The sequence below is a fragment of the Segatella albensis DSM 11370 = JCM 12258 genome (assembly GCF_000426565.1).
In the GTDB taxonomy this organism is placed as follows: domain Bacteria; phylum Bacteroidota; class Bacteroidia; order Bacteroidales; family Bacteroidaceae; genus Prevotella; species Prevotella albensis.
In genome coordinates, this window is record NZ_AUFP01000007.1 from 57672 (window position 1) to 154955 (window position 97284).

Consider the following 97284-nt stretch of genomic DNA (forward strand, 5'->3'; position numbering starts at 1 on the left):
TTACTGATACTATCTGCATAGACATCAATATATCCACCTTGAGATGCACTCGCTACTTGAACAGAAATATTCGTAGCGCCATTCTTCAAGTCTACATTGCGAACTTTTATCCAACTACCATTCTTAATATCCGTTACATACACACCATCCTTGTCATTCTGTTCTGTAGTAACACCTTTAGAGTCACCTATTGTCTCAGCCTCAACCCGTTTGAACGGATCAAATGTTGCGATAGGTTTTACACCTTCCTTTGTCGGCATAATCGTTGGGAAAGTACCATCCGCATTATATTTGAATTCTTCGATAGCTGTACTTCTGTCAAATCCGCCTCCTCCAGGAAGGTTTCCCGTATGATAGAAGAAATAGCTATGGCCTTTGAAATCTACCACTCCGCAATGATTCGTAAATGAGTTAGTAGTATTCAGCTGAGGCATAATGGTACCTTTATAAGTCCAAGGGCCTAACGGTTTTTTACTCATCGAATAAGCAATATGCTCAGGTACGCCACCAGCTGCATAAAGTAGATAATAATTTTTACCTCGCTTAGAAAGCCAAGGTCCTTCTGTATAGATGTCCTTATATTTCTTACCTTTCACACGATTTGCTGGCGAAGGTGCACCAAAACTCTTTTCATTCTGATTGACAAGAGTAACGTCACCATCGAAACTGACCATATCATCATTTAGTTTAGCTTGATGAATCTCCGGATTACCCCATACGAGATAAGCGTTCTTTCCATCAACAAGAACGGTAGGATCTATATTATCCCATTTTCCGTCATCATAGAGAGGTTTGCCCAGCGCATCCTTGAAAGGTCCTGTAGGACTATCGGCTACAGCAACACCTATTGCCATACCACCAGACAACTTAGAATGGGCACAAATGTACCAATAGTATTTTCCATTACGTTCACAACATTGGGTAGCCCATGCACGATCATCCGCCCAGGTAAAACTATCCAGTCCCAAGAGCTCTCCGTGGTCTGTCCAGTTTACCATGTCCGTAGTAGAATAAACTCTCCATTGGTACATCCAGAAGAAATCTGCACCAGGTTCATCAACATCAGCATACAGATAAAGCGTATCCTTAACGACCAATGGGGCCGGATCGGCAGTATAACGAGTTGGAATAATTGGGTTTTGTGCATTTGCCGAAGCAGAAAGCATCAGAGCTAAACTCAATATTAAATTTTTCATGAATGATTTGGTTTTATTTTATTATATATATTATTTAAAAAGGTGTGGAACGAACTGGTTCAGGCATCTGCGCCAAGTCAGCCATTCGTGATGGGTACCCTGAGAGATATAGGTATCCAATTTGATTCCTGCATTCTGAAGATTCTTCACGAGTTGTGCAGTACCAATATTCTCTTCGCTTCCGCATCCAAGGAACAGATAATGCAACTTTGCATTCACCTCCTTTGGACGGGAAAATATTCCGTCATAGGTTTTATTCACGTCAAGTCCAAAGATTGCACCGCTAAAAGCACCTGCGTATGAGAACAGATCAAGATGTGTGAATACGACATCAAAAGTTTGATGACCACCCCATGACAATCCTGCCATGGCACGATGATCGCGATCTGTCATCGTACGGAAAGACTTATCTATTGTAGGAATAAGGTCATTGATCAGTACTTTATAGAAAGAAGCACCATATTGACTATTACCTGCAGTATTACTTGCACCTGATGCGAAATTAAAAGGAGCCTTTACATCACCGCTCTCCATCACGACAATCATAGGAACAGCACTTCCCTTGGCAATTAGGTTATCCATGATATTCTGCATAAATCCCTGTTTTGACCAACCTGTTTCATCCTCTCCCATTCCATGTTGGAGATACAATACTGGATAGCGTTTGTTTCCTTTTTCGTAATCAGCAGGTGTATACACCATCGCGCGACGCCATTCGCCTGTTGACTTCGCATAATATTGAAATGAGCGCACCTGACCCTTCGGAGTATTCATCTGTGGACGATAATAATCTCCTTCTGAGCCTTCTGGTATCTCTATGCCACTTGCCTGACGGTTGCAACCAAAGAAGGTATCACTAGCTGGATCTACTACAGAGACGCCATCCACAATAAGAAAATAATAATGGAATCCTACGACAAGAGGATCTGTGTAACCTGTCCAAAAACCTCTTTCGTCTTTCTGCATATCATATTTCTTGCCACAGATGTCTACTTTAACATCTTTTGCAGTAGGAGCAAAAAGCTGAAAATATGCACGATGGTTTTTATCAACTTTAGGAAATTGATTACCAGGTTCTGCCGTAGAGGCAACAACGGCATCAGAAGGAATGGTTATCACTTCATCGCATGCGGCTTGAGCATGATAGCTCAAAACTGATAAAAATAGAGCAACTACACATTTGCCCATCAAACAAAACTTTTGCATAATTTTTAGGTCTTAGTTTTGGTGCAAAGTTAATCAAAATTATCAAAATGAACTTTATGAAACGTTTCATTCTCTATATGATTTGTTTCTCACACTACGATATTAGTGCTTTTTTACACTCTATTCGTTCTTTTATACAAGAACGATCCTCTCTTGTTTCATGAAGTGTACAAGGTGTTCAAGCAAATGTCTTAGAAAGAAAATGACCTGCAAGAACTGCCAACATACCTACCAGCATACTACCGAAAAGATATAGTATGAGGAGGTAATAATTTTCTTCTTTCATAAGCGATGCACTTTCGTTCATAAAAGTAGAGAATGTAGTAAAACCGCCACAGAATCCTGTCGTCAGCAACACTTTTATCGTAGGGGTCAGATATCTTCCTGAATAAGAAAAGCCCGACAGAAAACCAATAAAGAAACATCCAAGGATATTCACAAGAAATGTAGCAAAAGGGAATGGAAATACTGCACTTGTCTGAATCAGTTTTGAAACCAGAAATCTTAATCCTCCGCCGAAAAAGCTACCCAAACCTACGATAAAAAAATCTTTAAGCATTACAATATATATTTTGCATGTAAAATTACAAAAAAATTTGATTATTATCATTATCTTTGCCAAAAATATTATACTACACATGGCAAAAAAGGATTATATCATAGCCAACAAACGTTGGCTTGAGGAAAAAGCTAAAGAAGAAGGGGTACTGGCTCTCCCTCAGGGCATCTATTATAAGGTTTTAAAATCGGGAGACCCTAACGGTCCTCAACCTTCACGTCGCAGTATCGTCACAGCCCACTATACGGGATGGACGATCAATGGAAAAAAATTTGATTCGAGCAGAGGAGGTACTCCTTTTGCTATGCGGTTAAGTGACTTGATAGACGGTTGGATAGTTGCCATGCAGAAGATGCACGTCGGAGACCAATGGGAATTATATATTCCTGCAGAAATGGGATATGGTAAGTTCTCTCAACCTGGAATTCCCGGAGGGTCAACTCTGATCTTTGAAGTTGAACTCTTAGGAGTGGGATGAACTATCCCCAACATTCAAAAACAATGCCGGTCGTCTATACCTTAAATAAATATAGCAGACCGGCATTGTCGTTTATTTTATTCCGTTGATCAGTTATGTACTAATGTACCAATTTCTTCACCATCCATGACCTTCTTCAAATTACCATATACATCCATATTGAAGACATAGATAGGAAGATTGTTTTCCTTACACATCGTTGTTGCTGTAAGGTCCATCACCTTTAATCCGCGTGTATAGATTTCATCATAAGTGATATCAGAAAACTTCGTTGCGGAAGGATCTTTCTCTGGATCGGCAGTATAGATGCCATCTACACGTGTACCCTTAAGCATGACGTCTGCTTCTATTTCGATACCACGCAGAGAACTACCTGTATCTGTTGTGAAATATGGTGAACCTGTACCGGCAGAGAAGATACAAACGTAACCAGCCTCCATAGCTTCGATGGCTTTCCACTTGCTATAGAATTCACCGATCGGTTCCATACGGATAGCGGTAAGCACCTTGGTCTTAACACCCAAAGCACCTAGGGCACTACTCAAAGCCAGAGAATTGATCACCGTAGCACACATACCCATCTGATCACCCTTTACGCGATCAAAACCTTTCTGACTGCCGCTCAATCCACGGAAGATGTTACCACCACCGATAACGATTCCTATCTGGACACCCATCTCGTGAACTTCCTTGATTTGCTTTGCATAATCCGACAAGCGGTCGGGATCTATTCCAAAGCCTTGATTTCCCATCAAGCTCTCTCCTGAAAGTTTCAGAAGAATTCTCTTAAATCTTGCCATATTCTTGTTTTTTATATAATAAATTCTACTTCCTTGAAAGCATATTCTCGCATCACGCCTTCACGGTCTCGTAAGATTAGATGACCGTTATCCTCTACTTCTACTATTGCGGCCTCAAATTCGCCATCTGCATCACGGAATTTCCAAAATCCATGCTTGCGATACAGGGAATCGTGATAGAGAGCCGTAAGGTCGATATAATCTCCCTCTACCACCAGACTATAGCACTTCTCAAAAGCCTTGATGACTTTGTCCAATAATTCTTTCCGGTCTACATCATGTCCTAAGATCTGTCGAAGAGATACAGGATTAGGTGCATCACTTTTGAATTCTTGTTGATTGACATCTATCCCGACACCAAAGATACAATTCTTGATATGTCCGTTACCTAAGGAAGTCTCTATAAGTGTGCCACTGATCTTTCGGTCTTTCCAATAAATATCATTTGGCCATTTCAAGGTGATGTCGTCTACATAACTGCCGATAGCCATCTTCAAGGCCAAAGCACCTGCCATCGATAGAAGGAACTGACGAGCCACAGGTACCATTACGGGGTGTATCAGCATGGAAAAAAGTAGATTCTTACCACGCTCACTCTCCCATCGATTTGTTCCCTGACCACGACCGGCACTCTGGTAATCAGCAACGGCAACAACCAAATCTGCCTGATCTGCAGACTTGTACTTCGTCAAATAATTATTGGTAGAATCAACTTCCTGCAGTTCTATAATTTCAACTTTCATCTTTATAACAATAAAGGATTAAAGGCATTTTCAATATGTTCTATCTTGTCTATCATAGGTTTTACACCTACTATCGAGATAATATCAAAACGCACTTCATTACTTATATTATATTGTCGTATATATGTATCCGCAGCCCATCCTAGATTACGGATTTTTCGATAGTCTACAGCCTCTATAGGATTTATATAGTCATTGGTACTACGTGTCTTCACCTCTATAAAGACCATGATTTTGTCGTCTGGAGTCAAAGCAATAATATCGATATCTCGCTTTCCACATTTCCAGTCTCGCTCACATATTCTATATCCTTTTGATTCAAGATAGTGTGCGGCCTCATCTTCTCCCCAAACGCCTTCTTCATTATGTTGTGCCATATCATTCAAGTCATTGGACATGCAAAAATACGATTTTTCTGCTACATCATCAAAGTTTTCTTTGTATTTTTGCAGAAATAACAGAAATTATGGAACAGGAGAATCAACAGAAAAAAGATGAATTTTTCATGCGTAAGGCACTCATAGAGGCCGAAAATGCCTATCAAGAAGGAGAGATTCCTATTGGAGCTATTATTGTCTGCAAAGGTCAGGTCATTTCTCGAGCCCACAATCTCACCGAGACCCTGCACGATGTCACCGCCCATGCAGAAATGCAGGCTATTACTTCTGCTGCGGATTCTCTAGGAGGAAAATATCTCACCGACTGCACATTGTATGTTACTGTAGAACCTTGTATCATGTGTGCGGGTGCCATAGGTTGGGCGCAAATTCCAAGAGTGGTATATGGTGCTCCTGACGTCAAAAGGGGATTCCGGGAGTATGCTCCTCATGCTATGCACCCTAAAACAGAAATCGTTTCCGGTGTTCTTGAGGATGAATGCCGCGAACTGATGCAGAGGTTCTTTAGGGAAAGAAGATAATGTTTTTGACATCTGGATTTGTTGCATTATCAATTTGAATTCAGGCGCGTTAAAATTACTTTTTATATGTTAATTTGCCATCACTAGAATGTGCTCATAATTCACAAATTCACTTTTTATAATCGGATGATTGTGAATATCAGAAGCACAAAGATTTTATAACATTTTGACTATCAGGTAATTACAACTTAGCACTTTATTTTTCCTGCTAAAAAATGGCTCAATATGCCTTTTCTTGACCAAATGCATATAACTATATCAGCCTACGTCGTTAACTGCGTGACCATACGAAGTTAACTTCATCAGCCTATGCAGTTAACTGCGTTGGCAAACGCATATAACAAAAGACAGAAAAATACGTAATTGAGAGAAAAATCTTATATTTTTGAGGAGTTAAGTGACCATACATTCTCTAGATGACGAGAAAAGTCGACATGTTTTATTTTAACATTTATGGATATCATGTTAAATTAATTAACCGTTAAAATCTCTTGAGACTACAAATCTATCAATAAAGAAATCTCCTTTTCTTCAAACAAAAAAAAGAGAAACCGGACAAACAATAAAGTCCGATTTCTCTTTTCTCAAAAACTATTCTATCCTCTTACTTTACTAAGATAACCAAATATTTGCTGGTACTCCAGAATAACTGAGGATTTGTAATCGTCAGAACAAACTGCTTATTATTATCACGAGTTAATGTATAACTACTTGATGGATGTGCTGTAAGCAATCTTGCACTCTTAGAATACAACTTGATCTGCTTGTCGACACGAATATCAATCTTGGTGAAGTAGTTCTTGTTGAAGCTTGAATTAAGAACCTTACCGCCCTCAAGAATGTGCTGATCCTTTAGTTCCTTCTTGGTACCAAATACATACCAAGCGGTATTCAACTGCTTGTCTTGCTGACTGATCATCTGACTCTTCGCAGCGCTCTCATTATTCAAATTACTTACATTAGTATTCAGATTATTGATCGTCTCATCGAGTTCTGAGATATGAATATCCTTAGAATCGAGTTCTTCTCTTAACTTCTGAAGTTGCTTATCTTTCTCTGTCAACTCCTTAAGCAAGTTCTCAATAGCCTTCTTAAACTGCTCACCCTTGAGACTACTGCCCTTGAGTTGTTCACGTAGTTTGTTAATCAATTCACGATTGGCCTGCATACGCTTAGCAATGAACTGCACATTCTCTTTCAACATACGAGAACGATTTGCGCCTTCACCACTCTTTGCCAAATTTACGCGGTTTTCAGCATCGTTTATCTGACGGAATCCCTCCTCTATCTCATTGAAGGTACCCATCATATCATTAATTTCATTGTCCTTTTGAGCGATAACCTTATTAAGTGAATCGTTCTGGGCTAAACCAGCAAGGTCTGCGGTCTTGTTGTTCTTACATCCTGTCAAAGCCAAGGTAAACAGACAGGCAATTAGCAATAACTTTCTCATAATTAAATTTATTTTAGTTCTTACTCTGTTTTCTATTTCTCCTCTCCTCCTTAAGTTCTTCTTTCAGAACTTTCGGATCTTTTCCGGCTAAAACGATAACAAATTCACCTTTTGGATCTACTTCGGTGAAATGTTGTATCACTTCTGCCAGAGTTCCTCGCACGCTCTCTTCGTGAATTTTGGAAATTTCACGGCAGCAACTTACCTGACGGTCTTCGCCGAAAACTTCGGCAAACTGCTGCAGAGTTTTTAACACACGATAGGGAGATTCATAGAAAATCATTGTCCGCGTTTCATTCTTCAAAGATTCCAGATGAGAGGCTCTGCCTTTCTTTTGAGGCAAGAATCCTTCAAAACAAAATCTGTCACAAGGTAATCCTGATGATACGATAGCAGGAATGCAAGCCGTTGCACCCGGCAATGTCTGCACAACAATACCCTCTTTCGCTGCTTCACGGGCAAGATAGAATCCCGGGTCGCTGATACCCGGTGTTCCTGCATCACTAATCAAAGCTACTGTCTGTCCCGCTTTCAATTTTTCTATAACTCTCAACGTTGTGCCATGCTCATTGAACTTATGATGAGCCTGTAAATGATTTTTTATATCAAAATGCTTTAATAGAACACTCGAAGTACGAGTATCCTCAGCTAAAACAAGATCGGCTTCCTTTAATATTCGGATAGCGCGAAGTGTCATGTCCTCCATATTACCTACCGGAGTAGGAACAATATACAATATTCCCATATAGCATACAAATGTAGACAAATATTCGTAAGGTGCAAAATATTCTGTAATTTCTTTGCAATTTTTAAAAGGTCGAATGATTTTCCGCTTTTTTATTTTGTTTTATATACGATTTACACTACCTTTGCAAACGAATATGATGGAAAATTTAATAGGAGAAGTACACCGTCCAGGAAGAATTGAAGTGGTATGCGGGTCGATGTTCTCTGGTAAGACAGAAGAACTCATTCGAAGAATGAAACGCGCTAAGTTTGCCAAGCAAAGGGTTGAGATTTTCAAGCCTTCTATCGACATACGCTATTCTGAGGAAAATGTCGTCAGCCATGACCATAATGCCATACATTCCACTCCTATCGATTCATCTTCTAGCATATTGCTGCTTGCTGATGATATTGATGTCGTCGGTATTGACGAGGCTCAATTTCTGGATGACGGTTTGATTGACGTATGTAATACCTTGGCAAATCGAGGCGTTCGAGTAATCATCGCAGGACTTGACATGGACTATCAAGGGCATCCTTTCGGACCTATACCTGCGCTCTGCGCTATTGCCGACGAGGTAACCAAGGTGCATGCCATCTGCGTGAAATGTGGTGCCCTCGCCTATGTGAGCCACCGTTTGGTAAAAAACAATAAACGCGTTTTGTTAGGTGAGAAAGATGAATACGAACCTCTTTGCCGGGAATGTTACCAAAAGGCTATTGAAGCTGAAAAGAAACAAAATACCAAGTAGGATATGGAACAGAAAATTACTTTTGATAAACTAATACGATGGATCGGAATCACACTATTGATACTGACCGTGTTGTTTATGGTAAATTACCTAAGCAATGTCTTGCTACCGTTCTTTATTGCCTGGCTCTTGGCTTACTTATTATATCCTATCGTTAAGTTTGTACAATTCAAGATGCATGTCAAAATACGTGCCATCGCTATCATCATAACGATGATTGGGGTCATCGGTGTCATTGCGGGAATCATGTATCTCATCATTCCTCCTATGATTGACCAGTTTGCAAAACTCAGCGACATACTTTCCAATTGGGCGCATCATACTGCTCACACCAATAACATCACGGGACTCGTACAGAACTGGATTCAGGAAAACCAGGGACTGATTGAGAACTTCCTTAAAAGCAAGGACTTTAGCGACACGCTGAAGACTGCCATGCCTAAGGTTTTCGCTGTTGTCGGGCAAACTGCAAATGTAGTGATCAGTATCATCGCTTCGCTCATCACCTTATTATATATGTTCTTCATCCTCATGGATTATGAGTATCTGACATCCAATTGGATCAGAATCTTTCCTAAGAAGAACCGTCCTTTCTGGCACGAACTGGCAAGTGACGTAGAGCGTGAGCTAAATAATTATATTAGAGGACAGGGTGTCATCGCACTCATCATGGGTATACTGTTCTGCATCGGATTTACAATCATCGGTTTCCCTATGGCTATTGGCTTGGGAATATTGATCGGAATACTAGACCTCGTACCGTATCTGCATACATTCGCACTTATCCCAACTGCTTTCCTCGCGGTACTGAAAGCTGCAGACACGGGACAGAATTTCTGGATGGTATTCGGTTCGGCTGTCTTGGTATTCTGCATCGTGCAAATTATCATAGACATGATCGTGACGCCAAAGGTCATGGGAAAAGCAATGGGACTGAACCCTGCCATCTTGTTGTTAAGCTTATCAGTATGGGGAGCTATACTTGGTTTTATCGGTTTGATCATTGCCTTACCGTTAACAACTTTGATTATGGCTTATTGGCAAAGATATGTAACCAAGGAACATCTAGACAAGGAAATTGAGAAAAAATGAAGATTATTCGCAAAAAAGTCGCAAATAATTTGGGAGTTTCAAAAAAAAGATGTACCTTTGCACTCGATTTAAAAAATCACCTATTTACATAGGTCTAGCTTTCGAAAGAAAGATGGGATCGGTTCGCTAGCTCAGCTGGTAGAGCATCACACTTTTAATGTGAGGGTCATGGGTTCGAGCCCCATGCGAGCCACTCGAGAGAGAAGAGGCAATTGCAGTAATGCAGTTGCTTTTTTTTATTTTTTTAAAATATCATTTTCCCTAATCATGAGTGCATTTTCAAACATAAAATTAATTGCTTTCGATGCTGATGATACTTTATGGGATTGTCAGTCATACTTTGAAAAAGTAGAAAAAGAATATTGCGAAATTTTGTCTAAATGGGGAAATTATCAGGAAATATCTGAAGCCTTGTTCCAAACAGAAACCAAAAACATGGATTTACTTGGTTATGGTTGTAAGGCTTTTACTATTTCTTTAATAGAGAATGCGGTAAAACTAAGTCACGGGGACATCAATGGTAATGATATTCAGAAAATCATAGAGCTCAGTAAAACGCTTCTGAAACTCCCGAGCACACCTCTCCCAGAGGTTGAAAAGACACTCCATGAGATAAGAAGAATGGACAAATATGACTTGGTCATCTTTACCAAAGGGGAAATCCTTGACCAACAAAATAAAATCAAACGCTCAGGACTAGAAAAATATTTCGATGATGTCGTCATCGTCTCGGACAAAACCCGAGAGGAATACGTAAAACTATGTCGAGAACATGATACAGGAATCAATAACCTATTGATGATCGGAAACTCTTTTAAATCTGATATCAAACCTGTATTGCAGTTAGGTGGTTATGCTGTCCACATCCCGTTCCATGTAGAATGGAAACATGAGGTAACTGATGAGTACGACCACAATCATCTTATTCGCTTGCAGCAATTCTGTCAATTAACAGAAATCCTCTGATACAGTTTTTTTACTAAAAATAAAGGATTCATCTTTTTTTTTAGTATATTTGCAACCAAATGGACTAATAAAAGATGAACATTTTTGAATTATTACACAACAATAAAACTGAAAAGCATTTCTCTTTTGAGGTGTTACCGCCTCTTAAAGGAAACGGAACCACTAGTTTATTTAAAACTATCGATATTTTAAAGGACTACAATCCCTTATTCATCAATATCACCAACCACTCTAGCGAATACATATACAAAGAGTTGGAAAATGGTCTTATTGAAAGGAGGCGTGTGCACAGACGTCCGGGAACTGTGGCTATAGCTGCTGCTATACAAAACAAATATAGAATTCCTGTCATTCCGCATATCATCTGCAGTGGGGCTACAAAGGATGATATAGAATATGAATTACTCGACTTGCAATTCTTAGGAATCAGCAATCTGTTCATCCTTCGTGGTGATAAGGCTCATGAGGACAAACATTTCACCCCTGTCAAAGGAGGATATGCTCATGCTACAGAACTCATAGAACAAATTAATCGATTCAATGAGGGATATTTCGTTGACGGAACTCCTATCAAGCATCCTGGACACCATTTCGATTATGGCGTTGCATGCTATCCTGAGAAACACGAAGAGGCTCCTAACCTTGAACAGGATTTGATCCACCTGAAAGAGAAACAAGACTTAGGGGCACAATACGCTGTAACACAGTTGTTTTATGATAACCAGAAGTATTTTGATTTTGTAGATAAAGCTCGGGATATGGGAATCACTATTCCTATCATCCCTGGCATAAAACCTTTTGCGAAACTGTCTCAACTGACAATAGTACCAAAGACTTTCCATATCGATTATCCAGAAGAATTGGCTACGGAGGCTCTCAAATGCAAAACTGACGAGGAAGCCAAAAGCTTGGGCATCGAATGGACGACTCACCAAATAGAGGATCTATACAAACATGGTATCAAGAACGTTCACTTCTATACAGTATCTGCTGTAGACAGCGTAAAGGAGATTTTAAACAGATTATAAACGTTCACAAGGATATACGAGAAGCATGAAATTTAGTGAAGTTATAGGCCAAAAAGAAGCATTAAAACTTTTGCGCGATTTAGCAGAGGAGCAGCGCATTCCGCACGCTATCTTGTTTACGGGTCCTGAGGGATCTGGTAAAATCGCTATTGCTTTGGCTTTTGCATCCTATCTGTTAGGAGAACGCGATGACGAGGGTAATAATCGTCAGGCTGAAGCGATGCTGAAAAAATGGGAGCACCCAGACCTACACTTCACATATCCAACTATAAAACTTCCTTCCTTCACTAGTGACCATCAACCTATAAGTGATGACTTCTCCAAGGAGTGGCATGAACTACTCATGCAGGGGCCGTACTTTTCTTTAGAGCAATGGATGACACAAATGGGGGCTGCAAACCAGCAGGCGGTCATCACAGGAGCAGAAAGTGATGAAATATCCAGAAAACTTAGTCTGAAATCAAGCCAGGGTGGTTACAAGATCAGTATCATCTGGTTGCCTGAGCGTATGAATGGAACTGCTGCCAATAAGTTATTAAAACTATTGGAAGAACCGCCTCATCAGACAATCTTTATGCTTGTCAGCGAACATCCTGACCAGTTGCTGGAAACGATAAGAAGTAGAACTCAGCGATTTGAGATCAAGAAAATCGATAACGAGGCTCTGGAAAATGCACTTGTCGAACGAAGGGGCATCGATGGTGACTCTGCACACAGAATAGCAAGATTCGCTAACGGTAATTGGAACAAGGCCTTGGAGGAATTAGACGCTGGAAATGAAAATAATCAGTTCCTCGACATGTTTATCATGCTTATGCGCTTGTCATATATGAGAAATATCCATGACCTTAAAAAATGGAGTGAAGCTGTAACTTCTTTTGGACGTGAGAAACAAAAAAGAATGTTAGAGTATTTCCTCAGGTTGGTCCGAGAAAACTTCATGTACAACTTTCAAAAGCCAGAACTGATCTATATGACGCAAAATGAAGAGAACTTCTCTAAGAATTTTGCAAGATTCATCAACGAGGCCAATATCATTGATATTTCAAATTTACTAAATAAGGCATTGCGTGATATCGGACAAAATGCAAATGCTAAAATTGTATTCTTCGATATCGCCTTAAATATGATTGTATTGCTTATTAGAAAATAATATATGGATTATAATAATTTAGATTTTAAATCATGCAATGACTGTGACCGAGGTCTTTGTGCCTGCGCAGTCGGAAGACAAGATAGACAACTGAACACTTACGATTGGTTGGCTGATGTGCCAGGAAATGCACAAAGCACCGATCTTGTTGAAGTTCAATTTAAAAATACCCGAAAGGGGTATTATCATAATGTCAACAACCTAGATTTAAAAAAGGGGGATATCGTTGCTGTGGAGGCTAACCCGGGACACGACATTGGTGTCGTCACATTGACAGGACGTCTCGTAAAACTGCAACTGAAAAAGGCTAACCTGAAATCGGCTGATGACATCAAACGTATTTACAGAATTGCTAAACCTGTAGATATGGATAAGTATCACGAGGCTAAGAGTCGTGAACATGGAACGATGATACAGAGTCGACAAATTGCAAAAGACTTAGGATTGCAAATGAAAATCGGTGATGTGGAATATCAAGGTGATGGAAACAAAGCTATATTCTACTATATCGCTGACGAAAGAGTCGACTTCAGACAATTAATCAAAGTGCTTGCTGACACTTTCCATATCCGAATTGAGATGAAGCAGATCGGTGCAAGACAGGAAGCTGGTAGAATCGGTGGAACAGGACCTTGCGGACGTGAACTGTGCTGTGCTACTTGGATGAAGAATTTCTCTAGTGTAAGCACAAATGCTGCACGTATTCAGGACATATCTCTGAATCCTCAGAAACTGGCTGGTATGTGTGCTAAACTTAAATGCTGTCTCAATTATGAGGTTGACGACTATATGGAGGCTAGTAAGAATCTTCCTAGCAAGGAAATTATTCTTCAGACAAAAGACAGTGATTATTATCTTTTCAAAACTGATATCCTTGCCGGCATGTGCAGTTATTCTACTGATAAGAACCTTGCGTCAAATCTAGAAACGATTACTGCTGAACGTGCTCGACAAATCATCGAAATGAACAAGCATGGAGAGAAGCCTCTCTCTTTATTGGAGGATAATCAAGAAAGACAAACGCAAAAGCATATTGACCTGCTCGCTGATGCTGATGTCAGCCGCTTCGATAAGGCTAAAAAGAAAAAGAAGAAGAAGGGAAATAAGAATTCTCAAGCAGGCGGCAATAAGCAGCCTAACAACAAGCAGGCTACTCCTAATAACAAAACTTCGGAACATAGCAAGGCTAACAAGAACGGAGATAACAGACGTTCTAATAACCGTCAACGCCAAAACAAAAACAACAAGTCTGAAGAAAATAAAGGATGATGAAAAAAGTATTCTATGGAATATTAGCAATAATGGCTGTCACAGCCTGTACAGGGAACAAGGTGTATGATACTTATAATCATACACCAATCTCTGGATGGGAGAAAAATGACACTCTGATATTTGACGTTCCTGCAATGGCAAAAAGTGGATCGTATCAGGAATTTCTCGGACTTAGAATCAATGGTGCTTATCCTTTCATAGGACTAACCTTAATCATTGAGCAAACTAAATATCCACAGAATTTGACTCAAATTGATACGGTCAACTGTCAATTGATAAATAAGAACGGAACATATAAGGGACAAGGGGTTGCCTCTATTCAATATAAATTACCGGTCTCAATTCTTCAATTGGAAAAGGGTGACTCTCTTCATATATGTATCCGACATGATATGAAACGGGAAATACTCCCAGGAATAAGCGAAATCGGTATAGAGTGTATTAGGAAATAATCTACACTCTTACCAAATTTCTTCCTGCATCTATCCTAAGAAAGATAAAAAGAAGTATCGTAAATCCCCATAATGATGATCCACCATAACTAAAGAATGGCAGTGGAATTCCGATAACAGGGGTTAGCCCTAATACCATGCCGACATTGATGAATACATGGAATAGGAATATACTTAAAACACAATAACCATAAACACGCCCAAACGTAAATGGTTGGCGCTCGGCTAAATATATTAATCGTAATATCAAAGCAAGGAATAATAAAAGAACACTTGCTGAGCCAAAGAATCCTTCCTCCTCGCCAACTGTACAAAAGATAAAATCTGTGTCTTGCTCTGGAACAAACTTCAATTTGGTCTGTGTTCCATTCAAAAAGCCTTTTCCGAAAATGCCACCGGAACCTATGGCTATCTCACTTTGATGGACATTATATCCTGCTCCTGCCAAGTCTTCATCCAATCCCAATAATACATTAATACGAACTCGCTGATGGGGCTCCATGACATTATTGAGGACATAATCTGCCGAGCAGAAAAAGAGCATTGAACCAAGTGTAAAAGCTGCTATGAAAAAGTAGTTTCGAACTCTAGAGCCAAGACCGTGATACAACAAGTAGATTACTATAGAAACGGTAATTATCAATTGTACCCAGATGATATCAAAACGTATCACATATTCGGAGAAAAGTAATGCCAATATTGTCACTGACACGCAACCTACTCCTATCACCAAGGCATGTCCACGATCTCGACAATACTCATAAACCATGCCTACGGTGAAGATATGTATTAAAAGGAATACTACAAACTTACCTACGGATGTAGGAATATCCCATAAGAGTACATTCTCATATTTTATACCTACGACAAAGTATACTACCATTGCAAAGGCCGTAAACAAAATACAGCCTGGCATACCTTCACGATATAGTGCAAGGAAAAATACTAGATATACAAGTGCGGAACCTGTTTCTCTCTGACCGATAATCATCAGAACAGGAAGGAAGATGACGCAGCAAGCTGTTGCAAAATGCTTCCAATTCTGCATAACAAACCCATAGGTGCTCAATAATTTTCCCAATGCTAATGCTGTGGCAAACTTAGCAAACTCTGCCGGCTGTAATCTCACTGGCCCCAGTACGAGCCATGAACGTGAACCTTTAATACTATGAGGATTGAATATCGTAACAAACAACAAGAGCACTAATGCCGCATAAAGAACATAAGCAAATGTATCATAGAAACGATCATCCAGCATCAATAAGACAAAGCCAAGCATTATCGAAGTTCCTATCCAAACAATCTGCATGCCTGAACGGGAACTCAAACTAAATATTTCGGTATCACCATAAGTATAGCTGGCACCACAAACGCTAAACCATCCAAATATAAGAAGACATATATAGATGGCTACTGTCCACCAATCAAGTGCACGTAAAATGCTAGTTTGTCTACCTGTTTGCCTTTCCATAACCTATTCTCCGCTTTTGTAATTCATCAGCTTCTCGTGCCATTGCAGGAGATAACTTTCCTTTTATATACTGTTCAAAAAGTACACCGGCAATAGGGACTGCAAAATCAGCACCGAATCCTCCATTCTCTACATATACTGCTATTGCTATCCTTGGATTATTCATAGGAGCAAATCCCATGAAGACAGAGTGGTCTTGTCCCCTATTCTGGGCTGTACCTGTCTTTCCACAAATCGGAAAATCCAAATGCCTCAAATACTTACATGTTCCACCTAGGACGGAACTCCTCATACCTGCCACTACATAATTGTAAGCTTGTCGACTTGCCTTTGTGTAATGGCGATGGCGATACAGAGTATCTAATGGCTCGCCTTTTACTCTTTTCACAACATGAGGTATATAATAATAGCCACGATTAGCTATTGTCGCACCCAAATTCGCAATCTGCAAAGGAGTTAGGTTTACCTCACCCTGACCAATTGCAATACTGATTATCGTCAATCCGTTCCAAGAACCGTGATAAGCTTTATCATAGAATTGGGCATTAGGAATCAGTCCTCGCTTCTCACCAGGTAAATCTATACCTAACTTGTACCCAAATCCCATACTTACCATATAATCACGCCAAGTGTTCATTGCATCTTGCACGCTCTTATACTTTACACGGTTTTGCATCATATGATATAAGCCCCAGCAGAAATAACCATTACATGACGTCGCAATGGCATCTATCAATGCCAATGGAGATGGATGCCCATGGCAACCTACATGAAGACCTTTATATGAAAATCCATGATTACATGGATATTGAGTATGCAAATTAATAATCCCCTCCGTAAGATAAGTTAACGCCTGAGTGGTCTTAAAAGTAGAACCAGGAGGATACTGTCCCATTATACTACGGTTAAGGAGAGGTTTCCAAGGATTCAAAGATAGCTTTGCATGGTTTTTTCCTCTATTCCGTCCCACCATAATACGTGGATCATATGTTGGTGAAGAAACCATAGCCAAGACTTCACCCGTACTAGGTTCAATAGCGACAATGGCACCAATCTTACCTTGCAGCATACGCTCCCCCAAGGCTTGCAAGTTTAAATCGATACCCAAGGTTAAATCCTTTCCTGGAATAGGACGCTGATCAAGCCTTCCATTCTGATAATTACCTTGTATTCTACCATGAGCGTCACGTAAAAGAATCTGTACACCCTTTACGCCACGAAGCTGTTTTTCATAACTCTTTTCAACACCCGTCTTACCGATAAAATCGCCTGGCTGGTAATAATCGTCATCTTCTATATCAGCATCATTAACTTCTCCTACGTCACCAAGTACATGAGCAGCATAAGGATATTGATATTGACGAATACTACGTCGCTGCATATAGAACCCTGGAAAACGAAACATCTTCTCTTGGAAGACACTGAACTCTTTATCGGATATCTGACTCATGAAGAGCTGTTGGGTGAAACGAGAATATCCAGGATTCTTGGAATAATCCTTGATATCATTCATTCGTTTGATAAAGAATTCCTTTGTTATGCCCAAAGTCTTACAGAATTCAAGCGTATCCAAATGTCCCTTCTCTTCGTTCATCACAACCATGATATCATAGGCAGGTTGATTATATACCATCAACTTACCTTTCCTATCGTAGATGACTCCACGAGAAGGATATTCTATTTTCTTGAGAAAAGCATTAGAATCAGCATTTTTCTTGTAATCATCGCTCATAATCTGGAGCGTAAAAAGGCGGATGATATAAACCAACACCACAATAGCGGCTATACCACCGATCACAAAACGCCGATTCTCAAGACTATATTCTTTCATCTATTTTCTAAAGTTCTCTATTGTAAGCAAAAGGATCATAGTGATCAAGTAGCTTCCTAAGACGCACTCCAACCATTGAAGCCAATTAAAGAATGTAAATGTCTCGAATGTAAAAAACAAGAGACAATATACAAAAACCATAATCAATGCATAATAAACAAAAGAACTTCCACCCATAGTTCTCATAGATGGTACCACATCCTCACCCGTCTCACGGGCATCTCTCGGGATAAAGAGATTCAACAAGACTGGTTGAAGAGCACCTAAAATGGTCATTGATGCCGCTGCGACACCAGGAGTGTTTGAGAAGATATCAACCATAAGACCTAACGAGAAAGACCATAACAATACGCCCCATTTAGGATAATTACGACGAAAATGTAACACTAAATAGACATACAATAATGGTGTCGCACAGTTTAACAGATGAATATGATTCAACACAAGTACCTGTGCCAACAAAAGAACAACAAAAGTAAAGAAGCTTCGAAGCGTTTCTATATTCATATCAATACTCCTCTCTAGGTTTTATGGAATCTTGTGCAGCATGCAAGATCTCCATACGTTCTTGCATAATAGCATCATCGATGATACAAACATCTCTTAAACTGCCGAAATCTGTCGACAGTTCTATCTGCAAGCGATAAGATAATCCGTCTTGCGAATTGAAGACATGCAAAATACGTCCCACTAATATTCCTGGTGGAAATACAGAGGAATAACCACTCGTCACGATTTTATCATACAAACGGAAATGTGCATGACGAGGGACATCTACGACACTTGCCAATTTACTAGAGCCACCATTCCATTTCAAATAGCCAAAATAATTGCGATTCTTAATCGATACACTTATGTTGGATTGAGAATTCAATATTGGAATCACTACAGAATAATGAGCTGAGACAAGATAAACGATGCCTACGACACCTACGCCGCAGACAACGCCCATATCTTTTCTTACTCCGTCTTCTGATCCCTTATTGAGGGTAATGAAATTGTCCCTTTTATTAAGACTATTCTCAACGACCTTAGCAGGAATCAACCTATAACCAGAAAGTGAGGCTATAAGTGGTTTATGCATAATCAGACTGTCATTGCGAGAATTCTCCAAAGAGTCTGTCAATGCCTTAATTTGATGTTCCAAGTACACATTGCGCTGTGTAAGTTGTTCATTAGCCTTTGATAACGAGAAATACGAATCTATTGCAGAATTCCATTCATAGATTTTTCCTGCTACCATATTGGCTGAAGAAAACCACACACTACCCTGATAACTGTTGTATTGAAACAACAGAACAAGACTAATTACCTCTAGAAGAACGAAAACGAACCAGTGATTATATTTCGTCAGAAACTCTATAAGGTTTCGCATATCGTTATCTCTTCAGGAATGAGAAGCGATCGACATTCTTCAATGCGATACCGGCTCCTCTTGCTACACTGTGCAAAGGATCTTCTGCAATATGGAAAGGTATATTAATCTTATCGGTAAGACGCTTATCCAAGCCACGGAGCAAGGCACCACCACCAGACAAATAGATACCATTCTTAACAATATCTGCATACAACTCTGGAGGAGTATTCTCCAAAGCACTCAAAACAGCATTTTCTATCTTTGCAACGGTCTTGTCCAAGCAATGAGCGATTTCCTGATAACATACAGGTACTTCCATTGGTAAGGCTGTAATACGGTTAGGACCATGAACGATATAATCCTCAGGAGCCTCTTCTCCTAAATCTGTCAAGGCACTACCGACGTGTATCTTAATACGCTCTGCCATACGCTCACTGACCTTAACATTGTGCTGACGACTCATATATTCCTGAATATCTGCTGTCAAATCATCACCTGCTATACGGATGGAGTTATTACTTACAATTCCACCTAATGAGATTACGGCAATCTCGGTAGAACCACCACCTATATCAACAATCATGTTACCTTCTGGAGCCTCAACATCGATACCTATACCTATAGCGGCTGCCATTGGTTCAAAAATCAAATACACATCACGACCACCAGCATGCTCCGCACTATCACGTACAGCACGAAGTTCTACCTCAGTACTACCTGAAGGAACACCGATGACCATTCGTAATGATGGTGATGGAGTTATCAGACGACTGCCTTTGCGAACCATCTGAATCAGTCCACGCATCATCTGCTCACAAGAAGTAAAATCTGCGATAACGCCATCGCGCAAAGGACGAACTGTACGGATATCGTCATGTGTTTTCTCGTACATCATCTTTGCCCTCTCACCTACAGCTATCATCTTGTTTGTACCGCGGTCTAAGGCAACAACAGAAGGCTCGTCAACAACAATCTTGTCATCACTGATAATAATAGTGTTGGCGGTACCCAGATCCATTGCAATTTCCTGAATAAATGAAAAAAGTCCCATCCTTAATGATTATAATTATTTTTTAAGCTTTAAAATCAATTGATTTATATGATTTCCTCTCTTTGGATGAGAGGAAACCTTTGTACGTTATTTTGCAAACCAAGCATGGATTGCTGTATCATAATGGCTACTTACGCCAAATGCACGTTCTGCAAACATCTTGCGCTCTTCGATTTCTGTCTGCGCTCCATTGGCATTCAGGATATCAAGAAGAACACTATATTCAGCCTTTGATGGTACGATAACAACATCCTTGAAGTTCTTCGCACCTGCACGGATCAAGGAAATACCACCTATATCGATTTTCTCTATAATATCTTGCTCTGATGCTCCACTTGCTACAGTTTGCTCAAATGGATACAAATCAACAACTACAAGATCAATTGAAGGAATCTCATACTCGTTCATCTGGGCTTGATCACCTTCATTATCGCGGCGAGCAAGTATTCCACCGAAAATTTTTGGATGTAATGTCTTTACACGACCACCCAAAATAGACGGATAAGTGGTTACGTCTTCCACCTTCTGGCACTCATAGCCCAAAGACTCTATAAACTTTTGGGTTCCGCCAGTACTTAAAAACTTAACACCTTCCTCATTCAATTTCTTAAGAAGATCCTCTAGACCATCCTTGTGAAAGACTGAGATAAGTGCAGTCTTGATTTTTTTTGTTTCAGCCATATATTATGTACATTATATATTTAGAGATTGCAAAGTTACTAATTTTGAGGAAAAACACCTATTATTTTTATAGAAAACTACAATTATTAACCAAAAAAGCGCCTTTCAAGGCGCTTTTATGGTTAGATAAAGATATCTTAAGAGATATCTAAGATTATTCTGATTAATTCCAAAGTGGAGTAATTTCAAAGCGGAATGTTCGATCTTTAAACTGAACACGATACTTAGGCAAGGCTTTTGCCTCTTTACTCCAACTATTGATTCCGCCGACACCTGTCATAGCTTGGTCGATAAACAAGTTGGTATATTGGGATTTTGGAACTTGTGGACTATGTCTTTGTCCTTTATCTTTTCCTTCATCCAGATCTTCTGTATTGTAATGTAATGCGCTCGCTGTAAACAATTCGTTCGATGTTACTCTAAACTTCTGTTTTCCATTTCCTTGATTCCACCAACGGATATCTGTCTTTGTTCCCGACTCCTGAGGACGGATATAAGGATAGAATTGTTCATCTGCGGTCTGACTATATATTGCTACATTCTGAGATTCATTTCTGTCTGAATAGTTCTCGATAGGTCCTCGACCATAGAATTCACTCTTATCCCAGCTATAAGGGGCCTGAAGCAGCATTCCGAATCGGAACATCTCCTTGACATCACTCTCCTGCAGAACTTTCATATTCTCTGTAACCTGAAGTTGACCCTTTGCATTAAAGCAGTAAGAAATTGTCAACAGGGATTTTGTTTCTGGCATATCATATACAAAGGTTGCCTCTGCTTTACCGCCGTCAACTTTCTTCAAAGTGGCATCTTTCAAGTTCAACTTTAGATCTTTCCACACCTTATATTCATACTGGAGACCTGCTCCCATATCGTTATCTGTAACAGCTCTCCAGAAGTTTGGTTTCAAGGTTCCACCTTCTCCCAAGATAGATTTTCCTGCAACCTCGTATTTTGACATCAAACCTGTCTCTGGATCAAATGCTACGTTTACGACATCGTTCGAGATTGTCATATTCTTCTTATTAATCTTCAACTTGCCTTCGGCCTTCAACTCACCAGAGACTTTTTCACCATCTGCCACCTTCATCTGACGATATGCTACAACTTGTCCTTCTTTCATCAGAGGTTCTGCTGTCTTCAAACGGAATTCTACATTCAAGAGCAGTTCATGTCCTTGATATTTATCCGCATGAAGAGGAAGCACAAACTGTGCAGAATCTTGAGGGGCGACATTCAGTTCTGCGACTTCACCGGTTTCCACCACCTTTCCGTCTGCCTGTAACTGCCATACCATCTTTACATTTTCAAGATTACGGAAGAAGTTTTCATTAAATACTTTTATTTTCCCCGACTTGGTATCAACAGGGGTTGCCCATATATTCTGATAGAAATACCCAACTTCATAAGTCTGAGGATTTGGCACGCGATCAGGATTCAGAAGTCCATTACAGTTGAAGTTATTGTCTGATGCATCATAACTGTTATAGTCTCCACCATATTTATAAATATCACGTCCCTGTGCATCCTTTCCATGCAATGCCTGATCAACGAAGTCCCAGATAAATCCACCCTGGAATTTTGGATATTTGCGAACCAAATCCCAGTATTCCTTGAATCCACCAGAAGAATTTCCCATAGCATGAGAATATTCACATTGTATCAGAGGTTTGTTAAATCGATTATCCAAAGAATATCCTTCACATCCTGCCTGTGATAAATACATCGGACAGAAGATATCCGTATTTCTTCCTGCAGCACCTGCCTGTTCGTATTGTACCGGGCGACTTGCATCCTGTCCCTTTATCCAATCATAAGCATCTTCAAAGTTCTTACTGTTCTTTGTTTCATTTCCTAAACTCCAAACAATAATACTAGGATGATTGAAATTCACCTTGACATTATGCTGGTTACGCTCCAAAATTTGTTTTGCGAACAAAGGGGTACCAGAGATCGCGTCTTTATGATAACCAAAGCCATGACTTTCTTGGTTTGCTTCTGCTACCACATAAATACCATACTCATCACAGAGTTCATACCATAACGGATCATTTGGATAGTGGCTCGTTCTGACGGCATTGATATTAAATTGCTTCATCAGTTGGATGTCCTGAATCATTCTCTCGCGACTAACGACATATCCTCCATCAGGATCCATCTCGTGTCTGTCTGCACCTTTTATATAAATAGGCTTGCCATTCAGCAACAGTTGTGAATTCTTGATTTCTACTTTTCTGAATCCTACTCGTTGCGGAATAGCCTCAACAACCTTTCCATTCTCTTTAAGAAGAACTACCACGGTGTAAAGATTAGGAACTTCTGCCGACCACTTCTTGGCATTACGAATTGTCCACACATGGTTATAATCTATATCGCGATTCTTACCACGAGAAGCTGTCAACGATTTTACGGTAGTACCTAACAATACACCTTTATTATATAGGCGATACTCTATATCAAGTCGGGCATTACGTACCAAACTCGTATTTACCTTGACATCAATATCCAGTTTACCGTCTTGATAATTATTCAAGAGGTCTGGAGTAATACGGATATCTGTAATACTAGAAGAAGGATTCTTGGTGTATAAATAAGATTCACGTGCAGTTCCACTTAAACGCCAGAAGTCTTGGTCTTCGCAATAGCTACCATCGCACCATCTAAAGGTCTGGAAAGCGATCAGATTTTTTCCTTTTTTCAGATAAGGCGTAATGTTGAATTCTGCTGCAATTTTGGAATCCTCAGCATAACCCACATATTGTCCATTTACCCACAGATAGATATTAGAGGTAACACTTCCGAAATGAGCAATTACCTCACGTCCATTCCAAGAATCCGGTATTGTGATGACTCTTCGATAAGAGCCGATGTGATTATCCTTCAAAGGAACTTCCGGAGGATTATTCTGGAAATGTCCTCTCCATGCAAAACCTACATTTACATATTCAGGATCACCATAACCATTCAACTCCCAGTTGCCCGGAACTTTCATTGTTTTCCATGAGGAGTCGTTAAAATCCAATCTATAAAAATCCTGAGGACGCTGATCAGCGTTAGGCACCCAATTGAATTTCCAATCACCATCAAGTGACAAGAAATTACCTGAAAGTATTTTGTTACCTTGCAATGCTTTATCCAACGATTCATAAGAGAAAAAACTCGTATGCATCGGATAGCGATTAACTTCGTTAACCTGCATATCGTGCCATTCGGTAAAAGTTGGTTGAACACTTGGAGCTGCCAGCACTTGCATACTAAGCCCCAAAAATGTAAGTGATGTTAGTAGTTTCATCTTGTTATTTTTAGATTTTCGATTTCAAGGTGCTAATTTAACACTATTATTCGAAATATGCAAGTTAACAGGCTTTTGATAAACAAAATTTAGGAATTTGGGATAGTTTATGCTGCTGGAGAATACTACTAGAAAGTTTTACCTTAAAAAGAAACCCGTATTACGAAGTTAACTATGTAAGGCGATGCTGTTAACTACACAAGGCTACGAAGTTAACTATGTAAAGCGATGTTGTTAACTACGTCAAGCTACGAAGTTAACTTCGTTAGCCGACGTAGTTATATACGTATTTTAAATTATAAATTCATATTCAGAGATACTCCGAAATTCACCCACAAACCAGGTTGTTTCAGGCGTCCAAAATCGACATATCTATGACTCAGGATATTATTCGCCTCACAATAGAATGTGTATAATTTCTCTGCCCAAGAGATTCTGGCATCAACGACACTATAAGGTGAATATTTTGAGAATACATAGACCTTATTGACTACGTCATAGCCACTGGCATATCTTCCATTTCGCTTCTGAAAACGGTATATTACATTAACATCCATTTTCTTCCATACGTTGAACCGAAGATCTGCAACGATTTTATGTCGTAAGTATTCCAGCACATACTGGCTAACAATTCCATCATATTTCGCTTGCTCTTGATTAGCATAAGCATACGACACTTGTAGCTTCTTGAGAACATTCTGGGAAGGAAGCAGTTCCTGAAAATCCAGATAAGAGTTGAGTTCCACTCCCACAGAATTGATTCTTCCAAAGTTGGTCGTCGTCAGAACTGGAGAATCTGACTTTGTATCTATAACCCAGTCTATCAGATTTTTCATGCGATTATAATACACACTTACGTTACTCCAGAAAGAACGAGACTGATATTTTGCTCCAAGTTCTAAGGCTGAGAGCTCTTCCGGCTTTAAATTATGGTTTGCATTAAATCCTTTGGAATTATAGTATAATTCTGTAGCGGAAGGCATACGTAACGAGGAATTGTACGATGCATATAGTTTCCAATGTTTATCTATCGAATAACCGGCATCAACACTTGGATATACTTGCATATGCATCTCTGACCAGCTGTTCTTTACGGCAATAGCACCTAAAGACATCGTAAACTTATCTAGAAGGATGTTATGCTCGATAACAAACTGCACGTTTGTACGGTTCAGCCCATATTCATAGTTTCGGTCTGTTCCATGAATATGTTTAGGGGTTTGGAGTTTTTCTCCTAAGTTTCCACTAACTAGGTCTTCGTTTCTCAATTCAGCACCAAAACCTGTTCGTCCTAACTTCCAATCAAAATATCCATTCAGATTTACGCCATAAACATCTGTACGATGGTAATTATAAGGATATGCAGAAGGGTTTTGATGAAAAAGTTCCCATTTATCAAAATTGCGATTCCAATAAATTGAAGGTCGTATATGGAATTTTCCTTCAATGTTTTCGGCCTGAACAGCTGTATAAGTCTTTAAGGTTCTCTCATACTGTTCATCAGAATAAGCACTATAGAAGGTATTACTTCCAAAGCCTTTCGTACTCATTCCACAATGCCAGTTTACTTTCCATAAACCATCATTATAGACACCTTGATAGAAGAATTTTCCTCCGGAATAGTCGGAATTCAGTTTACCAGACTTACTTCTCTGATAGCCATCACTCTTACTATAACTCGCAGAAAAAGAGTTATTCCACAATCCATTCGCCAAGTTTGCTCTAGTTCCGGCTTGCCAATATCCGTAACTTCCTCCCTTGACATTTACCGACATACTACTTTTCGAAGGTATCTTGGTCACTATATTTATGGCACCAAGAAGCGAAGAGGTACCATAAGCGCGACCGGCAGGGCCTTCCAGCACTTCGATTCGTTCGATTTCACTCAAACCAACGGGGAAATCAAAGGCATTATGTCCTGTTTGCGGATCATTGATATTGATGCCGTTCAGAAGGATTGTGACTTGCTCATAATTTCCACCTCGGATACCGACATCCGTCTGAGCTCCCAACGGCCCTCGCTGACGGACATCAACGCCTACGGCGTATTTCAGCAAATCGTTTACACTTTGTACTGGGGCAGCGATGATATCCTCACGTCCTAGTACAGTTACCATTCTAGCTTGCTGACTTAATGTCAGTGGCGCTCTAGACGCAGTCACTTGGACTTCATCCAGTTCGTAAGCCTTTTTCTGCATCGCAGAGTCGGTAGTAACCTTGCTGACATCTGTGCTTATACCTTCCGCTTTTGCATGCGAAAGAGTAGCCACACTCAATGTGCCAACAAGCACTTCCTTTCCTAATACAGAAAAGAGCGAATATCTTTTGTTCGAGAAATGCTTGAACTTAAAGATAAAGCGCTTATTAAAATTTGGTTTGTACATATAATTTAATTATAAAAAAAAATCCCTCATAAGTCTTTAACTTACAAGGGAACTTGTAGCGGGGGTGGGACCCGAACCCACGACCTCCGGATTATGAATCCGACGCTCTAACCAGCTGAGCTATCCCGCCAACGTAGCAATCGAAACATCAGTTTGTCGTTTGCGGGTGCAAAGATAGATATATTTTTTTAATACACCAAATTTTTAGCAAAATATTTTTCGTTTTCTGCAATTTTTATGTTTTGAAGAAATAACAAATACTATATTCTGAACGAACAACAACAAATGCCTACTATAAATAATAGGTATATAAAATCAAAAAAAAACGTAAAATGGCGAGTATTTGACTTTTTTGTATTAATTTTGCAAGTTGGTAATTAGTTTACCTAAGTAAGTATAGAAATGAATCTTCGTATTAAAAAGCTAGATATCTTCATTGCCAAACAGTTTGGTTTACTATTCATGGGCACATTCTTTATATGTCAGTTTGTGCTAATGATGCAATTCCTTTGGCGATATATCGACGATCTTATTGGTAAAGGACTGTCTATGGAAATCATGGCACAGTTCTTTTGGTATATGGGTTTGATGCTGGTACCTCAGGCCCTCCCACTCGCCATTCTACTATCGTCTCTGATCACATTCGGTAATTTAGGTGAATCTTCTGAACTTACAGCTATCAAAGCTGCCGGAATATCACTCATGCAGGCTTTTAGGTCGTTGATATTTATCACGATCTGCATCATGAGTATGTCTTTCTACTTTGAGAACAACATCGGTCCTAATGCTAACATGAAGCTCGCCCAGATGCTAATCTCTATGAAGCAAAAAAGTCCAGAACTTGAAATTCCTGAGGGTATCTTCTATGATGGCATTCCAAACAGTAATCTATATGTTCAAAAGAAAGATGTGAAAACGGGTAAGTTGTATGGTATCATGATATATCGTATGACTAACAGTTACGAGGATCAAGCTATCATCCTTGCCGACTCCGGAATGTTACAGTCAACTGCTGAGAAAAAGCATTTGATCCTTAAACTATGGAGCGGCGAGTGGTTCCAGAATATGCAAAGTTCGGAATTCGGAAACAGCGCAGCTGTACCATATCGTCGAGAGACTTTCACAGCGAAGAAAATTGTTATCGACTTCGATGCCGATTTCAATATGACGGATATGGCAAGCCTTTCAAACAATGCAAGAGGAAAAGGACTTGCGCAGATCCATAACGACTTGGACTCTCTGAACCTTATATATGATAGTATCGGAAGGAGCTACTATATACAGGCTCAAACTTCTTATTTCTATCATTCTGACATCAGTAAGAAGGATTCGCTGAAATATTTAAAGATGGCAGATAGGAATGATTGTAACTTTGACTCGGCATATATGCATCTGCCTCCACAAAAGAAACAGCAGGCTATATCCATAGCCATGAACAGAGTTCAAAACGCAGTAAGCGACCTTGACTTCAAAAGTATGATAACAAAAGATGGTGATAAGATTATCCGCGAACACGAAATCGAGGCCATCAATAAGTTTACGTTGGCTTTATCATGCTTGATATTTTTCTTTATTGGTGCGCCACTTGGTGCTATTATAAGAAAAGGTGGTCTTGGTCTACCAGTTATCATTTCCGTGTTGGTATTCATCATCTATTATATTCTAGACAACACCGGATACAGAATGGCGCGCGGAGGTATGTGGACGGTATGGTTCGGAAAGGGATTATCTCCGGCTATCCTCATCCCATTGGCATGCTTTGTAACTTACAAAGCCAACAAGGATTCTGTAGTCTTCAACATGGATGTGTATCGCAACTTCTTTATGCACCTCTTAGGACTTCGCATGAAGCGTCACATCTTCAGTAAAGAAGTGATCATCGAAGAACCTAAATATAAAGATGATGCTAAAGAACTTGAAATCATCAACAAATCTATCAGCATTTACAATCTGGAGCATAACCTAAAGCATGCGCCTAACTTCATAGATGTGTTCTTCAAGTTCAAGCCTGATCACAAGATTGAAGAAATGAACGAGCACTTGGAAAAAATCATTGAAGACCTCAGCAATACTAAGGATAAAGTCATATTGACTGAAATCAACAAATATCCGATCATCTCTACGAAAGCTCACACTCGACCTTTCGAAAACAAATGGATGAACGCTATTGCTGCTATTATCATCCCTGTAGGAATATTCCTATATATAAGAATGTGGTCATTCCGTTTACGTCTGTTACACGACCTACAGGTCATTAAAAACACAAACGAGAATATTATCAATAGAACAAAAGACATGTAACTAAAATAGGTATTAATATGGAAGAGTTTAAATTAAGCAAGATTGAAGATGCCTTAAAGGATTTCAAGGACGGAAAATTCGTTATCGTCGTTGACGATGAGGATCGAGAAAACGAAGGTGATCTCATCATAGCAGCAGAAAAGATAACAGCAGAAAAGGTTAATTTTATGCTCAAAAACGCACGAGGTGTACTTTGTGCGCCTATCACATTATCACGTGCTGACGAGTTGGATTTACCACGACAAGTAGAAGAAAATACTTCCATGCTTGGTACACCTTTTACTGTTACTGTCGATAAACTGGAAGGTTGCAGCACCGGTGTCTCTGCTCACGACAGAGCGGAAACAATCAAAGCTCTCGCCGACCCGAATTCTACCCCACAGACCTTTGGCCGACCTGGACATATTAATCCTCTCTACGCTCAAGATAATGGTGTTCTGCGCAGAAGTGGTCATACGGAAGCTGCCGTCGACCTATGTAAACTCACAGGACTATATCCTGCTGGTGCCTTGATGGAAATCATGAACGAAGATGGTACCATGGCACGCATGCCCGAGCTACAGGAAAAAGCTAAAGAATGGGGACTCAAGATCATAACGATAAAAGACCTTATCGCATATCGACTCAAGAAAGAATCGAGCATTGAGGTGGGCGAAGAAGTTGATCTTCCTACCGAATACGGTCACTTCCATCTCATTCCTTTCCGTCAGACAAGTAACGGCCTGGAACACATGGCACTTATCAAAGGTACATGGGAAGAAGGTGAATCTATCCTCGTCCGAGTACATTCTTCTTGTGCTACTGGTGATATCTTAGGAAGTCAACGCTGCGATTGCGGAGAGCAATTACACAAAGCTATGCAGATGATCGAGAAAGAAGGAAAAGGTGTCCTTATCTATATGCAACAAGAAGGAAGAGGTATTGGACTCATGAACAAAATTGCGGCATATAAACTTCAGGAACAAGGACTAGATACTGTTGACGCAAACATCCATCTCGGCTTCAAACCTGACGAAAGAGATTACGGATGTGGCGCACAGATGCTCCGTCACTTAGGCGTACACAAGATGAGACTCATGACCAACAATCCAACAAAACGAGTTGGACTAGAAGCATACGGATTGGAAATCGTAGAAAATGTACCTATCGAAGTAAGTCCTAACAGATTCGATGTTCGATACTTAAGAACTAAGAGAGACAGAATGGGACATACCTTACATTTGGATTAACATTTTCAATTTTATAGGCAAAACCAATGGCATTATTTCACAAATAAAAGCAAGATTGTGAAATAATGCCATATTTTTTTCTTCAAAACGAATAAAATGATTACTTTTGCAAAAACAATCAATTACAAGAATTGAAATAATTATGGCACAATTATCTAATCGTTTAAATCGCCTAGCGCCTTCCGCAACGCTGGCAATGTCACAAAAGAGTAGTGAAATGAAAGCACAGGGCATCGACGTTATCAACATGAGCGTCGGAGAACCTGATTTCATGACACCTGACCACATAAAAAAAGCTGGAAAGAAAGCTATTGAAGACAATTATTCTAAATATTCTCCAGTTCCTGGATATCCAGCATTGAAAGATGCAATTGTTGCCAAATTAAAAAAGGAAAATCAACTCGAATATAAATCAAGTGAGGTTATTGTAGGCACAGGAGGTAAACAGGGAGTATGCAACACAATCCTCGCTCTGGTAAATCCAGAAGATGAAGTTATTATCCCTGCACCATATTGGGTAAGTTATCCACAGATGGTAAAACTTGCTGGCGGCACACCTATTATTATTAACGCAGGATTTGAACAAGATTTCAAAATTACTGCAGAACAATTAGAAAAAGCCATCACACCAAAAACAAAAATGCTCATTCTTTGCTCTCCTAGCAATCCTACGGGAAGCGTATATAGCAAAGAGGAACTAGAGGAACTCGCAAAAGTAATAAGTAAGCACGAAAACTTATTCGTACTTTCTGACGAAATCTATGAGCATATCAACTATATCGGCAAGCATAACAGTATCGCACAGTTCCAAGGAATGAAAGAAAGAACTATCATTTGCAACGGTGTATCAAAAGCATATGCAATGACTGGATGGAGACTTGGTTGGGTGGCAGCTCCCGAATGGATCGTGAAGGGAATCAATAAACTCCAAGGACAATATACCAGTGGTACAAGTTCTGTAAGCCAGATGGCGGCCATCGCTGCATATACAGGAGACCAGGCCTGCGTAGAGGATATGAGAAAGGCATTTGAGCGCAGAAGAGACTTGATCGTCAAACTAGCAAAAGAGATTCCGGGATTCGAAGTAAATGTACCTCAAGGAGCTTTCTATCTCTTCCCTAAGATTTCAAGTTTCTTTGGCAAAAGCGACGGTACAACAACCATCAACAACTCCACGGATTTTGCAATGTATCTCTTGGAAAAAGCCCACGTTGCGACAGTAGGAGGAGATGCTTTCGGTGATCCAGACTGCTTCAGAATGAGTTATGCAACAAGTGACGAAAACATCATCGAAGCAATGCACAGAATCAAGGAGAACCTAGCAAAGTTGAAGTAAAATATTACTGCTGAGCAGCATTTATCGGGATATTCGTACTTTTTATGCGATTATCCCGTTAAAACTTCTTAATTAGGCACGTATTTACTTCTAATTAGTTATCTTTGCCGAGAGAAAAAGTATGCACTTTATGCGTAAAAACGCAAAATGTTAACTTTAACTACAAAGAAATTTAATAACTATAATTCATTAATAACTAAAATTTAAATTTTAAAATTATGGCAACTACAAATCAAAAGTCAAGCCCTAAGAAACAGCCAAAGGGCTTCCAGGGAGTTAGAGGCGCATTCTGGATTATCGTCGTATGCGCAGTAATCGCTTTCGTCTTGTTCTACACATGGTTCGGTGATCCTTCACACTTCCAGGATGGTGAGGCTAAAACTAACCCAGCAGACGTATGGGGTACTATCTTCAAAGGTGGTCTAGTCGTTCCAGTTATCCACACTTTGTTGTATACTGTATTGGCTATGTCTATTGAGCGTTGGTTGGCTCTTAAGACTGCTTTCGGTAAGGGTTCTCTTCCTAAGTTTGTTGCTAACATCAAGGCTGCTATGAATGCAGGTGACATCGCTAAAGCTCAGCAGCTTTGCGACAAAGAAGGTGGTTCTGTAGCTAACGTTGTAAACGCTTCACTTGCTGCTTACAAGGATATGGAATCAGGTGCTAACGCTGCTCTTAAGAAGAGCCAGAAGGTTGCTAAGATCCAGCAGGCTCACGAGGAAGCTACTCAGCTTGAGATGCCTACTCTTACAATGAACCTCCCAATCATCGCTACTATTGTAACATTGGGTACATTGACTGGTCTTCTTGGTACTGTAACCGGTATGATCCGTTCATTCTCTGCTTTGTCTGCAGGTGGTGGTGCTGACTCTGCTGCTCTATCACAGGGTATCTCTGAGGCCTTGATCAATACAGCTTTCGGTATCGCAACTTCTTGGTGTGCTGTTGTATCTTACAACTACTACACAAACAAGGTTGATAAGTTGACATACGCACTCGACGAGGTAGGTTACTCAATTGCTCAGACATACGAAGCTAACCACACAGAAGAGGCTTAATTTTTGCTAACCCTTTAAAATTTTATCGCTATGGGTAAAGTAAAAATTAAGAAAAGTGACGTTTGGATCGATATGACGCCTATGTCAGACGTTATGACCCTGTTGCTTACCTTCTTCATGCTTACTTCTACATTCGTAAAGAGTGAGCCTGTAAAGGTAAACACACCAGGTTCTGTGTCTGAAATCAAGGTGCCTGAGAACGGCGTATTAACAATCCTGGTAAGCCCAGAAAAGGATGCCGCTGGCAAACCTACTGGAGAAGGTCAGGTATTTATGAGTATTGATAATGCAGACAACCTGAAGAATACTCTCGGCTCTATGACTAGTGCTTTCAACATCACTTTAAGTCCAAAGCAAGAGGAAACCTTCGCTGGTGAGTCTACATTTGGAGTTCCTATGAAAGAGCTCGCAGCATATCTTGCTCTTCCATCACAAGCTCGTCAGAAAGCTCTTCCTACAAAGGGTATTCCTCTCGATTCTATCGATGGTGGTATGAGTGAATTCCAGCAGTGGGTAAATGCTGCACGTACAGTCAATGAGGACATCAAAATTGCTTTAAAGGCTGACGCAGCAACTCCTTACAAGACTGTTAAGAAGGTTATGAACGAGCTTCAGGATATGGACGAGAGTCATTACTACATGATTACTCAGTTAAAGAAGGAGGACGAATAATATGGCAAAAAGTAAAGAAAGTAAGCAGAAGAAAGTCAATGTACGCGTCGACTTCACACCAATGGTGGATATGTTGATGTTGTTGATTACCTTCTTCATGCTTTGTACCACATTGAGTAAGCCTCAGACCATGGAGCTAACCATGCCAAGTAATGACCAGAACACTCAAGAGGACCAGAAAAATGAGGCAAAAGCTTCAGAATCTGTTACCTTATATGTCACTGCAGACAACAAGTTGTACTATGGCGAGGGCATTCCTCAATATGACAACCCTGCTTGGTTGAAGGAAGCAACATGGGGAAATGCAAAGGATGGTATCCGTACTGTTCTTCGCAACCATGCAACAGAGAATGGAACACGTCCTGTTGAGAGAATCTCTTTAGCTGTTAAGGAGCTAAACCAGAAGAAGGCTCAAAACCCTAAGATGTATCCTGATAGCATCTATCAGAAGAAACTTAGTGAGCTCAAAGGTGGTCAGCTTCCTGACGGAGAAAAGATTCCTACTTTGACTATCATTATCAAACCTAGTGATAATGCTACATATAAGAATATGGTCGATGCTCTCGATGAAATGCAGATATTGAATATTGGAACCTACGTTATTGACAAGATTAATGACGATGATTTGAGACTTTTGAAATCTCGTAACATTAAGCTTTAATATAACGTAAAACAATTAAAACAAGAAAAATGGCAAAAATAGATTTATATGATCCTAAATGGGTCGACTTGGTGTTCGCCGACAAGAACAAAGCATATGGTGCCTACAAGCTCCGTATGGGAACTTCTGGTCGTAACATCAAAGCCTTAACAATCTTGGTAGTAGCTGCACTTCTGATTGGTGGATTCCTTGTTTATAAGATTCAAAAGCAAAAAGCTGATGAAGCTGCTCAAGCACGTCTCGAAGCTCTACAACTTTCTAAGCTTCAGGAACAAGCAAAGAAGAGAGAGAAGAAAGATGTTGTTAAGCCAAAGGTTGAACCTAAAAAGGAAATTCCAGTAGCACGTCAAACTCAGAAATTTACAGCACCTGTCATCAAGAAAGATGAACTCGTAAAAGAGGAAAATCAGGTTAAGCAGATGGACCAGTTGGACGCAAAGGTAGCAGTAGGTACAGAGAACGTAAAAGGTACTACTGACCGTACTGTTGAAGCAGTACGTAATGATATTGCCGTAGGTACTCCTCCTCCACCACCAGCTCCAAAACCAGAAGTAAGCAATAAGGTATTCGATATGGTAGAGCAGATGCCTTCTTACCCAGGTGGTACCGGTGCTTTGATGTCTTACCTTAACAGCAACATCAAATATCCTGTTGTTGCACAAGAGAATGGAGTACAAGGACGTGTTATCGTAGGCTTTGTTGTTGAGCGCGATGGTTCTATTACTGATGTAAATATTTTGAAGTCAGTAGACCCATCTCTAGATCGTGAAGCAGCACGTGTTGTACGTAGCATGCCACGCTGGACTCCTGGTAAACAGAATGGTCAGGCTGTACGTGTGAAATATAACGTACCTGTAACTTTCAGATTACAGTAATAATGAAAAGAACATTATCTTACATATTAGTAGGATTAACACTGTCTACTATTTTCTTGTTCTCTGCCTGTGGCGGGAACAAGAAAAAAAGTAGTAGAACAGATACACCGACGTCAGGGACGATAACATTCGTCTCTGACGAAAGTTTTAGTCCCATTATCGAAGAAGAACGCCAACAGTTCGAATTTGAATATCCTAAAGCACATTTAAAATCTATTTATACTGATGAGATAACAGGTTTTAAGATGCTGGAAGGTATGAAAACCTGTTTGCTTATAACATCAAGAGGATTATCAGATGGGCAAATTGCATATTTCAAGTCCAAGAATATTATTCCTCAGGTATTCCCTATTGGCTACGATGGCTTAGCGCTAATTGTAAACCGAGCAAATAATGATACTTGCATCACCGTGAACAACGTGAAGAAGATTTTGCTTGGCCAGGCTACAAAATGGAGTGATATAAATCCGGGTAGCAAAAGAGGAGATATTGAGGTAGTGTTTGACAATAGAGCAAGTGCTACTTTACATTATGTTGAGGATTCTATCTTAGGAGGAAAACACATAACAAGTCCATCGGTATTTGCTGCAAAGAATAGTAAAGCCGTTATCGACTACGTTGATAAGACTCCAAATGCTATTGGAATCATAGGTTCCAATTGGCTAAATGATAAGAGAGATTCCACAAACACAACATTTAAGAAGAATATTCATGTTATGTCGGTATCAATAGCCAAAAAGGCTACTCCAATGAACAGTTGGAAACCATACCAGGCATACTTACTGGATGGACGATACCCATTCGTAAGAACACTATATTGTAATGTGGTAGACCCAAGCAAAGCACTGCCATGGAGTTTCGCCAACTACATTACGAACCCTAGAGGACAGTTGATTATCTTTAAATCAGGCCTATTACCCTATCGTGGCGATATAACTATAAAAACTGTCGATGTTAAGAGATAATAAAAATATAAACTTTCTAAGATGTTAAACGTCTTACCAATAAATACATATTGTATTCATCAAAGAAATTGATTATGAAAACAAAGAAATATTTATTAGCTGGCGCCTTGGTACTAAGTTTATCAACTCCAGTAATGGCACAGGATGTAAATTTCAAAAATTTACTAACTCCTATTGAGCAAGCTTTAAAAGCTGACCCTAATAATGCAGAAGCGGGGAAAGACCTCATTAAGAATTACAAGAAGACATTTAAGAAAGATCCAAAAGCATTGGTAGCACTTGGAAACATCTTTGCGATGAACAAGAAATATGCTGAAGCTGAGGAGATGGCAAATCTTGCAATCGCTAAGAATAAGAATTTCGGTGATGCTTATATCCTTTTAGGTGACATTCAAGTAATGAAAGACAACGGTGGTGATGCTGCAAGTTGGTATCAGCAGGCCATGATCATGGATCCAAAGAATCCTCAGGGATACATGAGCTACTCACGTATCTATCAGAAAGTCGATCCAGAAGAGTCTGCTAAGGCTCTGTTGAAGTTACAGGAAGTTCGTCCAGATTTCCCTATCAATGCAGAAACTGCAAATACATTCTACACAGGACAGAAATATGACAAGGCTGTAGAATACTTCAACAAGTGCGACATTAACACTTTGTCAGAATACTATCTGTTCGAGTATGCTGTATCAGCTTACATGAATAACAACAAAGACAAGAGTTTCGAAGTAGCACAATTCGGTATTAACAAATACCCTAGTGACATCTCTTTCTATAGAGTTTCTATGTGGGACGCTGTTGACTTACAGAAATATGACGAGGCTTTGAAGAATGCAAAACTCGTTATTGAAAACGATACAGTAAAGAAATCTGCACGTGACTATACATACTATGGATTAGCTTTAAAAGGTGCAACACAATATGATGCTGCAGTAGAAGCTTTCAAGAAAGCCTTTGAACTAAACAACAAAGACTTCAAGCCATATCAGTATATCTCAGAAGTATATACAGCAGCAGGAAAAGAGGACGAGGCACTTGAATGGAGTCAGAAATATATGGATAATAGTGAGAATACAACTCCATCAGACTTTGCTAAACTCGCTAACATCTATATACAGAAAGTAAAGAAGAACGATCATAAGCAAGCTAACTTTGACAAAGCCATTGCTATCTATGAAAATATGGCTAAGAAATGGCCTTCTTTGCAGAACTGGGCATACCTACAGGCTGGTATCCAAGGTACTTCTTGTGGCTTCGATGACAAGGGTGCAGAATATCTCTTGAAGATAATCAATAACCTTGAACCTAATAAGGACAACCTAAGCGCTGATGACAAGGGTACTTTGATTTCTGCATTGCAAAATATTGGTTACTACTATTGGGGTACTAAGAATAATCTAGAGGAAGCAAAACCATATTATCAGAAACTTCTTGAACTTAGTCCAGATGACAAGAATGCAAAGGCAGCTCTTGGAATTGAATAAACAAAATAAATAAGATAAAAAAGAGATTCAATTTGAATCTCTTTTTTTATACCCCCATCATTATAAAAGGCGACCTAAATTAGGCCGCCTTTTTATTCTTCTATGTAACTAAAAGTATGCTTCTATTAAGGAAGGCTGATAGCCTCGTTAGGACAAACATCAGCACAAGTACCACACTCTGTGCAAACATCTGGATTAATAGAATACTTTTCGCCCTCTGAAATTGCGCCAGATGGGCACTCATCGATACATGTACCACAAGCGATACAATCATCACCAATTACGTAAGCCATAATTAAATAATTTATTGTTAATAATATTGTTTCTATCAATATGGGGAAGCCCCCCATTTTGCATGATGCAAAGATAATAATATTTTTCGTAATACCTAAAATTAAGTATACATTTTTATATAATTTATACGATATCCAATTATTTAGGTAATATATAGCCGATAAAATGTATCTGCAAATGATGAATGAGCCACTACAACAGAAAAGTAAAGATTGAAAGAAGTTTTAAACAATAGAATAGAAACAAATACGTTATCTAACCATGAAAAGATTCATTGGTATAATCATACTATCAGCACTATTCTTAAGCATCAAGGCACAAGAAAGGATTGTACAAAACAAGCCTTATATAGACCTACGCCCTATCCATTTCGGAGTATTAGTAGGCAGTCACTTACAAGATATAGAATTCAATAATGTCGGACTACAGCGTATCACAGATGACAACACCGATCCCAAACAAGTTGTCATATCAACAGACCAAGACAGATGGGATATGGGGTTCACCGTTGGCCTGTTAGGAGAAGTAAGGCTTAACACCTATCTACAATTTAGATGGACACCAGCAATGTATTTCGGTACACGACACATAAAATTCGTAAACCATTCAGATGCAATTGAAAAAAGACAAGAAATCAAATCTACATACATTTCGTCAGCCTTTGATCTCATTGCCGCAGCTCCCAGATTCAACAATCATCGCCCATACGTATTGATTGGACTTAATCCTATGTTAAATCTGAATAATACCAACGACAGTTATATAAAACTCAAAAAATATGATTGCTATACAGAGATTGGTGTTGGCTGTGACCTTTACCTCCCATACTTCAAACTTCGTCCGGAGTTGAAATTCATGTATAGCCTGATAAATTCATTAGACACAAAACATGGCAACAAACTAAGAGACCCTAGTATGCTGCCATATACCAATTCTATTAATAAAGCTCGATCAAAAATACTAGCCCTTACTTTTTACTTCGAGTAAGATCTAAAACAAGTTTACCGACGAAGATTCCATGCTTACCATTCTGATCGATGCCAACATCCTTTCCATCCAAGTTCTTTCGATATTCTAACTGCTTCAGATAAGTATGAGAATGACCGCCAAGAACCAGATCTATGTTTCTGGTACCCTCTACTAACTTAACATCATCATCTCCTCCAATGTTAAAGCCTAAGTGAGAAATACAGATTACAAGATCACATTTCTTTTTTTTCTTCAGGAAAGTTGCCATCTTCCCCCCCACTTCCACAGGATTCAGATATTTAATAGGACCATAATTTTTAGTAGAGACAAGACCAGCCAACTTTGGACAAAGTGCAAATAAACCAATCTTTACACCATTACGCTTGATAATAGCCCAAGGCTTTACAATGTCCTTCAACTTCGTACCAGAGAAATCATAATTTGAACATAAGATTGGAAATTTAGCTTTCTTAAAGATACGAACCATATTATCCATTCCAAAATCGAACTCATGATTTCCTATCGTAGCAGCATCATATCCCATCTCATTCATCAGGCCAATCTCAACATCACCTTTATAGAGAGTATAATAAGGAGACCCCTGAGAAAAATCACCACTATCAAAAAGCAACAAGTTCGGGTTCTGCGCACGCTGTTCCTTAATCATTGCAACACGACGTACAAAACCTCCACGACCAGCAAACAAAGTATCTGCAAGGCCTTTACTTAAAGGCATCACACAGCTATGCGTATCATTCGTATGTAATATCACCAATTGTTTCTGAGCCCAAGCAGATGTAGAAGACATCAGAAGGAAACAAAACAAAAGAAAAGAATTCAGTTTATTCATCACATAAAAAATCTAAGTTCAACATACCTTATTTAACAACAATTCGTCCCTCCATCTTCGGGTCAACAGTAATTCCCTTAGCCATCTGCTCGCGAAAATAATCCATGATAATAAAGCGGGTATCATTTTTCTTCTCCTGTGGAGAAAGAAGATTCCTACCTTTCTTTAAGGCACCAAGTCCATCATTACCTTGAGCAAGATAATCTATTGTCGCAATACGATAATCTTTGGCAAGATCAACTTCTTCACCATTTACCTTTGCATCCAACAGTTTACCATCTTTACTGATTACAAGGTTGACACCATGGTTTATACCTTCACCGCCTCTCTTCGCTATTTGCCCAAACAACTCCAGCAATTCAGAGCCGTTCAATGTAAGGAAACATATTTTGTTCTCAAACGGAGCAACCTCAACAACATCGCCATAAGTAACTTTTCCCTTGGCAAAAGGAGCACGGATACCACCCATATTATAAACAGAAACAACAGGATGTTCATTAAACTCCTTTCCACCCCAGATAAGGATATCAGCCAGAAGATTAGAAATTTCACTTTCAGGCTGATGAGCAGCAACATACTTAGAAATAGTACCAACAACAGGGCTCATAATACTATCTACCTGATGCTGATAAGGTTTTATGAAAGCCACCGCCTTAGCATCCGATGAAGCATCATATCTATCATCAACCAATATGCGAGAACGATGAACACCCGTCAACACATAATGAGAAGAACAAGAAGCACCAAATATAAGCATTGATGCCATTGATAAAAACATAAGTTTACTTTGCATAATAAGCGAATTTATTTTTCCATGCAAAGTTAGTAAAAAATAAACAAATACAGTTTCTGATACCTAATTTATAACAAAATAATTGTAAAATAGCAAAGTAAGAGCTTGAAAATTTGGAAGTTACGAATAAACTTATTAACTTTGCAACCGCTTTTCGGCCTAACCGCTAGCAGTAGAAGAGTTACTTGCAATGTTAGGTTGGAACGACAAACAAATTTAATTATTAAATAAAATGGATTTAATTAAAGTTGCTGAAGAAGCATTTGCAACCGGCAAACAGTTCCCTGAGTTCAACCCTGGTGATACTATCACTGTCGCTTACAAAATCGTCGAGGGTAACAAGCAGCGTATTCAGCTGTATCGTGGTGTTGTTATCAAGATCTCTGGTCATGGTGACAAAAAACGTTTTACTGTTCGTAAGATGTCTGGTACCGTAGGTGTAGAGCGTATCTTCCCTCTTGAGTCACCTAACATCGACAGCATCGAGGTTAACAAGCGTGGTAAAGTTCGTCGTGCTAAGTTGTACTACCTTCGTAACCTTACTGGTAAGAAGGCTCGTATTGCTGAGAAGAGAACTGTTACAGGCGAGTAATCGTCGGTTGACACGAAAAGAAATAAAAAGAGGTTTTACTCGAAAGAGTAAGACCTCTTTTTAATTTTAATCACTTTCATAGTTGGATTCTCCATCATCATCACCACGAAGAGCCTCCTGAAAGTCAGCCCAACTTTGAAACCCCGCAAACAGGGCAATACGGTCTTTCGCTTCAGGCGATAACGAATTAAGAGACCAATGATGCTTCTTAAAAATTTCTACTATCTTATCCAAATTCTTTTGGACATGAATAGAATCCCCTACTTTCTTCTCAACTTCATCTATCAGAAGTTTCCAATCCCGTTTCATAACCTAACGTAATAAAATATGTGCAAAGGTAACTAATTTTGCAGTTTTCTAGCTATATAATTCGAAGAAAAGTAGTAAATTTGCACAAAGATTTATTTATACCACCTAAAATGAAAGAATTAGCTCTAAAGTACGGATGTAATCCAAACCAGAAGCCAGCTCGAATCTATATGGAGAACGGCGAACTTCCGGTTGAAGTTTTAAATGGTCGCCCTGGATATATCAATTTTCTGGACGCACTAAACAGTTGGCAGTTAGTAAAGGAACTGAAGGAGGCCACAGGTCTTCCTGCAGCAGCCAGTTTCAAGCATGTATCTCCTGCCGGTGCCGCAGTAGGACTCCCTTTAAGCGACACGCTCAAGAAGATATATTTCGTCGATGACATCGATTTTGAACTAACTCCATTAGCAAGCGCATACGCTCGCGCACGTGGTGCTGATAGAATGTGCTCTTATGGTGATTTCTGCGCTCTAAGCGACACCTGCGACGAAGCTACAGCACGCCTTATCAAGCGAGAGGTAAGTGATGGTGTCATCGCTCCAGACTATACTCCAGAAGCACTCGAAATTCTCAAAAACAAGCGCAAGGGTACCTATAATGTTATCAAGATAGACCCTAACTATGTACCAGAGCCTGTAGAGCACAAACAGGTATATGGAATTACTTTCGAGCAAGGACGCAATGAAATCAAGCTCAACGATCCTAAGCTATTCGAAAATATTCCTACACAAAACAAGACATTCAGCAAAGAAGCTATCCGTGATTTGATGATCAGTCTTATCACTCTGAAATATACTCAAAGTAACTCTGTATGTTACGTAAAAGACGGACAGGCGATTGGTATCGGAGCTGGTCAACAGAGCCGTATCCACTGTACTCGTCTGGCAGGTAGCAAGGCCGATGAGTGGTGGTTACGTCAGTGTCCAAAGGTGATGAACCTTCCTTTCAAACCAGGTATCCGACGCGCCGATCGTGATAACACCATCAATGTATATATCAGTGAAGAGTGGGAAGATGTATTGCGTGAAGGCACATGGCAACAGTTCTTCACAGAGAAGCCAGAGCCATTGACACGCGAAGAGAAAAAAGCATGGATTGCAAAGAATACAAATGTTGCCCTTGGCAGTGACGCATTCTTCCCATTCGGTGATAACATCGAACGCGCACATAAGAGTGGTGTAGAATATATTGCACAGGCAGGTGGCAGCATCCGCGATGATAATGTTATCGAAACCTGTGACAAATATGGCATCGCCATGGCATTCACTGGTGTTCGTTTGTTCCACCATTAATCTACTGTTATATGGCAGATGAATTTGATCAGATTCTTGAAGGCGGTATCGTCTTTAAAAGTGCCCCGAAAGGAGGCCCTAAAGAAGATAAGGTAAAGACCAAAGCCAAGAAGAAGAAGTACATTACGGGAGCGCACGGTAGCGGTTCTGCTCGACAAAAAGCAAAATATCGTCAGCAGAGAGCCAACCGAAAGTCTCAACGTAAGAAATAAAATGTTTTCTAAAGGACCTTTCTTTTTAAGCGTGCTTAAAAAGAAAGGTCTTAACATTATATGATATCATTATTTTCCCTGTGCATAAAGATTGCGCTGAGAAGATAACTTGCCATTTACATTTAAAGTCAGTGTAGATTGCTGCAGAGATTTATTAGCATGATCAAATATCATAGCAGGATTTACTCGATGGCCTTTATAAAGCACCTCGAAATGCAAATGCTCCGTAGTAGCACGACCGGTACGACCAGTAAGTCCTATCACATCGCCAGCCTTTACCTTCTGTCCCACAGACACCAAATTTTTTGACTGATGTCCGTAAAGAGTTTCAAAACCATAGGCATGCTTAATAACAACACATTTACCATATCCAAAATACCAACCAGAACGGGTAACAACGCCATCAAAAGCTGCCAAGATCTTATCACCAGCACATGTCTTCACGTCAACACCAGAATGATTTCTACGCCCACCATAAGGACTAATCACATGACTACCAGCCAAAGGATATGCCCAATGTGACCGTTCTATATTAGAAAGATTGAGCTTAAATGCTGCATCATTGTCACTAGCCACCTCATCAGAAGGATCAAGACTTGTAATCGTCCTACGTTTTACAGAAACAACAGCAGCCATAGCCTTTGATTTTTTCTCATCAGAAACAACAGATACACGAACATGACGACCTAACTTCTTACAAGTTAGAACTTGTTTACGAAGGCGATGACTATTTAAATCCAGAACAGTCTCAGGATTTATCTTGCCACCATTAATCATAATCGAGAAATCACAATAGGCCTTACCATTCTTTTCACCTACGATAGCAATAGTATTACCCGATTTTACATGCTTTCCGACTTCAACAAGATTCTGTGCATTATTGGCATATACAGTCTCCAATCCATTATCATGGCGAATAACTATAACATTACCCATATTTCCAACTTTACAAGACAAGCGCACGACACCATCAAACATGGCTCTTACCGCGTCACCTTTAGATGTTGTTATCTCAACAATATGATTAGGTAGAAGTTTAGCTTTACCTACTGGTAAAGGAAAAGAATATTCACGTTCACTAAGAACGGCAAAATTAATATCAATAGTATTGCTTCGGTCGAATAATCCAGTCGTCGCAATACTAATCTGCTGCTGTTCAGCAGTAGAGAAATTGTCTTTAACGGGAGCAAAAGCTGATGTCGTCACGATGACAGCTGCCGCCACAAAGACCTGTCGCATTTTCATCTTCATTTTCGCAAAAGGTTTTAACATTAGAGGTTAAACATAACGAAGTAAATAATCTTCGCACAACATTTATTATTTCAAGAGTATACCGGTGAAAATTCTACCCGATTCCTTTCCCAAGCGTCGAGCAGAAAAGAATTCTTCCGGCTGAGAATATGTACATATACCTGACATGTAAATATTTGCGGGAATAACCCCTGCACATTCAAGTTGAATTCGATTACATTCAGGCAAATCAATATGCCATTTATTATACATTTTCGCAATTCTGCTCATATCAAAACCAGCATGAGCGAATTCATCATACACTTCCTGTCCCACCTCAAAAGCATATAACGAAATACCAGGTCCGATAACAGCTTTTATATCTTTAGGATCAGTCTGATAACCATACTGCATTTCCACAACAGCCTTTTCTACGATACGAGCAACAGTACCTCGCCATCCTGCATGAACAGCTGCAGCAGCATGATGTTTTTCATCATATAATAGTACTGGGATACAATCTGCTGTTGATACCCCAACACATACACCTAATTCGTTTGTCATCACGCAATCCACACCTTCAAGAAGCATCTTGCGCGCATTCACCGGCAATTGAAAGTAATTTCCGGTAATCATTCGGCACACAGTATCATGAGTTTGATGAGACTGAATAATATGATCCTCATCCACTCCCAGTACCTGTGCCAAAGATCTACGATTTGCTACGATGCATGACAAATCATCGCCACAAAAACAGTTAATATTGAATTCACCGTAACTACCACTACTCTCCCCACCCTTACGTGTCGTCGAGAATGCCGTTACAGCATTTCCTAAGTCAAAATATTTTAAAACCGGTTTCGTCATAAAGCCATGTCGATTACTCATCCGTATCGACATCTTCATATTCGAAGTCTTCCAAGTCGTCAGCATCTTCGATATCATCATCATCGAGATACTCAATATCATCATCTTCACCTTCTGCATGAAGTTCGGCTTGGAAATTATTCATATCTTTATCACGATGTACGAGGGTGTCTTCAGATGTAATCTCCTGAAGTTTATTACTCTCGCTATTCAACTCTCTCCATAAAACATCTTTCAGTTCATCGATGCCCTTACCCGTTACAGAAGAAATAAATACAACAGGAAGATCATCCGGGAGAGTTTCCTGAAGCATCTCGATCAGCTCTTCATCCAGCAAATCACTCTTTGTGACAGCAAGCACACGATGCTTGTCAAGCATTTCCGGATTAAATTGCTTCAGTTCATTCAACAGCACCTCATAATCGTGCTTAATATCATCGGTATCACCCGGCACCATAAAAAGCAACAGAGAGTTGCGTTCGATATGACGCAGGAATCTAAGTCCAAGACCTTTACCCTCACTGGCACCTTCGATGATACCCGGGATATCAGCCATTACGAAAGACTTATTATCATGATAACCAACAATACCGAGTGATGGTTCCAACGTAGTAAATGGATAATTGGCGATCTTTGGACGAGCACTCGACACTGAAGAAAGCAATGTAGACTTACCAGCATTAGGGAATCCTACCAAACCCACATCAGCCAACAACTTCAACTCGAGGATGATCGTCATCTCTTCCATTGGTTCTCCTGGTTGTGCATATCGAGGAGCCTGGTTTGTAGAAGTACGGAACTGGAAGTTTCCTAAACCGCCACGACCACCTTTCAGTAAGAGCACCTCTTGTCCATCGTAGGTCACATCACATACATACTTACCCGTTTCGGCATTATAAACCACGGTACCACACGGTACATCAATATAAACATCCTTACCGTTGGTACCATGGCATTTATCACGTCCGCCATTACCGCCATGCTCGGCATACACGTGACGTTGATATTTCAAATGCAGCAATGTCCAATAATTATGGTTGCCGCGAAGATAAATGCTGCCTCCATGACCGCCATCGCCACCATCAGGACCACCGTTTGGTTGATACTTCACGTGGCGAAGGTGCATAGAGCCCCGGCCACCCTTACCAGAGCGGCAGTAGATTTTAACGTAATCGACGAAATTGGATTCAACAGCCATATATCAAATTTAAATAGTTCGAAATTAATTAATCAGCAAGTGCATCAATAACCTGGCAGATACGACCAAAGATATCGTCTACAGTGCCAAGACCTTCTACATGATGATGAATACCTTCTTTCTCATACCAGTCGATCAAAGGTGAAGTCTGTGTATGATAAACGTTAAGACGCTTCTTAATAGTCTCTTCGTTATCATCGCTACGACCACTTTCCTTACCACGATTGATAAGACGAGTCATCAATTCATCCTCTGGCACAGCAAGTTCAATCATTGCAGCCACCTTGTGACCACGCTCTGCTAACATCTTCTTAAGAGCCTCAGCTTGTGGGATAGTACGAGGGAAACCATCAAAGATTACACCCTTATGTTCTTTGCCAAATGTATCATATACGCTTGCAAGGATGTCTACCATCAATGCATCAGGAATCAACTGACCATTGTCAATATAACCTTTAGCAGTCTTGCCTAATTCTGTACCATTCTTAATCTCATTACGGAGCACGTCTCCTGTAGAGATATGACCGAAGCCATACTTTTCGATCATCTTGTCGCTCTGTGTACCTTTACCAGCACCTGGAGCACCGAAAATTACAATATTCTTCATTATTATTTTAGATAAGTGTAAATTTGCTTAATCTTCATCAAGTACATAGATATCACGAAGATTTCTACCTTGCTGATCATAATCAAGACCATAACCTACGATAAAGTCATTAGGTATCTCCATCGCCGCATACTCTATATTCAATGGAACCTGAAGTTTTCCAGGCTTAAGCAGCAATGTGCAGATATGAATAGACTTTGGGTTACGAGTACCTAGGCTCTCTACCATACGTTTCATTGTGAAACCGGTATCAACGATATCTTCTACGATAACGACAGTACGACCTGCCAGATCTTCGTTCAATCCGATTACTTCCTTAATCTTACCCGTTGAAGTTGTACCTTGATAAGAGGCAAGCTTAACAAACGAGATTTCACAAGGAATCGTAATATTGCGCATCAAATCAGCTGCAAAGATAAAAGAACCATTGAGAACAGCAAGAAGCAATGGGTTCTTACCATCCATGTCTTTATTAATCTTCTCGGCTACTGCTTTTACGCGCTCTTGAATATCAGACTCCGGAATGAATGTCTTAAAGGTTTTGTCCTTGATTTTAACTTTGCTCATGATGTGATAAAATATATTTGGTGCAAAATTACTAAAAATATACCAAACGATGGGCAAAGATTTGAGTAAATTTCGTATTTTTGCACTCATATGAAGATTTTTACTAGTGCTCAGATTCATGAGCTTGACAAATATACTATAGAACACGAGCCTATCTCTTCCATCGATCTGATGGAAAGAGCAGCAAAAGCTTTATCCCGTGCTATAGAGGAGGAATGGACCAACCGCACACCTATTGTCGTGTTCGCGGGTCCTGGAAACAATGGTGGCGATGCTTTGGCAATTAGCAGAATATTGGCCGAGGACGGATATTCGGTCAGTGTTTTTCTTTTCAATGTGTTGAATCACCTTTCGGAGGATTGTGCTGCCAACAAGCAACGCCTCATTGATGGGAAAAAGGTAAAATCATTTACAGAAATCACATTAAACTTCGATCCACCTGAGCTCACCACTGACACGTTAGTCATCGACGGTCTCTTTGGTAGTGGCCTCAACAAGCCTCTAGCAGGTGGATTCGCAGCAATGGTAAAATATATCAACCAAAGTTCCGCACAGGTTGTAAGCATTGACATTCCATCGGGATTGATGTGCGAAGATAACACATACAACATTCACCAGAATATCATTCATGCTGACCTGACTCTCACTTTGCAGCAAAAGAAGTTATCGATGTTGCTGGCAGATAATCAAGCATATATCGGAAGGTTAAAAGTCCTAGACATTCGTCTTTCACCAACTTACATCTCTGCTACCGACAGTCAGTATCGCATTCTTGAAGAAAGCGACATCCGTTCCCGAATACTTAACCGAAATGACTTTGCACACAAGGGTTCCATGGGGTCGGCATTAATTATTGCTGGTAGCTACGGGATGGCGGGAGCTGCTGTACTTTGTACAAAAGCTTGCTTGCGAAGTGGAGCAGGAAAGGTATATACACATACCCCACGCCGCAACTACGACATCATGCAGATTTCTGTTCCCGAAGCTATATTACAAACTGATCACGAAGAAACTTATTTCTCAGAAACGGTAGATACAGAGGCTTATAATGCCATGGCAATAGGTCCAGGACTTGGTATGCAGGAAAATACTGCTATCACGCTTATTTCACAGATTCGTAGAGCTACATGTCCTATGGTCATCGATGCTGACGCCATCAACATATTAGGCAATCATCGTGCATGGATACAACAGTTGCCTAAAGACATCATCCTTACTCCGCATCCTAAAGAATTTGACCGACTTGCGGGGGCCACAAGCAATGGATGCTACGACAGACTGCACCGAGCACAACAGATGGCTGAGCATCTACAGGCATATATTATCCTGAAAGGTCACTATTCTGCCCTCTGTATGCCTGATGGGCATATCGAATTCAACCCAACAGGAAATAGCGGAATGGCAACAGCAGGAAGTGGAGACGTGCTCACGGGTATCATCACAGCCTTACTGGCACGAGGATATAGCGAAGCTGATGCATGTAGAGTAGGTATGTATCTACATGGACTTGCCGGTGATTTAGCAGCGAAAGACCTCGGTAAGGAAAGCCTTATCGCTAGCGATATCATAGCATATTTACCACAAGCTTTTCTCAGGGTGAATGAATAAATTGCCCTGCCCCCGATAAAGCCTATATTATAATAAGTCTAAGACAAGATTCTTTTAAAGAAATGTCTTAGACTTTTTATTATAGAAAAAAAATAAAAGGCAGAAACGATTTACATCATTTCTGCCTTTCTTTTTATTTATCCTCAACGTGAATTATCACGTCATGACATAATCTAAAACAATTAGTCGAGGTTAGCAAGCTTGTTGTCTGAACCAAGAACGTCAACGATCTTGTGCTTGTACATATCTGTCATGTACTGACGAGCTACCTTACCATACTGACGTGGGTCGAAGTAATCTGGGTGCTGAGCCAAAGTCTCACGAACACCAGCTGTGTAAGCCAGACGAGAGTCAGAGTCGATATTGATCTTGCAAACTGCGCTCTTAGAAGCCTGACGAAGCTGATCCTCAGGGATACCAATAGCGTTAGGCAACTTACCACCGAACTTGTTGATAATCTCAACATACTCCTGAGGAACAGAAGAAGAACCGTGAAGAACGATAGGGAAACCAGGAAGCTTCTTCTCGATCTCAGCAAGAACATCGAATGCCAATGGAGGAGGAACGAGCTTACCAGTCTTAGGATCCTTAGTACACTGCTCTGGAGTGAACTTGTAAGCACCGTGAGAAGTACCGATAGAGATAGCAAGGCTATCGCAACCTGTACGAGTAGCGAAGTCGATTACTTCCTCTGGCTTTGTGTAGTGGCTCTCAGCAGCAACTACTTCATCCTCAACACCAGCGAGGACACCAAGCTCAGCCTCAACTGTTACATCGTGAGCGTGAGCATATTCTACTACCTTCTTTGTCAATGCGATATTCTCCTCATAAGGAAGTGCAGAACCATCGATCATTACAGAAGAGAAGCCCATATCTACACAACTCTTGCAGAGCTCGAAGCTATCTCCGTGATCAAGGTGAAGTACAATTTCAGGAGCCTTGCAACCAAGTTCCTTAGCATACTCTACAGCACCCTCTGCCATGTAGCGAAGAAGTGTAGCGTTAGCATAATTACGTGCACCCTTAGAAACCTGAAGGATTACAGGTGACTTCAATTCTGAAGAAGCTGCGATAATAGCCTGAAGCTGCTCCAAGTTATTGAAGTTGAATGCAGGGATTGCATAACCACCGTTTACGGCTCTCTTGAACATCTCGCGTGTATTTACGAGACCTAATTCTTTGTAACTAACTGCCATAATTTTGTTATATTTAAAAAATGAATAGTCTTGTTTAAACTAAACCGATTGCAAATTTAACATATTATTTTCGGTTGACAAAAATATCATTGTTTTTTAATGTTGCAATCAAGTTAAAATGGTTAATTATCCTTTAAATAAGATGTAATTCTTTAGATTTTGCAAACTGCGTCTTACAAATCTATAGTTTTGTTTGTTTCTTCATTCTATTCTCTTGCAAATTCTGTATGCGCTCTTATTGTTAACTCCGCAGTTGCCAGTTGAATCCTACAAAGTTTAAAATACCTTTCATTCTTTAATTTTCACCCGTAAAAAGGTGTTCATAAGTCGCGAATTCAGAATTTAAAATGAGTTGATCACGAATATTATAAATATGATAAAAAAATGTAATCACTTGGTTATCAGCAAGTTATAATTTTACATCTTATTTTATCCTCTAAATATACTGGATTTATAGCCATTTTCAGTTAACTACGTAAGTTTACATAACTATTCACATCAGCCTACATAGTTAACTGCGTAAGTTGATGAAGTTAACTTCATCTAGAGAAATACCTTTTTGAAGGGTGTTTTCTATGTTTCTCGGGGACATATCGTCTCCCGTACATTCTAGATGGAACAAAAAATCGACACTTTTTCTTTTAACAGTTCTGTATCAAAGTTTAAATATTACAAAAAAATGGTCTACCGCCGTAGACCAATCTTGTTAACCTTAAATCTAATACTATGAAAAACACATGTGCAAAAATAATCACAATCGATCTTTCCACCAAATACAAGATGCCGACAAGTGAATTTTTTACACTTTATTTATATTTTCATATCTTTATTTAAAAGATTTTAATTGTTTTATTGACACTTATCTAATATTTGCTTCAACAAATACGTGGCATTCTGATTACGAGCCACACCGGATGTGATCTTATAATCATACGTCACGTGTTGACCAACTTGTATCTCAAAGCAATAATTATGAAACTGCATCGGACGTTGCTCGGCCAGTTGAGAAAGTTCCAAATCGTGAGTCGCTATTACACCACTGACATTCTTTGATGACATAGACTCTAGAAACAGACGACTGCCATTCAATTTATCCGCAGAATTAGTACCCTTCAATATTTCATCAAGTATCAGCAGAGTTGGACGTTCATCCCCTGATACATAATCTATCAGTTGCTGCAATCGCAATAGTTCTGCATTGAAGTAACTGATGCCGTGACTCAGATCATCTTGCGTGCGCATACTGGAAAACAATTTAAAGCATGACACACGAAGCGAATCAGCAAAAACAGGTATTCCATTCATAGCTAGAATATAGTTTACTCCTATTGCACGAAGGAATGTACTTTTACCTGCCATATTAGCACCCGTGATGATATAATAATTACGGTCTTTTATCCGAAAATCGTTCTTCTTGGCAGTAGCACCTAGAAAAGGATGATATAGATTCTCGGCTTCAAAAATAAGTCGTGGAGTTTCTACGACTTCTGCTTCTTTAGCTTCGGGATGATTATATTCGAAGGTTGCCATCGAGACGAGTGCATCCATATCACTGATAGCCTCTACCCATAAGGGCATTCTGTTTGCAAAGTTCTGTTGCCAATAGGCAAAACGGCGTACTAAGAAATAATCGGAAAGTCCTAAGATATTGAATATAATCAATCCCAAGATATTACTTCTACTTTCAAGACTATTCAATATGCGTTTTAACGCTATAAATGAGTCTGTTGCCATGGAGAGTTGTTCATGGATAACACAGAGGTGTGAAGAGGCAAACTTACTTCCGTCTATCAAACGGACAAGCTGAATTAATGAGGATAATTGTTGATGAAGGTTAGCCACGACTCGACTCATCTGAGATATCGAATGCCGGCAAATCGCCATCATCATGAAAAAATTAGTAACACCCCACCATACAGACAAAGATGAAGATACCCATCCTAAAAACGATGCGATGATACATATCGAAAGAAAGATTATATCCAAACAACATAAGAATTTAACCACAGGGGAATGAAACAAAGTGGGTACTTTTATCTTTTCTATGGCATCAATTGCTTGGGTCACTACGTGTGTATCTATATATTGAAATTCCCCATTCGACTTAAAAGAAGCTAGGAATTCTTCATGACGAGAAAGTTCATGAATAGCGGCCCTGCTATTACGATTCCATTCTATGGTTGATAGCAAATGGGCTAATCGGTCACTTCCACCGGAAGTTACAGTTCGGTTCATCCTATTAAATAGGGAATCTGGACCGAAGATATCTAAATCAAAGGAAAACTCGTGGTGTAGATTCTGATATTCACTTCCATCCCGGAAATCTTCAAAATGAGAATCCAAGGCCCGAAGTTCTTTCTGGTAGACACGCATCAATGCTTCCTTAAGTCTGATACTTACATCGTTTTTTGCATCTGCATTCCTTACAAGAACATATACTACTAAGGATACAAGTGCCAATAACCACCACAAGGAAGATGATGATATGGAAAAATATCCGACAACAGCTCCTATAGCAGTCAAGAAACTAATAATTTCGGCAGTAATAAAACTTCTACTCTTATGTTTCTTTTCTTCTAACTCTATAGAAATATTTTTTATATGCGATGAATAATATTCTTTTAGTTCCATATCTATTCTTATTCTGGCAACAACACAACTCCCTCTTGTCTCATTCCATCCATCAAAATACGCATAGGCTTATCAAAACGTACATGACGGACATACTCTGTCTCCTCAACGGCTGGCATTGCATCAAGAATTTCCTTTCTTATCACCCCACCCTCTCTTGGTATATTGGTGTCTATCGTAAAATAGCCTACTCCAAAAGATGTAAGATTCTGAAAGAAATGGGTACCCTGACTTGGGTCTACACGATAATTTTTAAGGGCAACTTCGACGATGACCTTAGCTGCTGAGATATGTGGCCATTTCACGGGAACACCCAAATACTGATCGCTTGAGCCCCACCTGCCAGGCCCCACAAGTACGTAATTCCGCCCTTCAGCAAGAAACTTTCGATTGATACGTTCTATATCATCTGCCACATAGTAATTGTTCATGGCTGAATAGTTATCGTCATATTTCACATAGACAACATCGGTTACATCCTCTAAGATGCCATGACCTAATGAATTATGAGAACGAAGTATGCATTTGGAGTCTGGTATTACCGTAATATCTTCATCTAGCATTTCCTTACTGTCAACGATTGGACGAATCTGAAGAAGATAGAATTCTCCGGTCTTGTCTTCGTTGACATTACAAGCAAACTCAATTTCAACAGGACGACGCATAGACTCTGCACCATATTTCATTGACATTTGCATGATTTCTGGCAATGGGAATGCTCCTTGGTTCAAGATTCCGTCAAAGGAAATGATCTTGCGTCCTCCCTCATAAAGTCCTGGACGTATTACTTGATCATAGGGATCAAATGTAGAAGCCAGATAATGAAGAGAGCCTTCTTGATCTGCCTCCTTGACTTTTAATTTCAGTATATTAAAACCATCGTCAACCTTAAAATCCTCACAGAAGTGTGACATATCAAGAGCATAGAAACGTGTCTGTGTTTCTTTCAGCGCAATATCCATTTCTGAAGTCTGTAAAACTTGAGATGGGTGATAAGGACAAACTCTCAATGTCTGTCCTCCATCAACAATATATTTGCCAAGACCTAATGCCAACGAGGCAATACCTTCTTCGGCCTTTTCTTCTCCTATAGGGTAATAATTCAATGAACGTAAAACGCCACTTACATTAGGATAGAAATGGTCTCCATATTGATGTCCTACAACTTGCTGAAGGATAACTGCCATTTTTTCTTGGTCTATGACATTAGAAGTAGCCATCATATAAGCTTTGGAATCTCTATAATATACCGAAGCATAAACGGCCTTTATCGCACTGGCTAGCATCTGAAGCATCTGATACTTATCTTCCATGAACGGTATCATATAGGTGCTATAAATACCTGCGAAAGGCTGATAGTGAGAATCTTCCAAAAGAGAACTACTGCGTATTGCGATTGGACTCTTGGTAGCTTCAAAGAATGTAAAGAAGTCGGCTATCAAAGAGTCTGGTAACTGGGCTCTAAGGAAATGACGCAAGATTTCTTCATCTGAAGCATCGCTCAAAGCTATCTGATAAAGGTTATTGTCCTCCATGAACTGGTCAAAGACATCTGTACAAAGAACAACGGTCTTCGGTATTTGTACTTTTGCCTTCTCAAACTGATTAAAGTCGGGATGACGCTTAATGACATTATCAAGAAATGCCAAGCCACGTCCTTTTCCTCCTAAAGATCCTTCGCCTATTCGAGCAAAATGAGCATACTTATCAAACTTCATTCTATCGAAGACTGCCACGACTCCAATATTCTTCATATGACGATATTGTACAATGGCATCAAAAATAATCTGACGATGGGCATTAACGTCTTGGAGTTTATGCCATGTGACATGTTTCAAGAATGCTGAGACTGGGAATATCGCACGAGCTGACAACCATCGACTCATATGGTTTCTACTAATATGATAGAGCATCGAATCGTCCGGTATCTTGAATATATTGTCTTGTAATTCTTTCAGACTGTGTATTCGCATAATCTCTTCATGGGTCTGAGGATTTCTGAATATGAAATCGCCAAATCCCATATGTTCCTCCATCATATGACGGAGGTCTACACTCATTTTCTTGGAGTTCTTATCTACATAAAGAAAATGTTCTTGTTCTGCTTTGGCTCGGTTACTTGTCTCAGAACTCTCCATAATAAGTGGGATATACTCGTTATGTGCTCGGATTGCTCTTAATAATTTCAAACCAGCTTCGTGGTCCTTAAACACCTTCGAGTCACGCAAGGGGGCTGGCTTGTTATCTTGTTCATCCGGATTGATTTCATGAATCGGAAAACGAGCGTCGCTAATAACTCCCAATATATTCTCTGAATATTTTTCATATATACTCATGGCTTCCTCAAAGGTACGTGCCAGGACGACCTTCGGACGACCACGCATACGCATCGTTGCGGCATGAGGGTTTAGTGCCTCCGTAGCAAAGTTCTGACTCTGCTTTAATATATAACTATAAAGGTTGGGAAGTATCGAACTATAAAAACGAATACTATCTTCTACAAGCAGTATCATCTGAACACCGGCTTCCTCGATGTCATGTTCCAGATTCATTTTGTCTTCCAGTAATTTGATTATCGACAGAATCAAATTTGTATTTCCCAACCAACAGAATACGTAATCAAAAATTGAAAGGTCTTCATCTTGCATTCGTTTCGTTATACCATGAGAAAATGGGGTAAGTACAACGCAATGGATATCGGGAAACTTTACTTTGATGTCCCGAGCTACATCAAATGCATCATTGTCAACATTTCCTGGCATGCAAATAACTAAATCTATATTGGTAGATTTCAGTACTTCGGCAGCTTCTTCAGAAGTGGACACTTGGGTAAAAGTAGGTGGATAACGAAGGCCTAACTCCATGTATTCATTGTAGATTTTTTCTTCTATTCGACCATCATCCTCTAGCATGAAGGCATCATAAGGATTGGCTACAATAAGTACATTATAGATTCGACGCATCATCAGATTGACGAATGATACATCTTTTAGATAAAATTTATTCCATTCCTGTGGTACTATATTTTCCATATACTGCTCGCATTAACTTCGCAAAGATACTATTTTTCTTGAATTTACTTGCTTCTTAACATCAAAAATCTTATATTTGTATTGTCGAGAATTAAATTCAAAATAACCAAACTTAAACTTCGATTACTATGGATGTTAACAAACTCATGATTACCTTGGAACAAAAGCATCCTGGAGAATTAGAATATTTACAAGCCGTAAAAGAAGTCTTGCTTTCTATAAAGGATGTATATAATATGCATCCTGAATTTGAAAAGGTAAAACTTATAGAACGGTTAGTAGAACCTGAAAGAATCATTACATTCAGAGTACCATGGACGGATGATCGTGGAGATGTGCATGTTAATCTTGGATATCGCGTTCAATTTAACAGTGCTATTGGTCCGTATAAGGGCGGACTTAGATTTCATTCTTCTGTGAACCTTTCTATCTTGAAGTTCCTAGCGTTTGAACAGACTTTTAAGAATGCACTCACTACACTTCCTATGGGCGGTGGAAAAGGTGGCAGTGATTTTTCTATTCGTGGAAGATCTTCTAACGAAATCATGAGATTTTGCCAGTCTTTTATGGAGGAATTATTCCATTATATAGGTCCTGACGAGGATGTCCCAGCCGGTGACATCGGTGTCGGAACAAGGGAAATTGGTTTCCTTTTCGGTACATATAAGAAGTTATCTCATAAATGGAATGGTGTCTTAACAGGTAAAGGTATCGAATGGGGTGGTTCTGAAATACGGACTAAGGCTACTGGATATGGTGCTCTATATTTCATAAATCAAATGCTGCAAACAAAAGATGTGGATATTGCCGGTAAGACAGTGGCTTTATCTGGATTTGGAAACGTAGCTTGGGGGGCTGCTAAAAAGGCTTCTGAATTGGGAGCTAAAGTAATTACTATAAGTGGACCTGACGGATATATTTATGACCCAGATGGTATTTCTGGAGAAAAGATTGATTATATGCTAGAACTCAGAGCCAGCGGAGATGATATCTGTCAACCGTATGCAGAGAAATTCAATGCGACTTTCGTAAGGGGGGAAAAGCCTTGGACTAAGAAAGCTGACATCTATTTAACTTGTGCGACACAGAATGAACTGAATGAAAATGATGCTCAAATGATTCTGAAAAATCAGCCGATATGTGTTGCTGAAGTTAGTAATATGGGGTGTACGGAAAAAGCTACAGAACTCTTTATAAATGAAAAGATTTTATTTGCTCCGGGAAAAGCTGTTAATGCTGGTGGCGTAGCAACAAGTGGACTTGAGATGAGCCAGAATTCTATGCGACTACACTGGAGTGAGAATGATGTTGATGAACATCTACATCGTATCATACATTCTATTCATGAGCAATGTGTAAAATACGGAAGAACATCTGATGGATATGTCAACTACGTGAAGGGAGCTAACATAGCTGGTTTCATGAAAGTCGCCAATGCTATGATGGCGCAAGGTATTGTGTAATTGGATTTCTTCTGAAAGTATACGATCTATGTATTGACACATATCCCTAACCTTTATGGGTAGGGATATGGAATTCTACCGTTTTACTAATGGTTTTATTTCCTTGGGTTACAGAAGCGCATAACTTCAACATACCATCCCGCAATCGTTTGTCTGATTTTACAATGGCTGTATATCTTATGCCATATCCTGGAGAAATTTTCTCGACATATACACTTGGGGATATATAGATATGTGGATTATTTGATAAATCAACAACCATCGGCATCACGTCTAGAATAGGTTCATTACCTATATTATAAATTTCAAAAACCAATTTACAAACTTCATTTCTATCAATTACATCGTTTTGATTTGCATCTATGAAACGTGCATTACGTATTTCAAGACTGCATGAATCCAATTCATACAGACGATCGTCACCACCATTACTTGCATCAAATCCACTGTTATCTGAATCTGGCTGTGTGGTTACATCATGACCATAGGCATCGTATCTTTCCTGACTCTCGCACTCTTTCTTTTGGGAGACACTGGCTCCAACAACTGCCCCGCCTACCATTCCAACAATAGTACCGATATCAGAACCTCTTGGCCCTCCAGCAATTCCACCAATAGCAGAACCAAGAACTGAGCCTAGAGAACCTCCTGCCCAAACGGCATCACTTGTATATGTCCCACAACTGTTCAACAGAAAGACTGAACACAAAGAAAGAAGAAATATCTTTTTCATATTTATATAACTTGAAACTCTACAAAGATATATAAAATTTAAAATAAATAAGGTTTTCCTATAAATATATTCGAGTTTATACCATAAAAAAGCGTTCCCATTATAAAATGGAAACGCTTATTATAGAGATATTTAATCTTATTCAGATTATTCAGCCTCTGCTGCAGTTTCTTCTGCCTTAGGAGCTTCTGCAACTGTCTCAGCTTTAGCCTTACGACCAGCACGACGAGTCTTCTTAGCAGCAGCCTTAGGAGTTTTTGCCATATTCTCATCGAAGTCAACAAGCTCGATGAAAGCAATCTCTGCAGCATCACCCTGACGTGCACCCAACTTAATAACACGGGTGTAACCTCCAGGACGATTTGCAACCTTAACAGCAACCTCTCCAAAAAGTTCCTTGATAGCCTCTTTGTTCTGAAGATAACGGAATACAACACGACGTGAAGTTGTTGTATCGTTCTTAGAACGAGTGATCAATGGTTCTACATATTTTTTGAGGGCCTTAGCCTTTGCAAGAGTCGTAGTGATTCTTTTGTGCATGATCAATGATACTGCCATATTAGCAAGCATAGCATCACGATGAGATGCAGTACGACCCAGATGGTTGAATTTTTTATTATGTCTCATTTTTTAATCTAATTTTGGACTAGTTAGTAACGAATTACTCTTTGTCCAGTTTATACTTTGAAATATCAGTTCCAAACGAAAGATTCAGACTCTCGAGCAAATCATCAAGCTCTGAAAGCGATTTCTTACCAAAGTTACGGAACTTAAGAAGATCTGTCTTATTATATTGTACCAAATCACCTAAGGTCTCAACATCAGCTGCCTTCAAACAGTTGAGTGCACGAACACTAAGATTCATGTCTACGAGACGAGTCTTAAGTAATTGACGCATATGCAAGATCTCTTCATCAAACTCTTGATTTCCTTCTGACTCTGGACTCTCAAGAGTAATCTTCTCGTCAGAGAAAAGCATAAAGTGATAAATAAGAATCTTAGCAGCCTCCTTAAGAGCATCCTTTGGATGTATGGAACCATCTGTTGTAACTTCAATAAGCAGCTTGTCATAATCGGTCTTTTGCTCAACACGATATGGCTCTACTGAATACTTAACGTTACGTATAGGGGTGTAGATGGAATCGATTGGAAGTACATTAACATCAGTGCAGAACTCACGATTTTCATCAGCCGGTACATAACCACGACCCTTGTTAATTGTAAGATCAATCTGCATTGAAGCTTTGGCATCTAAATGACAAATCACCAAATCAGGGTTTAACACTTCAAATCCAGTCAGATACTTACTTATATCACCAGCCTTGAATTCTGTTGAATTCTCAACGGTAATACTAACTTTCTCATTCTCGAATTCTTCTACTACTTGCTTGAATCGAACTTGCTTGAGATTCAAGATAATGTTGGTAACATCTTCCTTCACACCAGGTACTGTTGAAAACTCATGCTCAACTCCACTAATATGAATAGTGTTGATAGCATAGCCTTCAAGAGATGAAAGGAGAATGCGGCGCAAGGCATTACCAATGGTTACACCAAAGCCAGGCTCAAGAGGACGGAATTCGAACTTGCCGAAATGGTCATTTGCCTCCAGCATTACTACTTTATCAGGTTTTTGAAATGCTAATATCGCCATTAATTTAATGATTTTTATTGTTTAGAGTACAACTCAACGATTAACTGTTCCTTAATGTTCTCAGGGATATCTGCACGCTCTGGCTTGTGCAAGAACTTACCACTCTTTGTGTTCTCATCCCACTCAATCCAAGGATATTTGCTGTGGTTGAAACCAGCAAGAGCTGCCTCGATAACCTCAAGAGACTTTGCCTTCTCACGAACACCTACTACCTGACCAGGCTTTACCTGATAAGAAGCAATGTTTACAACCTGACCATCAACAACGATATGCTTATGACTAACAAGCTGACGAGCTGCTGCACGTGTAGGGGCAACACCCAAACGATAAACCACGTTATCAAGACGACTCTCTAAGCTCTGGAGAAGAACCTCACCAGTGATACCATCAGCCTTAGCTGCTGCATCAAAAAGGTTACGGAACTGACGCTCCAAAACACCATAAGTATATTTTGCCTTCTGCTTCTCTGCCAACTGTGCACCATACTCAGACTGCTTACGGCGACGGTTGTTACCATGCTGCCCAGGAGGGAAATTACGTTTGCTTAAAACTTTATCTGCGCCGAAAATTGGCTCACCAAAACGGCGTGCAATTCTAGATTTTGGACCTATATATCTTGCCATAATTAAAATTCTTTTTAATAATATCTAATGTGAATTAAACACGACGACGCTTTGGAGGACGACAACCATTATGTGGTAATGGTGTTACGTCTACAATCTCTGTTACCTCAATACCTGCACCATGCACAGCACGAATAGCAGACTCACGACCATTACCTGGACCCTTCACGAAGGCTTTAACCTTACGGAGACCAAGGTCATAAGCTACCTTAGCGCAATCCTCAGCTGCCATCTGAGCAGCATAAGGAGTGTTCTTTTTAGAACCACGGAAACCCATCTTACCAGCAGAAGACCAAGAAATAACCTGACCCTCATTGTTAGCAAGAGATACAATGATATTATTGAAAGAGCTATGTACGTGGAGCTGACCCATAGCATCAACTCTTACATTTCTTTTCTTAGATGTTGCTTTTGTCTTTGCCATAATTAAATTCCTCCTTAGAAATTACTTGGTAGCTTTCTTCTTATTAGCAACAGTCTTCTTCTTACCCTTACGAGTACGAGCATTATTCTTTGTGCTCTGACCACGAACAGGAAGACCATTACGATGTCTGATTCCACGATAACAACCAATATCCATCAGTCGCTTAATGTTCATTTGGATCTCTGAACGAAGATCACCTTCTACCTTAAACTCAGCACCGATAATCTCACGGATCTTGGCTGCCTGATCATCAGACCACTCGCTGACCTTCAAGTCACGACTTACGCCGGCCTTATCCAATATCTTTGCTGAACTACTTCGACCAATACCATAAATGTAGGTCAATGCGATTTCGCCACGCTTATTCTGGGGCAAATCTACTCCAACAATTCTTATTGCCATTTTGTAAAATAATTAAATATAAATATTACTTTCTAATTAAAGAGTTTGCAAATTTACCAATATATTTTGTATTATCAGTATTTTTACAATTCTTTAACATTAACCCTGACGCATTTTAAACTTAGGGTTCTTCTTGTTGATAACGAACAGACGACCTTTGCGACGAACGATTTTGCAGTCAGGTGTACGCTTCTTTAATGATGCTCTTGTTTTCATATCTTTATTTTGATTACTTATATCTGAAAACGATTCTACCCTTTGTAAGATCATAAGGACTCATTTCTACCTTAACCTTATCTCCAGGTAAAATTTTAATATAATGCATTCTCATCTTGCCAGAGATATGCGCAATAATCTGTACTCCATTCTCAAGTTCGACTCTGAACATCGCGTTAGAGAGTGACTCGACTATAGTACCATCTTGTTCTATTGCAGATTGTTTTGCCATATTTAATTTACAACTATTTTTTCAATTTCTTCAAATGAAGATAAAATCTCAGCCTCGCCCTTCCGAATTACAATCGTATGCTCAAAATGGGCTGCTGGCCTCTTATCACGTGCATAAACCCCCACCTTATCAGGTAACATCCAAATTCTATTATCACTGGTTGTTATCATAGGTTCTATAGTAATACACATTCCTGACTTTAACATCAATCCATTACCGCGATTGCCATAGTTTGGTATTTGCGGAGCCTCAAACATTTCACGACCAATTCCATGTCCTGTAAGTTCTCGTACAACTCCATAACCCAAGCCTTCACAATAATGCTGTATCGCATAACCTATATCACCAATATGATGCCCTGCTACAGCTTGCTCAATACCTAAATAAAGAGCCTTTTGGGCGACCTTCATTAAATCTTCTACTTTCTCATTAACCTTTCCTACACAAAATGTATAACTGCTTTCACCTACATAGCCATTCAAAAGAACTCCGCAATGAATAGAAACAACATCACCTTCTTTCAAAATGGTCGAGGCATCAGGAATGCCATAGGCTATCACATGATTAACAGAAGTACAGATCGAAGTTGGGAATGGCCCTCCAAAAGGACTGGGGAAACTCTTTAAAGTTGGAATTGCTCCATGAGCATATATAAATTTCTCCGCTATAGTATCCAATTGGAGGGTCGAAACACCTGGTTTTATATTTTTACCTAACTCTGCAAGGGTTAAACCAACTAATTGATTCGCCTTGCGCATTAGTTTAATTTCATCTTCAGTCTTCAGGAATATTTTCATTCTAAAGATCAATAGGCAGAAACACCGCTCTGTCTAGTATGACCCGAATTTAAAAGTCCATCATAATGACGCATCAACAGATGACTCTCTACTTGCTGTAATGTATCAATAACAACACCTACAAGAATCAAAAGAGATGTACCACCGAAGAACTGAGAAAAAGACTGTTGAACATTAAGTAATCCAGCCAATGCAGGCATGATTGCAATAAATGCAATGAACAATGAACCTGGGAAAGTAATTCGAGACATTACGGTGTCGATATACTCAGCTGTATCCTTACCCGGTTTTACTCCAGGTATAAATCCATTGTTACGTTTCATATCCTCTGCCATCTGAGTAGGGTTAAGAGTGATCGCTGTATAAAAGTAGGTAAATGCAATTACTAAAACTACATAAATAGCATTATAAAGCAAACTACGATTATCCATCAAATCACGTACCCACCATGAAGCATTCTCTGAATTGTATTTGACAATAGCTAAAGGTATAAACATCAATGCCTGAGCAAAGATGATTGGCATAACATTAGCAGCAAATAACTTTAATGGAATGTACTGACGGGCTCCACCATACTGTTTGTTACCAACAAGACGCTTTGCGTACTGTACAGGAACTTTGCGTGTACCTTGCACCAATAGAATAGATGCACATACTACAGCATAAAGGATAATGATCTCAACAATGAACATAATCAGTCCACCACCAGAGATAGCTGTCAAACGTGAAGATACTTCTTGAACGAATGACTGAGGAAGTCTGGCAATGATACCAATCATGATAATCAACGAGATACCATTTCCTACACCTTTATCTGTAATGCGTTCACCTAACCATAAGATGAACATACTTCCTGCTGCAAGAATAATAGTTGCTGGAATCATAAACACAGTCCAACTAATACCTGAGGAAAGAGCACCCGCTGCCTGATATTTCAGATTTAAAAGATAACTTGGAGCCTGGAATAACAATATTGCTACTGTCAAAATTCTAGTATACCAGTTAATCTTCTTGCGACCACTTTCACCCTCACGCTGCATCTTTTGGAAATAAGGTACAGCCACAGCTAAAAGTTGCATTACGATAGAAGCTGAGATGTAAGGCATAATTCCTAATGCAAAGATTGATGCATTGGAAAATGCTCCACCAGAGAACATGTCCAACAACGACATAAGGCCGCCTGAAGTTTGCGACTGAAGTTTTTCCAACATACCAGGATTTATACCTGGAAGTACAACAAACGAGCCAAAACGGTATATGGCTGTAAACAAGAAGGTAATAAGGAGTCGCTGACGCAAATCCTCTACCTTCCAACAGTTCTTTAGTGTCTCAATAAACTTTTTCATTACTTAGATTATAGTTGCATTTCCACCAACTGCCTTGATTGCTTCTTCGGCAGACTTTGAGAAAGCATTTGCTTCAACATCGATTTTTGCCTTCAATTCTCCATTACCAAGGATCTTAACAAGTACGTTACCTTTTACAAGGCTAGCAGCACGTAATTCCTCTAGTCCAATCTTTGTAAGATTCTTAGACTCTGCAAGAGACTGAAGTGTTGAAAGGTTAATTGCAAAATACTCCTTATGATTGATATTCTTAAAACCAGCCTTCGGAATACGACGCTGAAGTGGCATCTGACCACCTTCAAAACCAATCTTTCTCTTATAACCAGAGCGAGCCTTTGCACCTTTGTGTCCACGGGTAGAAGTACCACCTAGTCCTGATCCTGGACCACGACCGATACGACGACGTGAATGTGTAGAGCCTTCAGCTGGTTTCAAATTATTTAATTTCATAATAGCTGCTTAATTTAATTAATTATTTAACTACTTCTACTAGGTGATGAACCTTACGGATCATACCACGGTTGCTAGGAGTATCCTCAACCTCAACAACCTGAGAAATCTTATGAAGCCCAAGATAAATCAGAGTGTTTTTCTGATCTTTAGGGGCACCGATTCTACTCTTAATCTGCTTGATCTTAATTGTTGCCATTTTGTATAATCCCTAATTAACCGTTAAATACTTTGTCCATACTGATACCACGCTCACCTGCTACCTGATATGCATCACGCATCTCAGCAAGGGCAGCGATAGTAGCCTTTACTAAGTTGTGGGCATTTGATGAACCCTTTGACTTAGCAATGACATCCTTAACACCAGCGCTCTCGAGAACAGCACGCATAGCACCACCGGCTTTCAAACCTGTACCAGCTGCAGCTGGCTTGATAATAACCTGAGCACCACCAAACTTAACTTCAACCTCATGAGGAACTGTACCCTTAAGTACTGGAACCTTTACAAGATTCTTCTTTGCAGCTTCTGTACCCTTAGCGATAGCAGCGGTAACTTCACCTGCCTTACCAAGGCCATAACCAATAACGCCATTACCGTCACCTACTACGACGATAGCAGCGAATGTGAAAGTACGACCACCCTTTGTAACCTTTGTTACACGGTTGATAGCAACCAAGCGATCTTTCAGTTCTACATCACTATTTACTTTTACTTTATTCATTGCCATAATCGTTTAAAATTTAAGACCACCTTCACGAGCTGCATCTGCCAATGCCTGAACGCGACCATGATAAAGGTAACCGTTACGGTCAAATACAACAGCCTCTACACCTGCAGCTTTTGCTTTTTCTGCAACAAGTGCACCAACCTTCTTAGCCTGCTCAATCTTTGGAAGCTTTTCAAGGCCTAAAGAAGATGCAGAAGCAAGTGTCTTACCTTCCAAATCGTTAATTACCTGAGCATAAATCTGCTTGTTAGAGCGGAAAACACTTAAACGTGGACGCTCAGCAGTTCCATTTACACTTTTGCGAATACGGAACTTTATTTTAATTCGTCTTTCTACTTTCTTTGTTGTCATAATCGTAAAATTAAAAAATAAAATTACTTAGCTGCAGCTGTCTTACCAGACTTTCTGCGGATGACCTCACCCTTGAACAGGATACCCTTACCCTTATAAGGCTCAGGCATACGGAAAGAACGAATTTTAGCACAGATAAGTCCCAACAAAGCCTTATCACAAGATTCCAATGTCAAAATTGGATTCTGGTTACGCTCAGACTTTGTCTCTACCTTTACTTCCTTAGGAAGCTGCATGAAAATAGGGTGTGTATAACCAAGTGAGAATTCGATCACATTACCTTGATTACTTACACGATAACCAACACCGACAAGCTCCAAAACCTTTGTATAACCTTCACTAACACCAATAACCATGTTATTAACAAGTGAACGATATAAACCATGGAATGCTTGCTTCTGCTTGTAATCTACTGGGCTATTCTCATCAACGCTAAATGTTATCTGACCATCCTTATTCTCAAACTTAATAGAAGAATCAATCTTCTGAGATAGTTCACCCTTAGGACCTTTAACAGATACAAGGTTAGTCTTCTCATCAAAATTAACAGTAACACCAGCTGGGATACTAATTGGCAATTTTCCTATTCTTGACATATTCAATCCTCCAATTAATAAACGTAACAAAGAACCTCACCACCGATCTTAAGATCAGAAGCTTCTTTGTTTGTCATAACACCTTTAGATGTAGATATAATTGCAATACCTAATCCGTTAATAACTCTCGGCATGTCCTTGTAACCGGTATACTTACGCAAACCAGGAGTAGACACACGTTTCAAACACTTAATAGCGCTTTGCTTAGTTGTAGGATTGTACTTCAAAGCTACTTTGATAGTACCCTGTGGTCCATCTTCAATGAACTTGTAGTTCAGAATGTAACCCTTCTCAAAGAGAATCTTAGTAATAGATTTCTTCAAGTTAGACGCAGGAACTTCAACAACACGGTGATGAGCCATGATGGCATTTCTGAGTCTTGTCAGATAATCTGCTATTGGATCTGTCATAAAATATAAATGTTTAATTAATCGGGACAACCCCGACAATATTAAAAATAAATTCTTTAGCAAGATGATTAGTGAAGAACTTTTTATAAAGCTAATCACTAATCATTTTATTTAATTACCAGCTTGCCTTCTTAACACCAGGAATTAAACCCTGAGAAGCCATCTCACGGAACTGAATACGAGACAAACCGAACTGACGGATATAACCTTTTGGACGGCCTGTAATCTTGCAACGGTTGTGAAGACGGATAGGATTTGCATTCTTTGGAATAGCCTGAAGTTTACGAGCTGCCTCATAAGCCTCTGCAGGGTCATTAGAAGTAGCAATAATCTTCTTCAAAGCTGAACGCTTCTCAGCATAACGAGCAACAAGCTTAGCACGCTTTACCTCGCGAGCTTTCATTGATTCTTTTGCCATATCTATTAATCGTTTTTAGCATTCTTGAATGGAAGACCGAAAGCTTTAAGCAGAGCATAACCCTCTTCATCTGTATTAGCTGATGTTACGAAAGTAATGTTCATACCCTGGATACGATCTACTTGATCAATATTAATCTCTGGGAAGATAATCTGTTCTGTAATACCCAACGTATAGTTACCACGGCCATCAAATTTACTTTCGATACCCTTGAAGTCACGGATACGTGGAAGAGATACTCGAACCAACTTCTCCAAGAACTCATACATACGCTCACGACGCAAAGTTACCATTACACCGATAGGCATCTTCTTACGAAGCTTGAAGTTTGCGATATCCTTCTTAGAATATGTAGCAACAGCCTTCTGACCTGTAATCGCTGTAATCTCATTGATTGCAACATCAACGATCTTCTTATCCTGAGTCGCATCACCAAGACCCTGGTTAATAACAATCTTCTTCAAGGCAGGAATCTGCATTGCTGAAGAATAATTGAACTGCTTCTGAAGAGCAGGAGCAATAGTCTCTTTATAGACCTTCTTTAACTGTGCTGTATCCATTATTTAATTTCCTCCCCTGACTTTTTTGCAATACGCTTAACTGACTTACCCTCACGCTCAATGCGGATACGAGTAGCTTTACCACTCTTAGGATCAATCAAGCTAAGATTTGAGATATGAATAGGAGCCTCCTGCTTTACGATGCCTCCCTGAGGATTCTTAGCTGAAGGCTTAGTGCTCTTAGAAACCATGTTTACACCTTCTACGATGGCACGGTTTGAATCAACAAAAACCTTGAGCACCTTACCAGTCTTGCCCTTATCTTGACCAGCAAGAACAACGACTGTATCTTCTTTCTTAATATGTAACTTACTCATTACTTTAAATTTTAAATTATTAAAGAACCTCAGGTGCCAAAGAAACGACCTTCATGTTAACTGCACGCAACTCACGAGCAACAGGACCGAAAATACGGCTACCGCGAAGCTCACCTGCGTTATTCAGCAATACACAAGCGTTATCATCGAAACGGATGTAAGAACCATCTGCACGACGAATTTCCTTCTTTGTGCGAACGATCAAAGCCTTAGATACCGCACCTTTTTTCAAATCACTTGATGGTATAACGTTCTGTACAGCAACTACAATAACGTCACCAACACTTGCGTAACGGCGACCTGTACCACCAAGTACACGAATGCACTTAGCTTCACGAGCACCACTGTTATCACATACTGTAAGTTTTGATTCTGCTTGTATCATAATTACTTAGCTTTTTCAACAATTTGTACTAATCTCCATCTTTTTGTCTTAGACAGAGGACGAGTTTCCATAATTTGAACTGTATCACCTACATTTGCCTCATTATTCTCGTCATGTGCATGGTATTTCTTTGTGTGCTGCACAAATTTACCATAAATAGGGTGCTTCTCTTTGAACTTAGATGCAATAACAATAGTTTTATCCATTTTGTTGCTGATAACAACACCCTGTCTTACTTTTCTTAAATTTCTTGTTTCCATCTGGACCATTATTATTTATTAAGTTCTCTTTGACGAAGTTCTGTCTTCATACGTGCAATATCACGACGAGTAGACTTAATCTGTGATGGATTCTCAAGAGGAGTGATCTGATGATTTAACTTCATCTGATTCAAACTAGCCTCTGCACTTTCTAACTTCTCAACCAATGCGCTGGTTTCAAGTTCGTGTAATTCTTTCATCTTCATAGCTTAAGCGTTTTTATCGTAATCACGTCTAACAACAAACTTAGTCTTAACTGGTAACTTCTGAGCTGCAAGGCGGAGAGCCTCCTTAGCAATATCAAAAGAAACACCTTCAACCTCGAACAAGATGCGACCAGGTGTAACAGGTGCAACCCATCCTGCAGGATCACCCTTACCTTTACCCATACGGACATCTGCAGGCTTACGAGTGATAGGTTTATCAGGGAAGATACGAATCCAGACTTGACCTTCACGATTCATGTAGCGATTAACTGCAACACGAGCGGCCTCAATCTGACGACTATCGAGCCATTTTGCCTCAAGCGTCTTGATACCAAATGAACCGAAAGCCAATTGTGTACCTCTATGAGCGTTGCCTTTATTGCCACGTCCATCTTGAGGTCTTCTATATTTTACTCTTTTTGGCTGTAACATGATAACTTCTAATTTTAACGATTATTGTTTCTCTTACCACCACGGCGATTATTTCGACCGTTATTACGGCCACTATTCTTGCTTTCCTGAGCAAAGTTAGGTGTCAAGTCACGCTTTCCATAAACCTCACCACGACAAATCCATACTTTAATACCCAAGAGACCAACCTTAGTCAAAGCTTCAGCCTGGCAATAATCGATATCAGCGCGGAATGTATGCAATGGAGTACGTCCTTCCTTGAACATTTCCTTACGTGCCATCTCCGCACCATTTAAACGACCAGTAATTTGTACTTTAATACCTTCTGCTCCTGCACGCATTGTATTTGCAACAGCCATCTTAATAGCACGGCGATAAGCAATCTTACCCTCTACTTGGCGAGCGATGTTGTTTGCAACAATATTAGCATCGAGTTCAGGTTTCTTAACTTCGAAGATATTAATCTGAATTTCTTCTTTAAAGATATTCTTTAACTCTTCTTTCAATTTATCAACATCCTGACCACCTTTACCAATGACAATACCCGGACGGGCTGTACAAATAGTGATGGTAACAAGCTTTAATGTACGCTCGATGATGATACGAGAAACGCTAGCCTTAGCAAGGCGCTCGTTAAGATACTTACGGATTTTCTGATCCTCAACGAGGTTATCACCGAAGTTCTTACCACCGAACCAATTTGAATCCCAACCACGGATTACACCTAGACGGTTGCTTATTGGATTAACTTTCTGTCCCATTCTACTTATTATTTTTCGTCATTAGTTTTTGCATCTACAAAAAGTGTAACATGGTTAGAACGCTTACGAATTCTATAACCACGACCCTGAGGTGCAGGTCTCATACGTTTCATTGTAACACCCTGATCAACGAAGACACGGCTAACATAAAGTTCGCCATCTTCAGCTTTACGATCGTTTTTCTGTTCCCAATTAGCAATTGCTGAGCGTAACAGTTTCTCAACGTCTGCTGAAGCCTGCTTCTTAGAGAACTTAAGTACTCCGAGGGCACGATTAACCTCCATACCACGAATCATATCTACTACGTAACGCATTTTACGTGGAGAAGAAGGAACGCCATTAAGCTTAGCGAAGTACTGATTTTTGCGAGCTTCTTTAATCTTTTCAGCTGCGATATGTTTTCTTGCTCCCATTATAATTTCAATTTTTTAAATGGATTAACCCGCTTACTTTTTATTATTTCCTGAGTGACCGCCAAAACGACGTGTTGGAGCAAACTCACCAAGTTTGTGACCAACCATATTCTCAGTAACGTAAACAGGGATAAATTTATTTCCGTTATGAACTGCAATGGTATGACCTACGAAATCAGGAGATATCATTGAAGCTCTGGCCCATGTCTTTACAACATTCTTCTTACCACTCTCGTTCATTTCAAGAACTTTCTTCTCGAGTGATACATTGATGTAAGGACCTTTTTTAAGTGAACGACTCATAACTTACTCTTTATTATTTCTTATTAGCTCTTTCGATAATATACTTGTTAGAAAGCTTCTTAGGTGCACGAGTCTTAAGACCCTTAGCATACAAGCCCTTACGTGAACGTGGATGACCACCAGACTGGCGACCTTCACCACCACCCATAGGGTGATCAACAGGATTCATAACAACACCACGGTTGTGAGGGCGACGACCTAACCAACGAGAACGACCTGCTTTACCAGACTGTTCAAGAGCATGATCAGAATTACCGACACTACCTACAGTTGCTTTACAAGCACTTAAAATCTGGCGAGTTTCACCAGAAGGGAGCTTAATTACACAATAACTGCCCTCACGAGAAGTCAACTGAGCAAAATTACCAGCCGAACGGACCAACAAAGCGCCCTGACCTGGACGTAACTCAATATTATGAATTACAGTACCAACAGGGATGTTTGCCAAAGGAAGAGCATTACCAACCTCAGGAGCAGCTTCTGCACCAGACATCAATGTAGCGCCAACCTTCAATCCATTTGGAGCAATAATGTAACGTTTTTCACCATCAGCATAGTATAACAGAGCAATACGAGCTGATCTATTAGGATCATACTCAATACTCTTAACTACAGCTGGAACACCATCTTTCTCACGTTTAAAGTCTATAAGACGATACTTCTGCTTATGGCCACCGCCAATATAGCGAACGGTCATCTTACCAGTGTTATTACGACCACCAGTAGAACGTTTGCCGTAAACGAGAGACTTCTCTGGCACGGATGCAGTAATATCCTCGAACGTGCCAATAACCTTGTGTCTTTGTCCCGGAGTTACCGGGTTTAATTTACGTACTGCCATTTTTTATTTAAATATTGCTGTAAAAATCAATTGTATCGCCATCTTTCAAAGTGACGATTGCTTTTTTGAACGAATTCTTCTGACCTTTAACAAGACCTGCCTTAGTGTAGCGAGCCTGACGCTTACCGGCATAAAGAATTGTGTTCACATCTACTACCGTAACATTATACAGACTTTCAACTTCCTTTTTAATCTGGAGCTTATTAGCCTCAGGCTTAACAACAAATCCGTAACGATTAGGCTGCTTGTCTGTAATCTTGGAAACTTTCTCAGTAACCAATGGTTTAATGATAAATGCCATATTCTAATATCTCCTATTACTTTGTTAAAAGTTCGTCAATTGCCTTCAAAGCGCTTTCTGTTAAAATGACAGCATCTGCATTCAAAACTTTATACGTATTAAGTGCGTTTGCAGTCATAACTTCAGCATTCTTCAAATTACGAGCGGACAAATATACATTTTTATTTACTTCTGGCAAAACAACGAGTGCCTTCTTGTTGTTGACTTTAAGATTTTTAGCAATATTTACGAAATCTTTTGTTTTTGGAGCATCCAAATTGAAGTCTTCAACAACAATAATCTCATTGTCCTTAGCAGCCTGAGAAAGAGCAGACTTACGAGCAAGAATATTTACTTTCTTATTCAACTTAAAGCTGTAATCGCGTGGAGTTGGACCGAATACACGACCACCGCCAACCAATACTGGAGAATTGATATCACCACGACGAGCGCCACCGCCACCTTTCTGACGACCAAGTTTACGAGTAGAACCGTTGTGCTCACTTCTTTCTTTTGACTTTGCAGTACCCTGACGCTGAGCAGCAAGATACTGTTTAACAGCCAACCATAGAACGTGTTCGTTAGGCTCAATCTCAAAGATATTCTCATTAAGAGTTACCTTTTTACCGGTCTCCTGACCGTTAATATTTAAAACACTAACTTCCATTACTTCTGAATTAAAACAGTTGAACCATTGCATCCAGCGAAAGAACCCTTAACGATAAGAAGATTCTGCTCTGGAATTACCTTTAATACCTGAAGGTTCTGAGTTGTTACTCTATCACCTCCCATTTGGCCGCCCATGCGCATACCCTTGAATACTTTAGCTGGGTAAGAACAAGCACCAATAGAACCTGGCTTGCGGGCACGGTCATCCTGACCATGAGTAGACTGACCAACACCACCGAAACCATGACGCTTAACAACACCTTGAAAACCTTTACCCTTAGATGTGCCAATAACATCTACAAATTTAGTGTCACTAAAGATTTCAACTGTAATAGTGTCACCGAGATTATACTCTTCATCAAACTTGAACTCGGCCAAGTGTTTCTTAGGTGTTGTGCCTGCCTTCTTGAAGGTTCCCATCATAGGCTTAGAAGTTCTCTTTTCCTTAGCCTCACCAAAACCTAACTGTACAGCTTTGTAACCATCCTTCTCTTCAGTTTTAACCTGGGTTACAACACAAGGACCTGCTTCGATAACAGTGCACGGAATATTCTTACCGTCGGCACTGAAAACGGATGTCATTCCGATTTTTCTTCCAATTAATCCTGGCATTTCAATAAATTTTTAAATGTGAAAAAATACGTGATTTAATTAAGTAAAAATTAGACTTTAATCTCTACCTCAACACCTGAAGGCAATTCTAGCTTCATCAAAGCATCAACAGTCTTTGCTGTTGAACTGTAGATATCAATCAGACGCTTAAAATCTGACAACTGGAACTGCTCACGTGACTTCTTGTTAACGAAAGTAGAACGATTCACAGTAAAGATACGCTTATGCGTAGGCAATGGAATAGGTCCACTTACGATAGCACCAGTAGCTTTTACAGCTTTCACAATTTTTTCAGCCGACTTATCAACCAACATGTGGTCATAAGACTTCAGCTTAATTCTAATTTTCTGACTCATTTTAATTAAGTTGTTAAAAATATAAATTAATAGTGAAAGAGGTACATCGCTTAAGAGTCATTCGCTAAACGACGCCTCTTTCAACAAAGTTTTATAGCAATTCACTATGACCCTTAACCTCCTCAAGAACGGCTTTTGCAATTGAAGAAGAAAGAGCTGCATGGTGATCATACTCCATTGAAGAAGTAGCACGACCAGATGTAATAGTACGAAGAGCTGTTACATATCCGAACATTTCTGCTAGAGGAACCATAGCCTTAACAATGCGTGCACCACTTCTTGCCTCGTCCATACCCTGAACTAAGCCACGACGTTTGTTTAAGTCGCCAATAACATCACCCATATTCTCTTCTGGAGTAACGACCTCAACTTTCATGATAGGCTCCATCAAAACAGGACCTGCCTTAGGGCACAATACCTTAAATGCCTGATGTGCAACAAGCTCAAAAGACAACTGGTCAGAGTCTACAGGGTGGAAACTACCATCATTAAGGGTAACTTTCAAACCAGTCATAGGGAATCCACCAAGAACACCGTTAGAAAGACAATCTTGGAAACCCTTCTGAACAGAAGGAATAAATTCCTTTGGTACATTACCACCCTTAACGTTATTGATGAATTGAAGATCACCTTCCTTATAGTCTTCATCCTTAGGAGCGATAGTAACATCAATACATGCGAATTTACCACGACCACCAGACTGTTTCTTATATGTCTCACGACTCTGAGCTTCACGAGTAATAGCCTCTTTATAGTTAACCTGAGGCTTACCCTGATTACACTCAACCTTGAATTCACGCCTTAAACGGTCGATAATAATATCCAAATGGAGCTCACCCATACCTGAGATGATTGTCTGACCACTCTGCTCATCTGTTCGAACAGTAAAGGTAGGATCCTCCTCTGCCAACTTAGCAAGACCATTATCCATCTTTGCAACATCAGCCTGACTCTTTGGCTCAACTGCTACAGAAATAACAGTATCAGGGAAAGTCATTGACTCAAGAACGATAGGATGCTGTTCATCACAAAGAGTATCACCAGTACGGATATCTTTAAAGCCAACGCCAGCACCAATATCACCAGCATCAATTGTATCCATTGGAATTTCTTGCTTTGAGTTCATCTGGAACAAACGGCTAATGCGCTCACGCTTTCCTGAACGAGGATTATAAACATAAGAACCAGCCTCAACCTTACCAGAGTAAACGCGGAAGAATACCAAGCGACCCATAAATGGATCAGTAGCTATCTTAAATGCAAGTGCAGATGTTGGTTCTGTCTCTGAAGGCTTACGATCTTCCTCCTCGTCAGTATCTGGATTTGTACCAACAATATTTGGAGTATCCAAAGGAGAAGGCAAGAATGCACAGATATAATCAAGCAAAGGCTGAACGCCCTTATTCTTATAAGAAGAACCCAACAACATTGGACAGCATTCCATAGCTACACAGCCCTTACGGATAGCTTTAAGGATCATATCCTCAGGAATATCCTTACCATCAAGATAAAGCTCCATCAATTCGTCATCGAAGTTTGCAGCACCTTCGAGCAACTTCTCACGCCACTCTGTTGCTTCATCCATCAATTCTGCAGGAATGTCATCAACCTCATATTCTGCACCCATTGTTTCATCATGCCAAAGAATCTGCTTCATTTTAATCAAGTCAATAAGACCCTTGAAATTTTCCTCAGCACCAACAGGGATCTGAATAACGATTGGATTTGCTCCTAAGATATCTTTCATCTGCTGAACAGTCTCAAAGAAGTCTGCTCCAGAACGGTCCATCTTGTTAACATAACCAATACGAGGTACATTATACTTATCAGCCTGACGCCAAACGGTTTCAGACTGAGGCTGAACACCGTCTGCTGCAGAATAAGTAGCCACAGCACCATCCAAGACACGAAGAGAACGCTCAACCTCAGCAGTAAAGTCAACGTGTCCCGGAGTATCAATCAAATTAATTTTATAAGATTTACCAAGATAATTCCAGTTACAAGTTGTTGCAGCAGAAGTAATAGTAATACCACGCTCCTGCTCCTGAGCCATCCAGTCCATGGTAGCAGCGCCATCATGAACCTCACCAATTTTATGAGTCTTACCGGTATAGAACAAAATACGCTCTGATGTAGTTGTTTTACCTGCATCAATATGAGCCATAATACCGATATTACGAGTCAAATGTAAATCGCGATTTGCCATTTTCTTCTTATCTTAAATATTAAAATCTGAAATGAGCGAACGCACGGTTAGCCTCAGCCATACGATGCATATCCTCTTTACGCTTATAAGCGCCACCCTGATTATTAAAAGCATCAACAATCTCAGAAGCCAATTTCTCAGCCATAGACTTACCACCACGCTTACGAGCAAAGGCAATAAGATTCTTCATAGCGATACTTTCTTTACGATCTGGACGGATTTCGGTTGGAACTTGGAATGTTGCACCACCGATACGACGACTTTTAACTTCGACCTGTGGAGTTACATTATCAAGAGCTGTCTTCCAGATTTCTAGAGCAGACTTCTCCTCATTATTCATTTTTGACTTCACAGCATCAAGTGCAGCATAGAAAATAACGTATGATGCATTCTTCTTACCATCATACATTAAGTGATTCACAAATTTTGAGACCTTCTGGTCATTGAAGACAGGATCTGGTAAGATCACACGCTTCTTTGGTTTTGCTTTTCTCATTAGTTAAAAAAAATAAATCTTGCGGAGGCTGTACTTACATGTCTTCAACATTCTCACCAGAATATTTACTCAACCTTGATAGTAATTTCTCCAGCAAAACATTAATAATAAATAAAGAAAACTTAAGCCCTCAGACTTCTCCGCCTGTGGGCTCTCAGTCATATTCAATTTACTTCTTAGCCTTAGGGCGCTTAGCACCATACTTAGAGCGACGTTGTGTACGATTAGCCACACCAGCTGTATCAAGTGTACCACGTACAATATGATAACGAACACCAGGAAGGTCCTTTACACGACCACCTCTAACTAACACGATAGAGTGCTCCTGAAGGTTATGACCTTCTCCTGGGATGTAAGAGTTTACCTCCTTCTGATTGGTCAAACGAACACGAGCAACCTTACGCATTGCTGAATTAGGCTTCTTAGGAGTTGTTGTATAAACACGAACACATACACCACGACGCTGTGGACAATTGTCCAAAGCTGGCGACTTGCTCTTGTCTACCATTACCTTTCTGCCCTTTCTTACTAATTGTGAAATAGTAGGCATAATTCTAATTTTTTAATTTATATATTTATTTTGTTTATTATCAACGTTTTACAAACGGATTCAACATGCCGTTTCGGGCTGCAAAGGTACAAACTTTACTTGATATTACCTAATTACATACACCTACAAACCCGAATACTACATCTAAATTAACCAAATATAACATCTTTTAAGAATATACACTTTATCTATATTACCAAAATGATGTTTAAACATCCTCCATAAAGGGATAAAAAAAACTGTGAGGAACATCCTCACAGTTTTTATCTGTCTTATTATCACATACTATTCTGTGATAACATCCTGCTCTGCAAAATCAAGAACATTCTTTTTGTTTGCCTGCATGCGTTCATATTCCTCTTTTGAACCAACAATCAATTTTTCCCATTGACGTAATCCAGTACCTGCAGGTATCAAATGTCCACAAATAACATTCTCTTTCATGCCCTCGAGATGATCCATCTTACCACGGATAGCAGCCTCATTCAAGACCTTTGTCGTCTCTTGGAATGATGCAGCACTCATAAAGCTCTTTGTTGCCAAAGCAGCACGAGTGATACCCTGAAGTATCTGAGTTGATGTTGCAGGAACAGCATCACGAACTTGAACAAGTTTTAGATCTCTACGTTTCAAAGACGAATTTTCATCTCTAAGTTTACGAACAGAAATGATTTGTCCAGGCTTAAGATTGTCAGAATCACCAGCATCTGTGACAACCTTCTTACCCCAAATTCTATCATTTTCATCTGAGAAATCCAGTTTATCAACCAACTCCTGTTCCAAGAATGTAGTATCACCAGGATCGTCAATACGAACTTTACGCATCATCTGACGAACAATGATTTCAAAGTGCTTATCATTAATTTTAACACCCTGTAGACGATACACATCCTGTACCTCATTTACGATATATTCTTGAACAGCCGTAGGGCCCTTAATAGCAAGAATATCGCCCGGAGTGATTACACCATCAGAAAGAGGGGTACCAGCACGAACAGCATCATGCTCCTGTACCAATATTTGCTTAGACAAAGAAACCAAATATTTCTTCTGATCACCAGTCTTTGAAGTTACAATAATCTCACGATTACCACGTTTTACTTTTCCCATTGTCACCTCACCATCAATTTCTGATACGACAGCAGGATTAGATGGATTACGAGCCTCAAACAACTCTGTAACACGTGGAAGACCACCTGTAATATCACCGGCACCACCCACAGCACGTGGAATCTTCACGAGTGTTTCACCACTCTTTATAGTCTGACCATCTTCAACAACAACATGACCACCTACTGGGAAGTTATATGTACCAACAACTTCTCCTGAAGCATCGATAACATCACAAGTAGGAACCAAAGAACGATCTTTAGAATCAGTAATGATTTTCTCTGTCAAACCTGTTGTTTCATCAGTTTCTGCATGGAAGGTCTTTCCTTCAACAACATCATTAAACTTCAAGGTACCAGCATACTCACTTACAATGACAGCATTAAAAGGATCCCATCTTGCAATTAGAGTATCTTTTTCGACAACCTCTCCATTCTTATGATACAAAGAAGAACCATATGGAACATTCATACTAGAAAGTACGATGTCTGTATTTGGATCAACAAAACGAATTTCAGCCAAACGACTTACAACCATTTCGCAAGTTACATCCTTGCCATCAGGTCCTTCTTCAACAAAAGGAACTGTACGAAGTTCATCGAACTCGATTCTACTATTATTCTTGGCTACAATACTAGCATTGGCAGCAGCATTACCAGCGACACCACCAGCATGGAACGTACAAAGGGTAAGCTGTGTACCAGGCTCACCAATAGCCTGAGCAGCAATAACGCCAACAGCCTCACCTAACTGAACCATTTTTGCAGTAGCCAAGTTACGACCATAACACTTCTTACAAACACCATGCTTACTCTCACAAGTCAAAACAGATCTAATCTCGACCATTTCGATTGGAGAATCCTCTATAGCACGTGCCTTATCTTCTGTGATTTCTTCACCAGCACGAACAATAAGTTCACCATTTGTAGGATTTACAATATCATGAACAGAAACACGACCCAAGATTCTTTCATACAATGTAGAAATAACCTGATCACCATTCTTCAAAGCACGACATTCCAGTCCTCTAAGAGTACCACAATCCTCTTCAGTAATAATCACATCATGTGAAACATCAACCAAACGTCTTGTAAGATAACCAGCATCGGCAGTCTTCATCGCGGTATCAGCAAGTCCCTTTCTAGCACCATGTGACGCAATAAAGTACTCCTGTACTGACATACCCTCTTTAAAGTTTGAAATGATTGGGTTCTCAATAATCTGAGCACCTTCAGCACCAGCTTTCTGAGGCTTTGCCATCAATCCACGCATACCAGCCAACTGTGCAATCTGATCAGCAGAACCACGGGCACCAGAATCCAACATCATATAAACAGCATTGAAGCCTTGATCAGCCTCTGTCATATGCTTCATTACAGATTTCTTCAGATTCGAATTTACATGAGTCCAAGCATCAATTACCTGATTATAGCGTTCCTTATCAGTGATCAAACCAGTATCATAATTCATGGTGATATTGTCGACCTCATCCTGACCCTTCTGGACGATTTCCTTCTTCTCATTTGGAACTATAATATCATCCAAATTAAATGAAAGACCAGCAACATAAGCCATATGATAACCTAAATTCTTAATACCATCTAGGAATTCACATGCTCGAGCCATACCTACAGCTTTAATAACATCAGCAATAATACCACGAAGGGTCTTCTTTGATATAACATCATTAAAGAAACCAATTTCATCAGGTACAATCTGATTTACAATAACACGACCAACTGTAGTATCAACCATTCTCTTCTGGAACTTACCATCTACAAGGTCATCTACGATAACCTTTACCTGAGAGTGTAAGTCGCATCGACCTTCATTGTAAGCGATAATAGCCTCTTCTGGACCATAGAAAGACAAGCCTTCGCCCTTTGCACCTGGTCTAATCTTTGTAATATAATAGAGACCAAGTACCATATCCTGAGAAGGTACTGTAATAGGAGCACCATTAGCAGGATTAAGAATATTATGACTCTGAAGCATAAGGATCTGAGCCTCAAGAACAGCTTCGTTACTAAGAGGAAGATGCACAGCCATCTGGTCACCATCAAAGTCCGCATTGAAAGCAGTACATGCTAATGGATGCAACTGGATAGCCTTACCTTCTATCAACTTAGGCTGGAAAGCTTGTATACCAAGTCTATGCAATGTCGGAGCACGGTTTAGCATAACCGGATGTCCCTTCATTACATTTTCTAGAATATCCCAAATAACAGGCTCACGACGATCAACGATCTTCTTAGCGCTCTTAACGGTTTTAACAACACCACGCTCTATCAACTTACGAATGATAAATGGCTTGTAAAGTTCTGCAGCCATAAGTTTAGGCAAACCGCACTCACCCATCTTAAGCTCAGGTCCTACAACAATAACAGAACGAGCAGAATAGTCAACACGCTTACCCAACAAATTCTGACGGAAGCGTCCTTGCTTACCCTTCAAAGAGTCAGACAAAGACTTAAGAGGTCTATTACTCTCACTCTTTACAGCAGAACTCTTACGACTATTATCAAAGAGAGAATCAACAGCCTCCTGGAGCATACGTTTCTCATTACGTAGAATAACTTCAGGAGCTTTAATCTCAACAAGTCGCTTCAAACGGTTATTTCTAATAATAACACGACGATAAAGGTCGTTCAAGTCTGATGTCGCGAAACGACCACCATCAAGAGGTACCAAAGGACGGAGCTCAGGTGGGATGACAGGAACAATCTTCATGATCATCCACTCTGGGTTATTTACGCCCTTACTAGAACGGAAAGCCTCAACAACCTGAAGACGCTTCAAAGCCTCGTTCTTTCTCTGCTGACTTGAATCATTATTTGCGCGATCACGAAGTTCATAGCTAAGAGAGTCCAAATCGATATCCTTCAAGAGATCATAGATAGCCTCTGCACCCATTTTCGCAATAAATTTGTTTGGATCATCATCATCCAAGCGATCATTATTAGGGTCCAACTTATTATCAATGATATCAATATATTCCTCTTCAGTTAACAGATCCATTTTATGGGATCCATTAACTTCCAAGCCCTCAGCATCTTTTTTACCTTCCATAGATCCAGGTTTTACTACGATATACTTTTCGTAGTAAATAACTGCATCCAATTTTTTTGTTGGTAAACCCAACAAATAGCCAATCTTATTAGGAAGAGAACGGAAGTACCATATATGAGCAACAGGAACAACCAATTCGATATGGCCAGAACGCTCACGACGAACTTTTTTCTCAGTAACCTCTACACCACAACGATCACATACAATACCTTTATAACGAATACGCTTATACTTACCACAAGCACATTCATAGTCCTTTGTAGGACCGAAAATACGCTCACAGAACAAGCCATCGCGTTCAGGCTTATAGGTACGATAGTTGATGGTCTCAGGTTTTGTAACCTCACCATACGAATTTTCCAAAATCTCCTCTGGCGAAGCGAGACTAATGGTAATCTTCGTAAAATTATTCTTTACCTTTTTATCTTTTTTAAAAGCCATGTTTACTTTCTAATTTAGGGTTGTGATTTAATCAAGCTTGATGCTAAGTCCTAGGCCTCGGAGCTCATGAAGCAAGACATTCAAAGATTCAGGAATACCAGGAGTTGGCATTGTGTCGCCCTTAACAATAGCCTCATAAGCCTTAGAACGACCAACAACATCATCACTCTTAATAGTTAATATTTCCTGCAGAACGTGACTTGCGCCAAATGCCTCAATGGCCCAAACCTCCATCTCTCCAAAACGCTGACCACCAAATTGAGCCTTACCACCAAGTGGCTGCTGAGTAATCAAACTGTAAGGTCCAATTGAACGAGCATGCATCTTATCCTCTACCATATGACCTAACTTCAAGAAGTATGTCATACCAATAGTAGCAGGCTGATCAAACTTTTCTCCTGTCTCACCATCATAGATATAAGTAGAGCATAGACGTGGAAGACCAGCCTTATCAGTCCATTCCTGTAAGTCTTTAAGTTTTGCACCATCAAAGATAGGAGTAGCAAACTTAACACCTAATTTCTTACCTGCAGCACCAAGAATAGCCTCAAAGATCTGACCCAAGTTCATACGAGAAGGCACACCCATTGGGTTCAAGACCAAATCAACAGGACGTCCATCCTCAAGGAAAGGCATATCCTCTGTTCGAACAACCTTTGAAACAATACCCTTATTACCATGACGACCGGCTAGCTTATCACCAACTTGGATTTTACGTTTCTTAGCCACATACACCTTAGCCATCTGTAAAATACCAGAAGGTAATTCATCACCAATAGTAATAGCAAACTTTCTACGTTTTAACTCCGCATCAAGAAGTTTGTATTTACGTATATAATTCATGATCAGGCTCTGAATCAAACCATTTACATGTTCATCCTCAGTCCAATCATTACTTTGAATACCATCATATTCCAGATTTTTCAAAGCTGGTGCTGTAAACTTACTACCCTTAGTAATAACCTCTGCACCACTATAGTCCTTAACGCCCTGACAAGTTTTCCCCTCTGTGAGAGTCAAAAGTTTATCAACCAAGATATCCTTTAAGTCATTATCTTTAGCCTCATATTCCTCATCTATTTTGGCAAGGATTATCTTATCCTGCTTCTTAGACTCACGGGTCTTAACAGCTCTAGAGAACAACTTCTTATCAATTACAACACCACTCAAAGAAGGATTAGCCTTCAAAGAAGAGTCTTTAACGTCACCTGCCTTATCACCAAAGATAGCACGAAGCAATTTCTCTTCTGGAGAAGGATCACTTTCACCCTTTGGAGAAATCTTTCCGATCAAGATATCGCCAGGTTCTACACGTGCGCCAACACGAATAATACCATTATCATCAAGATCTTTAGTAGCCTCTTCGCTAACATTAGGAATATCAGAAGTAAACTCCTCAGTACCTCTCTTTGTCTCACGAACATCAAGAGAATATTCATCCACATGTACAGAAGTCAGAACATCCTCACGTACCATACGCTCAGAAATAACTACAGCATCCTCGTAGTTATAACCTTTCCAAGGAATATAAGCAACAAGAAGGTTACGACCTAAAGCTAATTCACCATTTTCTGTTGCATAACCCTCAGTCAAAATATCACCCTTCTTAACTCTTTGTCCCTTATTACAAATAGGACGCAAGTCTATTGTCATGTTTTGGTTTGTTCTACGGAATTTAGGTATTCTATATTCCTTAAGAGCAGGCTCAAAACTTACAAACTCTTCTTCCTCTGTACGATCATAAAGAATACGAATTGTAGTTGCATCAACATACTCAATAACACCCTCACCTTCAGCTGTTACCTGAGTACGAGAATCCTCACAAACCTGTTTTTCCAGACCAGTTCCAACAATTGGAGCATCATTATGAAGCAAAGGAACAGCCTGACGCATCATATTACAACCCATCAAAGCACGGTGACCATCATCATGCTCCAAGAATGGAATTAAAGATGCAGAAACAGATGCAATCTGCTGTGGAGCAACATCCATATAATCAACCTGTGTAGGTTCTACAACAGGGAAATCAGCATTTTCACGACAGTGTACTACACTACGAATAAATGTGCCATCTTCATTTAATGGAGCATTACCTTGAGCAACAAGTTTTCCATCCTCTTCCTCAGCGGTCAAGAAGACAACATCATCATTAGACATATCAACGACACCATCCGTAACCTTACGATAAGGAGTCTCAATAAAGCCTAATTCATTAATAGTAGCATAGACACATAATGAAGAAATCAATCCAATGTTAGGACCTTCTGGACTTTCAATAGGACAAAGACGACCATAATGCGTATAATGCACATCACGAACCTCGAATCCAGCACGCTCACGAGACAAGCCACCAGGACCTAACGCTGACAGACGACGCTTGTGCGTAACTTCAGCCAAAGGATTGGTCTGATCCATAAACTGGCTCAAAGGGTTAGTTCCAAAGAAAGAATTTATAACACTAGAGATTGTCTTAGCATTAATCAAATCTGTTGGAGTAAACACCTCATTATCGCGAACGTTCATTCTCTCTCTAATAGTACGACTCATTCGAGCCAAACCAATAGAGAATTGGTTAGCGAGTTGCTCGCCAACAGTTCTAACACGACGATTTGACAAGTGGTCAATATCATCAACAGTAGCATTTGAATTAATAAGTTTAATGAGATACTTTATAATCTCAATAATATCTTCTTTGGTAAGAACACGAGTATCAGAATCGATATCCAAACCAAGTTTCTTATTAATTCTATAGCGACCTACTTCACCCAAATCATATCTCTTATCTGAGAAGAACAGATTCTGGAACACCTCACGTGCACTAGCATCGTCCGCAGGATCAGCATTTCTCAACTGTCTATAGATATAATTTACAGCTTCTTTTTCAGAATTACTTGGGTCCTTTGCCAAGGTATTAAAGATAATAGAATACTTATTAGCGACCTCCTCATCCTTATGAAGAAGAACTGTAGAAGCACCACTTTCAAGAATTTCCTCAATATTATCTTCTGTCAACTCGGTTTCGCGCTCCATAATAACCTCATTACGTTCAATGGAAACAACTTCACCGGTATCCTCGTCAACGAAATCTTCATTCCAGCTTTTAAGAACACGAGCTGCTAATTTACGTCCAATAGCAGCCTTCATATTCTTCTTGTTAACCTTAACTTCTTCAGCAAGGTCGAAGATCTGAAGAATATCCTTATCCTGCTCAAAACCAATAGCGCGCAACAAAGTTGTAACAGGCAACTTTTTCTTACGGTCAATGTAAGCATACATGACACTATTAATATCAGTTGCGAACTCTATCCAACTACCCTTAAAAGGAATAATACGAGCAGAATAAAGAACAGTACCATTTGCATGTACACCCTGGCCAAAGAATACACCAGGAGAACGATGCAACTGAGCAACAACAACACGTTCAGCACCATTAATGACAAAAGTACCGTTTTCTGTCATATAAGGGATGGTTCCTAAGAAAACATCCTGAATAAATGTACCAAAATCCTCATGATCAGGATCAGTACAATACAGTTTCATCTTAGCCTTTAAAGGTACGCTATAAGTCAAGCCACGCTCAAGACATTCATCAATAGAATAACGAGGTGGATCGATATAGTAATCCAAGAACTCAAGAACGAAATTATTACGCGTATCGGTAATTGGAAAATTCTCAGCGAACACTTTGTATAAGCCGTCGTTCTTACGTTCCTCAGGCGGAGTATCCAACTGTAAGAAATCTCTGAAAGACTTTAACTGCACATCGAGAAAATCCGGATATGGATACGGATTATGTACGCTTGCGAAGTTAATTCTATTATTAACTAATTTTGTCATTAGAAGAAATTGAACAGTGTTATTAATCTGAATAAAACAGTTTTTTATAAAGTGCCAAAAGACACAAAATGGTTAGGACATACCTACTTGGCAAATCCTAACCATATATGAATTGGAGTAGAAACTACTCCATTAGGCTCTAATTACTTAAGAGTTACCTTAGCACCCTCAGCCTCGATAGTCTTCTTCAGATTCTCAGCCTCGTCCTTAGCAACACCTTCCTTAATTACAGCAGGAGCAGCATCAACAAGATCCTTAGCTTCCTTCAAACCAAGACCACAAGCCTCCTTAACGGCCTTAACAACCTTAAGTTTGTTTGCACCAGCGTCAGTAAGCTCAACATCGAACTCTGACTTCTCCTCAGCAGCGGCTGCACCACCTGCTGCAGGACCAGCAGCTACAGCAACAGCTGCAGCAGCAGGCTCAATACCATACTCGTCCTTCAGGACTGTTGCCAACTCATTAACTTCCTTAACAGTAAGATTTACTAATTCTTCTGCAATAGCTTTTACGTCTGCCATTTTATTCTAAAAATTTAATTTTGTTTATACTTTAATTTTTGATGTGACATTAAAAATTACTCAGGACGCTCGCCTAATGTCTTAAGCACACCATGAATAGTGTTTGCACCTGACTGAAGAGCAGATACGACATTCTTCGCTGGAGACTGCAACAAAGTAACAATCTCTGCAATAACTTCGTTCTTACTCTTAAGAGCAGCAAGCTCATCCAGTTTATCAGCTCCAACATAGAAGCTTTCCTCTGCATAAGCAGCTTTAAGGGCAGGAATACCTTCCTTCTTATAATCCTTCAAAAGTTTAGCAGGAACATTAGCTGTCTGTGCGAACAAAACAGCAGTATTACCTTTTAAACTTGCATACAAAGGTTCAAAATCGACCTCTGAAGCATCCAAAGCCTTAATCAAAAGTTTGTTTTTAACAACAACCATTTTAATTTCGCTCTGGAAACACTTACGACGAAGCTTACTAGTTGCCTCAGCATCTAAACCTGTAACATCTACAAGATAGAAATGAGGATATTCAGCCAACTTCTGACCAAGCTCGGTTACAATAGTATCTTTTTCTTCTTTCTTCATCTTTACAAACTTTTAGAGTGTTTCAACTGATTTAGGATCAATCTTGATACCCTTACTCATAGTGCTAGAAAGGAAGATACTCTTTAGGTATGTACCCTTTGCAGCAGCAGGTTTCAAACGAATAACAGTAGAGATAAACTCTTTTGCGTTACCGTAGATTTGATCAGCAGACATAGAGATCTTACCAATTGAAGTATGGATAATACCAGCCTTATCAACTTTGAAATCAATCTTACCCTGCTTTACATCCTTAACTGCCTTAGCAACATCCATTGTAACAGTGCCACTCTTAGGGTTAGGCATAAGTCCACGAGGACCTAACACACGACCTAAAGGTCCAATCTTACCCATGCAAGAAGGCATTGTGATAATTACATCAACATCTGTCCAACCACCTTTGATCTTTTCAACATACTCGTCAAGACCAACGTAATCAGCACCTGCTTCTTTAGCAGCAGCTTCCTGATCAGGAGTACAAAGTGCAAGAACACGAGTAACCTTACCGGTACCATTTGGCAATGAAACAACGCCACGAACCATCTGGTTAGCTTTACGTGGATCTACACCTAGACGTACATCAATATCAAGAGATGCATCAAACTTAGTAGTAGTAATCTCCTTTACTAACTCTGCAGCCTCTTTCAATGTGTATGCCTTCCCTGCTTCAACTTTATCAGCTACTGATTTTTGATTTTTTGTCAGTTTACTCATTTTCTTAATTGAAGTTTTAAATTATTTACCAGGGAAGTCCCCTTTTACAGAAATACCCATACTACGAGCTGTACCAGCAATCAATCTCATTGCAGACTCAACTGTAAAGCAATTCAAGTCTTTCATTTTATCCTCAGCGATAGCCTTTACTTGATCCCAAGTAATAGTAGCAACCTTCTGACGATTAGGCTGACCAGAACCCTTCTTTACCTTAGCAGCATCTTTCAACTGAACAGCTGCAGGTGGAGTCTTAATGATGAAATCAAATGACTTATCAGTATAGTACGTAATAACAACTGGTAAGACCTTACCAGCCTTATCCTGGGTACGGGCGTTAAATTCTTTGCAGAATCCCATGATATTAATACCCTTAGAACCCAGAGCAGGTCCTACTGGAGGAGAAGGATTCGCAGCGCCACCTTTAATCTGTAATTTGATTAATCCAGCAACTTCTTTAGCCATTTCTTTTGTTAATAAATTAATTGATTAATATAAGCTATAAAAGTGGAAGCCCTTTTAGCCATATTAGGACAAACTATCGTAACACCAAGTTTATCCTTCTTTTTCAACTTGCATATAACCTAATTCCAATGGAGTCTTACGACCAAAAATCTTCACCATAACTTTCAGTTTATGCTTTTCAGCATTAACCTCTTCGATTACACCACTAAAGCCACTGAAAGGACCATCAATAACCTTAACGGTTTCATCTACTACATATGGGATATCAAGATTTTCTTCGATTTCAGTTTCCTCAGCAGTACCCAACATTCTATTAATATCAGACTGAGGAACCGGAGTAGGATTATCAAGTCCTCCTAAGACTCCTAAACAATTAGGCATAAATCTCAAGGTTGAAGCAACATCACCTTGAAGATTAGCTTCAATAAAAACATAACCAGGCAAAGAAACTTTCTCCTTAACCACACGTTTACCAGCACGCATTGAAGCATGTTTCTCCAAAGGAATCAAAACCTGAGAAACATGAGATGCCAGTAAATCATTATGTTTCATCTCAGCCTCGATATATTCTTTCAGCTTAGCTTCTTTACCGCTAACAGCCTTAAATACATACCATTTATTTCCTAATTCTGCCATTTTCCTTTAATATTAACCTGGATAAACAACACCCATAATCCAACTAAAAGCTGAATCCATAGCGAATACTACCAGAGCAATGACAAGGGAAGCAGATAAAACAACCACTGCGCTGTGAGTCAATTCACGAGGTGTCGGCCAAGTAGTTTTATGCGCAAGCTCATCAAAACAAGCTTTGCAATAATTTACTATCTTATTAAGCATATTGTTTATCAATTAGCACGGGTTGAAAGACTCGAACTCTCGACACCTGGTTTTGGAGACCAGTGCTCTACCAACTGAGCTAAACCCGTAGATAGTCTCCGCTCCGTAAAGAACGGAGACTAGTTATATAGTTTTAATTACTTGATATCGTCAAGAATTGCAGTAATCTGACCAGAACCAACGGTACGACCACCTTCACGGATAGCGAAACGAAGACCTTCGTTCAAAGCAACCTTGTAGATAAGCTCAACCTCAATCTCAACGTTATCACCAGGCATAACCATTTCTACACCTTCTGGAAGCTTGATCTCACCAGTACAGTCCATAGTACGGAGATAGAACTGAGGACGATACTTATTACCGAATGGAGTATGACGACCACCCTCTTCTTTCTTCAATACGTAGATAGAAGCCTTGAAGTGATCATGAGGAGTGATAGCACCTGGATGTACAACAACCATACCACGCTTAACCTCTTCCTTATCGATACCACGGAGAAGCAAACCTACGTTATCACCAGCTTCACCTTCTGGCAATGTCTTACGGAACATCTCAACACCAGTAATAACTGACTTCTTATCTTCACCAAGACCGAGCAACTGAACTTCGTCACCGACCTTACATCTACCAGTTTCGATACGACCTGTAGCTACAGTACCACGACCTGTGATAGAGAATACATCCTCAACAGGCATCAAGAAAGGCTTATCAACCTCACGCTCTGGCTCCTGGATCCACTCATCGACAGTGTCCATCAACTCAACAACAGAGTCAACCCACTTATCAACATCGTTCAAAGCACCAAGTGCAGAGCCACGAACGATTGGAGTATCCTCCTCGTAGCCATACTGGTCAAGGATTTCATGAACTTCCATTTCAACGAGTTCAAGCATCTCCTCATCGTCAACCATATCACACTTATTCAAGAAAACGACCAAACGAGGAACATTTACCTGACGTGCCAAAAGTACGTGCTCACGTGTCTGAGGCATAGGACCATCAGTTGCAGCAACTACCAAGATTGCACCATCCATCTGAGCAGCACCAGTAACCATGTTCTTTACATAGTCAGCGTGACCCGGACAGTCAACGTGTGCATAATGACGCTTTGCAGTTTCATACTCGATGTGAGCAGTGTTAATAGTAATACCACGCTCTTTCTCCTCAGGAGCATTATCAATCTGATCGAAAGACTTAACATCTTCAGCTGTACCAAGTTTCTCATTCAAAACTTTAGAAATTGCAGCAGTAAGAGTTGTTTTACCGTGGTCAACATGACCGATTGTACCAATATTAACGTGCGGTTTGGTACGTACGAATTCTTCCTTAGCCATAGCTTTTCTTTTTTATTTAAATAAATGATTTATCAATAATGTTTTTCTGCCAAGATGCTAAAAGACCTATGCAGAGCTGTAACTGAGAGTTGAACTCAGGACCTCTTCCTTACCAAGGAAGTGCTCTACCACTGAGCTATTACAGCATCGTTAGAGCGGAAAACGGGGCTCAAACCCGCGACCCCCAGCTTGGAAGGCTAGTGCTCTATCAACTGAGCTATTTCCGCAAATGTGGGTAGTGATGGATTCGAACCACCGAAGCTAGAAGCAGCAGATTTACAGTCTGCCCCATTTGGCCACTCTGGAAACTACCCTTTTGAGCCTCTTGTCGGATTCGAACCAACGACCCCGAGATTACAAATCACGTGCTCTGGCCAACTGAGCTAAAGAGGCAAATCTATGCAGCCGACAATCGGCTTTTAAGACCTGTTGTAAAACGGCTGCAAAGATACGAATTATTTTTTAATCACCAAAACTTTTTCGTGTTTTTTTTAATGATTACGTATTTTTTCTTTGTATTTAGTCAATTGAACCTTCAACGCATCTACACTCTGATCAACACCCTCTTCAAAAGTATCACATGTCTTTGTCACATGTAATGTATTACCAGGGACATCAACCGTAATAGAAGTTTCCTTATTCAATGCGGTAGCAGGCTTAACGACCTTTAATTGCACCTCTACTTTCTGTATATCTTCAAATGATTTTTCCAACTTGGCAGTTTTCTTTTCGATAAACGCCTGTAATTTCTCAGTGGCATCGAAATGAATCGATTTAATTCTAATTTCCATAATGACCTCCTTATTTTATTAAAGGTTAAGCCCGCGGGTGGGCATTCTTATAAACTTTTTTAAGCTGTTCAAAGGTTGTATGCGTATAAATCTCTGTTGTTGTAAGACTCGCATGCCCTAACAGCTTTTTCAAACTTTCAAGCCCCGCCTCATGGTTCAGCATTGCCGTTGCAAAAGAATGCCTCAATACATGAGGAGTTCGTTCTTTTAAAGAGCAAACCCGTGACAAATTCTTTTTAACCCCGTATTGAACTTGATAGCTTTTAAGTCTATCCCCCTTCACAGAGAGAAACACAGCATCACTTTTACGTGATATTTTAGAATTTCTAAAGTTCATATACCCCTGAAGAGTCAACAAAAGTTCTTCACCCAAAGGTATTATACGTTGTTTATTTCTCTTGCCGGTAACCTTTATTTCTCGATTTGTCAGATTCACAGAAGAATCATCCAAACCAATCAATTCCGACAATCTAACGCCAGTCTCATAAAATGTCATTATAATTGTACGAAACAAGACATCCTCATAATCATCCATATCCCACATACGTTCATCCAAAAGAGCATCCATCTCCTTTTCTTTTAGAAATTGAGGAAGAGGACGGCCTTGTTTGAGGCCACGGACAAAGCGAGCAGGATTAGACCTTATTATATTACGAGAAACAGCGAAATTATAAAAGGAGCGCAAAGCGCTTAGCCTTCGATTTATCGAGGCTACAGAACTTCCGGCATCCATCATAGATTCCACCCAATCCCGTACGACATCGGCGTCGACTGATTCCCAAGAATTTAGAGTGTCAGATTTCTTAAAAAACGACTCAAAGGCATCCAAATCGTCAGAATAACCTTTTACAGTATGCTCTGAGCGACAAAGTTCAAGCCTAAGATAGTTTAAAAAGTCCTCCTTCATCATATACGTTGCTCATCTTTATGGCAACGAATATACGGAAATTAATTCAATCCACCAAATTTTTAACGAAGTTTTTATTCTTCGTTAGTACGAAGTTGCTGTACGTAGATAGCGTGCTCCATCTTGAGTCTCTTCTTTACAGATGGTTTGTCATACTGCTGACGAGCACGAAGCTCTTTAACGACACCTGTCTTTTCGAATTTTCTCTTGAACTTTTTCAAAGCTCTTTCGATGTTCTCACCATCTTTAACTGGTACAATAATCATGCTTTAATCTTTTAATTATTAATATGTTATAACGATTGATTGCAGCCGAAGCCACAATTTGCGGGTGCAAAATTACATCTATTTTATGAAACAAACAACTTTTTCTCAATATTTTTAATATTTTTAGGTCTAGATTGGTCTTGTTTCTGCTTCTAACCACGTTTTTTCTTCAGAATTTAAGTATGGAGACAATTTTTCATTTACTAATTTATGGTAATTATTCAACCAGTTTATTTCTTTTGGTTCCATCAACTCTGAAATTATCGGTTCTACATCTATCGGACATAAAGTAAGAGGTTCCATTTGCAAGAAACTTCCAAAATCGGTATCCTTATATTTCTTTATTAATAAGGTGTTTTCTATTCGCACTCCAAATTTTCCTTTCACATAGATGCCAGGTTCGTCCGTCACGGTCATACCGGCAACTAATGGAGTTTTGACATATTCCATTCTAATTTGGTGTGGCCCTTCATGAACACTTAGAAAAGATCCTACGCCATGACCTGTACCATGAAGGAAATTCAAGCCATGTTCCCATAAAGGTTCCCTACAAATGGCATCTATTTGAGTTCCTGTCGCGAGCTCTGGGAACTTAGCCATTTCCAATCGAATATGAGATCGAAGAACCAAGGTATAAATCTTCCTTTGCTCATCCGTCAAAGGTCCCAACGGAATTGTTCTCGTAATATCAGTAGTACCATCTTGATATTGAGCCCCACTATCCAAAAGCAGAAATCCCTTAGGTAACAGCATTGCATCCGAAATAGCATCAGCTTCATAATGAACGATTGCGCCATGAGACTCATACCCTGCAATGGTGTCAAAAGAAAGACCTATATAATTTTCATTCTCTGACCGAAGGCTCTCCAGTTTATCGCTAACAGAGATTTCTGTCTGTCCTCCTGCTTCTACTGCTGGACGTAGCCATTTCAAAAACTTAACCAAAGCGACACCATCTTTGACCATCGCATTTTTAAAGCCATTAATCTCCGTCGGATTCTTAATGGCTTTCATTCTTGGGATTGGAGATTCTCCACTAACAACAGTTATCTTTCCATCTTTCAACGCATTATATACGCGATAGCTCGTTTCCGCAGGATCAAGAAGAACAGAGCACTTCATTTCTTCCTTAGAGAAATAAGTACAAATACTGTCATAAGGGGCCACACAAACATCTATCGTTTGTAGATAATTCGCTACATCTGTAGGAATTTTCTCATCATTAACAAACAATATCACACGTTCCTTGCCTATAAACAGATAAGAGACAAACACTGGAGTACAATGAATATCATCACCTCGAAGATTCAACGTCCAAGCAATGTCATCCAAAGAAGATACCAACATTCCCTCACAGCGCAAATCATTCAATTTTTGTCTTATTCTATCTATTTTTGCCAAAGTACTTTCGCCACAGAATTCTTCGGGATGCCTTCGAATTTCATTCGATGGAATAGGCGGACGATTATTCCAGATAGAATCCAAAGGATCGACATCGAATCTCATAGAGATTCCATACACGTCTAAAGACTTCACGAAAACATCTGCCAAGCCATAAGAAATCGTATTACCGTCAATTCCAACAACTTTGTTTTGCTCATTTTCAAGTTGTTCTTCCAGCCATTCAAAGATGGAAGGAGTCCCCGCAATTTTCTCACGCATCAAAACAAACTCAGTATCCTGAAGTTGAGATTCTGCAGCTAGGAAATATCTAGAGTCAGTCCACAAGGCCGCTCCATTTTTCGTTACGACAGCAATACCAGCCGACCCATCAAAGCCAGATATCCACGCCCTTCCTTTCCAATGTTCCGGTACATATTCACTTTGATGTGCATCAGAACTAAGGAAAATAAAGGCCGAAAAGCGCTCACGCTCCATGAATTCTCGAAGGGAACGTAAATGATTACAGATTTCTACATTCATACTTTTTGCTATATAGACATTACAAAGGTAAGTTTTTTAAGAATAAACAACAAATTAAAAACAAAATAAATGCTATTTTTAAACTATATTTTATTAACTTTGCGGTCGCAAGCATAAAAACATTTAAAACAATTAAATAAAGAGACGTAGTTATGAACTATTTAACAAACGACAAGCTGGTCATCGTAGGCGCAGGCGGTATGATTGGCTCAAACATGGTACAGAGCGCAATGATGCTTGGCCTTACTCCAAACATTTGTCTTTATGATATTTTCGAGCCAGGTGTACACGGAGTATATGACGAAATGGCACAATGTGCATTCCCTGGAGCAAATCTCACATGGACAACAGATCCTGAAAAGGCATTTACTGGTGCTAAATATATCATCTCATCAGGTGGTGCTCCTCGTAAGGAGGGTATGACCCGTGAGGACCTTCTCAAAGGCAACTGTAAGATTGCTGCAGAGTTTGGTGACAACATCAAGAAATATTGTCCAAACGTTGAGCACGTTGTTGTTATCTTCAACCCAGCTGACGTTACAGCATTAACAACCTTGATTCATTCAGGCTTGAAGCCAAATCAGCTTACCTCACTTGCAGCTCTTGACTCTACTCGTCTTCAGCAAGCTTTGGCTGAGGAGTTTGGTGTACAACAGGATAAAGTTACAGGTGCACACACTTATGGTGGCCATGGTGAGCAGATGGCAGTATTTGCTTCACAGGTTAAGATTGACGGTAAGCCATTGGCAGAGATGGGACTTTCTGACGAGCGTTGGGAAGAGATTAAGCACCACACAGTACAGGGTGGTTCTAACATCATCAAATTACGTGGCCGCAGTTCTTTCCAGAGCCCAGCTTACAACGCTGTTAAGATGATTGCAGCTGCTATGGGTGGTGAGAAATTTACTTTACCAGCAGGTTGTTTCGTTAGCAACGACTCACTTGGTTTCAAGAATGTAATGATGGCTATGCCAACAACTATCGATAAGACAGGTGTACACTTCACAGAGCCAACAGGAACTGAGGCAGAGTTAGCAGATCTTAAGAAATCATACGATCACCTTTGCAAGATGCGTGATGAGATCGTAGAGTTAGGTATCGTTCCTCCAGTAGATCAGTGGAAGGAGATGAATCCGAACATCTAATCTATATAAGATTTGTTTTTACACAAAATAGATAAAGAAGCTAGGATTTGAATCCTAGCTTCTTTTTTATTTTTCCAACAATTCTACAGACCTACAAATACCCAAGAAATCAATAACTACAAATAATTCTTCAAACAAATATTAATTATATAACAACAACCGTAATTGGGATAATTGAAAATTGATTCTTTATTTGTATATTTGCAGCATTAAACAAATAATGAGGTATGGAAATCATAAAAGATAAGAAGTTTGGTGGTGAGCGCCCTTTATTTGGAGTCCACGATGTAAATCTAGACAACATTACAATTACAGATGGTGAATCTGGTATTAAATGTTGTAAAGACATAGAATGTCACAATTCTAGTTTTTATGGGAAATATCCTTTGTGGCATGTTGATAACAGCATCATAACCGATTGTTATTTTGCGCCCAACAGCAGATCTGCAATTTGGTATAGCAATAATATGCTCATGAAAGACTGCATCATAGATGGTCCAAAGTTTTTCAGAGAGATGAATAACTTAGAACTAGATCATGTTAAAATTACAGATGCCGATGAGACCTTTTGGAGAGTCAAAGGACTGAAAATAAAAGATGTGGAATTACACGATGGAACATATCCTTTTATGTTTTCTGAGGATATCTACGTGAATGGATTAATCACAAATTCCAAGTACGTATTTCAATACTGTAAGAATGTAGAGATACACAATGCCAAGATTACAACAAAAGACAGTTTCTGGGAATGTGAGAACGTAACAGTATACGACTCAGAACTGAACGGAGAATATCTTGCATGGCATAGTAAAAACATAAGATTAATAAGGTGTCACATCCGTGGCGAACAACCCCTATGCTATCTAGATGGAATAAAACTAGAAGACTGCACGTTTGATGAAGAATGTGACAGAGTTTTCGAAGATAGTAGCAACATCGATGCAACGATAAATGGGAATATCACAGAAATCAAGAACCCTATATCAGGAAAAATCGTAGCCAATAACATAAAGAAGATAACATACGATTCATTTGCCAAGGGTAAAAGTTGTATCATCAAAGAAAGAAAATAAAAAAGTAATTATAGAAATATGACAAAATACGATTTCAATCAAGTTATCCCAAGAAAGAATACAAATTCATACAAATGGGACATCGTAGCAGACGATATTATTCCACTTTGGGTAGCCGACATGGATTTCGAGGTTGCACCAGAGATTAAACAGGCTATTATAGAAAGGGCCAACCACGGAATATTTGGATATACACTTGTACCCGATTCTTATTATGAATCTATTATCCAATGGTTTAAGAACCGCCACAATTGGTCGATAGACAGAAATTCTATCATATACACATCAGGCGTTGTACCAGCTATCTCAGCAACAATCAAAGCATTAGCAATGCCAGGTGAAAACGTACTCGTTCAGACACCAGTATATAATTGTTTCTTTTCCAGCATTCGGAACCAAGGTTGCAGCATCATAGAGAATGAATTAATTAGAGAAGGAGATACGTACAAAATCAACTTTGAAGACTTCGAAAAGAAATGTGCAGACGAAAAGACGACAATATTCCTTCTCTGTAACCCTCATAATCCAACAGGTCGTGTATGGACTAAAGATGAGTTAGAGCGCATGAACTCCATATGTCTAAAATATGGAGTAAAAGTTATCTCTGATGAAATACATTGTGAGTTGGTTATGCCTGGGTATTCATACACCCCATTTGCGTCTATCAGTGATGAATGTAAAAACAACAGTATAATTTTAAACTCACCATCCAAGGCATTTAATATAGCAGGGTTACAAATTGCAAACATTATATGTGAGAATACGGTATGGAGAAGAAGGATAAATCGTGCTATAAACATATTTGAGATCTGTGATGTCAACCCTTTCGGAATCGTAGCCTTACAAGCTGCATATAATAAAGGTGGAGAATGGATTGATGAACTCAACCAATACATTTATGAGAACTACCTCTATCTTAAAAAGTTTATTTTAGAAGAACTTCCTCAGGTAGAAGTCATCAAATTGGAAGGTACATACTTAGCATGGATAGATATCATGTGTTTTGAACTCTCTAGCGACGAAGCCTACAATGAACTTCTCAACGATGGAAAAGTACTTGTAAACAGTGGAACTCTATATGGCAAGAAATCCGGAGAAGGATACTTACGCATCAATCTGGCTTGCCCTAGAGAAACTTTGAAGAAAGGTCTCATCCGTATAGCTCGCATCTTAGGACAATACATAGAAGAAGAAAGTAGAATGGGATGCCCTATGTAATTAGAAACTAAATATTGCAATTATGGAAAACGAAGTTTTAAAAGCCATTAAAGAAAGAAGAAGCATCAGGCGCTTTAAGTCTGAGCAGATCAACGACGATGAACTAAAAACCGTATTGGAGGCTGGTACTTGGGCTGCTACAGGCAAGGGAACACAAGACCCATGGATTGTTGCAGTACAGAATCAAGAACAAAAAGAAGAACTTATTAGGATGAACGCGGAAATTATGGGAGTATCATCAGACCCATATTATGGTGCGCCAACTATTGTTCTCGTGTTTGCCTCAAAAGAGAACAAGAATAACGTAAAAGATGGATCTTTGGTTCTTGGTAATATGATGCTTGCCGCTCACTCTATAGGTCTTGCTTCTTGCTGGATAAACAGAGCTGACAAGATGTTCGAAACAGAAGAAGGTAAGGCGCTACTAGAGAAATGGGGCCTGAAAGATTACAATCTTTTAGGAATCGGAGCCCTCGCATTGGGATATGCTTCAAGTCATCCTCATACTATAAAAGAAAGGAAAAAAGATTATTATAGAATCATCAAATAAAAAGAGAGTGTAAAGTAAACTGTGTCAGGCTACAATAAAAGTAGTAAGACATAGTTTATTTTATGATGGCAAACGAAGAAATTGATTACAAGTTGGCAGCCGAACAATTACGTACAGGCAAGCCATTGTTTGGTAAGGAAGGTGCTTTGGCGCCTATGTTGGAGCGTATTTTGAATGCAGCTCTTGAGGGTGAGATGGATGCTCACCTGAATGAAGAATCCCGTGAAAGCGGCAATCGTCGCAACGGAAAGATGTCCAAGACAGTTCAGACGCAATATGGTGAAGTGACTGTCGAGACGCCTCGTGACCGTGATGGCAGCTTTGATCCCCAGACAGTCCGCAAACGTGAGACGAT

At 39.7% G+C, this 97284-nt stretch carries 103 protein-coding genes, 7 tRNA genes and 1 pseudogene (1 of these 111 cut by a window edge); 30 read left to right on the top strand and 81 right to left on the bottom strand.

Translation table 11 applies throughout. The annotated features are described in order from the left end of the window. The 3 genes and pseudogenes from K333_RS0105380 to crcB all read right to left on the bottom strand — a co-directional run. Nucleotides 1–1196, bottom strand: partial view of a glycoside hydrolase family 43 protein gene (locus K333_RS0105380; RefSeq protein ID WP_027452425.1) — the 5' portion only. The gene continues 169 nt to the left of window position 1, outside the view; only the first 1196 of its 1365 coding nucleotides appear in the window; the start codon lies at nucleotides 1194–1196; the stop codon falls past the left edge of the window. Between the two features lie 30 nt (nucleotides 1197–1226). Further along, a pseudogene (locus K333_RS0105385) lies at nucleotides 1227–2312 on the bottom strand (alpha/beta hydrolase-fold protein); the annotation flags it as partial. 268 nt (nucleotides 2313–2580) lie between these two features. Next, nucleotides 2581–2961, bottom strand: a complete 381-nt coding sequence (crcB, locus tag K333_RS0105390; RefSeq protein ID WP_024989675.1) for a fluoride efflux transporter CrcB — start codon at nucleotides 2959–2961, stop codon at nucleotides 2581–2583. A gap of 79 nt (nucleotides 2962–3040) precedes the next feature. Here crcB and K333_RS0105395 point away from each other — a divergent pair, with 79 nt between their 5' ends. Beyond that, nucleotides 3041–3439, top strand: a complete 399-nt coding sequence (locus tag K333_RS0105395; RefSeq protein ID WP_024989676.1) for an FKBP-type peptidyl-prolyl cis-trans isomerase — start codon at nucleotides 3041–3043, stop codon at nucleotides 3437–3439. Between the two features lie 89 nt (nucleotides 3440–3528). On the opposite strand, the gene pyrH is transcribed toward K333_RS0105395, so the two are convergent. The 3 genes from pyrH to K333_RS0105410 are packed head-to-tail and all read right to left on the bottom strand — an operon-like array spanning nucleotide 3529 to nucleotide 5359. Next, nucleotides 3529–4239, bottom strand: coding sequence for a UMP kinase (gene pyrH, locus K333_RS0105400; protein ID WP_027452426.1), 711 nt, complete (start codon nucleotides 4237–4239; stop codon nucleotides 3529–3531). Nucleotides 4240–4250: 11 nt separating this feature from the next. Beyond that, nucleotides 4251–4982 (bottom strand): biotin--[acetyl-CoA-carboxylase] ligase, encoded by a 732-nt coding sequence (locus K333_RS0105405; RefSeq protein WP_024989677.1) that lies wholly within the window; start codon nucleotides 4980–4982, stop codon nucleotides 4251–4253. Between the two features lie 2 nt (nucleotides 4983–4984). Further along, nucleotides 4985–5359, bottom strand: coding sequence for a YraN family protein (locus K333_RS0105410; protein ID WP_024989678.1), 375 nt, complete (start codon nucleotides 5357–5359; stop codon nucleotides 4985–4987). An 89-nt stretch (nucleotides 5360–5448) separates the two neighbouring features. Between K333_RS0105410 and K333_RS0105415 the strand changes: the two genes are divergently transcribed. Next, a complete protein-coding gene (locus K333_RS0105415; protein ID WP_027452427.1) occupies nucleotides 5449–5901 on the top strand; it encodes a nucleoside deaminase in 453 nt (150 codons plus the stop codon). Nucleotides 5902–6505: 604 nt separating this feature from the next. Here K333_RS0105415 and K333_RS0105420 read toward each other — a convergent pair. Beyond that, a complete protein-coding gene (locus K333_RS0105420) occupies nucleotides 6506–7354 on the bottom strand; it encodes a Cbp1 family collagen-binding glycoprotein adhesin (RefSeq protein ID WP_024989679.1) in 849 nt (282 codons plus the stop codon). Between the two features lie 13 nt (nucleotides 7355–7367). Further along, nucleotides 7368–8099: a 16S rRNA (cytidine(1402)-2'-O)-methyltransferase gene (rsmI, locus tag K333_RS0105425; RefSeq protein ID WP_024989680.1), complete on the bottom strand. Its 732-nt coding sequence runs from the start codon at nucleotides 8097–8099 to the stop codon at nucleotides 7368–7370. Between the two features lie 136 nt (nucleotides 8100–8235). Between rsmI and K333_RS0105430 the strand changes: the two genes are divergently transcribed. The 8 genes from K333_RS0105430 (at nucleotide 8236) to K333_RS0105465 (ending at nucleotide 14795) form a co-directional block, all read left to right on the top strand. After that, nucleotides 8236–8832: a thymidine kinase gene (locus tag K333_RS0105430; RefSeq protein ID WP_024989681.1), complete on the top strand. Its 597-nt coding sequence runs from the start codon at nucleotides 8236–8238 to the stop codon at nucleotides 8830–8832. Between the two features lie 3 nt (nucleotides 8833–8835). Beyond that, a complete protein-coding gene (locus K333_RS0105435) occupies nucleotides 8836–9924 on the top strand; it encodes an AI-2E family transporter (RefSeq protein ID WP_024989682.1) in 1089 nt (362 codons plus the stop codon). Between the two features lie 120 nt (nucleotides 9925–10044). Further along, nucleotides 10045–10117 (top strand) — tRNA-Lys (locus K333_RS0105440). A gap of 74 nt (nucleotides 10118–10191) precedes the next feature. Next, nucleotides 10192–10890, top strand: a complete 699-nt coding sequence (locus K333_RS0105445; protein ID WP_024989683.1) for an HAD family hydrolase — start codon at nucleotides 10192–10194, stop codon at nucleotides 10888–10890. A gap of 74 nt (nucleotides 10891–10964) precedes the next feature. Continuing rightward, the gene (metF, locus tag K333_RS0105450) at nucleotides 10965–11918 is read left to right on the top strand and encodes a methylenetetrahydrofolate reductase [NAD(P)H] (protein ID WP_027452429.1); all 954 of its coding nucleotides are present in this window, start codon (nucleotides 10965–10967) and stop codon (nucleotides 11916–11918) included. Nucleotides 11919–11943: 25 nt separating this feature from the next. Then, nucleotides 11944–13071, top strand: coding sequence for a DNA polymerase III subunit (locus tag K333_RS0105455; RefSeq protein WP_024989684.1), 1128 nt, complete (start codon nucleotides 11944–11946; stop codon nucleotides 13069–13071). A 3-nt stretch (nucleotides 13072–13074) separates the two neighbouring features. Then, nucleotides 13075–14340: a PSP1 domain-containing protein gene (locus K333_RS12010; protein ID WP_024989685.1), complete on the top strand. Its 1266-nt coding sequence runs from the start codon at nucleotides 13075–13077 to the stop codon at nucleotides 14338–14340. After that, the gene (locus tag K333_RS0105465) at nucleotides 14340–14795 is read left to right on the top strand and encodes a gliding motility lipoprotein GldH (RefSeq protein ID WP_024989686.1); all 456 of its coding nucleotides are present in this window, start codon (nucleotides 14340–14342) and stop codon (nucleotides 14793–14795) included. Before K333_RS12010 ends, K333_RS0105465 begins: the two co-directional genes overlap by 1 nt. 1 nt (nucleotide 14796) lies before the next feature. Here the strand turns inward: K333_RS0105465 and rodA are convergent, their stop codons facing one another. From rodA to K333_RS0105510, 9 genes are all read right to left on the bottom strand, one after another. Beyond that, nucleotides 14797–16266: a rod shape-determining protein RodA gene (gene rodA / locus K333_RS0105470; protein WP_024989687.1), complete on the bottom strand. Its 1470-nt coding sequence runs from the start codon at nucleotides 16264–16266 to the stop codon at nucleotides 14797–14799. Beyond that, a complete protein-coding gene (mrdA, locus tag K333_RS0105475) occupies nucleotides 16247–18097 on the bottom strand; it encodes a penicillin-binding protein 2 (protein ID WP_027452430.1) in 1851 nt (616 codons plus the stop codon). Before mrdA ends, rodA begins: the two co-directional genes overlap by 20 nt. Further along, nucleotides 18098–18604, bottom strand: a complete 507-nt coding sequence (mreD, locus tag K333_RS0105480; protein ID WP_024989688.1) for a rod shape-determining protein MreD — start codon at nucleotides 18602–18604, stop codon at nucleotides 18098–18100. A 1-nt stretch (nucleotide 18605) separates the two neighbouring features. Next, on the bottom strand, nucleotides 18606–19472 hold the full coding sequence (gene mreC, locus K333_RS0105485; protein WP_024989689.1) for a rod shape-determining protein MreC: 867 nt from the start codon (nucleotides 19470–19472) through the stop codon (nucleotides 18606–18608). Nucleotides 19473–19476: 4 nt separating this feature from the next. Then, the gene (locus K333_RS0105490) at nucleotides 19477–20505 is read right to left on the bottom strand and encodes a rod shape-determining protein (RefSeq protein WP_024989690.1); all 1029 of its coding nucleotides are present in this window, start codon (nucleotides 20503–20505) and stop codon (nucleotides 19477–19479) included. A gap of 87 nt (nucleotides 20506–20592) precedes the next feature. Next, a complete protein-coding gene (locus K333_RS0105495) occupies nucleotides 20593–21186 on the bottom strand; it encodes an IMP cyclohydrolase (protein WP_027452431.1) in 594 nt (197 codons plus the stop codon). 163 nt (nucleotides 21187–21349) lie between these two features. Then, nucleotides 21350–24478 (bottom strand): glycoside hydrolase family 2 TIM barrel-domain containing protein, encoded by a 3129-nt coding sequence (locus tag K333_RS0105500; protein ID WP_024989691.1) that lies wholly within the window; start codon nucleotides 24476–24478, stop codon nucleotides 21350–21352. A 296-nt stretch (nucleotides 24479–24774) separates the two neighbouring features. Further along, nucleotides 24775–26862, bottom strand: a complete 2088-nt coding sequence (locus K333_RS0105505; RefSeq protein ID WP_024989692.1) for a TonB-dependent receptor plug domain-containing protein — start codon at nucleotides 26860–26862, stop codon at nucleotides 24775–24777. A gap of 56 nt (nucleotides 26863–26918) precedes the next feature. Then, nucleotides 26919–26992 (bottom strand) — tRNA-Met (locus K333_RS0105510). Between the two features lie 272 nt (nucleotides 26993–27264). Here K333_RS0105510 and K333_RS0105515 point away from each other — a divergent pair. The 9 genes from K333_RS0105515 to K333_RS0105555 all read left to right on the top strand — a co-directional run bounded on the left by K333_RS0105515 (nucleotide 27265) and on the right by K333_RS0105555 (nucleotide 37440). Further along, complete coding sequence (locus K333_RS0105515) at nucleotides 27265–29163, top strand: LptF/LptG family permease (RefSeq protein WP_036886127.1); 1899 nt, start codon at nucleotides 27265–27267, stop codon at nucleotides 29161–29163. 17 nt (nucleotides 29164–29180) lie between these two features. Next, the gene (locus K333_RS0105520) at nucleotides 29181–30392 is read left to right on the top strand and encodes a bifunctional 3,4-dihydroxy-2-butanone-4-phosphate synthase/GTP cyclohydrolase II (RefSeq protein WP_024989693.1); all 1212 of its coding nucleotides are present in this window, start codon (nucleotides 29181–29183) and stop codon (nucleotides 30390–30392) included. A 142-nt stretch (nucleotides 30393–30534) separates the two neighbouring features. Beyond that, complete coding sequence (locus tag K333_RS0105525) at nucleotides 30535–31728, top strand: pyridoxal phosphate-dependent aminotransferase (protein ID WP_024989694.1); 1194 nt, start codon at nucleotides 30535–30537, stop codon at nucleotides 31726–31728. A 218-nt stretch (nucleotides 31729–31946) separates the two neighbouring features. Next, entirely contained in the window at nucleotides 31947–32786 is an 840-nt protein-coding gene (locus K333_RS0105530) for a MotA/TolQ/ExbB proton channel family protein (RefSeq protein WP_024989695.1), read from the top strand. 30 nt (nucleotides 32787–32816) lie between these two features. Further along, nucleotides 32817–33458, top strand: a complete 642-nt coding sequence (locus tag K333_RS0105535) for an ExbD/TolR family protein (protein WP_024989696.1) — start codon at nucleotides 32817–32819, stop codon at nucleotides 33456–33458. Nucleotide 33459: 1 nt separating this feature from the next. Then, on the top strand, nucleotides 33460–34119 hold the full coding sequence (locus K333_RS0105540; RefSeq protein ID WP_024989697.1) for an ExbD/TolR family protein: 660 nt from the start codon (nucleotides 33460–33462) through the stop codon (nucleotides 34117–34119). Between the two features lie 29 nt (nucleotides 34120–34148). Then, nucleotides 34149–34994 (top strand): energy transducer TonB, encoded by an 846-nt coding sequence (locus K333_RS0105545; protein ID WP_024989698.1) that lies wholly within the window; start codon nucleotides 34149–34151, stop codon nucleotides 34992–34994. Between the two features lie 2 nt (nucleotides 34995–34996). Then, nucleotides 34997–35959 (top strand): PstS family phosphate ABC transporter substrate-binding protein, encoded by a 963-nt coding sequence (locus K333_RS0105550; protein WP_024989699.1) that lies wholly within the window; start codon nucleotides 34997–34999, stop codon nucleotides 35957–35959. A gap of 74 nt (nucleotides 35960–36033) precedes the next feature. Further along, nucleotides 36034–37440, top strand: coding sequence for a tetratricopeptide repeat protein (locus K333_RS0105555; protein WP_027452433.1), 1407 nt, complete (start codon nucleotides 36034–36036; stop codon nucleotides 37438–37440). A 125-nt stretch (nucleotides 37441–37565) separates the two neighbouring features. On the opposite strand, the gene K333_RS0105560 is transcribed toward K333_RS0105555, so the two are convergent. Then, nucleotides 37566–37733, bottom strand: a complete 168-nt coding sequence (locus tag K333_RS0105560; protein ID WP_022327039.1) for a 4Fe-4S binding protein — start codon at nucleotides 37731–37733, stop codon at nucleotides 37566–37568. A gap of 262 nt (nucleotides 37734–37995) precedes the next feature. On the opposite strand from K333_RS0105560, the gene porT reads away from it, so the two are divergent. Continuing rightward, on the top strand, nucleotides 37996–38721 hold the full coding sequence (gene porT, locus K333_RS0105565; RefSeq protein WP_024989700.1) for a type IX secretion/gliding motility protein PorT/SprT: 726 nt from the start codon (nucleotides 37996–37998) through the stop codon (nucleotides 38719–38721). On the opposite strand, the gene K333_RS0105570 is transcribed toward porT, so the two are convergent. Next, entirely contained in the window at nucleotides 38702–39553 is an 852-nt protein-coding gene (locus tag K333_RS0105570) for a bifunctional metallophosphatase/5'-nucleotidase (RefSeq protein ID WP_024989701.1), read from the bottom strand. The two genes, porT and K333_RS0105570, sit on opposite strands and share 20 nt — an antisense overlap. Nucleotides 39554–39581: 28 nt before the next feature. Continuing rightward, a complete protein-coding gene (locus K333_RS0105575; protein WP_024989702.1) occupies nucleotides 39582–40346 on the bottom strand; it encodes a 5'-nucleotidase C-terminal domain-containing protein in 765 nt (254 codons plus the stop codon). A 232-nt stretch (nucleotides 40347–40578) separates the two neighbouring features. On the opposite strand from K333_RS0105575, the gene rplS reads away from it, so the two are divergent. Next, nucleotides 40579–40938, top strand: a complete 360-nt coding sequence (rplS, locus tag K333_RS0105580; RefSeq protein ID WP_024989703.1) for a 50S ribosomal protein L19 — start codon at nucleotides 40579–40581, stop codon at nucleotides 40936–40938. A gap of 66 nt (nucleotides 40939–41004) precedes the next feature. Here the strand turns inward: rplS and K333_RS0105585 are convergent, their stop codons facing one another. Then, complete coding sequence (locus tag K333_RS0105585; RefSeq protein WP_024989704.1) at nucleotides 41005–41247, bottom strand: hypothetical protein; 243 nt, start codon at nucleotides 41245–41247, stop codon at nucleotides 41005–41007. 110 nt (nucleotides 41248–41357) lie between these two features. Here K333_RS0105585 and K333_RS0105590 point away from each other — a divergent pair, with 110 nt between their 5' ends. Both K333_RS0105590 and K333_RS0105595 read left to right on the top strand, forming a co-directional pair. After that, the gene (locus tag K333_RS0105590; protein ID WP_027452434.1) at nucleotides 41358–42539 is read left to right on the top strand and encodes a phosphoribosylaminoimidazolecarboxamide formyltransferase; all 1182 of its coding nucleotides are present in this window, start codon (nucleotides 41358–41360) and stop codon (nucleotides 42537–42539) included. 11 nt (nucleotides 42540–42550) lie between these two features. Continuing rightward, nucleotides 42551–42751: a hypothetical protein gene (locus K333_RS0105595; protein WP_024989705.1), complete on the top strand. Its 201-nt coding sequence runs from the start codon at nucleotides 42551–42553 to the stop codon at nucleotides 42749–42751. A 69-nt stretch (nucleotides 42752–42820) separates the two neighbouring features. Here the strand turns inward: K333_RS0105595 and K333_RS0105600 are convergent, their stop codons facing one another. The 5 genes from K333_RS0105600 to hpt all read right to left on the bottom strand — a co-directional run bounded on the left by K333_RS0105600 (nucleotide 42821) and on the right by hpt (nucleotide 47220). Beyond that, entirely contained in the window at nucleotides 42821–44002 is a 1182-nt protein-coding gene (locus K333_RS0105600) for a M23 family metallopeptidase (protein ID WP_024989706.1), read from the bottom strand. A gap of 66 nt (nucleotides 44003–44068) precedes the next feature. Then, nucleotides 44069–44848, bottom strand: a complete 780-nt coding sequence (gene pgeF, locus K333_RS0105605) for a peptidoglycan editing factor PgeF (protein WP_024989707.1) — start codon at nucleotides 44846–44848, stop codon at nucleotides 44069–44071. Nucleotides 44849–44861: 13 nt separating this feature from the next. Next, a complete protein-coding gene (gene obgE / locus K333_RS0105610; RefSeq protein WP_024989708.1) occupies nucleotides 44862–46046 on the bottom strand; it encodes a GTPase ObgE in 1185 nt (394 codons plus the stop codon). Between the two features lie 28 nt (nucleotides 46047–46074). Continuing rightward, nucleotides 46075–46653, bottom strand: coding sequence for an adenylate kinase (locus tag K333_RS0105615; RefSeq protein ID WP_027452435.1), 579 nt, complete (start codon nucleotides 46651–46653; stop codon nucleotides 46075–46077). 27 nt (nucleotides 46654–46680) lie between these two features. Beyond that, nucleotides 46681–47220 carry a hypoxanthine phosphoribosyltransferase gene (gene hpt, locus K333_RS0105620; protein WP_024989709.1) on the bottom strand — a complete coding sequence of 180 codons (540 nt, stop codon included), beginning with the start codon at nucleotides 47218–47220 and terminating at the stop codon, nucleotides 46681–46683. Nucleotides 47221–47310: 90 nt separating this feature from the next. Between hpt and K333_RS0105625 the strand changes: the two genes are divergently transcribed. Continuing rightward, nucleotides 47311–48828 carry a bifunctional ADP-dependent NAD(P)H-hydrate dehydratase/NAD(P)H-hydrate epimerase gene (locus K333_RS0105625; RefSeq protein WP_027452436.1) on the top strand — a complete coding sequence of 506 codons (1518 nt, stop codon included), beginning with the start codon at nucleotides 47311–47313 and terminating at the stop codon, nucleotides 48826–48828. Nucleotides 48829–49010: 182 nt separating this feature from the next. Here K333_RS0105625 and K333_RS0105630 read toward each other — a convergent pair whose 3' ends face one another. From K333_RS0105630 to K333_RS0105640, 3 genes are all read right to left on the bottom strand, one after another. Continuing rightward, the gene (locus K333_RS0105630; protein WP_024989710.1) at nucleotides 49011–50024 is read right to left on the bottom strand and encodes a class II fructose-bisphosphate aldolase; all 1014 of its coding nucleotides are present in this window, start codon (nucleotides 50022–50024) and stop codon (nucleotides 49011–49013) included. Nucleotides 50025–50873: 849 nt separating this feature from the next. Further along, nucleotides 50874–52655 (bottom strand): MutS-related protein, encoded by a 1782-nt coding sequence (locus K333_RS0105635; RefSeq protein ID WP_027452437.1) that lies wholly within the window; start codon nucleotides 52653–52655, stop codon nucleotides 50874–50876. Nucleotides 52656–52663: 8 nt separating this feature from the next. Continuing rightward, on the bottom strand, nucleotides 52664–55687 hold the full coding sequence (locus tag K333_RS0105640; RefSeq protein WP_027452438.1) for a PEP/pyruvate-binding domain-containing protein: 3024 nt from the start codon (nucleotides 55685–55687) through the stop codon (nucleotides 52664–52666). Between the two features lie 128 nt (nucleotides 55688–55815). Between K333_RS0105640 and gdhA the strand changes: the two genes are divergently transcribed. Continuing rightward, the gene (gdhA, locus tag K333_RS0105645) at nucleotides 55816–57150 is read left to right on the top strand and encodes an NADP-specific glutamate dehydrogenase (protein WP_024989711.1); all 1335 of its coding nucleotides are present in this window, start codon (nucleotides 55816–55818) and stop codon (nucleotides 57148–57150) included. Nucleotides 57151–57196: 46 nt separating this feature from the next. Here the strand turns inward: gdhA and K333_RS0105650 are convergent, their stop codons facing one another. The 52 genes from K333_RS0105650 to K333_RS0105900 all read right to left on the bottom strand — a co-directional run bounded on the left by K333_RS0105650 (nucleotide 57197) and on the right by K333_RS0105900 (nucleotide 92943). Further along, a complete protein-coding gene (locus tag K333_RS0105650) occupies nucleotides 57197–57883 on the bottom strand; it encodes a hypothetical protein (protein ID WP_024989712.1) in 687 nt (228 codons plus the stop codon). A 147-nt stretch (nucleotides 57884–58030) separates the two neighbouring features. After that, nucleotides 58031–58510 (bottom strand): 50S ribosomal protein L17, encoded by a 480-nt coding sequence (gene rplQ / locus K333_RS0105655; RefSeq protein WP_027452439.1) that lies wholly within the window; start codon nucleotides 58508–58510, stop codon nucleotides 58031–58033. A 34-nt stretch (nucleotides 58511–58544) separates the two neighbouring features. Continuing rightward, nucleotides 58545–59537, bottom strand: coding sequence for a DNA-directed RNA polymerase subunit alpha (locus K333_RS0105660; RefSeq protein ID WP_024989713.1), 993 nt, complete (start codon nucleotides 59535–59537; stop codon nucleotides 58545–58547). A 14-nt stretch (nucleotides 59538–59551) separates the two neighbouring features. Further along, nucleotides 59552–60160 carry a 30S ribosomal protein S4 gene (gene rpsD, locus K333_RS0105665; RefSeq protein WP_024989714.1) on the bottom strand — a complete coding sequence of 203 codons (609 nt, stop codon included), beginning with the start codon at nucleotides 60158–60160 and terminating at the stop codon, nucleotides 59552–59554. Nucleotides 60161–60194: 34 nt separating this feature from the next. Further along, nucleotides 60195–60584, bottom strand: a complete 390-nt coding sequence (rpsK, locus tag K333_RS0105670) for a 30S ribosomal protein S11 (RefSeq protein WP_024989715.1) — start codon at nucleotides 60582–60584, stop codon at nucleotides 60195–60197. 21 nt (nucleotides 60585–60605) lie between these two features. Further along, entirely contained in the window at nucleotides 60606–60986 is a 381-nt protein-coding gene (gene rpsM / locus K333_RS0105675) for a 30S ribosomal protein S13 (protein WP_024989716.1), read from the bottom strand. A 99-nt stretch (nucleotides 60987–61085) separates the two neighbouring features. Then, entirely contained in the window at nucleotides 61086–61202 is a 117-nt protein-coding gene (gene ykgO, locus K333_RS0105680) for a type B 50S ribosomal protein L36 (protein ID WP_007899708.1), read from the bottom strand. A 13-nt stretch (nucleotides 61203–61215) separates the two neighbouring features. Further along, a complete protein-coding gene (infA, locus tag K333_RS0105685; protein WP_004341775.1) occupies nucleotides 61216–61434 on the bottom strand; it encodes a translation initiation factor IF-1 in 219 nt (72 codons plus the stop codon). Between the two features lie 2 nt (nucleotides 61435–61436). Then, the gene (gene map, locus K333_RS0105690; RefSeq protein ID WP_024989717.1) at nucleotides 61437–62231 is read right to left on the bottom strand and encodes a type I methionyl aminopeptidase; all 795 of its coding nucleotides are present in this window, start codon (nucleotides 62229–62231) and stop codon (nucleotides 61437–61439) included. Between the two features lie 8 nt (nucleotides 62232–62239). Further along, nucleotides 62240–63577 (bottom strand): preprotein translocase subunit SecY, encoded by a 1338-nt coding sequence (gene secY / locus K333_RS0105695; protein ID WP_024989718.1) that lies wholly within the window; start codon nucleotides 63575–63577, stop codon nucleotides 62240–62242. A 3-nt stretch (nucleotides 63578–63580) separates the two neighbouring features. Then, entirely contained in the window at nucleotides 63581–64027 is a 447-nt protein-coding gene (gene rplO / locus K333_RS0105700; RefSeq protein ID WP_024989719.1) for a 50S ribosomal protein L15, read from the bottom strand. Between the two features lie 22 nt (nucleotides 64028–64049). After that, nucleotides 64050–64226 (bottom strand): 50S ribosomal protein L30, encoded by a 177-nt coding sequence (rpmD, locus tag K333_RS0105705; RefSeq protein WP_024989720.1) that lies wholly within the window; start codon nucleotides 64224–64226, stop codon nucleotides 64050–64052. Nucleotides 64227–64242: 16 nt separating this feature from the next. Continuing rightward, entirely contained in the window at nucleotides 64243–64755 is a 513-nt protein-coding gene (gene rpsE / locus K333_RS0105710; protein ID WP_027452440.1) for a 30S ribosomal protein S5, read from the bottom strand. Nucleotides 64756–64761: 6 nt separating this feature from the next. Further along, on the bottom strand, nucleotides 64762–65106 hold the full coding sequence (rplR, locus tag K333_RS0105715) for a 50S ribosomal protein L18 (RefSeq protein WP_024989722.1): 345 nt from the start codon (nucleotides 65104–65106) through the stop codon (nucleotides 64762–64764). A 23-nt stretch (nucleotides 65107–65129) separates the two neighbouring features. After that, nucleotides 65130–65702 carry a 50S ribosomal protein L6 gene (rplF, locus tag K333_RS0105720; protein ID WP_024989723.1) on the bottom strand — a complete coding sequence of 191 codons (573 nt, stop codon included), beginning with the start codon at nucleotides 65700–65702 and terminating at the stop codon, nucleotides 65130–65132. A 14-nt stretch (nucleotides 65703–65716) separates the two neighbouring features. Continuing rightward, nucleotides 65717–66112: a 30S ribosomal protein S8 gene (gene rpsH / locus K333_RS0105725; protein ID WP_027452441.1), complete on the bottom strand. Its 396-nt coding sequence runs from the start codon at nucleotides 66110–66112 to the stop codon at nucleotides 65717–65719. A gap of 115 nt (nucleotides 66113–66227) precedes the next feature. Then, a complete protein-coding gene (gene rpsN, locus K333_RS0105730) occupies nucleotides 66228–66530 on the bottom strand; it encodes a 30S ribosomal protein S14 (protein WP_024989725.1) in 303 nt (100 codons plus the stop codon). Between the two features lie 5 nt (nucleotides 66531–66535). Beyond that, on the bottom strand, nucleotides 66536–67090 hold the full coding sequence (gene rplE / locus K333_RS0105735; protein ID WP_024989726.1) for a 50S ribosomal protein L5: 555 nt from the start codon (nucleotides 67088–67090) through the stop codon (nucleotides 66536–66538). Then, nucleotides 67090–67407, bottom strand: a complete 318-nt coding sequence (rplX, locus tag K333_RS0105740; RefSeq protein ID WP_024989727.1) for a 50S ribosomal protein L24 — start codon at nucleotides 67405–67407, stop codon at nucleotides 67090–67092. The genes rplE and rplX overlap by 1 nt, the downstream gene beginning before the upstream one ends. 19 nt (nucleotides 67408–67426) lie before the next feature. Continuing rightward, nucleotides 67427–67792, bottom strand: coding sequence for a 50S ribosomal protein L14 (gene rplN, locus K333_RS0105745; protein ID WP_018462927.1), 366 nt, complete (start codon nucleotides 67790–67792; stop codon nucleotides 67427–67429). A 2-nt stretch (nucleotides 67793–67794) separates the two neighbouring features. Further along, nucleotides 67795–68061, bottom strand: coding sequence for a 30S ribosomal protein S17 (gene rpsQ, locus K333_RS0105750; RefSeq protein ID WP_081657212.1), 267 nt, complete (start codon nucleotides 68059–68061; stop codon nucleotides 67795–67797). A gap of 2 nt (nucleotides 68062–68063) precedes the next feature. Further along, nucleotides 68064–68258 carry a 50S ribosomal protein L29 gene (gene rpmC, locus K333_RS0105755; protein ID WP_024989729.1) on the bottom strand — a complete coding sequence of 65 codons (195 nt, stop codon included), beginning with the start codon at nucleotides 68256–68258 and terminating at the stop codon, nucleotides 68064–68066. Nucleotides 68259–68261: 3 nt separating this feature from the next. After that, a complete protein-coding gene (rplP, locus tag K333_RS0105760; protein WP_024989730.1) occupies nucleotides 68262–68690 on the bottom strand; it encodes a 50S ribosomal protein L16 in 429 nt (142 codons plus the stop codon). A 14-nt stretch (nucleotides 68691–68704) separates the two neighbouring features. Then, entirely contained in the window at nucleotides 68705–69430 is a 726-nt protein-coding gene (rpsC, locus tag K333_RS0105765) for a 30S ribosomal protein S3 (protein ID WP_024989731.1), read from the bottom strand. A gap of 8 nt (nucleotides 69431–69438) precedes the next feature. Then, nucleotides 69439–69843 carry a 50S ribosomal protein L22 gene (gene rplV, locus K333_RS0105770; RefSeq protein ID WP_024989732.1) on the bottom strand — a complete coding sequence of 135 codons (405 nt, stop codon included), beginning with the start codon at nucleotides 69841–69843 and terminating at the stop codon, nucleotides 69439–69441. 33 nt (nucleotides 69844–69876) lie between these two features. Further along, nucleotides 69877–70146, bottom strand: a complete 270-nt coding sequence (gene rpsS, locus K333_RS0105775; RefSeq protein ID WP_024989733.1) for a 30S ribosomal protein S19 — start codon at nucleotides 70144–70146, stop codon at nucleotides 69877–69879. 13 nt (nucleotides 70147–70159) lie between these two features. Then, the gene (gene rplB / locus K333_RS0105780; protein ID WP_024989734.1) at nucleotides 70160–70987 is read right to left on the bottom strand and encodes a 50S ribosomal protein L2; all 828 of its coding nucleotides are present in this window, start codon (nucleotides 70985–70987) and stop codon (nucleotides 70160–70162) included. A 7-nt stretch (nucleotides 70988–70994) separates the two neighbouring features. Further along, entirely contained in the window at nucleotides 70995–71288 is a 294-nt protein-coding gene (gene rplW, locus K333_RS0105785) for a 50S ribosomal protein L23 (RefSeq protein ID WP_024989735.1), read from the bottom strand. Between the two features lie 16 nt (nucleotides 71289–71304). Beyond that, a complete protein-coding gene (gene rplD, locus K333_RS0105790; protein ID WP_024989736.1) occupies nucleotides 71305–71934 on the bottom strand; it encodes a 50S ribosomal protein L4 in 630 nt (209 codons plus the stop codon). After that, nucleotides 71934–72548 (bottom strand): 50S ribosomal protein L3, encoded by a 615-nt coding sequence (rplC, locus tag K333_RS0105795; protein ID WP_024989737.1) that lies wholly within the window; start codon nucleotides 72546–72548, stop codon nucleotides 71934–71936. The genes rplD and rplC overlap by 1 nt, the downstream gene beginning before the upstream one ends. 50 nt (nucleotides 72549–72598) lie before the next feature. Next, the gene (gene rpsJ / locus K333_RS0105800; protein WP_024989738.1) at nucleotides 72599–72904 is read right to left on the bottom strand and encodes a 30S ribosomal protein S10; all 306 of its coding nucleotides are present in this window, start codon (nucleotides 72902–72904) and stop codon (nucleotides 72599–72601) included. A 91-nt stretch (nucleotides 72905–72995) separates the two neighbouring features. Beyond that, entirely contained in the window at nucleotides 72996–75110 is a 2115-nt protein-coding gene (fusA, locus tag K333_RS0105805) for an elongation factor G (protein WP_024989739.1), read from the bottom strand. Nucleotides 75111–75129: 19 nt separating this feature from the next. After that, on the bottom strand, nucleotides 75130–75606 hold the full coding sequence (rpsG, locus tag K333_RS0105810; RefSeq protein WP_024989740.1) for a 30S ribosomal protein S7: 477 nt from the start codon (nucleotides 75604–75606) through the stop codon (nucleotides 75130–75132). A 169-nt stretch (nucleotides 75607–75775) separates the two neighbouring features. Beyond that, nucleotides 75776–76156, bottom strand: coding sequence for a 30S ribosomal protein S12 (rpsL, locus tag K333_RS0105815; protein ID WP_024989741.1), 381 nt, complete (start codon nucleotides 76154–76156; stop codon nucleotides 75776–75778). A 285-nt stretch (nucleotides 76157–76441) separates the two neighbouring features. Then, a complete protein-coding gene (rpoC, locus tag K333_RS0105820) occupies nucleotides 76442–80776 on the bottom strand; it encodes a DNA-directed RNA polymerase subunit beta' (RefSeq protein WP_027452442.1) in 4335 nt (1444 codons plus the stop codon). A gap of 27 nt (nucleotides 80777–80803) precedes the next feature. Further along, entirely contained in the window at nucleotides 80804–84613 is a 3810-nt protein-coding gene (rpoB, locus tag K333_RS0105825) for a DNA-directed RNA polymerase subunit beta (RefSeq protein ID WP_027452443.1), read from the bottom strand. A 143-nt stretch (nucleotides 84614–84756) separates the two neighbouring features. Then, the gene (rplL, locus tag K333_RS0105830) at nucleotides 84757–85134 is read right to left on the bottom strand and encodes a 50S ribosomal protein L7/L12 (protein WP_024989743.1); all 378 of its coding nucleotides are present in this window, start codon (nucleotides 85132–85134) and stop codon (nucleotides 84757–84759) included. A gap of 56 nt (nucleotides 85135–85190) precedes the next feature. Beyond that, the gene (gene rplJ / locus K333_RS0105835; protein WP_024989744.1) at nucleotides 85191–85709 is read right to left on the bottom strand and encodes a 50S ribosomal protein L10; all 519 of its coding nucleotides are present in this window, start codon (nucleotides 85707–85709) and stop codon (nucleotides 85191–85193) included. Between the two features lie 12 nt (nucleotides 85710–85721). After that, a complete protein-coding gene (gene rplA, locus K333_RS0105840) occupies nucleotides 85722–86420 on the bottom strand; it encodes a 50S ribosomal protein L1 (protein WP_024989745.1) in 699 nt (232 codons plus the stop codon). A 21-nt stretch (nucleotides 86421–86441) separates the two neighbouring features. Next, nucleotides 86442–86882, bottom strand: coding sequence for a 50S ribosomal protein L11 (gene rplK / locus K333_RS0105845; RefSeq protein ID WP_024989746.1), 441 nt, complete (start codon nucleotides 86880–86882; stop codon nucleotides 86442–86444). Between the two features lie 90 nt (nucleotides 86883–86972). Then, the gene (nusG, locus tag K333_RS0105850; protein WP_024989747.1) at nucleotides 86973–87518 is read right to left on the bottom strand and encodes a transcription termination/antitermination protein NusG; all 546 of its coding nucleotides are present in this window, start codon (nucleotides 87516–87518) and stop codon (nucleotides 86973–86975) included. Nucleotides 87519–87530: 12 nt separating this feature from the next. Then, nucleotides 87531–87722 (bottom strand): preprotein translocase subunit SecE, encoded by a 192-nt coding sequence (secE, locus tag K333_RS12925; RefSeq protein ID WP_081657213.1) that lies wholly within the window; start codon nucleotides 87720–87722, stop codon nucleotides 87531–87533. A gap of 16 nt (nucleotides 87723–87738) precedes the next feature. Further along, a tRNA-Trp gene (locus tag K333_RS0105855) sits at nucleotides 87739–87811 on the bottom strand. Between the two features lie 48 nt (nucleotides 87812–87859). Beyond that, on the bottom strand, nucleotides 87860–89056 hold the full coding sequence (gene tuf / locus K333_RS0105860) for an elongation factor Tu (RefSeq protein WP_024989748.1): 1197 nt from the start codon (nucleotides 89054–89056) through the stop codon (nucleotides 87860–87862). Between the two features lie 74 nt (nucleotides 89057–89130). Further along, nucleotides 89131–89202, bottom strand: a tRNA-Thr gene (locus tag K333_RS0105865). 8 nt (nucleotides 89203–89210) lie between these two features. Further along, nucleotides 89211–89283, bottom strand: a tRNA-Gly gene (locus K333_RS0105870). Nucleotides 89284–89288: 5 nt separating this feature from the next. Then, a tRNA-Tyr gene (locus K333_RS0105875) sits at nucleotides 89289–89370 on the bottom strand. Nucleotides 89371–89375: 5 nt separating this feature from the next. After that, nucleotides 89376–89449: transfer RNA gene (locus K333_RS0105880), tRNA-Thr, on the bottom strand. A 98-nt stretch (nucleotides 89450–89547) separates the two neighbouring features. After that, nucleotides 89548–89847 (bottom strand): ribosome hibernation-promoting factor, HPF/YfiA family, encoded by a 300-nt coding sequence (gene hpf / locus K333_RS0105885; RefSeq protein ID WP_027452444.1) that lies wholly within the window; start codon nucleotides 89845–89847, stop codon nucleotides 89548–89550. A gap of 25 nt (nucleotides 89848–89872) precedes the next feature. Beyond that, nucleotides 89873–90757, bottom strand: coding sequence for a tyrosine-type recombinase/integrase (locus K333_RS0105890; protein ID WP_024989749.1), 885 nt, complete (start codon nucleotides 90755–90757; stop codon nucleotides 89873–89875). Between the two features lie 71 nt (nucleotides 90758–90828). Next, nucleotides 90829–91020, bottom strand: coding sequence for a 30S ribosomal protein S21 (gene rpsU / locus K333_RS0105895; RefSeq protein ID WP_024989750.1), 192 nt, complete (start codon nucleotides 91018–91020; stop codon nucleotides 90829–90831). A 129-nt stretch (nucleotides 91021–91149) separates the two neighbouring features. Further along, entirely contained in the window at nucleotides 91150–92943 is a 1794-nt protein-coding gene (locus K333_RS0105900) for an aminopeptidase P family protein (RefSeq protein ID WP_027452445.1), read from the bottom strand. A gap of 152 nt (nucleotides 92944–93095) precedes the next feature. Here K333_RS0105900 and K333_RS0105905 point away from each other — a divergent pair, with 152 nt between their 5' ends. The 5 genes from K333_RS0105905 to K333_RS0105925 form a co-directional block, all read left to right on the top strand. Beyond that, nucleotides 93096–94088 carry a malate dehydrogenase gene (locus K333_RS0105905; RefSeq protein WP_024989752.1) on the top strand — a complete coding sequence of 331 codons (993 nt, stop codon included), beginning with the start codon at nucleotides 93096–93098 and terminating at the stop codon, nucleotides 94086–94088. Between the two features lie 227 nt (nucleotides 94089–94315). After that, on the top strand, nucleotides 94316–95161 hold the full coding sequence (locus K333_RS0105910) for a DUF3737 family protein (protein WP_024989753.1): 846 nt from the start codon (nucleotides 94316–94318) through the stop codon (nucleotides 95159–95161). Nucleotides 95162–95179: 18 nt separating this feature from the next. After that, entirely contained in the window at nucleotides 95180–96379 is a 1200-nt protein-coding gene (locus K333_RS0105915) for a MalY/PatB family protein (protein WP_024989754.1), read from the top strand. A 22-nt stretch (nucleotides 96380–96401) separates the two neighbouring features. Further along, the gene (locus K333_RS0105920) at nucleotides 96402–96929 is read left to right on the top strand and encodes a nitroreductase family protein (protein WP_024989755.1); all 528 of its coding nucleotides are present in this window, start codon (nucleotides 96402–96404) and stop codon (nucleotides 96927–96929) included. A gap of 65 nt (nucleotides 96930–96994) precedes the next feature. After that, a partial coding sequence (locus tag K333_RS0105925; RefSeq protein WP_036889083.1) for a transposase occupies nucleotides 96995–97284 on the top strand: 290 nt, incomplete at its 3' end.

Coding starts and splice junctions, on each gene's coding strand:
- K333_RS0105900 (WP_027452445.1), bottom strand. CDS start 92,943: ATGAATGTAGAAATCTGTAATCATTTACGTTCCCTTCGAGAATTCATG.
- K333_RS0105435 (WP_024989682.1), top strand. CDS start 8,836: ATGGAACAGAAAATTACTTTTGATAAACTAATACGATGGATCGGAATC.
- hpf (WP_027452444.1), bottom strand. CDS start 89,847: ATGGAAATTAGAATTAAATCGATTCATTTCGATGCCACTGAGAAATTA.
- K333_RS0105635 (WP_027452437.1), bottom strand. CDS start 52,655: ATGGAACTAAAAGAATATTATTCATCGCATATAAAAAATATTTCTATA.
- rplD (WP_024989736.1), bottom strand. CDS start 71,934: ATGGAAGTTAGTGTTTTAAATATTAACGGTCAGGAGACCGGTAAAAAG.
- secY (WP_024989718.1), bottom strand. CDS start 63,577: ATGAAAAAGTTTATTGAGACACTAAAGAACTGTTGGAAGGTAGAGGAT.
- rplC (WP_024989737.1), bottom strand. CDS start 72,548: ATGCCAGGATTAATTGGAAGAAAAATCGGAATGACATCCGTTTTCAGT.
- K333_RS0105550 (WP_024989699.1), top strand. CDS start 34,997: ATGAAAAGAACATTATCTTACATATTAGTAGGATTAACACTGTCTACT.
- mrdA (WP_027452430.1), bottom strand. CDS start 18,097: ATGAAAGAATATAGTCTTGAGAATCGGCGTTTTGTGATCGGTGGTATA.
- K333_RS0105920 (WP_024989755.1), top strand. CDS start 96,402: ATGGAAAACGAAGTTTTAAAAGCCATTAAAGAAAGAAGAAGCATCAGG.
- porT (WP_024989700.1), top strand. CDS start 37,996: ATGAAAAGATTCATTGGTATAATCATACTATCAGCACTATTCTTAAGC.
- K333_RS0105515 (WP_036886127.1), top strand. CDS start 27,265: ATGAATCTTCGTATTAAAAAGCTAGATATCTTCATTGCCAAACAGTTT.
- rplF (WP_024989723.1), bottom strand. CDS start 65,702: ATGTCAAGAATAGGAAAATTGCCAATTAGTATCCCAGCTGGTGTTACT.
- rpmC (WP_024989729.1), bottom strand. CDS start 68,258: ATGAAGATGAAAGAATTACACGAACTTGAAACCAGCGCATTGGTTGAG.
- rpsU (WP_024989750.1), bottom strand. CDS start 91,020: ATGATTATTGTACCAGTTAAAGATGGTGAGAACATCGAAAGAGCTTTG.
- K333_RS0105415 (WP_027452427.1), top strand. CDS start 5,449: ATGGAACAGGAGAATCAACAGAAAAAAGATGAATTTTTCATGCGTAAG.
- rplN (WP_018462927.1), bottom strand. CDS start 67,792: ATGATACAAGCAGAATCAAAACTTACAGTATGTGATAACAGTGGTGCT.
- K333_RS0105600 (WP_024989706.1), bottom strand. CDS start 44,002: ATGAAGATGAAAATGCGACAGGTCTTTGTGGCGGCAGCTGTCATCGTG.
- rplB (WP_024989734.1), bottom strand. CDS start 70,987: ATGGCAGTACGTAAATTAAACCCGGTAACTCCGGGACAAAGACACAAG.
- ykgO (WP_007899708.1), bottom strand. CDS start 61,202: ATGAAAACAAGAGCATCATTAAAGAAGCGTACACCTGACTGCAAAATC.
- rplA (WP_024989745.1), bottom strand. CDS start 86,420: ATGAGTAAACTGACAAAAAATCAAAAATCAGTAGCTGATAAAGTTGAA.
- rpsG (WP_024989740.1), bottom strand. CDS start 75,606: ATGAGAAAAGCAAAACCAAAGAAGCGTGTGATCTTACCAGATCCTGTC.
- K333_RS0105615 (WP_027452435.1), bottom strand. CDS start 46,653: ATGAAGAATATTGTAATTTTCGGTGCTCCAGGTGCTGGTAAAGGTACA.
- rplX (WP_024989727.1), bottom strand. CDS start 67,407: ATGAGTAAGTTACATATTAAGAAAGAAGATACAGTCGTTGTTCTTGCT.
- rplV (WP_024989732.1), bottom strand. CDS start 69,843: ATGGGAGCAAGAAAACATATCGCAGCTGAAAAGATTAAAGAAGCTCGC.
- tuf (WP_024989748.1), bottom strand. CDS start 89,056: ATGGCTAAGGAAGAATTCGTACGTACCAAACCGCACGTTAATATTGGT.
- K333_RS0105445 (WP_024989683.1), top strand. CDS start 10,192: ATGAGTGCATTTTCAAACATAAAATTAATTGCTTTCGATGCTGATGAT.
- K333_RS0105545 (WP_024989698.1), top strand. CDS start 34,149: ATGGCAAAAATAGATTTATATGATCCTAAATGGGTCGACTTGGTGTTC.
- rplK (WP_024989746.1), bottom strand. CDS start 86,882: ATGGCTAAAGAAGTTGCTGGATTAATCAAATTACAGATTAAAGGTGGC.
- crcB (WP_024989675.1), bottom strand. CDS start 2,961: ATGCTTAAAGATTTTTTTATCGTAGGTTTGGGTAGCTTTTTCGGCGGA.
- K333_RS0105915 (WP_024989754.1), top strand. CDS start 95,180: ATGACAAAATACGATTTCAATCAAGTTATCCCAAGAAAGAATACAAAT.
- rplE (WP_024989726.1), bottom strand. CDS start 67,090: ATGGATACAGCACAGTTAAAGAAGGTCTATAAAGAGACTATTGCTCCT.
- rpsC (WP_024989731.1), bottom strand. CDS start 69,430: ATGGGACAGAAAGTTAATCCAATAAGCAACCGTCTAGGTGTAATCCGT.
- pyrH (WP_027452426.1), bottom strand. CDS start 4,239: ATGGCAAGATTTAAGAGAATTCTTCTGAAACTTTCAGGAGAGAGCTTG.
- K333_RS0105505 (WP_024989692.1), bottom strand. CDS start 26,862: ATGTACAAACCAAATTTTAATAAGCGCTTTATCTTTAAGTTCAAGCAT.
- rpsS (WP_024989733.1), bottom strand. CDS start 70,146: ATGAGTCGTTCACTTAAAAAAGGTCCTTACATCAATGTATCACTCGAG.
- gdhA (WP_024989711.1), top strand. CDS start 55,816: ATGGATGTTAACAAACTCATGATTACCTTGGAACAAAAGCATCCTGGA.
- rpoB (WP_027452443.1), bottom strand. CDS start 84,613: ATGACAAAATTAGTTAATAATAGAATTAACTTCGCAAGCGTACATAAT.
- K333_RS0105905 (WP_024989752.1), top strand. CDS start 93,096: ATGAACTATTTAACAAACGACAAGCTGGTCATCGTAGGCGCAGGCGGT.
- K333_RS0105910 (WP_024989753.1), top strand. CDS start 94,316: ATGGAAATCATAAAAGATAAGAAGTTTGGTGGTGAGCGCCCTTTATTT.
- K333_RS0105555 (WP_027452433.1), top strand. CDS start 36,034: ATGAAAACAAAGAAATATTTATTAGCTGGCGCCTTGGTACTAAGTTTA.
- K333_RS0105890 (WP_024989749.1), bottom strand. CDS start 90,757: ATGATGAAGGAGGACTTTTTAAACTATCTTAGGCTTGAACTTTGTCGC.
- K333_RS0105560 (WP_022327039.1), bottom strand. CDS start 37,733: ATGGCTTACGTAATTGGTGATGATTGTATCGCTTGTGGTACATGTATC.
- rplP (WP_024989730.1), bottom strand. CDS start 68,690: ATGTTACAGCCAAAAAGAGTAAAATATAGAAGACCTCAAGATGGACGT.
- pgeF (WP_024989707.1), bottom strand. CDS start 44,848: ATGACGAAACCGGTTTTAAAATATTTTGACTTAGGAAATGCTGTAACG.
- K333_RS0105410 (WP_024989678.1), bottom strand. CDS start 5,359: ATGGCACAACATAATGAAGAAGGCGTTTGGGGAGAAGATGAGGCCGCA.
- rpsL (WP_024989741.1), bottom strand. CDS start 76,156: ATGCCTACTATTTCACAATTAGTAAGAAAGGGCAGAAAGGTAATGGTA.
- K333_RS0105640 (WP_027452438.1), bottom strand. CDS start 55,687: ATGGAAAATATAGTACCACAGGAATGGAATAAATTTTATCTAAAAGAT.
- K333_RS0105625 (WP_027452436.1), top strand. CDS start 47,311: ATGAAGATTTTTACTAGTGCTCAGATTCATGAGCTTGACAAATATACT.
- rpsQ (WP_081657212.1), bottom strand. CDS start 68,061: ATGGTCCAGATGGAAACAAGAAATTTAAGAAAAGTAAGACAGGGTGTT.
- rodA (WP_024989687.1), bottom strand. CDS start 16,266: ATGGAAAGGCAAACAGGTAGACAAACTAGCATTTTACGTGCACTTGAT.
- K333_RS0105585 (WP_024989704.1), bottom strand. CDS start 41,247: ATGAAACGGGATTGGAAACTTCTGATAGATGAAGTTGAGAAGAAAGTA.
- K333_RS0105490 (WP_024989690.1), bottom strand. CDS start 20,505: ATGGGACTTTTTTCATTTATTCAGGAAATTGCAATGGATCTGGGTACC.
- K333_RS0105595 (WP_024989705.1), top strand. CDS start 42,551: ATGGCAGATGAATTTGATCAGATTCTTGAAGGCGGTATCGTCTTTAAA.
- hpt (WP_024989709.1), bottom strand. CDS start 47,220: ATGAGCAAAGTTAAAATCAAGGACAAAACCTTTAAGACATTCATTCCG.
- K333_RS0105525 (WP_024989694.1), top strand. CDS start 30,535: ATGGCACAATTATCTAATCGTTTAAATCGCCTAGCGCCTTCCGCAACG.
- rpsD (WP_024989714.1), bottom strand. CDS start 60,160: ATGGCAAGATATATAGGTCCAAAATCTAGAATTGCACGCCGTTTTGGT.
- K333_RS0105405 (WP_024989677.1), bottom strand. CDS start 4,982: ATGAAAGTTGAAATTATAGAACTGCAGGAAGTTGATTCTACCAATAAT.
- rpsM (WP_024989716.1), bottom strand. CDS start 60,986: ATGGCAATAAGAATTGTTGGAGTAGATTTGCCCCAGAATAAGCGTGGC.
- mreD (WP_024989688.1), bottom strand. CDS start 18,604: ATGAATATAGAAACGCTTCGAAGCTTCTTTACTTTTGTTGTTCTTTTG.
- K333_RS0105590 (WP_027452434.1), top strand. CDS start 41,358: ATGAAAGAATTAGCTCTAAAGTACGGATGTAATCCAAACCAGAAGCCA.
- K333_RS0105575 (WP_024989702.1), bottom strand. CDS start 40,346: ATGCAAAGTAAACTTATGTTTTTATCAATGGCATCAATGCTTATATTT.
- K333_RS0105455 (WP_024989684.1), top strand. CDS start 11,944: ATGAAATTTAGTGAAGTTATAGGCCAAAAAGAAGCATTAAAACTTTTG.
- K333_RS0105520 (WP_024989693.1), top strand. CDS start 29,181: ATGGAAGAGTTTAAATTAAGCAAGATTGAAGATGCCTTAAAGGATTTC.
- K333_RS0105535 (WP_024989696.1), top strand. CDS start 32,817: ATGGGTAAAGTAAAAATTAAGAAAAGTGACGTTTGGATCGATATGACG.
- rplL (WP_024989743.1), bottom strand. CDS start 85,134: ATGGCAGACGTAAAAGCTATTGCAGAAGAATTAGTAAATCTTACTGTT.
- nusG (WP_024989747.1), bottom strand. CDS start 87,518: ATGGCAGAATTAGGAAATAAATGGTATGTATTTAAGGCTGTTAGCGGT.
- rplO (WP_024989719.1), bottom strand. CDS start 64,027: ATGAAATTAAATAATTTGAAACCAGCTGAAGGCTCTACACATTCACGT.
- K333_RS0105465 (WP_024989686.1), top strand. CDS start 14,340: ATGAAAAAAGTATTCTATGGAATATTAGCAATAATGGCTGTCACAGCC.
- rplW (WP_024989735.1), bottom strand. CDS start 71,288: ATGGCATTTATCATTAAACCATTGGTTACTGAGAAAGTTTCCAAGATT.
- rplQ (WP_027452439.1), bottom strand. CDS start 58,510: ATGAGACATAATAAAAAATTCAACCATCTGGGTCGTACTGCATCTCAT.
- K333_RS0105500 (WP_024989691.1), bottom strand. CDS start 24,478: ATGAAACTACTAACATCACTTACATTTTTGGGGCTTAGTATGCAAGTG.
- rpsE (WP_027452440.1), bottom strand. CDS start 64,755: ATGGCAATGAATAAAGTAAAAGTAAATAGTGATGTAGAACTGAAAGAT.
- rpoC (WP_027452442.1), bottom strand. CDS start 80,776: ATGGCTTTTAAAAAAGATAAAAAGGTAAAGAATAATTTTACGAAGATT.
- K333_RS12010 (WP_024989685.1), top strand. CDS start 13,075: ATGGATTATAATAATTTAGATTTTAAATCATGCAATGACTGTGACCGA.
- secE (WP_081657213.1), bottom strand. CDS start 87,722: ATGCTTAATAAGATAGTAAATTATTGCAAAGCTTGTTTTGATGAGCTT.
- K333_RS0105650 (WP_024989712.1), bottom strand. CDS start 57,883: ATGAAAAAGATATTTCTTCTTTCTTTGTGTTCAGTCTTTCTGTTGAAC.
- K333_RS0105630 (WP_024989710.1), bottom strand. CDS start 50,024: ATGGCAGTTAGTTACAAAGAATTAGGTCTCGTAAATACACGCGAGATG.
- K333_RS0105395 (WP_024989676.1), top strand. CDS start 3,041: ATGGCAAAAAAGGATTATATCATAGCCAACAAACGTTGGCTTGAGGAA.
- K333_RS0105420 (WP_024989679.1), bottom strand. CDS start 7,354: ATGAGAAAGTTATTGCTAATTGCCTGTCTGTTTACCTTGGCTTTGACA.
- metF (WP_027452429.1), top strand. CDS start 10,965: ATGAACATTTTTGAATTATTACACAACAATAAAACTGAAAAGCATTTC.
- infA (WP_004341775.1), bottom strand. CDS start 61,434: ATGGCAAAACAATCTGCAATAGAACAAGATGGTACTATAGTCGAGTCA.
- rsmI (WP_024989680.1), bottom strand. CDS start 8,099: ATGGGAATATTGTATATTGTTCCTACTCCGGTAGGTAATATGGAGGAC.
- map (WP_024989717.1), bottom strand. CDS start 62,231: ATGAAAATATTCCTGAAGACTGAAGATGAAATTAAACTAATGCGCAAG.
- obgE (WP_024989708.1), bottom strand. CDS start 46,046: ATGGCTGTTGAATCCAATTTCGTCGATTACGTTAAAATCTACTGCCGC.
- rpsN (WP_024989725.1), bottom strand. CDS start 66,530: ATGGCAAAAGAATCAATGAAAGCTCGCGAGGTAAAGCGTGCTAAGCTT.
- rpmD (WP_024989720.1), bottom strand. CDS start 64,226: ATGGCAACAATTAAGATCAAGCAGATTAAGAGTAGAATCGGTGCCCCT.
- fusA (WP_024989739.1), bottom strand. CDS start 75,110: ATGGCAAATCGCGATTTACATTTGACTCGTAATATCGGTATTATGGCT.
- rpsJ (WP_024989738.1), bottom strand. CDS start 72,904: ATGAGTCAGAAAATTAGAATTAAGCTGAAGTCTTATGACCACATGTTG.
- K333_RS0105530 (WP_024989695.1), top strand. CDS start 31,947: ATGGCAACTACAAATCAAAAGTCAAGCCCTAAGAAACAGCCAAAGGGC.
- K333_RS0105495 (WP_027452431.1), bottom strand. CDS start 21,186: ATGGCTGAAACAAAAAAAATCAAGACTGCACTTATCTCAGTCTTTCAC.
- rpsH (WP_027452441.1), bottom strand. CDS start 66,112: ATGACAGATCCAATAGCAGATTATCTGACAAGACTCAGAAATGCCATC.
- K333_RS0105660 (WP_024989713.1), bottom strand. CDS start 59,537: ATGGCGATATTAGCATTTCAAAAACCTGATAAAGTAGTAATGCTGGAG.
- K333_RS0105540 (WP_024989697.1), top strand. CDS start 33,460: ATGGCAAAAAGTAAAGAAAGTAAGCAGAAGAAAGTCAATGTACGCGTC.
- mreC (WP_024989689.1), bottom strand. CDS start 19,472: ATGCGAAACCTTATAGAGTTTCTGACGAAATATAATCACTGGTTCGTT.
- rpsK (WP_024989715.1), bottom strand. CDS start 60,584: ATGGCAAAGACAAAAGCAACATCTAAGAAAAGAAATGTAAGAGTTGAT.
- rplR (WP_024989722.1), bottom strand. CDS start 65,106: ATGACAACAAAGAAAGTAGAAAGACGAATTAAAATAAAGTTCCGTATT.
- rplJ (WP_024989744.1), bottom strand. CDS start 85,709: ATGAAGAAAGAAGAAAAAGATACTATTGTAACCGAGCTTGGTCAGAAG.
- K333_RS0105570 (WP_024989701.1), bottom strand. CDS start 39,553: ATGAATAAACTGAATTCTTTTCTTTTGTTTTGTTTCCTTCTGATGTCT.
- K333_RS0105430 (WP_024989681.1), top strand. CDS start 8,236: ATGATGGAAAATTTAATAGGAGAAGTACACCGTCCAGGAAGAATTGAA.
- rplS (WP_024989703.1), top strand. CDS start 40,579: ATGGATTTAATTAAAGTTGCTGAAGAAGCATTTGCAACCGGCAAACAG.